This is a genomic window from Rhizobium sp. CCGE 510 (genome assembly GCF_000292525.1).
Taxonomy (GTDB): Bacteria; Pseudomonadota; Alphaproteobacteria; order Rhizobiales; family Rhizobiaceae; genus Rhizobium.
The window spans coordinates 336,564-449,650 of record NZ_AEYF01000045.1 but is presented as its reverse complement, the minus strand read 5'-3'; the positions used below and the strand labels follow the sequence as shown (position 1 = coordinate 449,650).

Here is a 113,087-nt window from a genome sequence, read left to right as displayed (position 1 = left end):
GCGCGCGGCAAGTCGAAGGCATTGTGGAAGAGTGCCAGGCCGGTGAGGCTGCCGGTCATGACGCCGGAGCCGTGATAACCGCGCCAGCGCGAGATGATCTTCTTCTTGTCGGGCCGGCCGAGGATGTTGTTGTAATACCAGATAAGCTTGATGTTCGTTTCGTTGGCATCGGAACCTGAGAGACCGAAATAGACGCGGCTCATGCTATCGGGGGCGCGGTCGATAATCATCTTCGACAGCGTAATCGAGGCCTCGGTGCCGTGGCCGACATAGGCATGGTAATAGGCAAGGTTCTTTGCCTGTTCGGCGATCGCGTCGGCGATCTTCTGGCGGCCATAGCCGACATTGACGCAATAGAGGCCGGCGAAGGCGTCGAGACTTTTGCGTCCCGTCGTGTCGGTGATGTAAACGCCTTCGCCGCCGGCGACGACGCGCGTCGGCGTCTCGCCGCGCGCATGCATGCCCATATGCGTCGAGGGATGGAAGAAGTGATCGCGGTCCCAGGCGGTGAGTTCGTTGCTTTTCTCGAACATGTTGTGTCCTCTTCTTGAGATGGAGCGGCTTGATGCATGTCGCTCGGAAGTGTGCAGCGGTTCCGGGACAACGATATGCATAAAAACAAAGAGCTTTAGCCCGCCGTGTCGATGCAGAGATATTTAAGCTCGGTGAAGGCTTCGAGCCCATGGCGGGAACCCTCGCGGCCGAGGCCGGACTGCTTCCAGCCGCCGAAGGGTATGGGGCCGCCGGTGATCTTCACGCGGTTGACTGCCACCATGCCATATTCCAGTGCGCGCCCGAGGCGCATCTGGCGGGCGCCGTTCTCCGTGACGATATAGGCGACGAGGCCGTATTCGGTATCGTTGGCGCGGGCGATGACCTCGTCTTCGGTGTCGAAAGTGATCACGGCCGCCACAGGCCCGAAGGTTTCCTCGCGCATGATCAGTGCATTCGCCGGCACATCCGTCAAAAGCGTCGGCTCATAGAAAAGCCGGCCGGCCTTGTGGCGCCGGCCGCCGGTGACGAGCCGGGCGCCGCGCGCCAGCGCGTCGGAGACCTGCTCTTCGACCTTGGCGACGGCGCGCTCATGCATCAGCGGCCCGATCTCGGCGCCATCCTCGAGCCCGGCGCCGACCTTGAGCTTTGCGATGCGGGCGGCAAAGGCTTTGGCGAAGTCGTCAGCGATCCGCCGCTGGACGAAGATACGGTTGGCGGCAAGGCAATCCTGGCCCGATGTGGCAAACTTGGCGTCGATGGCGATCTCGACCGCCTTGGCGATATCGGCGTCATCGAAGACGATCAGCGGAGCGTGGCCGCCGAGTTCCATCACCAGCCGCTTCAGGGTCGGCGCGCATTGGGCAGCGATCAGCCGCCCGATCCCGGTCGAGCCGGTGAAGCTGATGGCACGCAGGCGGGTGTCGGTACACAGGCGTCCGACGATCCTCGCGGCATTGCCCGTGACGACGTTGAAGACGCCGGCCGGAATGCCGGCCCGTTCGCCAAGCTCGGCAAGAGCAAGCGCCGAAAGCGGTGTCTCGGAAGAGGGGTGGGCGACAACCGTGCAGCCGGCGGCAAGTGCCGCGGCAGCCTTTCGGGTGATCATCGCAACGGGGAAATTCCAGGGCGTGACGATACCGACGACGCCGAGCGCCTCGCGCCGGACGATCATTTCGGTGCCGGGCAAATGGCTGGTGACGTTTTCGGCGTTCACCCGCTTGCCTTCCTCGGCATACCATTCGACGAAGGAGGCGGCATAATCGATCTCTCCGCGCGATTCCGCCAGCGGCTTGCCCTGTTCGAGCGTCATGATCAGCGCCAGATCCTCCTTGGCCGCGAGCATCAGTTCGTGCCACTTCCGCAGGATCACCGCCCGGTTCTGCGGCAGCATGGCGCGCCAGCCGGCAAGAGCCTCTGACGCGGCATCGATCGCCGCCTCCGTCTCGTCCGTGCCAAGGCTTGCAACCCAAGCCAGCGTCGCCGAGGAGGCGGGATCGGTAACCTCGAAACTTTCGCCGGTTTTGCCCGCGATCCAGCGGCCGCCGACATAGGCGAGATCACGCAGGAGATGGCGGTCGGAAAGTTGCGACAGCGCGTCGTGATAGGCGGGGCGGGCAAAAACGGCGGTCATGTCCAATCTCCTCGTGGCGGTGACGTAAAGTCTTCCACAGGAGCGGGCGAGAGATTGTCCTTTGGCGATGGCGAAAAGAGAGAAACGGTCTAAAGCACGGCCGCCGGATAGAGAGATTGTCTACGACGCGCTCTGGTCCTCGCCGGATGCGGCGAAGGAAGCGACCGGAAGCACTGTTTCGTCCTTCACCGTCTTGGTGACGATGTAGGTGAAGTAGCGGTCGATGCCGAGTTCGCGGTCGAGAAGCCCGTCGACTAGCCGCTGATAGGCGTCGATATCGGGCGCGATGATTTTCAGGATATAATCGACGCCACCGCCGACCGACCAGCAGGCGACGATCTCCGCGATTGCGGCGACGGCGCGCTCGAAGCGTTCGAAATCCGCCTGACGATGGTTGGCGAGCGTCACCTCCATCATCACGCTGGCGACCGGGGCGATGCGCCGTGGCGCGACGCGGGCATGGTAGCCGGTGATGATGCCTGCCTTTTCGAGCTTGCGCAGCCGCATCCAGCACGGCGTCGGCGACAGGCCGGCCTTTTCGGCCAGCGCCAGCTTGGTGATGCGGCCGTCGCGCTGGACGGCGTCGAGAATGCGCAAGTCGATGGCGTCGAGCTTCATGGTGCTTTCTTTAGAAAGAAATCATTTCAAACGCAGCGAAAAGACAATGGAAGCGCATTTTGGCATTGTCAATTGAACTGATTTTCAGCAGTGTTGAAATCATGACAAAGTGGCGCCCCGATCCCTCGCAACTCCGCCGGCCGGCCTATCTCTCGCTCGCCGAGCAGATCGCCAACGCGATCACCGACGGCAAGCTCTCCGACGGCACGCAATTGCCGCCGCACCGCAAGCTGGCGGACGACCTGGATCTTTCGGTGCAGACGGTCAGCCGCGCCTATGACGAGCTCAGCCGTCGGGGGCTGATCTCCGGCGAGATCGGACGCGGCAGCTTCGTCCAGACCAGACCGCGCGAACTGGAGCCGCCTTATCTGCCGGAGCGGCTGGGCGAGGTGATCGATCTGTCGATCCTGAAGCCGGTCTGCGAGCAGATCCATCTGGAAAGGCTGCGCCAGGCCTTCGGCTGGCTTTCGGAAAACCTGCCTTCCAGCTCGGCCCTGTCGTTCCGGCCGAACATGGTCTTTCCGCGCCACCGTGCTGTAGCCACCGAATGGCTGGCGCGCTGCGGACTGGAGGTATCGCCGCTGAATATCAGCGTGACGAACGGCGCGACCTCGGGCATGACGGTGGCGCTGATGAGCGTCGCGCCGCCCGGCTCGACCATTGCGACCGAGGCAATCAGCCACCATACGCTCGTGCCGCTTTGCGGCTATCTCGGCTTGCATTTGGAAGGACTTGCGATCGACGAGGAAGGCATGATCCCGGAGGCGCTTGATGAAGCCTGCCGTACAGGGCCGATCCGGGCAGTTTTCCTGCAGCCCTCGGTGATCAATCCGATGGCGGCGCTGATGAGCGCGGAGCGCCGGCAGGCACTGGCCGCGGTGGCTGCCAAGCATGACATTGCGATCATCGAAAACGACATTCTCGGGCCGATGGTCGAGAACCGCGCGCCGCCGATGGCGGCGTTTGCGCCGGAGCGGACGCTCTACGTCACCAGCTTCACCAAGATCACCGTGCCGGGGCTGCGGATCGGCTACCTTGTCGCACCCGATCGTTATGTCGCCGCCGTCGCCAACCGGCATCTCGTTTCCAGCTGGATGGCGACACCTGCCATGGCCGAGATTGCCACCCGCTGGGTCAGCGACGGCACCGCGATGGAACTCGTCAATTGGCAGCGCCGCGCCCTTGCGAGCCGCCATGCGATTGCAGCTGAGATGCTGGCCGGACTGCCCTACCGGGCGCATCCGCAAAGCCTGCACGTTTGGCTGCCGCTCTCCGGCAACCATGAGGAAGACGGGTTCGTCTCGCAGGCAAGGCTGCGCGGCGTAGCGATCGCGCCCGGCAAATCGTTCCGCACCGCCGACCAGGGCTGGACGCCGGCCGTGCGCATTTCGCTTGGTTCGACGACGGAAGACGAATTGCGAACCGGGCTTGGTATCGTCGCCTCACTGGCGCAGGGAAATCCGCAAGAGCTACTGCTTGCGATTTGATGCGCTGCCATGGGTTTGGGCACGCGCAGAATAATTGTCATGATATTATTTTACGAATTGACATGATTTTGATCGGCCGTCATCGTTAGGGCATTGCTTGTCTCAACAGGGAGAGACATGAATGCTTCAGCCCATCATCCGCATCGACAACATCGTCAAGAGATACGGCCCGCTGACCGTGCTCGACGGCCTGTCGATGAATGTCATGCCGGGCGAGAAGCTGGCTCTGATCGGGCCGTCCGGCTCCGGCAAGACGACGATCCTGCGCATTCTGATGACGTTGGAGACGATCAGCGGCGGCCATATCGAGGTCGATGGCGAACAGCTCTACCACATGCCTGAGAGCAACGGGCTGGTAGCAGCCAATGAGCGGCACCTGCACCACATGCGCGAAAAGATCGGCATGGTCTTTCAGCACTTCAATCTCTTTCCGCACAAATGCGTGCTCGACAATGTGACGTTGGCGCCGATGCTGACGAAGGGCATCAAGCGGCCGCAGGCCGAAAAGCGGGCAATGGAGCTTCTCGACATGGTCGGCCTTGCCGACAAGGCGAAAAGTGTCCCGGCGCAGCTTTCCGGCGGGCAGAAGCAGCGCGTCGCCATTGCCCGGGCGCTGGCGCTGTCGCCGAAGATCATGCTGTTTGACGAGGTGACCTCGGCACTTGACCCGGAACTGGTCGAAGAGGTGTTGAACGTGATGCGGAAGCTGGCGTCCGAGACCGACATGACCATGCTCCTCGTCACCCATGAAATGGGTTTCGCCCATGATTTTGCCGACCGCGTGCTGTTCTTCGATCGCGGCAAGATCGTTGAAGAAGGCAAGCCGAGCGACATCTTTCGCAATCCGACGCAGGAGAGAACGCAGACCTTCCTGCGCAAGATCATAGCGGCGGGGCACCGCGTCTGACCTCAGGCAATGTCCGCAAAGAACAAACTCAAAGAAAGCCAGAGGAGTTGGGAACGATGAAAGCAGGATATCTTTTGAGCGCCGCCGGTCTGTCGGTGCTTCTGGCCGCGGCCGCCGTCCCGGCATCCGCAGCCGATGACAAGCTCGAGCAGCTGAAAGAGCAGGGCTTTGCCCGTATCGCCATCGCCAACGAGCCGCCGTTCACGGCCGTCGGCGCCGATGGCAAGGTCTCGGGCGCCGCGCCCGATGTGGCGCGCGCGATCTTCGAAAAGCTCGGCGTCAAGGAGGTGGTCGCTTCGATCTCGGAATATGGCGCGATGATCCCCGGCCTGCAGGCCGGCCGTCATGACGCCATTACCGCGGGCCTGTTCATGAAACCCGAGCGTTGCAATGCCGTTGCCTATTCCGAACCGATCCTCTGCGACGCCGAGGCTTTCGCTCTGAAGAAGGGCAACCCGCTGAAGCTGAGGAGCTACAAGGATATCGCCGACAATCCGGACGCCAAGATCGGCGCGCCGGGCGGCGGCACCGAGGAGAAGCTGGCGCTCGAGGCCGGCGTGCCGCGCGACCGTGTCATCGTCGTCCCGGATGGCCAGAGCGGCATCAAGATGCTGCAGGACGGCCGCATCGACGTCTACTCTCTCCCGGTTCTGTCGATCCACGAGCTGATGGTCAAGGCGAACGATCCCAATCTCGAGACCGTCGCTCCCGTCGTCAATGCGCCGGTCTATTGCGATGGCGCCGCCTTCCGCAAGCAGGACGTCGCACTGCGCGACGCCTTCGACGTCGAGCTGAAAAAGCTGAAGGAATCGGGCGAATTCGCCAAGATCATCGAGCCCTACGGCTTCTCGGCCAAGGCGGCGATGTCGACCAGCCGCGACAAGCTCTGCGCCGCGGCGAAGTAATCGAGGCAGACAGCCGGCCGTGCCATGGGCATGGTCGGATTGTCCCGAAATGATCTCCTAAAGCGCGTCGCGATCTTTCAGATTCGCTCCTCGCGCTTTAGCTCCCTGTTTTTACGCGTGTCATTATCGCAAAACCGCTGCACACTTTTGCGCGACATGCTCCAAGAAGTGAGTTGCCGATGTCGGTATGGTCCGGCTATCTGACACTGATCCTTGAGGGCGCCCTGGTGACGCTCCAGCTGACGGTCATGGGTTCTGCGCTGGCGCTGGTCATGGCCTTCCTGGCGGGTCTCGGCCGTCTGTCGCGCTTCTTTGCCGTCAGGGCTCTGGCAACCGCCTATATCGAATTCTTCCGCGGCACCTCGATCTTCGTCCAGCTCTTCTGGGTCTATTTCGTTTTGCCCTTCGCGGGATTGACCCTGACGCCGTTGCAGGCGGGGGTGCTGGCCCTCGGGCTGAATGTCGGCGCCTATGGCGCGGAAGTGGTGCGCGGTGCCGTCAAGGCCGTCGGGCGCGAACAGTCGGAAGCCTGCATTGCGCTCAACCTGTCGGGATATCAGCGCATGCGTCACGTCATCCTGCCGCAGGCGCTGCCGCTGATGCTGCCGACCTTCTGCAACAATGCGATCGAGCTCCTGAAGGGCACGGCCGTCGTGTCGCTGATCTCATTGACCGATATGACCTTCCAGGCCCAGGTGGTGCGGGCACAGACCGGCAATACGCTGGTGCCTTTTGCCACGATCCTCTTCCTCTATTTTCTCATGGCCTCGGCGATTTCCGCGACGATGCGCTGGCTGGAGCGGCGGATGGCGCGTGGCGTCGACGGCATAAGGACCTGATCGGATGGAATGGGATTGGGACTTCGTCTGGCAGATTATGCCGACCTTGCTCGAAGGGTTCAAGATCACTCTTCTTGCGACCATCCTCGGCGCTGCCGTCGCCATGGTGGTCGGCCTGGCGCTCGCCATTGCCCGGCGATCGCCGGTCGCCGGCATTTCCAGAATGGTCGGCTTCGTCTCGGAATTCATCCGCGGCACGCCGCTGCTGGTACAGCTCTACTTCATCTTCTATGTGCTGCCGGATATCGGCATCCGGCTGGCGCCGCTGGTCGCCGGCGTTATCGGTATGGGCATTCACTATGCGACCTATACCGCCGAGGTCTATCGCGCCGGCATCGAGAATGTGCCGCGCGGACAATGGGAAGCGGCCAAGGCCACCAATCTGACGACGCGCCAGGCCTGGATCCACGTGGTCCTGCCGCAGGCGATCCCGCCGATGATCCCGGCGCTCGCCAACTATTTCATCGCCATGTTCAAGGAGACGCCGCTGCTTTCGGCGATCACCGTGCTCGAGCTGATGAACCAGGCAAAGAGCATCGCCAACAGCAACTACCGCTACATCGAGCCGATGACGCTGGTCGGGGTATTTTTCCTCGTCATCAGCCTGATCTCGGTCCTGGGATTGCGCTGGCTCGAGGAACGTTACGCCAGGATGGATGACTGACCATGCCCGCAATGATCGACATCATCGCCGCCGGCCGGCAGCCGCGACTGGACGACCGGCCGCTCGAAAAGCGCATCGGCCTGGTTATTCTGGCGACAGACCACACGACGGAGGCGGACTTTCAGCGCATGGTCGCCAGCGACCGCATCGGCGTCTATGTCAGCCGCATCCACTATGCCAATCCGGTCACACCCGAAAACCTCCTGAAGATGCAGCCGTCGCTGACGGAAAGCGCTGGTCTGATCCTGCCGGATGAGGCGCTCGATGCCGTCATGTATTCCTGCACCTCCGCCTCTGTCGTCATCGGCGACCGCAACATCGAAGCGGCGATCCGCGCGGCCAAACCCGGTGCTTCCGTGGTAACGCCGACGGCTGCGGCCGTGAAGGGTCTGAAGGCGCTCGGCGCCAGACGGATTTCGGTGCTGACGCCCTATACGATCGAGACCAGCCGGCCGATGGCGGATTATTTTGCGGATATCGGTTTTACGATCGACCGCTTCACCTGTCTCGGCCTGAGCGACGATCGCGAGATGGCGCGGATCGCGCCGGATGAAGTAGCAGCCTTCGCGCGCCAGGCACTGGCGCCGCAATCCGATGCGCTGTTCATCTCCTGCACGGCCGTGCGCGCCGCCCAGGTCGCGGGACGGATCGAAGCGGAAACCGGCAAGCCGGTGGTCACCAGCAATCTCGCGACCGCTTGGGCTTGCCTCAGGCTTTGCGGCGATGATCGGCCGCGGCTCGAACTCGGTCAGCTGATGACCAAGCCTTATCGGGAAGGCTGAGATCATGGTCAGCGCCTTGCCTGTTTCGCTGGAGGACATTCGTGCGGCGGCGCGGCGCATCGCCGGCCGGGTGATCGAAACGCCGATCGTGCAGTCGGCATCGCTCGGCGAAATTGCCGGCGTTCCCGTCTTGCTGAAGCTCGAACATCATCAGACGACCGGCAGCTTCAAGCTGCGCGGGGCGACCAATGCGGTGCTGTCCTTGTCGCCGGCGGAGCGTGCGCGCGGCGTCGTCGCAGCCTCGACCGGAAATCACGGCCGGGCGCTTGCTTATGCTGCAAAAGCGGAGGGCGCGGTCGCGACCATCTGCATGTCGCGGCTGGTGCCGGAGAACAAGGTTGCGGAAATCCGCCGCCTCGGCGCTGATGTGCGCATCGGCGGACGATCGCAGGACGAGGCGCAGCAGGAGGTCGACCGGCTGGTGCGCGAGGACGGGCTGGTGACGGTTCCGCCCTTCGACCATCCGGCTGTTGTCGCCGGCCAGGGGACGCTGGGGCTTGAAATCATCGATGCCTTGCCGGACGCCGCCACGGTTCTGGTGCCACTCTCGGGCGGCGGCCTCGCGGCCGGCGTTGCCGCCGCGATCAAGGGCGTCAGTCCGAAGACCAAGGTGATCGGCCTGACGATGGAGCGGGGTGCGGCGATGAAGGCGAGCCTCGATGCCGGGCGGCCGGTGCAGATCGAGGAGGTGCCGAGCCTTGCCGACTCGCTCGGCGGCGGCATTGGCCTCGACAATCGCGTGACCTTTTCCATGTGCCGCGAACTTCTCGACGATGTCATCCTGCTGACCGAGGCGGAAATCGCCGCCGGCATGCGCCACGCCTATTTCAGCGAACGCGAGATCATCGAAGGCGCCGGCGCGGTCGGCATCGCAGCGCTGCTTGCGGGAAAGATCAGCTCCCTCGGTCCCGTCGTCGCGATCCTGTCCGGGCGGAATGTCGACATGGAACAACATCGCCGGGTGATCAACGGCGAGACGTCAATCTTCGGGGAGGATAGGCGATGAGCCGGATGATCATTCTGACGGAAGCAGAACTGCGGAAGATCGTCGCGCTCGATCGCGATGCGGTCGCCTGCATCGAGCAGGCGTTCGCCGCGCTGGCGACCAAGGCCGTCGCCATGCCGCCGATCCTGCGGCTCGACATTCCGGAATATCGCGGCGAGGTCGATGTGAAGACCGCCCATGTGCCCGGCATCGAAGGTTTCGCGATCAAGATCAGCCCCGGCTTCTTCGACAATCCGAAGATCGGCCTGCCGAGCACCAACGGCATGATGGTGCTGCTGTCGAGCCGAACCGGGCTGGTTCAGGCGCTGCTGCTGGACAATGGCTATCTCACCGATATGCGCACCGCCGCAGCCGGCGCCGTCGCCGCGAAACATCTGTCGCGGGAAAATGCCTCCGTCGCCGCCGTTTTCGGAGCAGGCGTTCAGGCGCGGCTGCAGCTCGAAGCGCTGACGCTGGTGCGGCCGATCCGCGAAGCCAGAATTTGGGCGCGCGATGCCGCCAAGGCGGAGGGCGCGGCAGCCGAACTCGCGGGAAAGCTCGGTTTTCCCGTCACCGCGATGTCGGACGCAAGGGATGCAATCGGCGGCGCCGACCTCATCGTCACCACCACGCCCGCGGAAAGCCCGATCATTGAGGCCGGGTGGCTGGAACCCGGACAGCATCTGACGGCCATGGGCTCGGATGCGGAGCACAAGAACGAGATCGCCCCGGCCGCTATCGCCGGCGCCGGCCTCTATGTCGCCGACAGCCTGAAACAGACGCGGCGTCTTGGCGAGCTGCATCACGCAATCGACGCCGGGCTGGTCGCGGCCGACGCAGTCTTCGCCGAACTCGGCCAGATCGTTGCCGGCCAGGCACAAGGACGGACGAACGACGACCAGATCACCATCGCCGACCTCACGGGAACCGGCATTCAGGATACCGCCATCGCCACGCTCGCCTTTGCCCGAGCCGGCGCGGCGAATGCCGGGACCCCATTCGAAAGCTGACCGGCATTCGCCGGAGAAGGGAAGAAACATGACCCAGCCCAATCTGAAATTTTCGCTCGGCGAATATGCCGCGCGGCTGGAAAAGACACGGCGCGCCATGGAGGCGAAGGGCGTAGACCTGCTTGTTGTCAGCGACCCGTCGAACATGGCTTGGCTGACCGGTTATGACGGCTGGTCCTTTTATGTGCACCAGGCGGTGATCGTGCCGCCGCAGGGCGAACCGATCTGGTTCGGCCGCGGCCAGGATGCCAACGGCGCCAAGTTCACCGCCTATCTGAAGCATGACAACATCGTCGGCTATCCCGATCATTACGTGCAGTCGACCGAACGTCATCCGATGGACTTCCTTTCCGGGATACTGACCGAACGCGGCTTCGGCAAGCTGACGATCGGCGTCGAGATGGACAATTACTGGTTCTCGGCGGCAGCCTTCGCGGCGCTGCAGAAGCACCTGCCGAATGCGCGATTTGTCGACGCGACCGCGCTGGTCAACTGGCAGCGCGCGATCAAGAGCGACACCGAAATCAAGTACATGCGCAATGCCGCCCGCATCGTCGAAGCCATGCACGCCCGCATCTTCGACAGAATAGAAGTCGGCATGCGCAAATGCGATCTGGTCGCGGAAATTTATGACGCCGGCACCCGCGGCGTCGACGGCATCGGCGGCGATTATCCGGCGATCGTGCCGCTGCTGCCGTCCGGTGTCGAAGCATCCGCACCGCATCTGACCTGGGACGACCGGCCGTTGAAAAAGGGCGAGGGCACCTTCTTCGAGATTGCCGGCTGCTACAATCGCTATCATCTGCCGCTGTCACGCACCGTCTTCCTCGGCAAGCCGACGCAGGCCTTTCTCGATGCCGAAAAGGCGACGCTGGAAGGCATGGAGGCCGGTCTTGCGGTCGCAAAACCCGGAAACACCTGCGAGGACATCGCCAACGCCTTCTTCGCGGTCCTGAAAAAATACGGCATCGTCAAGGACAACCGCACCGGTTACCCGATCGGCCTTTCCTATCCGCCGGACTGGGGCGAGCGCACCATGAGCCTGCGGCCGGGCGACCGGACGGAGCTGAAGCCCGGCATGACCTTCCACTTCATGACCGGCCTCTGGCTCGACGACATGGGTTTCGAGACGACCGAGAGCATCCTCATCACCGAGAGCGGCGTCGAGTGCTTTGCCAACGTGCCGCGCAGACTGATGGTCAAGGATTGAGGGCTGTCATGAACGAGATTGACTTGCGACCGTCGCCGATCAGCGCGACGGTGGATTTCGCCGCCGAGGGTGTCCAGCACGGCTTCCTGCGCCTACCCTTCAGCCGCGACGATTCCGCCTGGGGGTCGGTGATGATCCCGATAACGGTCATCCGGAACGGCAAGGGGCGAACGGCCCTTCTGACCGGCGGCAATCACGGCGACGAATATGAAGGGCCGATCGCCCTCTTCGATCTTGCCCGCACGCTGAAGGTCGAGGCGGTGAGCGGCACGGTTATCATCGTGCCGGCCATGAATTATCCGGCGTTTCAGGCCGGAACCAGGACCTCGCCGATCGACAAAGGCAATATGAACCGCAGCTTTCCCGGCCGGCCGGATGGCACGGTGACGGAGAAGATCGCCGACTATTTCCAGCGTGTGCTTTTGCCGATGGCGGATATCGTTCTCGACTTCCATTCCGGCGGCAAGACGCTCGATTTTCTGCCGTTCTGCGCAGCCCACATCCTGCCGAACAAGCAGCAGGAGGCGCAGGCTTTCCAATTCGTGACGGCGTTTGCCGCGCCTTATTCGATGAAGATGCTGGAGATCGATGCGGTCGGTATGTACGACACGGCGGCCGAGGAGATGGGCAAAGTCTTCATCACGACGGAACTCGGCGGCGGCGGTACCGCGACGGCCAAAAGTGCGGCGATTGCCAAGCGCGGCACGATGAACGTTTTGCGCCACGCGGGGATCGTCGCGGGCGCTGTCGATGCCGGTCCGACGACCTGGCTCGATATGCCGGACGGCCGCTGTTTCTCCTTCGCGGGGGAAGGCGGCCTGATCGAACCTGTCATCGATCTCGGTGAAGCCGTCACTGACGATGCCGTCATCGCGCGCATCCATCAGACCGGGCGGAGCGGGGTGGCGCCGCGAGAGATCCGCGCCGGCATGAGCGGCATTCTCTGTGCCCGGCATTTCCCGGGGCTGGTCAAACCGGGCGATTGCGTTGCCGTCGTGGCGGTCGTTACAGGCTGAGGTGAACGGAGGTGCGGCGGCGGCTCATACGTCAAGCCGCTCTCTGAGGTCTTGAACCACTGGTTGGCGCACCAACCTGGAAGCGGTTGACGACCCCTTCCAGCGTCTGCGTCTGGGTGCCGAGCGCCCGGCAGGCCGAGGCGGTTTCGACGGCCATGGCCGCGTTGCGTTGCGTCACTTCATCCAGGGCATTGACGGAGGCGTTGATCTCGCCGATCGCCACTGCCTGTTCGGAGGACACCGAAACGATGCGGGCGATCAGGCCGGCGACCTGCTCGACCTGTCCTTCGATTTCCAGAAGCGCCTTGCCTGTGCGGTTGACAAGCTGCACCCCGCTGGAAACCTGCGCCGAGGATGTGGAAATCAGGGCTCTGATCTCCTTGGCGGCGTTGGCCGAGCGCATGGCGAGTTCTCGCACTTCCTGTGCCACGACGGCAAAACCCTTGCCCGCTTCGCCTGCTCGAGCGGCTTCGACCCCGGCATTGAGGGCCAGAAGATTGGTCTGGAAGGCGATTTCATCGATGACGTTGACAATGTCGCCGATCTGGGAGGACGAACCTTCGATCCTTTCCATGGCGGCGATCGCTTCGCGAACGACGGCGGCCGAATGTTCGGCGCTGGTGCGGGTCTCGGCCATCATGCCGGTTGCCTTGCCGGCATGCTCAGCGGCGTCTTTCGCCTTGACGTTCATCTCATCGAGCGCAGCTGTGGCTTCTTCGAGCATCGCGGCCTGCTGTTCCGTGCGCGACGCGAGACTCTCGGTTGCGCCCGTAATGCCGTCCGAGGAACTGCCCACTTGCCTGGAGGTCAGGGCGATCTCGGCCATCGAGGCGCAAAGTGCGTCCATGCTGTCGTTGAACTTGGCGCGCAAAGTCTCGTAGGCGGCGGCGAAGGGTGTGGCGATCCGGCAATCGAGATTACCGTGTGACAGTTGGTCCAGACCGTGTGTCAGCTGATCGATCACCGTTTCGCGGATCTGCTCCTCGGCGGCTTTTTCAGCCATCTGGCTGCGTTCGCGCTCGAATTCCGCATCGCGAAGCGCCGTCTCGCGCTTCTGCGCACCCTCGCGTTCCAGCGCGTTGCGGCGGAAGACCGCCACCGCCTTGGACATGGCGCCGATCTCGTCTGAACGGTCGGCATAGGGAACGTCTGTCGAATAATCGCCGTCTGCGAGATTGCCCATATAGGCCTTCATGCCGTCGAGCGGGACGATTGCCCGGCGACGCAGAAGATAGAGACCCACCAGCAACAGGCCAAACGAGCCGAAGCCCGCGGCACCCGCATAGATCGTCCAGGTGACGATTTCCGAGGCGGCATTGCGCTCCTCGCCCTTCAGGAAGGCATCGGAATTTGCAACGAGTTTCTCGACCGCATCCTGATGCGAATGGAAGGCGACGCGCAACTGCTCGATCGCACCATGCGCCTTGTCTTCATCCTTGGCGGTCAGGGCCGGGATGATCTCGCGGTCCATCACGCCCCAGAATGTATCGCCCTTGGCGAGGACATCGTTTTCGAGTTCGTCCTTCAAAGACTGCGGCAGCCGGGTGGTTTTCCAATAGGCGCGGCGGTCGTCGTAAGCGGCCTTGAGATTAGCGATCTTGGCAAGATTGGTGTCGGTGAGTTCGGGAAATTTGCTCGCCTCGAAGGAGAGCATATAGGACTCGACGACAAACAGTGGCGGCGGCAGAATATCGGCGATCAGATCCTTGCCGTAGACGACCTGCTCGTAAACCGGGCCGTTGACCTTCAGCCGTTCGAGCGCCGATTGCTGCAACCCGATCGACATGAAGAGGCCGGCGGAAACGGCGACGCCAAACGCCACCAAACTACGCGCAATCGTAAAGGCCAAGGACCGTCTCCAAATAACTTTTGGCTTCTCTTCTTCAAGACGCCTGATTTACGTGCAGCATTATTTCGTAAGAACGCTTAGATATGGTTAATTCTTTCGCGGGCAGGGGTTCGCTAGCCGGCGCAAGGCCGGTGCACCCGTCCAAAACTGGGGTGTTGATGAGCAATCTCGGTTATTTTGGTACCAAGCCATCATCGGCCATCTCATTGGCCGGGATGATGAAGGTTATTTTCATCAGAAAGGAGATCAGCATGGCCGTATCTCGGCTTGCTGTACGAAGCTCAAAGGCGCGTGATCTTGCATGACGGCTTGCCCGGCGCGAAAATCGTTCAATCGCCGAGATTGTCGAGCGGGCTCTTGAACACTATGAGATCTGTCAAGCCGGGAAGGAGCCAGCCATGTCCTTCTATGCCCGCCTTTCTCCGCAAAGCAGCCGGCTCTCGATCTCGAAGCAGTCGTCGATAGAAGCCGCGAGATTCACAAAGGCATAGAGGTCTAAATTCTTGATCGGATCGTTCTGGTCAGAGTTTACGCCAATCGCATCAGCATTTCGTTGAGATCGCCGATCTCGCGCAGCAGTTCGACCAATCTATCTGTATCGTCCTGGCTAAGCCGGCCCGTTACGCCGCTGCTATTCCAAAGTTGTTGGAATTCTTGGCTCATCTGGAGCGCGCTGTTCATTATGCCGATGATTTGCGCGCGGTTTTCCCAGGTTGCAATAACGGTCGGTTCGTCCATCTCGATCGAAATATCCGGTTCGCGCTCCAGCAACAGCAATTTTTGATTCCTCTTGGGCGATGATAACTTGGTTCGGATGGCGCCGTCGGGTCGGCGGTGGGCGATTTCTGCAATTACGCGGGAACACGGTTCGATTTAAAAACCGTTTGAAAATCAACGATTGGCTAGCGGGATGGGGCGGACCCGTTAGCCAATCGGCAACCCTTCCCGGAATCACCCAAAGCAGGATTCGCAAGAGCAATAAAATGGGAAAATTTCCCATTTGTCAACGTAAATGACAGCGTTTTCAGTGCGGACCCGGATCGGGAGGCGGCGACCCGGGAGGTCTTGAGCCGGGAGGGGGACCGCCATGGCCGGGTGGCGGACCTCGCCTGCCCGGATCGGGAAAATCTCCGCCCGGTCCGCCTCTGCCGAAAGGCGAGTGATCGGGCCGCGGTCCATCCCCAGGACCATTCGGCGGGCGGGGACCAAAGCCATCGGGACCAGGTCCGGAGAAACCGGTCATTCTGCTCGAATCCTGCACGCCGATATCGACGAAGCCATGACCATCGGGGGAGAATTGCATCGACGCGGAAGGCGGCGAACCCCCAGGTCCAGAACCCGCCATGCCTCTGTCCCCGGGTCGGAAGGTCTCGATGTTGACGGTACCGCGTTTCAGGCCCGGCACGACAGGTTCGGCCTGAACACGAGTGACGATCAATCGATCGGCGACCGCCTTCATACGCACGAGTGTTTGTTTGCCGGCCAGATACCCGTGCGTGCTTCCAAGCGAAAGTCCGCCGATCAGGACATTATTGCCGCTCTTCACGAGGACACCACGGACATGGGCGCCATCGGAAACGGAGCGGGGCTCGATGCGGCGGGCAATGATCGTACCGTCAGGTTTGCGGATACCGAACACGGCAACCCGCTTGCCTTTCCGCAGGCCCTTCGTCGCCAAACCTGATGTGTCGACGGATTGCGAAAGTATTCTTATGCCGGTCTTGTCAATCCGGTCGATACGGCCCTGGACCTCGCTGACGATCGTGATTCGGGCGGCGCGCTTTCCTGTGAGCAGCACCCGGGCGACATGACCGACCTTCATCGCGCTGGCGGGAACGCGTCGTCCATCGATCTCGATCGGCGTCGCGGCGTTGAATGGTATGTGGACGTTGTTAACGATGATGCTGCCAAAACCCTGGATGGTCCCGACGATGCCGGTTCCGCCGATCCCGTGATCTTCGTTCTCCCCGCCTCCCTGAATGGAAAGACCGGATCCGCCGATTCCATGATCGCTGGTGCCGGTCGGCTGCGCGGCTGTTATCGCCGGTATCAGGACCTGAAGTGCAATTCCGCCCAGCAGAAACTGTCGTCTCGAGATCGTAGACGGGCTCATTCGTCCGCCTCCGTCCCGGAAGCGGCATCTGCCTGAGGATCCGGCTCAGGCTCCTCGGTCATGACGTAAACGCCGGAGATCCAGCGGCTGTTGCCGCCGGGATCGTCCTTGATGGCCTGATGAGCGATCTTGTTGAGCTTGAGAAGCATCGCCATCCCTTCCTCGCGCGCGATTTCGTCGAGCCGGGCGGCTAGCGCTGGCGACATCCCATCGTAATGAACGGCGCGTTCGAAATAGGGAGGAGGGTCGTTCATCAGGTTCATGACCGACGCCTGCACATGGTCGCGAAGGTTGCGGGTAAAATAGTGCCGCCGCGCTTCGTCGCCGGCATTCGGGACGATCGATGAAAGGTTGAGCCGGACCCGGCCGTCCTCATCGACAACGACAATGCCTCGGTCCAGCCAATCGTCGAGGATGGAACGGGGATGGACGTCCTTGGTGATGTCGCTGACCAGGCTCTCGAATGAGGGGGCACCATCGCTGGACGTGCGCGGCAGGGTGCTCGGCCTGTCCTCGGCATCGCAATAAAGCGGGTCGGCAAGCCATCGGGCAAGGATACGGCTCGTCTGCGAAACGCCCACTGTCAGGAACGAGGGGTCAAGCGCCAGTCCGCGCAGCCGGTTGACGTCCTTACGGTGGATGCCTGTCAGCAGCGAGATGCGGCTGTCCGTCTGCGGCTTGTTCGGCAGCTCGAATTCCTTCTCCGCCACCTCGATATAGAGGCGGCGAAGCACGGTGGCAAAGGCCGTGAAGTTGAAACCGGAGGCGAGAGCGAGCTTGACCAGCGGGCGCAGCACGCGGACCAGCATGGCCTGCAAGGTCTCTTCGGAGAATGGCAGCTTCGCGCGCGGCTTTGACATCGACAACACACTCGGTCCCTGAAAGACCGTTGCCGAAAGACCTTCGGCAGCAGCCTCTGTCTCCCCTAAGGCAAGGCCCACCCTGCCGCAACGCACAGGCGACATGCAAGCCCGGCCTATGCCATGCCCCTTGGCGGCGCGGGCGGGACTACAACGTCTTCCGGACGGCATTTCGCATATCCTATCAATGCCTTGTGTTTTCCAACTCTGGGGATAGCAAGGCGCCCTGACGCCAGTCGATCAACCGGTCGATTCGAGCAATCTTGTGGAAAACCTCGAAGACGTCGAATGACGAGCCTTTCTCGATGTAGGAGGCCAGGAGCTCGCAAAGCTCAAAGATTTCGGGGGGCGTTCCCGTCATCTCGACGCCGTCGTCGGTGAAAATCCCCGAACGCGGCCAGGCCTGCGCCTGTTGCTCGTCGAGCTTGTTGCCGACGAAAGGGATCGTATTGATGATGCCTGAGGCAAGCGCAAAGGCGGCCTCCGCCACTATTTCGGAGCAGCTCGTGTTGGGCTCTCTGGTTAAGGCCGGTATTTGCAGCCGTTTGAATTCCCGCATTTTCAATCCGTCAGAGATAGTTGACCAGGCTCAGACCCTGGAGTTTCGAGACGAGCGTGTAGGCCGTTTCCAGTTGTGTCTGCAGCTGGTTGACGAGCGTCGACGCCTCATAGGCATCCACGCCCTGGAGATCGGCGAGGTTTCCCTGGAGCAGGCTCGATTGGGCATCGAGCGCGTCATTTGCCTTTTCGACCCGTTCCTGCGAGAGCCCGAGCTGGCTTTGCTGCGTCACGATGCCTGAAGTCGCCTGCGCGGCATAACCGATCGCCTTCGATGCCACAGTGCTCTGCGCGTCGGCGCTGAGATCCTGGCCGAAGAGCGCGGAGACGACGACGGAGGCAAGCGCCAGATAGCGCATGCCTTCGGAATTGGCGTTGGTGGACGAGGTGATGGTTTCCGAGCCGCTGATCCGGCTTGTCATGTTGGTGCTGGAAGCGGTCGACCAGCCTCCCGAAGTGTCCGTCCAGGCGCTTTCGGAAAACATCGGCTCGACGGTATCGGTGATGAACGTGCCGATTTCCTCGCCGGTCAGATCGTTGACGTCTTTTCCGAGGCCGGTTGCATAGTCGCCGAGCGCGGTCACGATCGCATCCGAGACCGTAGAGGACTGATCGGTCAGAGGCTGGCTGTCGAGGTTCGTTCCGCCAAATAGGAACTCGCCATTCACCTCGGTGTTTGCCGTCGAGATCAGCTGAGAAATCGTGGCGCCCGCCGCCTGCAGGGCAACGGCGATGCTGGTCGTATCCTGGCTCGCCTGGAGCGCGGTCAGGTTCGAGACCAGGCTGTCGCCGGCATCCTTGAGGCTTGAAAGCGCGGTCTGCGATGCATCCATGCGCAATCCGACGACGGCATTACTCGACTGGAACGAGGCGGCCTGGTCGATGGCGCTGGTCAGATTGATCGTTTTCGCGGCGCCGGCGCCAAGGGAGACGCCGATATCGGCGTAGGTTCCGGTCGTCGCCTCCGTCGAGGCCTGCTGCAGCTTGGTTTGGGACTGGCTGATGGTCAGACGCAGGACGTTCTGCATCGCCGATGATGAGACAAAAGAGGCTTTCATGACTAGCTCGCTATGTCGAGGAGCGACTGGAACATCTCGTCAATGACGTTCAGGATCTTTGTCGCCGCCTTGTAGGATTGTTCGATATCGAGGAGGAGCGTCAGCTCCTCGTCGAGGTTGACGCCGGCCTCGTTGGAATAGGCCTCGTCGGAGCGCGATAGCGCCGCAGATGTGTTTTCCGAGGCCGCCGTCGCATCGCTGCGGTATTGTTCGAGCCAGCCGATCGAGGAGCTGGCGTAGTCCATCAGGCTTTGCGTTGTGGAAAGACCGGCGTCGGAGGAGAACGAGCGCTGTTCCGTCAACGCCGTATACAGGGCGTCGAGATTGTCCGAGAAACCGCTGTCGCCCGTGCTGTTGAGATCGGTAATGCCGCTGATCGTCCCGTCGCGGAGCTTCGTCGCATCGCCGCCCTGGCTGGTAACGACGGCTGGATTGACCGATATCGAGGACGCGATGCCGGTGATATCGTCGGAATCATCAGGTGTTCCACCAGTTGCTCCGGCCGCCGTCGTCCAGACGAAAAGTCCGGGTGCGTTGGTGCTGCCGTCGGTTTCCGAGAAGGCCTGGATGAGGGACTTGGCGATCTCGTCGAGCTGAGCCTGGAATGTCGGGGCGATTTCGTCGCGAAGTTGCAACAGCGCCTGCAGGCTGCCCGAGGCACTTGTCGTCGATCCCTCGCCAGCGTCCAGCGCAACGCCGTCTATATAGACGGAATTGCCCTCCGTTCCGGCGACGTAGGTTGTCGTCGGGACGTATGTGACGGTGCGCGGTATGGTCTCGAACAGCACGGTGCCGTCAGAGGTGTAGAGCGCCATGTCGTTATTGTCGCGGACGGCGGTGGTCACACCGACGATCGAGGAGATCTGCTTCAGAAGCTTTTCACGCTCGTCGAGGGCCGAGGACGTATCGGCGCCGGTCGCTGTCGCCGCCTTGACCGCATTGTTTGCCGTTTCGAACTGCGACAATAGCGTATTCAGCGAGGAGACCTGCGTGGCGATTTCGGCATCGGCATCGGCTCTGATCGACTGGACGCCGTCGCTTGCGGTATTCAGCGAATTGGCCAGATCCTGCGCGGCAGTGACGGCCGATTGCGCTGATGTCGTGCTGCTCGGCGATGTGGCGAATGTCTGCAGCCCCTGCTGAAATGCCGAGAGATAGGTGCTCGGCGAAGTCTCGTAGTCATTACCACCCATCAGCGACTGCAGGCTTTCGAGGCCGGTTACAAGCGTCTGCTGGGCGCTGTCCTTGGCGTTCGATTGCAGAAACTGGGCAAGCAGCGCGGTTTCCTGCGCCCGGCTGATGCTGACGATCTGTGCGCCGGACAGAGACGTGGTTATCGACGCCTCGCGCCTGACATAGTCGGAATTTCCGACATTGGCGATGTTGGTCGAAACGACGCTGCTTTGCTGGCCGGTATTGTTGAAAATGCTTTGGACGCTGTTCAAGGCGGAGGTAAGCGACATCGAGGCGCTCCCTCTATCGTTTCAGGTTGACGAGGACATCCATGATGTCGGAGCCAGTCTGAAACACCTTCGAATTGGCGGTATAGCTGCGCTGCGCCTCGATCATCTCGGTCAGTTCGCCGGCGAGATCGACGTTCGAGCTCTCAAGGGCGCCGGACTGGATGGAGCCGAGCCCGTTCGTCTGCGGAAAGCCGGTGACCGTGACGCCCGACATTCCGTTGGCGCTATAGACGTTGCCGCTGAGCAGCGTCAGATTGTCGGGGCTGGCGACCGTTGCAAGCGGGATCTGATAGAGCGCCTTCGTCGCCCCATTCGCATAGGAGACCGACACAACGCCGTCCGTCCCGATCGATACCGAGCTCACGGCGCTTGCGGCCTGACCGTCGGCGGAGCCGGTCGCCGAGAAATCGGAGGCAAGCTGGGTGAAGTCCGAATAGTCCATGGTGATCGTCTTTGCCGTGACCGGATCGACGATATCGGTGTCGGTCGCAGAGGTCAGCTGGCCGTCGGCATCGAAGGAGAGCGTCGCGACGCTCACCGCACTGGAGGAGTAGGGAAAGGACGTCGTGCCGCCGGTGGCTGCATCGGCATTGCGGTAGACCGCGACCTCCCAGGTGCTTCCGGTGACCGCGCCGGCTGCATCCGTCGTGACACCCGTCTTGGTGAAATAGTAGTCGTACTGGACGGTGCCGCCGAGGCTGTCATAGGCAACCAGCGACATCTTCTGCGTATCGTCGGTGACACCAGACGAGTTGGCGCTCGGCAGCGTCGTCGTATCGGTGACGACAGTTGCCTCGGAGTTCAGGTTGCCGCTGAAATAGGCGCTGGTCGAAGCGATCGCGCTCAAGCCCGACTGGGCTACGTTAACCGGCACCAGGCCGTCGAAACCGTTGACGACAACCGCCGGCACGCCGGAATCATAAGAATACCCCATCAGGGTAAAACCGGCGCTGTTGACCAGATTGCCGTCGCTGTCGACCGAGAAGTCGCCGGCCCGGGTAAGCACAGGCGTACCGTCGGGACTTTCCACGATAAAGAAGCCGTCTCCAGAGATCGCCAGGTCGTAATCCGAAGTCGTATAGGAGATGTCGCCCTGCTCGGAAATCGCCTGGCGCACGGATGTCTGGACGCCGCCGGAATTATAATTGCCTGAAGACGACGGCAGGACCAGCGACGAGAAGGAGGTGGAAACGGCTTTGTAGCCGACCGTGTTTGCATTGGCGATATTGTCGGAAACCGTGCTCAGCCGGTTTGCCTGGGCGCTCATGCCGGAGACGGCGGTTTTCATGCTTCCAAAGATGCTCATGGCTCAATCCTTAAGGGTTGGGGAACATGCCATGTGACGACAGGCTTCCAGATCCCGGATTGCGGGCGCACGACATCGCTGGCGCCGGGCAAAGCCCACACCCGTCGATGATCTGATTGTCTGGACTGACCCCGTGATGGCGATAGGCGCTTCGGCTCATCCGGGCGCTGGTGTCGGTGCGCCTATAGCGGCGCACCACTTGTTCGACTGACGGCTATGCAGGCGTTCCTGCTATCAGCCCGTGGTAGTGGACAATGAACCGGTGCCCGATGTGTCGAGCAGATCAAAGAGCTGGCTCGCCTGGCTTTCGGTGACGTCGTCCGGCCTGCCGGCCATGAATTCGTCTAATGTCACGAGCCCGTCTCCATTCGTATCGAGATCGGAGAGCAGGGACGCAGACTGGTCATCGTCGGCGGGTGGTGATGGCGGCGGTCCGCCGGGGCGTTGGGATGACTGAGAGGACATGGCCTCGGTCAGCGCATCGACCGACAGCGAGCCTGTGCCTTCGCTGTCGAAGCTGTCGAACAGCGTGCCGGCCCGATCCACTGTCACGTCGGACGGCCGGGCTGCGACGAACTCGGCCTTGCTCACATAGCCGTCACCATCGCTGTCCAGTTGCGCAACGTCCATGCCCGCGCCGCCGTCCTGATCTTGGCTGGAGCCGGACTGACCGGTGAGACCGTTCATCGCCAGTGACACCAACTGCGCCATAAGTTTCTCGGCGCTGTTGGTCGTGTCTTCGTCGGACTGCTGGCTTGTGGTTGATTTTTTTGCCGAAACCGTATTACAGGATAGGATGTCCTGGGACGCGGATGTTGAGCTCTTGCTATAGGAATAGGAAGAAATTGATGTTGCGGCGGAAATGGTCGTCATAAGCGCTCCATCGTTAGAGGGTGGGGATGCAACGCATTACAGAACTGCTGAGTTCTCTAAATCGAAATTGCTAATGCCACAACTGAAAAAATCATCCATCAAAAATCGCAGTCCGCTTTTCCGGTTCGTCGGCATGCGCTTCGGTAAGGCGGTCTAGATCGTCATGGATGCTGTTGACGAGCCTGCAGATGAGCCGCGCAAGCGAGGCCGGCCGAAAGTCTCCAGCGATGAGGACAAGCGGACGCATATCGTCGAAATCGCCCGCCGTGTTTTTGTAAAATGCGGCTATGCCGGAAGCACGACCGCGGTCGTCGCCACCGAAGCAGGCGTTTCGAAACAGACGCTCTACAAACTGTTTCAGAGCAAGGAAGAGCTGTTTGCCGCCGTCGTCGGCGCGCATCGGCGCATGATGCTCGATCTGCCCAGGCCCGCGGAAGATCTCTCGATTGCCGAGAGCCTCGAGCATATCTTCATGATCGACATGGATGAGGAGAAGGACGCGGATCGTGCCGGTTTCCTGCAACTCGTCTTTCGCGAGGCGGCGCAGTTTCCCGAGCTTGTCGACATCTTGCAGCATGAAGGCATGCTTGCCAGCCGCCAACACCTTGCTGACTGGTTGAACGATCGCCGGGCCGAAGGCAGGTTGGCGCTCGACGACCCGGCAAGCGGGGCCCGCATGCTGATGGACATGATCTTCGGCGGTATGGGCCCGCCGGAGGGGCGCGCCCAGGCCTGGCCCGATCGGGCGAGGCTGCTTGCCCATCTTCGCCGGTGCATCGCCATCTTTACCGCCGGCGTCGGCGCCGCCTGAAGTGCGTCGCATTTTCCCTTCCAATTCCGCATCAGATGAATTATAGAACTCTGGAGTTCTTTTAAATCGATTCGGCCACATGGACGTGGCTGTGCCTCGCCATGATCGGCGCCGACATTCCCGCAGAGATGAAAAGTTTCACCCGTGATTGCCGGCAGGCTTTCGCGCGGCGCCGCCGTGCTTAGCGCAAATCCAGCAAAAGCCGCAGGGGGTTTTGCGTTTGGAATTGCGTAAGCGCCAGAGTTTAAGAGGGACAGACGTTGGTTTCTACTTATGTAAGCTACCTCGCGGTCGCTCGAAATCTCGGTGCCAGTCTTTCGAACGTCGCATCCCAGGCAACGGTTGCCCGCGACAGCGCCTATTACACGGAAAACATCGGCAAGGTCACGACGGTCGATGACTTCATGGGCGATTACAAGCTCTACTCCTATGCCATGAAGGCCTACGGGCTCGACGACATGACTTATGCCAAGGCCTTCATGAAGAAGGTGCTGGAAAGCGACCTCAGCGATTCATCGAGCTTCGCCAACAGCTTGAGCGACAGCCGCTATGCCGAGTTTGCAGCCGCGTTCAAATTTTCCGGCGAGACGAAGACGGCGCAATCGGACGTGCAGCGGGACAATCTGCTCGATGCCTATGAGACGTCCTTCGACACCGAGGCGGACGACATCGCGGATGAGACGGATTATTTCGAAGAGAATATCTCGTCGGTCACCTCCGTCGATGATTTCCTGTCGAGTTCAAGACTGAAGAACTATGCGCTGACGGCCTTCGGTCTCAGCACCGACTATACGTCAAGCAGTTTCCTGAAGGAGGTTTTGACGAGCGATCTCGACGATCCCGACAGTTTCGTCAACCAGCTCGGCGACGACGTCTATCTCAGCCTTGCAAAGGCCTTCAACTTCAGCGAGGACGGCTCGACCGACGGCGACGTGATGTCGGAAGACCAGATCTCGCTGGTGACGAGTGGGTATGCGGTGGCCTCGTCGACCACGGCTTCTTCGGACACCGGAGAGGCCTATGACACTTATTTCGCTGCAGAAATTGGAAACGTCACCTCCGTCGATCAGTTGATGAGCGACGATAAGCTGGTCGGCTATCTCAGGATCGCCTACGGGCTGACCGACGACGAATCCGACACTTTCATTTCCGCGGCGCTGAAAAGTGCCGACATCGCCGATGCAATCGGCCTGTCCGATCTGCACGACGCCTTCAATTTCGATGAGGACGGCGCGCTTGCCGATGGCGACACCGCCCAGACGTCGGAACAGACCGCCACCACCACGGCAACCTTCGATGAAAATTATCAAGTGCTGGTCGCCAATACCAGCACGGAAGACGCCACCGACAACTATACGACGCGCATCGCTAGCGTCACCTCGATCGATGATTTCCTCGTGTCGAATGCCGATGACGACGATGACGACAACGACGATCTCCCGGAAATGTGGGAAATGGCGTTACGCGCCTATGGCATCGATTCCACCGAGGTTTCGAGAAGCGAGGTCCGGAAGATCCTCGAAAGCGATCCAACGGACGCCAAAAGCTATGTCAACAGCCTGAACGATGACCGGTTCGTCGCTTTTCGCAAAGCCTTCAACTTCGACAGCGACGGCGACGTCACCGTTCCCCTACAGGCCATGTCGGAATCCGTCGTCGACGACTACGCCGCCTATTACAAGCAGAACAAGACGCGCTACCTCGAAGGGGACAAGCTGACCGAGGCGACCGATGCGGCGGATGACGAGATCAGCTATTTTCGCGAGCAGATGGCGACGATCACCACAGCGAGCGAATTTCTGGCCGACGATCGCCTGGTTTCCCTGGCACTCGAGGCCAAGGGGCTCGACCCTGACGATGTCACGTCGGACCAATTGAAGAAGATGTTTTCTTCCGATCTCGACGACGAAAACAGTTATGTCAACAAGCTGGACGACAATCGTTTCGCCCAACTCGTCGGCTCGTTCAATTTCGATCAGGACGGCAATATTTCCGCCGATCCCACCGGGACGGTGCAGCAGCGCGGCGATGTGCTCGATACCATCGACTCCTATGTCAGGCTGACGCTTGAGGACGATCAGGGCGACAGCAACACCGGCGTGCGCCTCGCGCTCTATTTCCAGCGCAAGGCGCCGGAGATTTCGAGCGCCTATGGCATTCTGGGTGACAGCGCACTCTTCGAGTTTTTTACCACGACCTTCAACCTGTCCAGTTATGTCTCGAACATGGACGTCGACAAGCAAGCCGCGATGGTCGACAATTTCATCGACATCAAGGATCTGGCGGATCCTGACAAAGTCGACGATCTGATCAAACGCTTCACCGCCATGTATGACATGGCCAACGGCACGGGCACCACGTCGACAGCACTTTCGATACTGACCGGCTCAGCGACGATAAGCGCTGACACGCTGCTTGCGATGGCGCAATTGAAAAGCGGCTGAGTGATATTTACTCCCCGGTTCCTGAGGACCCGACGGAAGTTTCGTCACTTATCGATTACTGGAGCAGCGTTCCGAATCTAGCCGCTGCCAACGCTGAGACCTTGCAACTGCATCCCGGCGGGAGGATCGCGAGGCCAGACGAGATCCCGATGGCAGCCGTCTTCTTGGTCTCCGACGAGTGTCCATTCTTGAAGAGCCGCGTCCTTGGCACATGAACAGGCATAAGCCATACAAAACAATTGGCATGTCATCCAAAGGCATGTCCTGAGGGTTGATCATCCCGATCTTAAAATGGGCGAGTGGCGGCGCCCGAAAGGACTGTACTGAACTTCAGTTGGTCGGCGTAGCGCAGATCGGCGCTGGATGCGATGGCGGCGCGGGATGGTCTGCCTTGTATTGCGCGATAAGCGGTTCGAGGGTCTTCTTGGACCAGTATTTGGGCGAGGAGATTTTCGCGAGGCAGGCGGAGTTCCAGTAGAGGCCTTTGTCTGCCGGCGACTGACCCGATGCGAGGGCCTTGGATACCGCGTTAACGTCCCTCGATTCAGGATAGATATAAAGGCTCGTCGGATTGTCGCTGATTGCAGAGATCACCTGCGACGCCTCTGATGGTGACCAGCTGGTGCAACCGTTGCTTCGCCCGCCGGCGTAGGTGACGAGCTTGCCCAAAGGCACGTAGCCATTGCTGTCCGCATAGGGACTGTCCGGCTTTTTGAGCATGCAGATTTGCGAAAGTTTTGCCGCGGCATGCCCGCCGATCGCCCGCTCGCGAGCATTGGCCGTGTCGCCGACGCCATCGAACTGCACAAATGACCGCGTCAGGAGCGCCAACTGCTTGCCTGACGTCCTGTAGTAACCCTTGAACGACCATTTGATCTCGCTGGTAAGATAGGATCCGCCGGTTGTCAGATTGGAGTCCTGGGCGTTTCCGAAATTCCGCGCACACTCCCGTCCGTTGGCGAAGTTGGCCACGCCAGGAAGATTGAGCCCGCTGCCGTGACCGGCCGACATCACCCGAAATGTTCGAGTAGCCTCACAGATTACATAGAAGCGTCCCCCCGATTGTCCGTCGCTGAGGTCGTTGGGGCGTGTTGCATCCATGGCAAAATAACAGGAATTATGGACCTCGCCGCTTGCCCGCTTGTCGAAATAAAGCGCGCGGGCCCTTTCCAGGACGACGGGAGCGATTTGACCGCTTGCCACCCCGACATATGCTTTCAACCAGTCCGGAAGATCCGCTGATGCGGATTGCGCACCGGCAAAGCTAGTGACGGGTGTCGTCAAGGCCGCGACGGTCAGGCCAAGGACGCGAAGCCATTTGGATCGGTTAAGCATGCTGCGGTCTCCAGGCGTCGTCGGTGGTGAGTGCGTTTGGCCCGATGGCAAAGGGCCACCGGAAACGAGAACGAAGCTTACGACAAATCCTTAACCAAATCGCAAAATCTGTCGTCAGGCAGCGCTTGAATGACGTCAAAAGCAAGATCGTCGTGAGCTTCAATTTGCGCTCTCAGCCTGCCAAGGGGGACACGTTCCCCACCACTATTCCATCATAGCCACGGCCGCTTTTTTTCTCTCAGCGCATTCGAAAGAGAATGTCATTTCTTATAATCATATTTGTCTACTGATTTTATAGACTATAATTTGCAACCAGCGAGCGGATCGTGGTGTCATGACCTACCTCCTCAGCCTTCTTGACAAAAGCCCGATCGAACAGGGTCTCACCGCTGCAGACGCATTGCGGGCGACGGTCAAGATTGCCGCCCGGGCCGAAGAACTCGGCTACCATCGTTTCTGGGTGGCCGAGCACCACAATATGACCAATCTGGCGAGCTCTGCGCCGGAAGCACTGATAGCCTACCTTCTCGCCAAGACCTCGAAGATTCGCATCGGCTCCGGCGGCGTCATGCTGCAGCATTATAGCGCCTACAAGGTTGCCGAGACCTTCAATCTTCTGGCATCGCTTGCGCCCGGCCGCGTCGATCTCGGTGTCGGCAAGGCGCCGGGCGGCTTTCCGCTCTCGACGCGCGCCCTCCAGCTTGGCGTCGATCCGGCCAGGAAGCCGGATTTTGCGAGCCAGCTTGCCGATCTCAACACCTATCTCGCCGCTGACCCGAATTACGAGGGTGCGCAGGCGACGCCTTTTCCGCCGACAGCTCCCGAACGTTTCCTGCTCGGCGCCAGCGTTGACAGCGCCAAACTGGCTGCCGAGAAGGGCTGGGAACTGGTTTTTGCCGGTCACCTGAACGGCGATCCCGACAATCTGCGCAGGACCTTCGAGGTCTATGAGCAGGCATCCGGCGGCAAGCGACCCATCCTGGCGCTCGCAGCCTTTGCCGCCGAAAGCGAGGACTATGCCCGCGAGCGCGTCGGCAATCTGCGCATCGTCAAAGTGTTTCTGCCGAACGGCCAGACCGTCAATGTCGGCAGCGAGGAGCAGGCAGCCGAATTTGCCCGTCAGGCCGGCGTCACCGATTACCGCATCGAGGAGAAGGTGCCGAGTGTGCTGCACGGCACCGCAACGCAGATCCGCAAGGCATTGGACGAGTTTCACCGCCACTACGGCGTCAAGGAATTCGTGCTCGACACACCGGCGCTTTCCGCGGCCGAGCGCCTGGCTTCCATCGAGCTGCTCGCCGAGGAGCGGCTTTCCCTCGTCGCCTGATCGTTTGCAAGGAGAATTGATCCCATGGCTCAGAAACACGTGACGTTCGGCATCATGCTGCAGGGCCCCGGCGGTCACATGAACGCCTGGAAGCATCCAAGCGGACCGGCGGATGCCAGCGTCAATTTTGACTTCTTCGTCAAGACGGCGCGCAAGGCGGAGGCGGCCGGCATCGCTTTCGCCTTCGTCGCCGACGGGCTCTACATTAACGAGCAATCGATCCCGCATTTCCTTAATCGGTTCGAGCCGATCGCCATTCTCTCGGCGCTTGCGGCATCGACCTCGAAAATCGGCCTCATCGGCACGGTCTCGACCTCCTATAGCGACCCCTTCACCATCGCTCGCCAGTTCGCCTCGATTGATCTCATCAGCGGCGGCCGGGCAGGGTGGAACGCGGTGACCTCGCCGCTTGAGGGCTCGGGGCGCAACTACAGCCGCGAACATCCCGAACACGAACTGCGCTACGAGATCGCCGAGGATTATATCGACGCGATCAAGGGCCTGTGGGATTCCTGGGACGACGACGCCTTCGTTCGCGACCGCGAGACCGGCGTCTTTGTCGACAAGACCAAGATGCACCGCCTCGACCACAAGGGCCGTTTCTTCCGCGTCGAGGGGCCGCTCAACATCGGCCGCTCGAAGCAGGGTCAACCGGTCGTCTTCCAGGCGGGCGCCTCGGATTCCGGCATCAGGCTCGCCGGCAAGCATGCCGACGCGGTCTTCACCAATGGCGGGCCGTTCGAGGAGGCTCAAGGCTTTTATCGACAGCTTAAGGACAGCGTGATTGCGCATGGCCGGAGCACCGCCGAAGTCGGTATCTATCCCGGTATCGGACCGATCGTCGGAGCGACAGCCGAGGAGGCGGAAGCCAAGTACCAGGCAATCCGCAATCTCGTCACCATCGAGGAAGCGCTCGCCTATCTCGGCCGCTTCTTTGATCATCATGATTTCAGCGCCTATCCGCTCGACGAGCCGTTCCCCGAACTCGGCGATATCGGCAGGAACAATTTTCGCGCGACCACCGATCGTATCAAGAGGACGGCGCGGGACAAGGGCCTGACGCTGCGCCAGGTCGCGCTTGATTCCGCAACGCCGCGCACCGCCTTCATCGGCACGGCCGTGCATATCGCCGAAGAGATCATCCGCTGGGTGGATCAGGGCGCAGCCGACGGCTTCATCCTCGGCTTTCCCGTCATTGCCGAAGGCTTCGACGATTTCTCCAGATACGTTCTGCCGATCCTCACGGAGCGCGGCTATTTCGACCCGGTCCTGAAAGGCGAGACGTTGCGCGACCATCTGGGTCTACCCTTCCGCGAAAGCCGGTATGCGGCCGGTGCCGATCAGCTCGAGCGTGGAAAGGCCGTCGGCGCCTGAGGCGCTGACGAAGCGTCATGAACATCATCGCCCCGAACCCGCGCAGCAACGATCCGGTCGAAAAGGGCATCGCCGCCTATCTCGATGAGATCATCGCGCTTCGCCACGACCTGCATCAATATCCGGAGCTTGCGTTTCAGGAGCTGAGAACCAGCAAGCTTGTCGCATCCCGCCTTTCCGCCTGGGGCTATGAGGTGACGACGGGCATTGCCGGCACCGGTGTCGTCGCCACACTCAGGCGCGGTGATGGCCAAAAGCGGATCGGTATCCGCGCCGACATGGACGCGCTGCCGATCGAGGAGGCAACCGGCCTTGCCTATGCCAGCAGCAATCCCGGCGTTATGCATGCCTGCGGCCATGACGGGCATACCTCGATCCTGCTCGCCGCCGCCCGTTATCTCGCTGAGAGCGGCAATTTCAGCGGCACGCTCAGGCTGATTTTCCAGCCCGCCGAGGAAATCGGCGCCGGCGCCCGCAAGATGATCGCAGAAGGCCTGTTCGAACGGTTTCCGGTCGATGCGGTCTTCGGGCTGCACAACTGGCCGGGTGTGCCGACCGGCCAATTCGGCTTCGTTACCGGACCGGCCATGGCGTCGGTCGACCAGGCGGTGATCAAGATCATCGGCAAAGGCGGTCATGGCGCCGAGCCGCATCGGGCCGTCGATCCGGTGCTCGCCTCGGCCTCCTTCATCACCGCCCTGCAGAGCGTCGTCTCGCGCAATGTCGACCCGCAGGACATGGCGGTGGCGACCGTCGGCTCGATCCATGCGGGCTCCGCCTCCAACGTCATCCCGGAAAGCGTCGAGATGAAGCTCACCATGCGGGCCTTCAATGAGACGGTTCGCCAGCTATTGCAGGAGCGTATTCCAGCCCTTGCCCGCGCCCAGGCCGAAAGCTTCGGCGCCGAGGCGGATGTAAAATACCGCCTCGGCTTCCCGGCGCTGGTCAATCATCCGGAAGAGACGGCCTTTGCCCGCGATGTCGCATATGACGCGTTCGGCCCCGCGGCGATCGACAAGGATTTCCGGCCAAGAACCGCCAGCGAGGATTTCGCCTTCATGCTGCAGGCCAATCCCGGCAGTTACCTTTTCGTCGGCAACGGCGACGGCGCTCCCCTCCACAGCGCCCACTACGATTTCAACGACGCGATTATCGCGCCCGCCGCCCGCTACTGGGTGCGGCTCACGGAAACCTTCCTCACTGATGATCAGGGGCGATGAACGAAATGAGCGATACGCTTCTTTATACCAGCCCTATCGACCCGCGCGCCAAGCCGCTGATCGACGAGTTGATCCACGAATATGACAGCCGCTACGGCACCTATTTCAATGCGGAAGGTGCTGCGGCCGAGTTGAACCGCTATCCCCCCGAAGCCTTTGCGCCGCCTGACGGCAATTTCCTCCTGTTGATCCGCAATGGCGAAACCATCGGCGGAGGCGCCTTCAAGAACTATGACGAACGCACGGCCGAGTTCAAACGCATCTGGACGCGCTCCGATCTGCGCCGTCAGGGTCTTGCCCGCAGGGTGCTGGTGGAACTGGAGGCCCAGGCTGCCCGCCAAGGCTATTCCCGCATTTATCTGACGACCGGTTTCCGCCAGCCCGAAGCCGTCGGCCTCTACCTGAATTATGGCTACACGGCTCTCTTCGACACCTCCGCCGATCCCGAAACCTACAAGAGCCTGCCTTTCGAGAAGGACATCAACCATCTCGCGCAGTCGGGTCTCGAAGATGCCGAACCACGCCTGCACGCTGCCGGCGCAAATCACTGAGAGCGGCAAAGACCGGTAATCATAAAAGGGAAGCACAATGGCACTGACGACGGATTTCGCCGGCATCGACCCCGGCAGCAGGACGGCAGAACCAAAGCAGGATTATTCCCGATATCGCATCGTGCCGGCGCGCCATCCTGGCCGTTTGGCAGGCACGATTTTTGCCGCCATCGTCATCCTTGCCGTGCTCTATTCCACCTTCACCAATCCGCGCTGGGGTTGGGACGTCTTTGCCGAATGGTTCTTCGCCGAGCCGGTGCTCGTCGGGCTCGGCAGGACGCTGCTTTTGACCGTTCTTGCCGCGATATCAGGTTCCATTCTCGGAACGGCTCTGGCGCTTGCCCGGGTCTCCAGGTCGCCGCTACTATCCGGCCTTTCCTGGGGCTATATCTGGCTGCTGCGGTCGATCCCGATGATCGTGCTGCTGCTGATCTTGAACAATCTCGGCTATCTCTATGAGACGATCAGGATCGGTATTCCCTTTACCGGCACGGTCTTCATCGACTATCCCACGGTGCAGTTGCTGACGCCCTTTGCCGCCGCCTTCCTCGGACTCACGCTCAACCAGTCGGCCTTCTTCGCCGAGATCGTCCGCGGCGGCATTCTTTCGGTGGATCACGGGCAGCTGGAAGCGGCCGCCGCACTCGGCCTGCCGCGCCGCCGCCAGGCCTTCCGCATCGTGCTGCCGCAGGCCATGCGCTCCATCCTGCCGACCGGCTTCAACGAACTCATCGGATTGGCGAAGAGCACATCCATGGTCTACGTGCTGGCATTGCCCGAACTCTTCTACACGGTGCAGGTCATCTATCGCCGCAATCTCGAAGTCATTCCGCTGCTGATGGTCGCGACCGTCTGGTATCTGATCATCATGACGGTGCTGTCTATCGCCCAGCATTATATCGAGCGTTATTTCTCCAAGGGCGCCGTGCGCAATCCGACTCCGCTGCCCTTTCAGGCGTTCTTCGAACGCTTCCGCCGTCCGCTTCCCGTCCTCGATCCGGCGGCCGACGCTGTGCGCAAGGTTGGCTTCCAGGATGCGGCAGTCCTGCGGGCCGCGGGCGGTGCTGTGCGCATCCAAAGCATCTCCAAAAGTTTCGGCTCTCTGAAGGTGCTCGACAAAGTCGAGCTCAGCCTGCCCTCAGGCAGCGTGACTGCCATTCTCGGCCCGTCCGGCTCCGGCAAGTCGACCCTGTTGCGCGCCATCAACCATCTTGAACGCGTCGATGAAGGCTTCATCTCGGTCGACGGCGATTTCGTCGGCTACAGCAGGAAGGGCGACACGCTTTACGAGCTCAAGGAGAAGGATATCCTCAAACGCCGCGCCGATATCGGCATGGTCTTCCAGAGTTTCAATCTCTTCCCGCATCTGACCGTGCTTGAAAACCTTATCGAGGCGCCGATCCAAGTTCGCGGCGCCGGCCGCGAGGAAGCGGTGCAGCTGGCGCAGGAGCTTCTGGCCCGCATCGGCCTCAGTGACAAGATCAACGCTTACCCGCGCCAACTTTCTGGTGGCCAGCAGCAGCGTGTGGCGATCGCCCGCGCACTGGCGCTGCGCCCGAAGGTGCTGCTCTTCGACGAGCCGACCTCCGCACTCGATCCCGAGCTCGTCGGTGAAGTGCTCGATCTCATCAAGGAACTGGCCCGAACCGGCACGACACTCGTCGTCGTCACCCATGAGGTCGGCTTTGCCCGCGAAGTCGCCGACACCGTCGTCTTCATGGAAAGCGGCCGCATTCTGGAGGCCGGTCCGCCGGCCCGCATCTTCAACCAAGCGGAACATCCCCGCACGCGGGAATTCCTCGCCAAGGTTCTCTAGCGCCGAACAACGCTGGTGAAATGCCGGGCCGCGACGGGCTGCTCCGGTCGAATAACAATAACCACAATCTAAAGATGAAAATGGAGACGGGACATGACATTTGCAGATAGAGCAAGGCTTCTCATAGCGGGAGCCGTCACCATCGGTGCGATCAGTTTCGGGTCGGCCCAGGCACAGCAGAAGTTCGATCTCAGCCCAGAGCAGCCGAACCGGCTGCGGGTGGAAAAGAACGAGAAACGCATTGCCGAAGTCAAGGATTTCAAGTTTGTCGAAAACGGCGTCTTCACCGTCGGCATCAGCTCGAGCGGCAATCTGCCGCTGCATGATTACGCCTCCGATTCCAAGACGGTCATCGGCTATGACGTCGATCTGGCGCAGGTGATCGCCGACAGCCTGGGGCTGAAGCTGGAACTCGTTTCCGTTGCCTGGGCCGATTGGCCGTTGGGGCTGACATCGGGAAAGTTCGACGCGGTGATCTCGAATGTGACCGTCACGGAAGAGCGCAAGCAGAAATTCGACTTTTCGACCTACCGCAAGGACGAGCTGGGCTTCTACGTCAAGGCCGACAGCCCGATTACGGCGCTGAAGCAGCCGAAGGATATTGCCGGGCTGAAGGTCATCACCGATGCCGGCACCAACCAGGAGAAGATCCTGCTGGAATGGGACCGCGAGAACGTCGCGGCGGGCCTGAAGCCGATCGAGGTGCAATATTATGACGACGATGCGGTCAAGGATCTCGCCGTCCAGTCCGGCAGAGCCGACGCCGTCTTCAGCGTCAACGCGACGCAGGCCTATTCGGCAGGCATCAATGGCAAGACCAAGCTCGTCGGCACCGTCAGCGGCGGTTGGCCGATCACCGCCGAGATCGCCGTCACGACGCGCAAAGGCAGCGGTCTGGCGGCTCCCTTGACCGATGTTGTCAACGACCTGATCGCCAGTGGAGCCTACAAGAAGGTCCTCGATACTTGGAATCTTGGCCCCGAGGCGATCGACCAAGCAAAGACCAATCCTCCCGGCCTGCCTAAGAGCGGTTCCTGATATTGTCCGCCGGACCGGCGTTCGACGCCGGTCCGGCGCTGCTTCTCAATGCAAATGGAGACATATCGAACGTGACGATTTTCTCGACAATCCGCGCCTTGCTGCTTGCGGCGCTGACGTCTGCCTTGGCCGGCTTCGGCGCGGCCCATTCGGCCGACGATTTCGATCTCAGCCCGCAACAGCCGGGCAGGCTGCATGCCGCCCGGAACGAGGCGGCGATTGGCTCGGTCCCTAGGGATTTCAAGTTCGTCACGCCAGGCAAGTTCACCATTGCCGTCAGCCCCGGCGGTCCTCCGCTTGCCACCTATGCCACCGATGCCAAGACCGTGGTCGGGGCCGATCCCGACTATGCCTACGCCATCGCCGACAGTCTCGGCCTGACGCTGGAAATCGTGCCGGTCGCCTGGATCGACTGGCCGCTCGGCCTCGCCTCGGGCAAGTATGATGCCGTCATTTCCAATGTCGGTGTCACCGAGCAGCGCAAGGAAAAATTCGATTTCTCCACCTACCGCCAGGGTCTGCACGGTTTCTTCGTGAAATCCGACAGTCCCATCACCTCGATCAAGGAACCCAGGGATGCGGCGGGCCTGAGGATCATCGTCGGGGCCGGCACCAACCAGGAGCGCATCCTGGTGAAGTGGAGCGAGGAAGATGTCGCCGCGGGCCTGAAACCGATCGAGCTGCAATATTACGACGACGAGGCGGCAAGCCTTCTCGCGCTGCGGTCCGGCCGGGCCGATGTCATCGTCCAACCGCATGCCCAGCTCGTCTTCATCGCCGCGCGCGACAAGAACATCAAGCGCGTCGGCACGCTGAGTGCCGGCTGGCCGGATCGCTCGGATGTCGCCATCACCACCCGCAAGGGAAGCGGGCTGGCCGATGCGCTGACTGCTGCCACCAACGGCCTGATCAAGGATGGCACCTACGCAAAAATCCTCGACCACTGGCATCTTTCCGAGGAGGCCTTGCCAGCATCCGAGACCAATCCACCCGGCCTGCCGGGATACTGATCATCGGATGGCACGAGTGGGCAACATATCCATCAGCCATATCGGCTTCCTCACCCCTGGCAATTATCCCGACGCAGATCCGCTGTCGGGATTGGAGCAGACGCTTGAGCAACTGCAGTATGGCGAAGATCTGGGCTTCGACAGCGCCTGGGTCCGCCAGCGGCACCTGGAGCCTGGAATCTCTTCCGCGAGCGCCTTCCTGGCGGCGGCGACGCAGCGAACCAGCCGGATCGAGCTTGGAACCGCGGTCATTCCGATCGGCTATGAAAGCCCTTACCGGCTGGCCGAAGATCTCGCCACCGTCGATGTTCTGTCGCGTGGGCGGCTGAATATCGGCGTCAGCGCCGGCCGGCCGCTGCATGCCGAGCTGATTGCCCCGCTCGTGTTCGACGGTGACTGGGCCGGTTACGATTTCTCGCATGATCGCGTACTACGCTTCGCCGGCAATTTGCGCGGCACCTATCTCGGCGACGAGCAGACTTTTATCAAGACGCCTTTCGGGCAGCAGCGGCCGCGTCTGCAGCCCTATGCCAAGGGTCTGATCGACCGGATCTGGTATGGCGGCGGGTCGCAACGCTCGGCCGAATGGGCCGGCCGCAATGGCTTCAACCTGTTGACCGGCAACGTGATAACGGGTGAGGGGACGGACGATTTCTTCGTCGCTCAATCCAGATTGATCAAAACCCATCGCGCCGCCGGAACCGCGCGGCGCGTCGCGCTCGGCCGCGTCATCGTGCCTTTCGACAGTGCCGACGCGGTCACGCGCCGCCGCTACCGCGATTATGCCGAGGGCCGCCATGAACGGACGCTTTCGCCCCAGGGCGAACGGCGGACCTTGTTCGCCCGCGATGTCATCGGCACGTCGGACGAGATATTGGAGCAGCTTTTCGCCGATCCGATCCTGCCTGACGTCAGCGAGTTGCGGCTGGAGCTTCCTTACGAGTTCGAGCACGAGGAATATCGCCAGATCCTCCACGACTTCGTCACAACCGTCGCACCGGAACTCGGATGGAAAGCGCGGCCGGAATCTCGGGCCGCTTCCTGAAGGCCACCGAGCCGATGCCCTATTCGACGCCAGAACGATCATCTACGAGGAACGCCATCAGTGACCAGAACGGTAGAATACTTCTTTTCGATTGGATCCCCCTGGTCCTATATCGGCTTCGACGCCTTCACCGAACTCGCCGCAGAGAACGACGTCGTCATCACACCCTATCTGACGACGGTGGTCGAGGAAAATGGTGGCATCTTCTCACGCAACCGTCCGGAGATCCGGCGCGCCTACTGGACGCGGGACCTCAAACGCTGGGCGCGCGTGCACGGCAAGGATTTGCGGCTCGAACACCGCCCAGAACTCAGCGACCCGACGCCAGCCTCCCTCTTCGTGATTGCCGCCTATCTCGACGGGCAGGATTGGATCGGTGTTACGAGGGCCCTGCAGCATGCCTTCTGGAGCGAGGCGAGGGATATCGGCAAGCCCGACGTGCGCGAGGCGATCGTTGCCGCTGCGGGTTTCGATGGCGCAGCGCTTCTCCGGCGGCAAGCCGATGACGATGTCCGGAACAAGTGGTCGGCAGACCGTGTGCATGCCCGCGACAGCGGCGTCTTCGGCTTTCCCACCTATGTCTATGACGGAGAGATTTACTGGGGGCAGGACAATCTGCCTTTCCTCGAACGCCATCTTCGCGGCGACAGGCCTTAGGCTCGAGCGAGCAATCCGATGGGTTTGAGACGGATTTTTTCAGATAAGCCTATAAAATAGATAGTCTTTATTCCCTATCGCCGGTGCCCGGCGATAGATTGGTGTGGTTGATGGGGAAAAATCACACGCATGCTCAACAGGACTTCGCAGGCCGCCGGAACCACTCTTCCGTCGCGTTCGACGGAATGGCCAACCGTCATTCTCGCACTCATCATCCATGGCGGATTTCTTGCGCTCACCTGGTGGTGGCAATCATTGCCGTGGATTGCGGTCGTCATCGCCGGAGGTTGGTTGATTGCCTGGCACGGATCCCTTCAGCACGAGGTCATTCACGGCCATCCGACAGGAAACCAAAGGATAAACGACACCATCGGGTCGATACCGCTGTCGCTGTGGCTGCCTTATCCGATCTATAGGGAAAGCCATCTGGAGCATCATCGCGACGAATATCTGACGGATCCGATCGAAGATCCGGAATCCTCCTATTTTACCAAGGCTACCTGGGAGCAGCTCGGCGCCACCGGCAGATTGCTGGCGCGGTGGAACAACACCCTGTTCGGCCGTTTGACTATCGGTCCTGCGGTCATGCTGTTGAGTTTCCTTGGACAGGAATGGCAGCAGATACGGGCGAACGAACCGGGACGACGGCGGATGTGGGCAATGCACGGCATCGCCGTTGCCGCCGTCCTTTTCTGGGCGATGGTCGTTTGCGGCGTGCCGCTTTGGCTTTATCTCGGTTTCGTCTATACGGGTGCTGCGATGACCCGGCTCAGATCCTATGCAGAGCACAGATATGCCGAAAGCCATGAGGAACGCACCGCCATCGTCGAAAACAGCCATCTCTTCGGCTTGCTGTTCCTCTACAACAATCTGCACGTTCTCCATCATCGCCGGCCGGGCATCTCCTGGTATCGCCTCCCAGCGGTCTATCGCAAAAACCGCGAAACGCTCGTCCGTTCGAATGGCGGGCTTGTCTATGATGGCTATTGGGACATCGCGCGTCGGTTTTTCCTGAAGCCGCACGACGATCCGACGCATCCCCGTCATTCATAACAGGTACGGCGCCATCGCATCCGATGCTCACCGGCTGAGCCGCCAGTGCCATGGCCACGCTCAGTTTTGCTGAGGGTGAGTCCAATCGCCCTTTGCCGAGGTGCCTCGCGCGAAGCGTTGGCCGGCGAAGCGAGCATCGCTCTGCTCAAGCGATGATAGCGGACGGAATTCCGTTATCTTGGCAAGATTGCGCAATCCCACCGAAACCGTTCCATTCTATTGGAGGAAAAGATATGGGAAGATTTTTTTACATTGTTTGCTGCAATTAGTTCTTTTATCTCCCGCTTCATTGAAACGCGAAACGCCGCTGTATTGATCGGAGAGAAACAATGAACCCCGCCATGAACATGATGCCGATGATGAACAACATGATGCCCGCCATGATGAACCCGATGATGGGTGGAATGATGCCGATGGGCGGCATGCCCATGATGAATGGCGCTATGATGCCGATGATGGCCTCGATGCCGATGATGATGATGATGGGCGCGATGAAGTGCAGCATGACTGCCGAGGGCATGGTCTGCGAAATGAAGCCGATGGAAGGCATGGACAAGGACATGTTCATGGAATGCTGCAAGCGCATGATGTCGATGATGTCCGGCGGCATGCCCGTGATGATGAACTGCGGCGGCATGATGATGTGCTGCATGATGGCTGCGTAAGCCATCCGCCTCTGAAAGAAAATGACCAGGAGCCTCCGGAGACGGGGGCTCTTTTGCGTCAGACGCGAACATCTTCGAGATAGGTCGTCACCAGGTAGAGGATCGCTTCCGTCCCCGTCATGTTGCGGTAGATATGGGGCACGTCTGCATCGAAGATGATGGCGTCGCCTTCACCCAGGATATGCGGCGCCTGCTTACCGGCGATGATTTCGACGGTGCCTTGGGCAACGACCAGATTTTCTACCGTTCCATGCTGATGGGGATCGGCACTTTCGGTATGATGCGCAGCGATCCTGAGTTCGTAGAATTCCATCCTCCGCTCGCCTTCGAAGGGGAAAAGAGCCCGTGTCTGGAAGCGCCCCTCCGAAGAGGCGAGGATTTTCGATCTTGCCCGAGGCACGGCAATGATCGAGGTTTCGCCGCGTTCGGCGATCAATGCGGCGCAGGGAATACCGAGGGCAAGCGCGATCTTCGAGAGGATGCTTAACGTCGGGCTGCTTTTGCCCGTCTCGATTTGGCCGAGCATTGCGCGGCTGACGCCGGCGATCTTTGCCAGCCGGTCCAGGGAATAGCCGCGGCGCGTGCGAATGCGCCGCAAATTCTGTCCCGTCTGAACCGTGATCTCTTCGGCGGTGTCTCTCGCTTCGCCGTCGGGAAGAAGCGCTTGATCAGACGCCATATCCCGCAACGCCCATTGCCATGACCGGGACGAAACCCCAATACGGCACCCACATCAGAACGGGCTGCATCGCAAAGGATACGGGCGCAGTCGCCTTCAACGCATCACGCGCATCTTTGCTGCGCGATTGCCGGTAAGCCTGGAAATCGATGACATCAGCCGTCTGCACTGGCATGAAAAGCTCCCGCTAAAATCTATAAGGAGCGTATATTTTCCACGGCGGAAAAGGCAGGGCGTGTCATCCAATCGTTCCGCCGAACTGGAAATCTTATACCAATAATATTCAACCTTGCGGCAAAGCCATTTATCGCAGGCCGTTCGCAGGAGCGTCTTGCCAGGCGCGCGACATCATGGTGGCGTCCGCATCAGCGCGCCCATGCCAAAAAAGGCGTCTTCGCACAGATGCCGAAATGGTCGCCAGATCGCCAATCCGTTGTGAGGATGACCATGCAGCCTATGCGTGCCGGAGCGGCGGTGAACGTTTTTTTCAACCAGGCGAAGAAGGAGAGATGCACATTCCTTTAATCTATGAATTTTGTAGACAATAGTTGGAGCAATCCAAGGAGAGGAAAAAACCATGTCAGGTTTCAAACTCGTCGGCATCGCTGGCAGCTTCAACCGTCCTTCAAAGACACTGGCACTTGTGCGGCACGTCGCCGAACGTGCGAGCATTCGCTACGGATTTACGAGCAAGACCTATGATTTGCATGATGTCGGTCCGTCGCTGGGCAGCGCCTTGTGGCGCAAGGATCTCGACGCGCAGGCCAGGCAAGTCGTTGACGAGATCGTTCAGGCCGATGCCCTGATCATCGGCTCGCCAACCTACAAGGGATCTTATCCCGGCCATTTCAAACACCTGATCGACCTGATCGACCCCCACGAACTTCGGGGCAAGCCGATCATCATCACGGCGACCGGTGGCGGTGACCGGCATGCGTTGATGGTCGAGCATCAGCTTCGGCCGCTGTTTGGTTTTTTCATGTCTCATACGCTGCCGACGGCTGTTTATGCGTCCGATCGCGACTTCGCGGATTATGCAGTCTCATCAGAGGCGCTTTCGAGCCGCATCAGCGAAGTCATCGGCGAATTGGCGGCCTTCTTCCCTGAGGCAAGACCGGTAATAGCGGCCGCCAAATAGGGATCGTCGCCATGGTTCGATCTCAGGAGGCCACGATGAGCGATGCGGAAAGACCGGGGTCAAGCGAGCAAATCTGGAGCGTCTTTGAATTCGCTCGACGATATCGCCTCGTCAAGCGGGAAGAGAACCGCCTGCTGATGCTCTATGGACCGACTGCATCGCTTCGCGATCTTCTTGCCAACGCGCAACGTCACTCGCTGATTTCCTAACCTATCGGTCTCTGACAGGAGGTTCGCATGAAGCTTGATTTCCATTTCTGGCTGAGGCGCGCGGTCGTCAGCCTGCTCGAGACGAAAGCGCGGGAACCCGCAACCGCATCCCTGTTGCGGGAGAACCAACTGTTCTCCCAGGACGAAGAGCGGGACCGGTCCGCGCGCGAATACGAACTCCATTATTGGGGCACCATGCCCGGACTTTGGTATTGAGGACGGTGGTGTAATGGCAATTGTCGTCGAGACCGGCCTCCGTCGGCACGATACGGGAAGAGCAACGGGAAGCGTCATGTCGCAATTCAGGCATGCGGCCGGGATCTGCACGACCGTCAGCTCCTTCACCTTCCTGTTTGCCCTGGTGATCGGTCTGATCCAATGAGCGACCTCCTTATTGTTCCAGGACTTTTCGGCTCGGGAGAGGGGCATTGGCAACAGCATTGGCTGCAGGATCAGCCGGGGAGCCGTTGCGTCGTCCAGGACGACTGGGATCGTCCGAACCTCGACAACTGGTTGCCGCGGTTGGAAAGCGCGCTCGAAGAGGCGGGTGAGGCCTATCTGGTTGCACACAGTCTCGGATGCCTTCTCGCCGCAAGGCTGGCCGGACGAAGCGCTGCACGGCGCGTCAAAGGGGCGTTGCTCGTTGCTCCCTGCGATCTGCCGGCCACGGAAAATCTGCATCCCGGGCATATCTCGTTTGGCGCGATGCCGACGGCGCCTTTGCCGTTTCCAAGCATCGTCGTCGGCAGCATGAACGATGCTTACATGACGGTCGATCGGTTGACCCTGTTCGGCCGCCTGTGGAACGCAGAGACCAGGAATATCGGTCTTGCCGGCCACATCAATATCGCCAGCGGTTTTGGCCGCTGGCGAACCGGTTACCGGCTGCTGGAAGCCTTGAAGACGCGTCCTGGCGATCGAAGGCGTAGCGTTTCCCCGCGGCCGGCTTTTGCAATGTGAGCGGAAACGGAATGTCCGACATTGTCGACGATCTCCTGCGCCTCAGCGAAGATCCGAATAGCGATCCGAGAAGCCGACGCCGGCAAACGATGGAGCGATTGGTGCAGACGCTGCTCGCGATGGCCGATGCCGAAATGGGATCGGAAGATCCGCAGCATCGTCATTCGATCATTCATCTGACGACGATCATCCGCGAGATGACGGAGAGGATCGCCGAGGCCGACGATACGACATTTTCGGCGATCGTCAGGGAGGCCGCGATGCTGATCCGCAGCCTGCAGCGACGGCAGGCCGACGCGGCCAGATTTACGGTGCATTGAAAAGTGAGCGATGTCACCGGGCATAAGCAGGACTTGAAGCGACCAAGCGAGGTTCGAATGCACGGTGCGGCAGGGATGGCTCTCACGGACGAACTCGTGTCGCTCAGCCTTCGCCCTGAGCTCGACCCCGGCCCCGAGCCGCAGCGGACACAGCTTACCGACGCCGAGCTGGAGATATTCGCGAGAAGGCTCCTGCATGAATCCGATGGCGCGCCGCTTTGGGTTTTCGCCTATGGATCATTGATATGGAAGCCGGACTTCGATGCCGTCGAATGGCAGCGGGGCGCAGCACGAGGCTGGCATCGGTCCTTCTGCCTGAAGATGACCCGCTGGCGGGGAACACGGGCCCAGCCTGGCCTCATGATGGCGCTTGATCGCGGCGGACGCTGCAACGGCATCCTTTTCAAGCTTGCCGATGACGATCGCCTTGGCCAGATTCGGCGGTTGATCCGCCGGGAGGTCGGCACGATCGAAGATGCGGCGACGGTTCGCTGGATTCCTGTCGAGACCGCACATGGCTTCGTGCGCGCGCTGGTCTTCTGGGCCGGCCCGAAGGGTGAACGCGTTTCCCGCAGATTACCGTTGGAGGTGGTGGCGCACGTGCTTGCGCGAGCCTGCGGACACATGGGTTCCTGCGCCGAATATCTGTATCTAACGGTGAAGCATTCGGAAGAACGCGGCATCCGCGATCGCAATTTGTGGCGGCTTCAGGAACTCGTCGCAGCCGAACTCCTCTCGATACATGGCTTCAACGGGGTCACGCAAAGCCGTCAAGCGCCGCGCGTCTTTTCAGACCCGCGGCGCTTGACGTTTTGAATTGGGTGCATTTCCTCAGAGTTTGCCTTTCCAGGGCACAAGGTAAGTCTCCAGGAAACGGATGGCGGCCGAGAAGGTGAAGGCGCAGATCGCTATGATGCCGATGCCGACGAAGACGACGTCGGTTGCCAGGAACTGCGATGCCGACATGATCATGAAGCCGATCCCGCGCGTCGAGGCAATCAATTCAGCCGCAACCAGCGTGCCCCAGCCGACACCAAGTGCAATGCGGATGCCGGTGAGAATTTCGGGTAGGGCGGATGGCAGGACGATGTCCAAAAAGAGCTGGAGCCGGCTCGCGCCGAGCGAACGCGCGGCATTGACCCGCTCGATGGGCAGCGAACGGACGCCGGCCTGGGCCGAGAGGCAGATCGGCGCAAACATCGCAAGCACCAGCAGCGTGATCTTCGACGTCTCGCCGATGCCGAGCCAGATGATCATGAGCGGCAGGTAGGAGAGCGGCGGAAGCGGCCAGTAGAACTCGATCGGCGCGTCGAGCACCCCTTTTGCCCAGCGGTTCAGGCCCATGAGCAATCCGAGCGGAATGCCGGCGGAAACGGCGATGAGGGCTGCGACCACGATGCGGAACAAGCTCGCAAAAACATGCTCGGACAGCGACGCTCCGGCGTAGCCGTCGCGATAAATGGCGCCGATCTGCGTCAGCACCTCATCCGGACGCGGCAGGAACAGATGCGGGACAACGCCGAGCGCGGATACCAGCCACCACATCAACAATATCGCCAGGGCGCTTGCAATGCTGATGGCCACCGTCGATTTCTCGCCGGCGCCGAAGCTTGCCATCTTCACCAGCTTGACCTGGCCGTCCTCTCTCCGCGCCGCTACCGGCGATGTCTGCACGATATCGCTCATGCCGCACTCCTCAAGTCTTCGCTGCTGTGGAGAATGGCGCGGATCTCCTCGCGCAGCTCGGCAAATTGCGGCGACGCCTTGATCGACCGGGCATCGCCCGTCTCGGCGAAGCGGCGGACGAAATCCAGATCGAAGCGGGCGACGACGCGCCCCGGCCGAGGCGACATGACCAGCACCTGTGTGCCCAGAAACAGGGCCTCTTCGATCGAATGGGTGATGAAGAAAACCTTCTTTGCGGTTTTATCCCAGATGGATACCAACAGTTCCTGCATCTGCTCGCGCGTCAGGCTGTCGAGCGCGCCGAACGGCTCGTCCATCAGCAGAATGTCGGGATTTGTTGCGAGAGCGCGGGCGATGCCGACCCGCTGGCGCATGCCGCCGGACAGCTCGTAGGGAAAAGCGCCGGCGAATTCGTCGAGGCCGACGAGCCGCAGCAGTTCCAGGGCACGCGCCTGCCGTTCCCTTCGGTTAACGCCGGCAAATTTCAAGCCGAGCGCGACATTGTCGGTCACCGATTTCCAGGGCAGCAGCGCATCTTTCTGAAAGACGACGCCGCGATCGGCGCCCGGCCGTTCGACCGCGCGGCCATCGAGCGTGATCCGGCCATCGGACAACGGCAGGAAACCGGCAATCGCGTTGAGAAGGGTTGATTTGCCGCATCCAGATGCCCCGAGCGCAACGACGAAACCCCGTTCGGGAATATCGAAGGAAACGCGGTCGAGCGCGTGGACGGTCCGCCCGTCGCGGGCTGCGAAGAAAACGCTGGCGTGGTCGACTTTAAGCATGGTGGCGCTCGCAGGTTCGATACCGGCGCGGCAACAGCGCGCCGGTATCGGGGAGGATCAGTTGCTGACGCCGGTAAGCGCGTCTGCGGTGACGAAGGCGCCGTAATTTGTCAGCACGTCGGAAACCTTGCCCTGACCCTTCAGAAACGATGCGGTGTCCTGGAGGATCTTGGCAGCACCGGCCTTTTCGCCGCCGCCGAGCCAGGCGTCCGATGCCTGGAGCTCAGGCGTGAGCAGCGTCAGGTTCTTCAGGGCCGAGGCCTGCTGCTCGGCCGTTCCGCCGAGAAGCTTGGCCAGCGACTTGGCGTTGTCGCTGTCGGGACCCCAGGCGGCTTTGTCCGAGGCGAAGGAGGCGTAGTATTTGTTGATGACCGAGGCGAAGCCCTTCAGGAATTCCGGGTTGTCGGCCGCGAACGCCGAGGTCGCGACCCAGGCGGAGAATGTCGGTGCGCCCTTGTCCGCGACGTCCTTGGAGGTCACCAGAACCTTTCCGGTCTTCTTGAGTTCGGTCAGAGCCGGATCCCAGACGAAACCGCCGTCGATATCGCCGCGATTATAGCTTGCAACGATTTCCGGCTGCGGGATTGCGAAGACCTGAACGTCTTTCTCGGTCAGACCCAGCGATTTGATCAGCGCCAGGAGCTGATAATGGTCCGTGGAAACGGGCGCGGCGGCAAGCTTCTTGCCCTTCAGATCGTTCAGGCTTTCGATGCCGGAGCCGTTGCGCACAACGAGAGCCTCGTCGATGCCGGAGATGGAAGCGAGGTAGAAGGCCTTGACCTCCAGCCCACGCGAAACCGCAGCCGCAAACGGGCTGGAACCGACATAGCCGACCTGTACGTCGCCGGAGGCAATGGCCGCAAAGATTTCGGCGCCCGAATTGAACCTGCGGAAGTCGATGTCGTATCCGGTATCCTTGGCGAATTCGCCGTTTGCGATCGCCACCGAGGACGGCAAGGCATCGGTTTGATAGCCGACGACGACCTTCTTATCCGCCGCTTCAGCGACGACTGCCGTTGCCAGAGTGCCGACACTGACGGCAATTGCGGCAACCAAATTTCTGAAATTCATCTTGAGCCCCGTTGTTTGAGAGCCGATCGGCTCCATAATCTCACCCTCAAAAGCCTAAGGTTGAGAAAGGGCTGGCGGGAGAAATAACAAACTATATTTATAGACTATACAGATAATTGTTTTCGTGATTCTGCCGCTTGTGCGATCTGTTGGACCGGCGAGTGACGGCAGGACCCGAATGACGAAAGATTGCCAGGCTTCAGGGAGAATGCGTTGATATACGATGTGATCGTAGTCGGTTCCGGTTTTTCAGCGATAGCTGTGACCTGCAATCTCATCGAGCAGCTTCCCGCTTCGGCGAAGGTTGCCGTCATCGGCGATGATCCCGGTTTCGGGCGCGGAACGGCCTATCGGACGGAGCTCTTTCTCCATCGCCTCAACGTTCCCGCCGGTCGCATGAGCCTGCTGCCCCATCATCCCGAGGACTTTGTCGACTGGCTGAAAAGCCATGGACGCCAGCTGCAGGCGGGCGATTTCGCCTCGCGCAGCGACTACGGTCTTTATGTCCGCGATACGCTTGCGCGGCTGCTTCGGAAGCGGGACGGCCGCTGCCGGGTCGATTTCATCAAGGCCAAAGCGGCGGGATGCGTGGAACGCTACAAGACTACGCTCGCCTTTCAACTCGGTAACGGCGACGAGATTGCCGGGAAGAATGTCGTGCTGTGCCTCGGCGTCGGTAACGCGAACCTTCCGGTCGATCCGGCTGGCGTCCCGTCATCTCTGCGTTCACGGATCATCGAGAACCCGTGGCGGCTCTCCTGGCTGAGGCGCGTCGCACCGTCCGATGCGGTCTGCATCCTCGGCTCCGGCCTGACGATGATCGATCAGGTTCTCGCCCTTCGCGCCCATGGCCATAGAGGCAGGATCGAGGTGCTTTCGCGGCGTGGCTTGGCACCGCTCGGACATGCCAGGACGCCGCCGGCACCCTTGCCGATCGACGTTCAGACGCTTCCCGCTACGATCAGCGGCCAGTTGAAGATCTTGCGGGGAAAGAGCAGGGAGGTCGCCGATTGGCGGAGCGTGATGGATGGCCTGAGGCCGGTCACGCAGGCTCTGTGGCAGCGGCTTCCGGGCGAGGAGCGGGCAAGGTTCCTCAGGCATGCGCTCCCGTGGTGGAACATCCACCGCCATCGGGTTGCGCCCGACGTGTTCGCCGGCTTCGAAAAACTGGTCTCGGAAGGAACCGTTCGCTTCCATGCAGGCTTCCTGAGAACGCTCGGCGCCTGGGAAGACGGGCTCGTCGCCGGCTACAGGGTACGAGCCAAGCGTGAGATCGCCGAGATCAGGGCAGACTGGCTGGTCAACTGCACCGGAATGGAGCGTGCTGGAATCAACCATTCGCCGCTTTTGAAGGAGATGAGCCGGTTTCAGCTGATCGTTCCCGATCCTCTCGGCCTCGGCATCCAGGTGGATGCGGTTTCCGAGGTGCTGACTCCGTCTGGGATCACGCCTGCCCGACTGTTTGCCGTCGGCGCTTTAACCGCGGGGCAATTCTGGGAGATCACCGCCGTCCCTGATATCCGGGTGCAGGCGAAGGCCGTGGTCGAAGAGATAGTCAGGGCAAGGCCTAATTCCGAGGCATAGGCTGACGATCTGCGGATCGACACGGTGCTGTTGAATTGCTGGCCGCCGACAGCTACAGTATTTGGTAGGCCATAATACGATTCCTGAATTCGGCTGCGCCGGGAATTTCAGCGTGCGAAGTCAATCCAATACTGAGGTACAGCATGAGCGGTGTTCTGAAGGACGCAATTAGAGTCGAGCGTCCTGCAAAGACATTGCGGGAACTGGCGCTCGACAAGGTCCGCGAAGCCATTGTCAACGGGTATTTCCGCCCCGGAGACCGCCTTGTCGAGCGCGACCTCTGCGCCCAGCTCGGCGTCAGCCGAACGGTGGTGCGCGAGGTTCTGAGGCACCTGGAATCGGAAGGGCTTGTCGCCAATCTGCCGAACAAGGGACCGATCGTCGCCCTGCTGGATATCGAGGAAGCCAAACAGATCTATGAGATCCGTGGTGCGCTCGAAGGCATGGCGGCGCGGCTGTGTGCGGAGCGCGGCAGCCCCGAGATCGTCGCTGCGCTCGACGAATCCCTGACCGCAATCCGCAACGGCTACCGCGACAGCGATATGGCGGCTGTGCTTACCAATACCTCCTCCTTCTATCAAACGCTGTTCACCAGGGTCGACAGGCATGTCGCTTGGGGCGTCGTCAACCTCCTTACTGTGCGCATAAACCACCTGCGCTCGATGACGATCAAGACGGAAAGGCGCGGCATCGAGGGGCCGCTGCAGATGTCGAAGATCGTCGATGCCATCCGCCGTGGCGACGGCGAGGGGGCTTATCGCGCCGCGATGGATCATGTCGCCGCCGCCAGCGCAATTGCCGAAGCTGTTCTCTCCGCCCAGAAGCCTGCCGAATAGGCGGCGACGGAGACCCGCTCCGGTCTTCATCGGCGTTCGGCAAATCGGTATTGCCTCGATCCTCTGTCGAAAACATGTTTGCATTCATAATCCCGTCCGCCGCAGATTCAGGAGAATCCGCGCGCCCAGGCTTGACCTCAACTTTGCCCGATGTGATGGTATGCCATATTCAATAATACATAAGGCGGCATCTTACGGATTGGGATAATCGTGGTTTCCTGACGTGTCGCGCGGCTGCGACGCCTGGCGGCTGGGGTTTCTGAAACAAGCTGAAAAATAAGCCCTTCCGCACTTTCGAAGGCGTGAATTTCCTCTTCGTCGAAACCAAGTTGACACTCGTATATTATGGTATACCATAATACGAAAATGAAAAATGAGGTGTTTCATGGCCATTCAAATTCGCAAGACGGGACTGCAGATCGAAACGACGCTGATCGAAGGCGGCAAGGCCGCGGCGGTGCCGCTAAGACTGTTTTCTGCTTTTGCTGTCGTGAAGAACCCCTGGGCGGGCCGCGGCTTCGTCGAAGACCTCAAGCCTGAGATCCATGCGGGCGCTCCGGTTCTCGGCGAGTTGCTGACCAAGATGATCATTGATGCGGTCGGTTCCGGCGAGGCTGTCGAAGCCTATGGAAAGGCCGCCGTCGTTGGCCTCGACGGTGAGATCGAACATGCCTCCGCGCTGATCCACACGCTGCGCTTCGGCAACTTTTATCGCCATGCCGTTGGTGCCAAATCCTATCTCGCTTTCTGCAACACCCGTGGCCCCGCCAACGCGCCGATCATGATCCCGCTGATGGACAAGAACGACGAAGGCCGCCGTTCGCACTATCTGACCATCCAGACCTCGATCCCCGACGCGCCGGCCGCCGACGAGATCGTCGTGGCGCTCGGCGCTTCGGTCGGCGGGCGGCCTCATCACCGCATCGGCGACCGCTACCAGGATCTGCAAGATCTGGGGCAGGACGTCGCCAATCCTGCCGGCGTTTAAAGGGTGGGCGCTGAGATGCTGACAGCTGGATCGATCTCGGGCGCCGCTGCAGCCAAGAGCGCCGCCGGTGACCTGCCCCGAAAGAAGACGGCAGGCGGAACAGCCTATCACGAGGCCGGCAGCGGCGAGCCGTTGGTTCTCATCCATGGCGTCGGCATGCGGCTCGAAGCCTGGGCGCCGCAGATCGCCTTTCTGTCGGCTGGCCACCGCGTCATCGCCGTCGACATGCCGGGACATGGCGAGAGCGCAAAGCTGCCGCCGGGCAGCCGCCTCGAGGAGTTCGTCGCCTGGCTCGGTCGCTTTCTCGACGAGATGGCGATCGATACGGTGAATGTTGCCGGCCACTCGATGGGTGCGCTGGTATCGGGAGGGGCGGCGGCGACGTTCGGCGAACGTATCAGCCGTGTCGCATACCTCAACGGCGTCTACAGGCGTGACCCGCAAGCAAAGGCTGCCGTGCTCGCACGGGCCGCGGCCATTCCGGTGACCGGCGTGGACAAGGAAGGCCCCCTGGCGCGCTGGTTCGGCGATGATGCAGACAGCGTCGTTGCGCGGGAATTGACACGGAAATGGCTCAACCTCGTCGATCCGGAAGGATATGCTGTCGCTTACGCCGCCTTCGCCGGCGGAGACGAGACCTATGCCGATCGCTGGAAAGACGTGGCTGGTCCGGCCCTGTTCCTGACGGGGTCCGATGATCCGAATTCGACGCCCTTGATGGCGACGCAAATGGCGGCGCTCGCGCCCCGGGGCTGGGCCCGTATCGTGGAGGATCATCGCCATATGGTGAACCTGACCGCACCTGATATCGTCAATTCGCTGCTCGCTGAGTGGCTGTCGTTCGGGGAGGATGAACGATGACAATGCAAACTGTCGACCCAAGAGCATTGCGTGATGCGTTCGGAGCTTTTCCCACAGGCGTGACGGTCGTCACCGCCTGCGACGGGGATGGAAATCCGATTGGCTTCACCGCGAACTCCTTCACATCGGTCTCGCTCAATCCACCCCTGCTCCTCGTCTGCCTTGCCAAGACGTCGCGCAACTTCGCCATCATGACCGGCACGCCGCATTTTGCGATCAACGTGCTCTCGGAAACCCAGAAAGACGTGTCGAACACTTTTGCGCGGCCGGTCGAAGACAGGTTTGCAGCGGTCGAATGGAATAAGGGGGCGGCCGGCTGCCCGATCTTCTCAAATGTGGCGGCCTGGTTCGAGTGCGCCATGGATCAGGTCGTCGAGGCTGGCGACCACGTTATTTTGATGGGGCGCATCGAAGCGTTCGACAATAGCGGCCGCAATGGTCTCGGCTATGCACGCGGCGGCTATTTCACCCCGACGCTCGCCAGCAAGGCGGTTTCGGCGGCAAGCGAAGGCAATATCGAGCTTGCGGCCGTCGTCGAGCGCCGCGGAGAGGTTTTTCTGCTCGGCGACGATGTGCTCTCCCTGCCGAGCGTCGACGCTCATGACGGCAACCCGACCGAGGCGCTGCAGGAATATCTGGAGAAGCTCACCGGGTTGAAGGTCAGCATCGGCTTTCTCTATTCGGTCTATCAGGGCAAGAGCGATGGGAAGCAGCACATCGTCTATCACGCCGTTGCCGGAGACGGTGAGCCCGCCGGCGGCAGGTTCGTGAAACCCGATGCGCTGGCTGCGGCCAAATTCAAGACCAGTTCGACCGCCGATATCGTCAACCGTTTCGCGATGGAAAGCTCGATCGGCAATTTCGGCGTTTATTTCGGCGACGAGACCGGCGGCACCATTCATCCCATTCCAGCCAAGGGCGCAAAAGCATGAAGTTTTCCCTTTTCGTCCATATGGAACGGCTCGACGCCAGCCAGAGCCATAAGAGCCTCTACGAGGAATTCGTCGCGCTCTGCGAGATCGCCGACAAGGGCGGCATGCATGCGATCTGGACCGGTGAGCACCATGGAATGGATTTCACCATCGCACCCAACCCGTTCGTGACCATTGCCGATCTCGCCCGCCGCACGTCGCGGGCAAGGCTCGGGACGGGCACGGTGATCGCTCCCTTCTGGCATCCGATCAAGCTCGCCGGCGAGGCGGCTATGGCCGACATCATCTGCGACGGAAGGCTCGACATCGGCATTGCGCGGGGCGCCTATTCCTTCGAATACGAGCGTCTGCTGCCGGGTCTCGACGCCTGGGGGGCTGGCCAGCGCATGCGCGAGCTCATCCCGGCGGTCAAGGGCATCTGGAACGGCGACTACGCGCATGACGGGGAGTTCTTCAAATTCCCCGCGACCACCTCGGCGCCGAAGCCGCTGCAGCAGCCGAACCCGCCGATCTGGGTCGCGGCGCGCGATCCGAACTCGCACGAATTTGCCGTCGCCAACGGCTGCAACGTTCAGGTCACACCGCTCTGGCAGGGTGACGATGAGGTTCAGTCGCTGATGGAACGCTTCAACGATGCCTGCGCCAAGAACCCGGATATCGAACGCCCAAAGATCATGTTGCTGCGCCACACCTATGTCGGCTCGTCGGAAGACGACGTCGCCCAGGCGGCCCATGAACTCAGCGTTTATTACAACTACTTCTTTGCCTGGTTCAAGAATGAGAAGCCGGTTACCCAAGGCCTGATCGAACGGATTGCGGACGAGCAAATCCGAGCGAACGCCATGCTTTCGGATCAGGTCATGCGCACCAACAATGTCGTTGGCAACGCCCGGACCGTCATTGACCGGCTGAAGGCCTATGAGGCGCTCGGTTACGACGAATATTCCTTCTGGATCGACACCGGCATGAGTTTCGAGCGCAAGAAGGCGTCGCTCGAACGCTTCATCACCGAGGTCATGCCGGCATTTCAGGAGTAAGACCATGCGGCGTTTCCAGCACTATATCGATGGCGAATTTTCGGATGGCGAGGCTTCCTATCCGAGCATCGATCCGGCGACCGGCGTGGTCTGGGCCGATATGCCCGAAGCCCGCGAAGCGGATGTCGATCGGGCTGTGAATGCTGCCGACCGGGCGCTTTATGACGGCCCGTGGGCGAAAATGACGGCCACCCAACGCGGCAAGCTGCTCTACAAGCTGGCCGATCTGGTTGCCGCCAACGCCCCGATTCTGGCGGAGCTGGAGACGCGCGACACCGGCAAGATCATCCGCGAGACATCGGCGCAGATCGCCTATGTCGCCGAATACTATCGTTACTATGCCGGCATATCAGACAAGATCGAAGGCGCCTACCTGCCGATCGACAAGCCGGATATGGACGTCTGGCTTCGCCGGGAGCCGATCGGCGTCGTTGCGATGGTGGTGCCCTGGAACAGCCAGCTCTTCCTGTCCGCGGTCAAGATCGGCCCGGCGCTTGCGGCCGGCTGCACGATGGTGGTCAAGGCCTCGGAAGACGGGCCGGCGCCGCTTCTCGAATTTGCCCGCCTGGTGCACGAGGCAGGCTTTCCCGCCGGTGTCGTCAACATCATCACTGGTTTCGGCCCGTCCTGTGGGGCTGCCCTCGGCCGTCACCCGAAGGTCGCCCATGTCGCCTTCACCGGCGGTCCCGAAACCGCCCGGCACGTCGTTCGCAACTCGGCCGAAAACCTCGCCTCCACCTCGCTCGAACTCGGCGGGAAGTCCCCGTTCATCGTCTTTGCCGACGCCGACCTCGAAAGTGCTGCCAATGCTCAGGTCGCGGGCATTTTCGCTGCGACCGGGCAGAGCTGCGTGGCCGGATCGCGCCTGATCGTCGAACGCAGCGTCAAGGACAAGTTCGTCGCCCTGCTGCGGGAGAAGGCCGAGGCGATCCGGATCGGCGCGCCGCTCGATATGGCGACCGAAGTCGGCCCGCTTGCCACCAAGCGCCAGCAGGACAATATCGGCGCCCTCGTTGAGAGATCGATCGAAAGCGGCGCCCGGCTCGTCACCGGCGGACGCAAGATCGATGGCGAAGGCTATTATTTCCCGCCGACCATTCTCGACTGCGACGATGTCGCCTCGCCCTCGCTCACCGAGGAGTTCTTCGGTCCGGTTCTCTCCGTCGTTTCCTTCGAGACCGAGGCGGAGGCGCTGAGGCTTGCAAACGACACCCGCTACGGCCTGGCCTCCGGGGTCTTCACCCAGAACCTCACCCGGGCGCACCGGCTGATGAAGGGGCTGCGAGCCGGCATCGTCTGGGTCAATACCTACCGCGCCGTATCGCCGATCGCGCCGTTCGGCGGCTTCGGCCTGTCGGGCCATGGCAGGGAAGGCGGCATGGCCGCGGCTCTCGACTATACCCGGACCAAGACGATCTGGCTCCGGACCTCGGACGATCCGATCCCCGATCCCTTCGTGATGAGGTGACGCCGATGTTTTACGAAATCCGTACCTATCGGCTGAAGAACGGCACGATCCCGCAATATCTCAAGGTCGTCGAGGAAGAGGGGATCGAGATCCAGAAGAGCCATCTCGGCACGCTGGTCGGTTACTTCTTCTCGGAGATCGGCACGATCAACGAGATCGTCCACATCTGGGCCTTCACGAGCCTTGATGACAGAGAGGCGAGACGCCAGCGGCTTCTGGCCGATCCCCGGTGGCAGGCCTTTCTGCCCAGGATTCGCGACCTCATCGAGGTGGCGGAAAACAAGATTATGAAGCCAGCCAGTTTTTCTCCCAGGAGCAACGCGCACTGACGACATAACGCATACCCGTAGGACAAACCAAAACAGGGATAAGGGAACATGAAAACGACATTTGCATTCGCGGCGGTTGCCGCATTCGTCGCGGTCTCCGCGCCGGCACACGCCGACAACATGGTCTTCTCGAGCTGGGGCGGAACGACCCAGGATGCCCAGAAGGCGGCATGGGCGAGCCCCTTCACCGAGAAGACCGGCACCACCGTCGTGCAGGACGGTCCGACAGACTACGGCAAGCTCAAGGCTATGGTCGAGGCAGGCGAAGTCACCTGGGACGTCGTCGACGTCGAAGGCGATTATGCCGCCCAGGCCGGAAAGACTGGCCAGCTCGAGAAGCTCGACTTCTCCGTCATCGACAAATCCAAGCTCGATCCGCGTTTCGTCACCGACTATTCGGTCGGCAGCTTCTATTATTCCTTCGTCATCGGCTGCAACGCCGATGCCGTCAAAGCCTGCCCAAAGACATGGGCCGACCTGTTCGACACGGCCAAGTTTCCCGGCAAGCGCACATTCTACAAGTGGTCGGCTCCCGGCGTGATCGAAGCGGCACTGCTTGCCGACGGCGTGGCTGCCGACAAGCTCTATCCGCTCGATCTCGACCGCGCCTTCAAGAAGCTTGATACGATCAAGTCGGATATCATCTGGTGGTCGGGCGGCGCACAGTCGCAGCAGCTGCTGGCATCGGCCGAAGCGCCCTTCGGCAGCGTCTGGAATGGCCGCATGACGGCGCTTGCGGCGACGGGCATCAAGGTGGAAACCTCCTGGGAACAGAACATCACCGCCGCCGATGCGCTCGTCGTGCCGAAGGGCTCGCCGAATATCGAAGCTGCGATGAAGTTCATTGCACTGGCCACCTCGGCCGAACCGCAGGCTGCCCTGGCAAAGGCAACCGGATATGCGCCGATCAACCTTGACTCGGCCAAGCTGATGGATCCGGAAACGGCAAAGACCCTGCCGGACCAGCAGACGGCAAGCCAGGTCAACGCCGATATGAGCTACTGGGCCGATAATCGCGATGCCATTGGCGAGAAGTGGTACGCTTGGCAGGCGAAGTAAGCTGAAACTTGAGATCAAGGGCACGGCGAAGGTTCGCCGTGTCCCGCAGCGCCAGCGCCAATCGGTTGCACCTCGGCGCCCGCGGAAATTGACGGGTGGGAAGGACTGTCATGTCGACGTATAGCGATGCCTCCGGCGTAATTGCGCCCTTGCCAAAGGTCCGCAGGCCAACAGGTTTCAGCGGGGTCGTTCCGGCTTTCGCCTTCGTGGGTATCTTTTTCATCGTGCCGGTCGCGATACTGCTGTTGCGAAGCGTGCTGGAACCGGTGCCGGGTCTGGGAAACTATGCGCAGCTGATCGGGTCTGCGACCTATCTCAAGATTTTCGCCAATACTTTCATCGTCTCGGGTCTCGTCACGGTGATTTCGCTCGCGATCGGTTTTCCGGTCGCCTGGGCGCTGGCGATCATGCCGGGACGGCTGAGTTCGGTGATCTTTGCGATCCTGCTCCTGTCGATGTGGACCAACCTCTTGGCCCGCACCTATGCCTGGATGGTGCTGCTGCAGCGGACCGGGCTTATCAACAAGATGCTGATGGGTATGGGGCTGATCGACCAGCCGCTGGCGCTCGTCAACAATCTGACCGGCGTGACGATCGGCATGACCTATATCATGCTGCCTTTCATCATCCTGCCGCTCTATGGCGTGATCAAGAAGATCGACCCGTCGACCCTACAGGCGGCTGCCCTTTGCGGCGCCAACCGGTGGCAGTGCCTGACGCGGGTTCTGCTGCCGCTGGCGATGCCCGGCATGGCGGCCGGCGCCCTGATGGTCTTCGTCATGTCGCTCGGCTATTTCGTCACCCCGTCGCTTCTCGGCGGCACCTCCAACATGATGCTGGCAGAACTGATCGCGCAGTTCGTGCAGTCGCTCGTCAACTGGGGCATGGGGGGTGCGGCGGCGCTGGTCCTGCTGGTGGTGACCCTGTCGCTTTATGCCGTGCAGCTGCGCTTCTTCGGCAATCAGAACCCGGGAGGGCGTTGATATGTTGCTCAATTTCGACCGTCTCGGCTGGTGGAAATACGCCCTTCTCGGCATAACGCTGCTGACCGCCGCCTTCCTGCTGATGCCGATCGTCTTTATCGCGGCGCTGTCCTTCGGCTCGTCGCAATGGCTGATCTTTCCGCCGCCGGGCTGGACGCTTCAATGGTACGGCGAACTCTTCGCCGATCCGCGCTGGCTTGAATCGGCTTTCACGAGCCTCAAGATCGCCGTCATCGTCACCGTTCTGTCGGTGCTGCTCGGGCTTGTGACATCCTTCGGACTGGTGCGTGGTTCGTTCATGTTCCGCGATGCGCTGAAAGCGCTGTTCCTCACGCCGATGATCCTGCCGGTCGTGGTTCTGGCGGTCGCGCTCTATGCCTTCTTTCTCAGGATCGGCCTTGGCGGCACTTTGACGGGCTTCGTCATTTCGCACCTCGTGCTGGCGCTGCCCTTCTCGATCCTGTCGATATCGAGTGCGCTTGAAGGTTTCGACAAGTCGATCGAGGATGCGGCGGTACTCTGCGGCGCCTCGCCCCTGGAGGCAAAAATCAGGGTCACCCTTCCAGCGATCAGCCACGGGCTGTTTTCGGCCGCCGTCTTCTCGTTTCTGACATCCTGGGATGAGGTGGTGGTGGCGATCTTCATGTCCAGCCCGACCCTGCAGACGCTGCCCGTGAAGGTATGGGCGACGCTGCGACAAGACCTGACGCCTGTTGTTGCAGCCGCGTCGACGCTTCTCATCCTTTTGACGATCATCTTGATGGCGCTGGTAGCCGTCGTGCGTAAGGTACTGAAACAATGAACGAACCATTCCTTCAGATCCGCGGAATACGCAAGGAATACGGCCCCGTGGTCGCCGTGCACGACGTCACACTTGACGTTCGGCGCGGGGAGTTCCTCACCTTTCTCGGACCGTCCGGATCCGGCAAGAGCACGACGCTCTACATTCTGGCGGGATTTGACAATCCGACGAAAGGCGACATTACGCTCGAGGGCAGGACCCTGCTCGCCACGCCGTCGCACAGGCGCAACATCGGCATGGTGTTCCAGCGTTACACCCTGTTTCCGCATCTGACCGTGGGCGAAAACATCGCCTTTCCGCTGAAGGTCAGGCGCAAATCCAAGGCCGAGGTCGACAGTAAGGTGAAGGAGATGCTGCGCCTCGTCCGGCTCGAGGGCTTCGAGGATCGCAAGCCGGCGCAGATGTCCGGCGGCCAACAGCAGCGCGTCGCCCTCGCCAGAGCCCTTGCCTATGATCCGCCGGTGCTTTTGATGGACGAGCCGCTGTCGGCGCTCGACAAGAAGCTGCGTGAGGAAATCCAGCACGAGATCCGCCGCATCCACCAGCAGACCGAAGTGACAATCCTCTACGTCACCCACGACCAGGAGGAGGCCCTGCGGCTCTCCGACCGCATCGCCGTCTTTTCCAAGGGCGTCATCGACCAGATTGGAACCGGCCCGGAACTCTACGCCAATCCGAAGACCCGCTTCGTTGCCGAATTCATCGGCGATAGCGACTTCATTTCCTGTGACCTGCTGTCGTCGTCCGACGGGCAGGCCACGATTTCGCTCGGCGGCAGCACAGTCTTCAACAGCATTCCGGTGCATGGAAAAGCGGCTGCCGGTGCGAAAGCAGCCTTGATGCTCAGGCCGGAGCGCATTCGGCTGTCGCGCGCCCAAGCGGGAGCCGGTCTCGCCGCCACCGTTAGCGACATTACTTTCCTCGGCAACAATATCCACGTCTCAACCGAAACGGCGAAGGGCGAGGCGCTGGCGGTTCGCCTGCCGTTCGGCCACGAAGCGATCACCGGGCTCAGCCGTGGCGACACGGTCCATCTGGATTTCGATCCGGGTGCCGCTCACGTCTTCTGTTGAAAGTGATCCGATGAAACTCAATGATCCTTCGCTGTTCCGTCAGGCATGCCCGGTCGCCGGCCGCTGGATCGAAGCGAAAGGCCGTCCGGCGACGACGGTGCGCAATCCGGCGACCGGCGAGCCGCTCGGCGCGGTCCCCGACCTCGGAGCCGCGGAAACGGAGGAGGCCATCGCGGCCGCAGTCATCGCCCAGAAGCTTTGGGCGAAGAAGACCGCAGGCGAGCGCGCTTCCGTTCTCAAGGCATGGCACCGCCTGATGATCGAAAATCGCGACGATCTGGCGATGATCCTGACGCTGGAGCAGGGAAAACCGCTCGCTGAAGCCAAGGGGGAGATTACCTATGGCGCGAGCTTCATCGAATGGTTCGCCGAAGAGGCAAGACGCATCAACGGCGAGACGATACCGGGACACCAACCGGACAAACGCATCCTCGTCCTGCGTCAACCGGCGGGGGTGGTGGCCGCGATCACGCCCTGGAACTTTCCGAACGCGATGATCACCCGTAAGGTCGGCCCGGCACTTGCCGCCGGCTGTGCCGTCGTTCTCAAGCCGGCGCCGCAGACACCGTTCTCGGCAATCGCCATCGCCGTTCTCGCCGAGCGCGCCGGCTTGCCGGCGGGCCTGCTCAACATCGTCACGGGTGACGCCGCGGCAATCGGCGGGGCGCTGACGGCAAGCCGTGACATCCGGGTGCTGACATTCACCGGCTCGACGCGAACGGGCGAGCTGCTTTACCGGCAATGCGCGCCGACGATCAAAAAGCTCGGCCTCGAGCTTGGCGGCAATGCACCTTTCATCGTCTTCGACGACGCCGATCTCGACGCTGCCGTCGAAGGCGCAATCATCGCCAAGTTCCGCAACAACGGCCAGACCTGCGTCTGCGCCAATCGGATTTACGTCCAGGACGGCGTCTACGAGGCCTTTGCCGCCAAGCTTGCAACCGCCGTTTCGACGTTGAAGGTCGGCAACGGCCTGGAGCGCGACGTCGTGCTTGGCCCGCTCATCGACGAAAATGCTGTCGCCAAGATCGAGACGCATATCAGCGATGCCGTCGCAAAAGGTGCAGGACTCGTTTCAGGCGGCAAACGCCACGCACTCGGCGGCCTTTTTTTCGAACCGACCATTCTGCGCGATGTCGCTGCCCGCATGCAGGTCGCCCGCGAGGAAACCTTCGGACCTCTCGCACCGCTCTTTCGTTTCCGCGACGAGCGAGATGTCATCGAACAGGCAAACGACACCGAGTACGGGCTTGCTTCGTATTTCTACGCGCGCGACCTGTCGCGGGTCTTCCGCGTCGCCGAAGCGCTCGAATATGGAATGGTCGGCGTCAATACCGGTCTCGTCTCCACCGCGGAGGCGCCGTTCGGGGGCGTCAAGATGTCGGGTCTCGGTCGCGAGGGCTCGAGGCACGGGTTGGACGAATACACCGAACTTAAGTATGTATGCCTCGGCGGCATTGCCTGACCTTGGTCGACATTTGCGCCTTATCGCAAAAGAAAGACCAGCATGCACCTCGTCAGCATTGCCATGTATGTCACATCCCCTCCGCTTGCCGATGCGACCGCCGAACTCTGGTCATTTCTCCGGCACTATCTCTCACAAGCCGGGCTGACGGATCTGCCCGAGATGCTCGACCAGACGGTGCCCTATGACGAGGCCTGGCTGAGGCCGGATCTTTTCCTCTCGCAGACATGCGGCTATCCCTTTGCGAGGCGCCTGCGCGGCAGGGTTCGGCTGGTGGCGACGCCATTCTATGATTATCCCGGCTGCGATGGTCCGTTGATGCGCAGCTTCATCATCGTTCGCAAGGATTCTTCCTTTCGCTCGCTGGAGGATTTGCGCGGCACCACGGCAGCGATCAACAGCCCCGACAGCAATTCCGGCAGTAATCTCTTTCGCGCTGCCGTGGCGCCCTTCGCTCGCGACGGTCGCTTCTTCGGCCGGATCATCGAGACCGGCAGCCATGGCGGCAGCATCGCCGCCGTCGCGGAGGGCAGGGCGGACAGTGCGGCGATCGATTGTATCACCTATGCCAATATCCGCCGCTTCGATCCCGGCCAGATTGAAGGGGTCCGAATCATCGTCGAAACGCCCAAAGGTCCAGGCCTGCCATTCATCACCTCGGGCGATGCGTCGGACGACAGGGTCCTTCTGCTGCGAAATGCGCTCGACGCCGCCGTCAGCGAGCCATCGCTGGAAGCCACGCGCGCCACACTCGGCCTCACCGATTTTGCCGTGCTTTCCGAAGCCGACTACGAGCCGCTTCTATCATTGGCCGGTGAGGCATTGCCGCAATTGAGAGCTTGAAGAGGCAACGGATTTCAGAGTGCTGCGGGTGCTTCCATTGCGGCGAGACGATGGGCGATGCGATCGGCATTGGCCATAATCGTCATGGTGATATATTTCGAGGACAGATCGGGAAGAATGGAGCCATCGACGACGTAGAGACCCGGATGGAAATTCAATTCGCCGTCCGAGGAGGTGCCGAATGGGCCGGCTTTACCCATAGGCAGAGTGCCGGCGAAGTGGGCGTCGATACCCGGCTCTGCCAGCGATGCGCCCGGGAGCTGAATTAGCCCCAACCGTTTCCATTCACGGCGGAGCGCCTTTTTCAACACCTCGGCGCGGATGTCGAAACCTTCCGCGAAACCGCCGCGGACAGTTAGCCCCTTTTTCGCCGTTGCGTCGCGATGAATGTAGCTCCGGCTTTGATCGCCGGGATAGTAGATCGTTGCGACGAGGAGGCTGCCAGCGATCAATTCAAAGGCGGCTCGCCCGGCTTTTCGGCCGAGCGGCATCCTGTTGACGAAACTCTGCGCCGGCAGGGAGCCGACTTCATAGATCGCTCCCGTCACGTAATCGGATGGGCTATCGCCATAGCGCAGAGACAATCCGAGCTGCGCAAGGCTGTGCGTCCGTGTCGCCGAACGCAGCAAGGACAGACCGTCAGTTTCGGATTGCCGCGATCATGCCGATCTCCGCGGAAAAACTCCGGCGCGGCGAGCCCGGCTTCAACGGTGGCGCGCGCCAGCGCATGGCCGGACGGCACCTAGGCGTCCCAGACGGCATTCATCTCTTCGAAGCTCGAATCGTCACGCCATTGGTATAGGTGATCGATGTCGTCTGGCCATCGGCCCTGTGGCTCGCCGAGTCGATCAGCCAGGGAAATGCTGCGAAAGCAGGTCGGTGTCATCACTGTACTCATCTTCGTTTCACAAGGGCCTTGCCATCCAGCAAGCCGCGTAGCTGATCAATAGTTCCCTTGATACGTATGGCGGCGTCCGGCTGCTCGGACGTAGTCGGTCATCGTCAAGAAATCAAAAACCGGACGCCCCGTCCTGGCCTGGACCGCGTGGGCATAGGGTGGAAGATTGGAGCATTCGAGCAGGATCGCGCCGATTTCTGGGTGCTCCTCGCAAAGTGCCTCTGCAGTTTTGACAACCTCGGCCTCAATGGCATCACTATCCAGCGTATCCGTCTCGTCCAGAATAGGGCCTCGGAAGTTCGTACAATTCTCCAGTCCAGCGGTATGGACGGGAATGCGTGCGTTCGGGTTGGCTTTTGCCAATAGATCATCTGTCAGGCGCCGGCGATTGGCACAGACGATGCCGACAGCTTGGTCGGGTCCAAGCAGGGACGAGATAAACGGAAGTTGCAGCAGAGACGACAGCATAACCGGAATCGAAACGGCCCCGGCCACTTGCTCTTGGAAGTGCATCATGTAGCCGCAATCGCTGGTGATCGCCGTGACACCCGCCGCCTCGAGACCTCTGGCCGTTTCGATCACCTTGTCAGTTAAAGACAGGTCACCTTGCTCAATAAGGCGGTCCAGGGTCACATCTGGGACGGTACGAAAGAGGACAGGGTAGCGGTAGGAACTCGCGTTGCCAACGTCGCCTGGAATGAACGGCGTGCGGCAATCGATCAGTAGAATCCCGATGTCGTGCCCATACGATTCTGCGGTCGAGCGAACCTTGTAGATTGGCATCAGTTTATCTTTCCATGGGCACCCGAGGCAGCCTTGAGCGCTTCAGATACTTGACCTGGTTATGCGGCGAGCGCCGCGATGATCCCGATTTCCACGCTGTATTGTGGTTCAGCGAGTTTAGCTTCCACTGTCGCTCTGACAGGCGCGGCCCCAGCCGGCACCCAGGTATCCCATACCGCGTTCATTTCCTGAAAAGTCGAAATATCCGATAACCAGATGATGGCGCTGAGGATTCTGTCCCGACTCGACCCCGCCGTTTCAAGAAGCGTATCGATACGCTCGAGCGTATTGAGAGTCTGCTCCCGTGTGGATGCACTTGGGGCATTGACCGCGACCTGACCGGCAAGGAAAACGAAGCCCCCGTAGGTCACAATCTGGCTCATGCGCGAGCCTGTTTCATGCCGCGTGATGTTCATGTTTGTATCTCCGGGTAAATTAGTCGATACGGACGAGTTTCTGGCGTTCAGCTCTGCGTTGCAGCCACTGCATGATCAGTAGAAAGAACGTTGAGAAGAGAATCAAAAGCGTCGCGACAGCCGCTATCGTTGGCGAGAGCTGTTCACGCACCCCACTCCACATCTGGCGCGGCAAGGTCCGCTGTTCAGAACCGGAAATGAACAGTGCGACAACCACTTCATCAAAGGACGTCACGAAGGCGAACAGTGCTCCAGACACCACGCCCGGCGCGATCACCGGCAGCATGATGCGCAACGTCGCCTGCACCGGGTTCGCCCCGAGACTGGAGGCGGCACGCATCAGATTATAGTCGAAGCTCGCCAGCGTCGCCGTCACCGTGATGACCACGAAGGGTGCGCCGAGCACGGTATGCGCCAGCACCAGCCCGGTCAGGCTGTTGAGCAGTCCGACGGCTGCGAAGGCATAATAGATGCCGACCGCCGAAACGATAACCGGCACGATCATCGGCGAAATCAGGATGGCGGTCAGCGTTGTCCGCGCCGGGCAGAATGGGCGGCTGAGACCGATTGCGGCAAGCGTGCCGAGAAAGGTCGACAGAAGCGTGGCGCAGACAGCGACGATGATGCTGTTCCGCAGCGCCAGCTGCCAGACATTGGAATCGAAGAATTCGCGATACCACCGCAGCGACAGGCCGGGCATGGGATAGGTGAAGAACGGCTCGGCATTGAAGGACAGCGGCACGATCGCCACGATCGGCGCGATCAGGAACAGGATCACCAGGCCGCCGGCCAGCCACAGGAGAATCGAAAACAGCCGCGGGAAAGACAGGAAGGTCGTCATCAGCCTATCCTCAGCCTGTCGATGCCGACGATGCGATTGTAAACGGCGTAGAGGATGAGCACCGCCACTAGCAGGATTGTGCTTAGAGCCGCCGCCATGCCCCAGTTCGTGACCTGGTTGGAATAATAGGCGATGAAATAACTCACCATCTGGTCTCCCGGCCCACCGACCAGAGCCGGCGTGATGTAATAGCCGAGCGCCAGGATGAAGACGAGCAAGCCGCCGGCGCTGACACCGGGCATGCTCATCGGCAGGTATATGCGCAAGAAGGCCGATACCGGCGGTGCGCCGAGCGACGAGGCGGCCCGCAAATAGACCGGGGGGATGTTCTTCATGACGCTGTAGATCGGCAGTACCATGAAGGGCAGCAGGATATGGGTCATGGCGATCAGGACGCCGATGCGATTGTAGATCAGGTCGAGGGGGCGTGCGGGGTCGACCAGGCCCAGCCAGATCAGCGCCGAGTTGATCACGCCGCGACCCTGCAACAGCACGACCCAGGCGCTGGTGCGCACCAGAAGCGAGGTCCAGAACGGCAGCAGCACCAGGATCAGCAGCGTATTGGCAACCGCCCCTTTCGAGCGGGCGATCAGGGCGGCGAGGGGATAGCCGAGGAACAGGCAGATCACGGTCACCGATGCGCTGACGACGAAGGTGCGGATCAGCACATCGACATGCACCGCATTCTCCGCCGAGACCCTGACGATGGCGCCCGAGGCGTCGCGCTCCAGATCGAGCGAGGCGAGCAGATAGTAGTCGGTGAAGGGCGGCGATGCGTTCTTGATGAGCGTCCAGTAATGCGGCGTCTCCCATTTGGGATCGATGGCGATGAAGGCGGCCTTATAGGGTGGTTCGGCGTTGCGGATCGTGCGCGCGGTTTTCAACAGCATCGAGCGCATGCCCGTCTCATAATAGTTGAGACGCTTGGCCACCTCGGCGATCTGGTCGCGGGGCGATTGTTTCAGATCGGTGGCAAAGGCGGCAAACAGCGCTTCGTCCGGCGGGGATTGTTCATCCCAGGCTGATAGAGCCGACATCGTGTAGGGTAGGGCGGCGGAAGCTGCCCTGTTGTCGACCGCGCGCGTCAACAGCAGGGCAATGGGCAGCACGAAGACGAGCAGCAGGAAAATCAGCAGAGGCGCGACCAGCAGCAGCGCCCGCAGCTGCGCCTTGTTTTTCGCACTGCCGCGGCTTTTCACCCGCACGCTGGCGGCAATCGTCGAGCCGTCGCCGTCGTTCATTGTCGCGATCACCATCGCTCTTGCCTTTTGCGGTAGAGAAAAAGGGGCGGGCGGAGCCGGGGGCACTCGCCCGCCCGACGAGATTACTGTGCGAGCCACTTGTTGAAGCGTTCGGTCAACTCCTCATCATGGTCGGCCCAGAACTCGGAGGAGACGACAAAGGCGGTCTTCGTGTTCTCGGGCGCGGTCGGCAGATCGACGAGAATGTCCGCCGGAACCTTGGCAATGGCCGCTTTCAGGGTCGGGCCATAGGAGATATATTTGGACTGCTGCGCCATCACATCGGGATTGACGGTGAAGGCGACGAATTTGTCCGCCAGTTCCTTGTTCTTCGAGCCTTTCGGCTCGGCCCAGAGATTGAAGTCCATTCCCTGGCCGTCCCAGACGATCTTGAAATTCTTGCCGCTGTTCTTGACGGCATCGTAGATGCGGCCGTTCCATGCCGTGGTCATCACGACCTCACCATCGGCGAGAAGCTGCGGCGGCTGCGCACCGGCGGTCCACCAGACCTTCACGTCCTTCTTGATCGTGTCGAGCTTCTTGAAGGCGCGATCGACGCCCTCCGGCGTTCCGAGCACGTCGTAGACCTCGGCGGGTTTGACGCCGTCGGCAATCAGCGCGAATTCCAGCGTGGTCTTCGGCGATTTGCGCAAGGCGCGCGGCCCGGGGAATTTGGCGGTATCGAACAGATCGGCCATGGTTGTCGGCCCGCCGTTCGGGAACTTGGCGGCGTCGTAGGCATAGATGGTGCCGAAGACGATCGTCGCGACGGCGCAATCCATCGCTGCGCCATCGATGAAGGCGTCCTTGCCGCCGAGCTTCGAATAGTCGATGGTTTCGAGCCAGCCTTCGTCACAGCCTTGCAGCGCATGGCTGGGCTCGACGTCGACGACATCCCAGGTTACCTGGCCGGTCTCGACCATGCCCTTCAGCTTGGCCGTCGAGCCGTCCCATTCATCCTGAAGGATCTTGGTGCCGGTTTCCTTGGCGAAGGGCTTGAAAAAGGCCTCCTCCTGGCTCTTCGTATAGGCGCCGCCCCAGGATGTGACGGTCAGCGTATCTTCGGCAAACGCCGCTCCCGCGATTGCAAGAGTCATGACGGAACTGAGAAGCATGCAGTTGAAACGCATCATGGTGGTTCCCCTTTTTGTTGCTGCGTTTACGAAAGAATCAATACCCGGTCAGGAGAGCGCGAGTGCGCGGCAATCCTCCGGCGCCCAGCCGATGAGGGCATGCGAGCCTAGGCCCTGAACCGGAATGTCCTGGGCGGCGGCAACTTTGATAAAGATGTCGTCGCAGCCGCAGGCTGAGACGCGCAACCTCACATGATCGCCGTGATAGATGATTTCCTTGAGCGTGGCCGTGAACCGGTTTGCAATGTCGGCTGCGGGCACCAGCTGAATCCGCTCGGGCCTGAGAACCAGAGTTGCCCGTGCGCCTTGCTTCAATCCTTCTCCGGCACGGCCGGTGATGATCGAACCGTCGGGCGCGCGAATTCGGCAGACCGCATTGTCGATCGCGACGACCTCGCCCGATATCGCATTGTTCTCGCCGATAAAGGTTGCGACGAATGGGTTTGCAGGCGTCTCATAGAGTGCATGCGGCGGCGCGATCTGCTGCAGGATGCCGTCATTGAACACGCCGACACGATCCGACATGGTCAGTGCCTCGCTCTGGTCGTGGGTGACGTAGACGACATTGATGCCGAGGCGGGCATGCAGATGCTTGATCTCTAGCTGCATATGTTCGCGAAGCTGTTTGTCGAGCGCACCGAGCGGCTCGTCCATCAGCACCAGCTGCGGTTCGAAGACGAGAGCGCGGGCAAGCGCGATGCGTTGCTGCTGTCCACCCGAAAGCTGGTTGGGCCGACGCGTTTCGAAACTCGCCATGCGCACCATATCGAGCGCGCGGCGAACCCGTTCGCCAATCTCCGGCTTGCCGAGCCGGCGCATTTTCAGCGGAAAGGCGACGTTCTCGCCGACCGTCATATGCGGGAAGAGCGCGTAATTCTGGAAGACCACACCAATATTGCGGCGATGCGGCGGAACGCTGTCGATCCTGGTGTCGGCAAGGGTAATGCTTCCGCTGCTCGGAGCCTCAAAACCCGCCAGCATCATCAGTGTCGTGGTCTTGCCGGAGCCGGAGGGGCCGAGAAGGGTCAGAAACTCGCCCTTCGCAACATCGAGGTTCAGGCCGCGCACGACATAGCTGACGCCGTCATAGGATTTACGCACGCCTTCGAAAGCAATGAAGCGTTCGCTCATGAATTCCTCCTGTTTGCATCGGCCGGGTCCCTGCCTCTTTGTCTCGATGCCAGCCTATATTGTCTCGGTCTATTTCTGCTTGTCAAGCCACACAAATAATTTTGTATGGTGGTGGTTGTAGATCTCGAAAACACTGGAAAAGCGTGCTATGTGGCACAAAACGACTTTGAATCGCAGCACGGGTAGCCAATACGGTTCATGATGCACATGAAAATTGTATCCCCGTTACAGGAATTGTATGTCTGAGATATCGCAAGTAAACCGGACAAATCAGGAGCGGGAAGCGCGAATGCCGGCCTATCTGGAGCTTGCAAGCGAGCTCGAGGCGAGGATCCGCTCGGGCGCCTTGCCTCCGGGCAGCCAGTTGCCGCCACAACGTGACCTCGCACGGGAGCGGTCACTCAATGTCTCCACGGTCACGCGCGCCTACCGCGAATTGCAGAACCTCAATCTTGTGATGGGCAGCACCCGGCGCGGCACGATCGTCATCGGCGACGGCGCCATGCCGCGGGTCGACCGGGCGGCGAGCCCGGCCGGTATCATCGACCTGACGGTCAACCGGCCTGCCGTCGACGATTTTCAGCAGCGCCTCGCCCAGTCCCTGCCGGACCTTTCGTCGGACAAACGCTTCCGCCAGATGCAGGAGTACCAGCCGCCGGAAGGGCCTGCCTGGGCACGCCACGCGGCGAAGAAATGGATAGGGCTCAACGGCTTCGACCCGTCCGAGGATGATATCGTGGTCACCAGCGGTGCCCAGCATGCTCTTCTGGCTGTCATCAGCAGCCTGATAGAGCCCGGCGACACCATCGTCTGCGACCGGCTGACCTATTATGGCCTGATCGCGCTTGCCCAAATGTTCCGCTTCCGCATTATCGGCATTGGAAGTGATGATGAAGGCATGTCGGCGGCAGAACTGGACGACATCTGCAGCCGCGAGGCGGTGCGCGCCGTCTTCACGGTTCCCTCGATGCACAACCCGACGGTCGTCACCATGAGCGAGGCGCGCCGGCGGAAACTGGTCGAGGTGGCGGAAAAGCATGATCTCGTCATCATCGAGGACGATGTCTATGGGCCGATGCTCGGAACTCGCGCGAGCGCCCTGATCACGCTTGCGCCGGCGAGGACCTATCACATTTCCGCGCTCTCCAAGGCCTTGGCGCCGGGGCTGCGCGTTGGCTATCTGACCTGCCCGCCCGGCCGCGCGCTGCTCTCTGCCGAGGCGGTCCGCACGACCGCGTGGATGCCCTCTCCGCTGCCGCTGCTGCTGGCGACTCGCTGGCTGGAGGACGGTACGGCCGAAGCGATCCTGAAGGCTCAGCTTGCGGAACTGCGGGCGCGCCACGCGATCGTCACGACGATCCTTGCCGGCCATTCCTTCTCCGCCGATCCGCGCTGCATGTTTCTGTGGCTCAGACTGCCGGCGCCATGGCGATGCGAGGATTTTGCCGCCAATCTGCGCGCTCACGGCGTTGCGGTCATGGCCGCAACGGCCTTTGCCTGCGACCGCCAGCCGGTCGAACATGCCGTTCGCGTCAATGTCGGCTGCGCATCGTCGCGGGACGAACTGGCAACGGCCCTGCGCATCATCGCCGCCACACTGAACGATCGTCCCCGCGCTCTGGCCGGCTTGGTTTAGGCCATGCACACACCGCTCCCCGAGCTTTCACCCTTGCCCGACGCCGAACGGCGGCATGTGGCGGTGGTCGGCGCAGGGCTGGTTGGCCTCTGCTCGGCTCTCTGGCTGCAGAGGATGGGGCACCGGATCACGATCATTGATCCGGCGCCGCCATTGGGCGACGCGTCCTATCGGCAGGCCTGCTCCTATGGGAATGCCTGTACTTTTGCGCCGCACGGCGTCGTCCCCGTCGCGACACCAGGCGTCATCTGGCGCGTGCCGGGCATGCTGCTCAATCCGCTCGGTCCGCTGGCAATCGTCTGGAAATACCTGCCGCAACTGGTCCCGTGGCTACGTGCCTTCCTGGCATCGAGCACGAAGGCCGAGGTCGAGCGGATCGCCGCGACATTGGCGGTGCTGCTGTCTCATGCCGATGCCGCCTGGCAACCGCTTCTGATGCAGGCGGGCGCCGAACGGTTGAAGCGGCACGACGGCTGCCTTTATCTCTACAAGACCGAAGCGCAATTCCGAGCGGCCGATGCCGAGAACGATCTGCGTGAACGCCATGGCGTCGCCATGGATCGGTTGGACCAAGCCGATATCCGCAGCATCGAGCCCAATCTTGCACCGCTCTACCACAAGGGCGTGTTATTCCGTGACGCCTATGTGTTTTCCAGCCCCAAACAACTCGCCTTCGCGCTCGCCCAGGCTTTTTTATACGGCGGAGGAGACATCGTCTGCGGCGAGGTCGCGGCAATCGAACCGCGCAATGACGGCATCGGCCTCAGGATCGCGGGCGAGGCAATGCTTGCGGATCACGCCGTCGTCGCTGCCGGCGCCCATTCGCACAAGCTCATCGCATCGACAGGTGATCGCGTCCTGCTCGACGCCGAGCGCGGCTATCACGTCCTGTTCCCGCAGGCGGGTCATCTTTTGTCGCGCCCGGTCTGTTATCCCGAGCACGGCTTCTACATGGTGCCGATGGCGGACGGATTGCGCGCGGCCGGAACCGTCGAACTCGGCGGGCTTGCCGCTCCTTTGAACCCCAGGCGGACCGCGATGATCCGCAAAGGCGTGAATAAGCTCCTGCCGTCGGCCGGGGACGGGAGCGACGAGTGGCTGGGCTTTCGTCCATCCATGCCGGATTCACTTCCTGTCATCGGCAGCTCCTGCCGCATGCCACACGTCACCTATGCCTTCGGCCACGGCCATCTCGGCCTGACGCTGTCGGCCTTGACTGGTTATCTCGTGTCTCAGCTGGTTGCTGGACAGAGCCCGGCCATCGATCTGACGCGGTTGCGTCCCGATCGGTTTTGAGCCACCGAGAGCTCCAGCTGTCCGAAGGCTGATGTGATGAATATTGACAATATATGCTACGCTACCCATGGTAAGTAGGAATGAAAGGGTATGCCGATGGCGTCGGGTAGCATTCATGTCAAGGTCAGTGGGCAGTTGCAGGATCATATCCAGCAGCAGGTCGGTGACGACGGCCTCTATGAAAATGCCAGCGAGTATATTCGTGCTCTTATTCGCCGCGACTTGCACAGCCGTGATGAGGCGTGGGATACGCTGCAGAAGGAGCTTGCGCCAGCAATGCGGGCCGACGACAGCGAGTTTGTCGCCGTGTCGGCTGAAGACGTCATCCGCCGCAATAAACGTCGATAGCCATGGCGGCTTATCGATTTTATCCACGCGCTGACGCCGCGCAGGACAAGATTTGGCGCGATACATTTGAGGCGTGGGGAGAAAGGCAGGCGGACGCGTATATTCTCGGGCTGCATGCTTATTTGCAGCGCCTATGCGAGGATCGGCTGATCTGGCGGCAGCTCCCGCAACGACTGGTGGTGCCGGAAGACATCAAGCGTTCGGCCTATTTCGGCCGCTACGAGCATCACTATGTGTTCTTCCGTGAGCTTCAGAATAGTGATCTCGGTGTCATGAGCATTCTTCACGAGCGGATGAATCTGCCGGTTCGGCTTAAAGAGGACTTGGTGGCTCTCTTAAACAAACAACCGTGACGCGGCGTCGGTTGGTTTGCTCCTGCCTCGGAACGGGATGATTTTAGGCCGGGCGGCTTACGCCCGAAAACCGCTCACGCTTCGGGCCGCTATTTGTCTTTCCACGGATTGACGACCTGAAGGTCGATTCCCGCAAAATCGGAAACGTTGCGAGTCGCAAGCGAAGCGCCACGCGAAATGGCGATGGCGGCAATCTGGGCATCGAACTGGCTGATTGGCCGGCCCGCCTTGCGGCGGTCGGTGGCGATACTGGCATAGACGTTTGCAGCGTCGCGATCAAATGGCAAGACGCGGCCGCCAATATCCTCGCTGAATATCGGCAAAATCGCTGCCTCGAGATTGCGTCGGCGACGGCTCTCCGGAAGGAGGCGCAGTCCATAAAGGATCTCCGCCTCGGTGACGGTTGTCGTAAAGATCGACGTAGGATGCTGCGCGGCAAGCCAGCCGATCACTGCCGCATTCGGGACGGGCGTCAGCAGCTCCGAAATGACATTGGTATCAAGAACGATCATGCGGCGAAGTCCGGAGGCTCACGGATTGGCTCGCGGGGTGGAATGTCGAGTTCGATGCCGCCGATCGAAAGCAGACGCGCGCGAATCGCATCTGCGAGATTGCGCGCCACGGGCTCACTGGTCGCAAGCGCTGCTCGCAAAATATCCCGGGCTTCATCTTCCATGGAGCGGCCATGTGTTGCGGCGCGCATGCGCAGCCGCCGCTTAAGCCCGTCATCGAGATTGCGGATCGTCATGCTTGCCATCTCTTTCCTCCATTCATCAATGATCGCATATTAATCATTGATCGCAGATCTACAAGGTGGCGTAGTAGCGTTTGGAAAAGCGGGTGCGTGGCAAAAAATGAGTTAGAATGGCGCGTTTCGCCACTCTCAAAACCGATGCTCCGCTCCTTCGACCGGATTTGCCCAGACCGTCATACCAGGCGCAAACGGTGTCTCGCCTTCGGCGCGCACGACCATTTCGCCGAGCTCGGGGACGTCGAGGTAGAGGATCGCGTCGGCGCCCAACCGTTCGACATGCCGGATCTTTCCCTGCCACTGCCCGGCGCCTTCCGAAAGCCTGATATGTTCGGGACGGATACCGTAGGTCGTGCAGCGGAACCGCTGCGCCGTCTCGCCGCCATAGAGGTTCATCTTCGGGCTGCCTATAAAGCCGGCGACGAAGGGTGTCGCGGGGTTACGGTAGAGTTCCATCGGGCTGCCGACCTGCTCGACCACCCCGCCATTCAGGACGACGATCTTATCCGCCATCGTCATGGCTTCGACCTGGTCGTGGGTGACATAGATCATCGTCGATTTCAGGCGGGCGTGCAGATCTGATATCTCGAGGCGCATCTGGGCTCTGAGCGAAGCGTCGAGATTGGAGAGTGGCTCGTCGAATAGGAAGACCTTGGGATCGCGGATGATCGCCCGGCCGATGGCAACGCGCTGCCTCTGGCCGCCGGAGAGGGCTTTTGGCTTTCTCTCCAAGAACTGGGTGAGTTGCAGCGTTTCAGCTGTCGCCGCGACCTTGGCGGCAATTTCCGCCTTCGGGCGGCGAGCGAGTGAAAGGCCGAAGCCGATATTTTCGGCGACGGTCATATGCGGATAGAGCGCGTAGCTCTGGAACACCATGGCAATGCCGCGCTCGGAGGGTTCGGCATAGGTTACGTCCTTGCCGCCGATGGTCAGCATGCCCGAGGTCGTGTCCTCCAGGCCGGCGATGATGCGTAGCAGCGTCGACTTTCCGCATCCCGACGGGCCGACGAAAACGACGAATTCGCCGGAGGCAACCTCGAGATCGACCCCTTTGATGACTTCGAGGGCGCCAAAGCTCTTGCGAACCTGTTTGAGAGTGAGCTCAGCCATTTGCTACCCCTTTACGCCGCCAGCCGTCATGCCCGCGACGATCTGCCGGTTGAAGAAGATGAAGACGATCAGCGGCGGGATCGTCACGAGGAGGATGTTCATGAAAAGCAGATTGTACTGACTCGTGTACATGCTTTGGAAATTGTAGAGCGTCAGCTGCACCGTCACGTTCTCCTTGCCGGGAAGGTAATAGAGCGGATTGGTGAAATCGTTGAAGATCGCAATCGACTGCACGACGATATTGGTGACCGTCACCGGCTTCAGAAGCGGCAGGATCACTCTGAAGAAGATCTGCCGGGGCTTGGCACCGTCGATCAGCGCCGCCTCGTCGAGATCGCGCGGTATGGTCGAGATGAACGACCGGTAGAGCAATATCGAAAAGGAGAGATTATAGGCGACCTGGATCAGGATCATCCCGGTCATGGTCTTGAAGAGGCCAATCTCCTGTAGCAGGCCGATTGTCGGAACGACGGCCGGCGGCATCATCAGACCCATGAAAAGCGCGACCGATGCGACCTTGTTCCAGGCGGTTTTGCGGCGTTGCATGACATATCCAACCATTGCCGAAAGCAGGATCAGGATCGTGACCGAGGCGACCGTGATCAGGGTGGAGTTGAAATAGGCGAGCACGAGCTGGTAGTCGCGCGCCTTGAAGACAGCCATCAGATTATCCCAGAACAGCCAATGCTCGGGCAATTCGAAATCGAGCCGGGACGCTTCGGATTTCGACTTGACCGCCTGCAGAGCGACGAAAACGAATGGCATGACGAAGATGACGGCCGCCACCGCAAGGGCTATCGCGCCGGTTACATAAGGGCGGAGGCTTCTCATTCAACGACCTCGCGCCGGTTGAACCATAGGGTGAACGGCAGGATGATGGCGGCGATCAGCGCAAACAGGATGACGTTTCCGGCCGTCGACAGACCATAGAAGCCCGCTTGGTACTGCTTGTAGATCACCGAGGCGATCACATCGGAGGAGAAACCAGGCCCGCCGCGGGTCATGGCCCATATCAGATCGAAGGATCGAAGCCCGCCGATCAGCGACAGCGTCACGACAATGACGGTGGCAGGACGCACGAGCGGCAGGGTGATCCGGAAAAATTGCTGGAGACGCGTGGCGCCGTCAATTCTCGCGGCCTCGTAATAATCGGGGCTGATCGCAGCAAGCCCGGCGATGAAGATCAGCGTGGCGAGGCCGACACCCTTCCAGACATCGACCAGGGCCACCGAAAAAAGCGCGAGCGCCGGATTGGTGAGCCATCCAGGTCCCGGCATGCCGAGCGTCTCGAGCATGACATTGATGATGCCCTTGGTCGGATGCATCATCACCGTGAAGGTGATGCCGATGCCGATCGTCGAGACCAGGACGGGGAAGAACACCAGCGTGCGCAGGAAGCCGCGGGCGAAGATATTGCTGGTGAGCAACACGGCCAGCAGCAGACCGCAGACCGTCTTCAGGCCGGATGTCGTTACGGCATAGATCAGCGTGTTGACCAGCCCCTTGACCAGGAACGGTTCGGAAAAGAACTGCTGGAAGTTTTCGAGCCCGATGAATTCGGCCGTCGAAAGATCCCAGCGCGTCAGGCTGAACCAGAGAGACGATATCGTCGGAAACAGAAACAGCACGCCGTAGATGATCGCGGCGGGAATGAAAAACCACAGCGGGTAGGGCGATTTGCGCGAGCGGGGGCGTGTCTCGGTCATATCTATCTCTTCGATCGGGTGGAACCTCGCTCCATCAGGAGCGAGGATAACTGGCCCGAAAGACCGCTACCAGTTGGGCAGGCCGAGCTGTTTGGCCTGCTTGCGCACATCGTCGTCATAGAGTTTCGCTGCGTCGGCGGGCTGGCGGATACCCGACCCGACTTCGACGGTGATCTGCTCGAGCGAAGGCCCCTTGATCGGCGACACGAATTCCAGCGCCGGGGTCGTCTTGTCCTTGGCTTCGAAATAGGGGAGCATGTCCTTGATTGCAGGCGGTACGTCGGCCGGCAGGTCGCAGCCATCGATCAGCGAAGGCCCCTGAACGGCGTTGGTTTCCACCATGATCTTGCAGGCCTCGACGCTTCCGGCGAAATCCACGAATTTACGTGCTTCCTCGGCGTGCTGGCTGGTCACGGGAATGTAAAGGGCCGGCGGCATCCAGACCGTCAGGCCATTGGTCGCCGCCTCGTCGGCCGGCTGCGCGAAGAAGCCGACGTCGGCGAGGTTCTCGGGATAATTCTGCTTGAGCGCGCCGACGGCAAAGCTCAGCATTGGATAATGCGCCGCCTCGCCGGTCGCCACCATTCTGAGCCCGTCGTCGTAGCTCGCTGCGCCGAAGTCCTCGTTCATCAGGCCGGCGTCGTGAACTTCCTTCAGCCGTTCGAAGCCTTTCATCGCTGCAGGCGTCTCGGCATATTTCGCCTTATTGGCGGTATAGTCGGCGGCGAAATTCGGAACGGCGGCATGCAGGTTGTAATAATCGGCCAGGACGAACAACTGCGAGGTCCATGTGTCGCGATAGGTTTGCGCCACGGCGACCTTGCCTGATGTCTTGACCTTGGCGTTGTTCGCCATGAACTCCGCCCATGTCTTTGGAACCGAGAGGCCGAGGTCCTGATAGATTTTTCTGTTGTAGAGGATCCCGCCCGCCATCGCCGTGCCGAAGGGAACGCCGTAGACCTTGCCATCGGCGCGGACCACCGACTTGAAACCTTCGTCCACCTTCGCCTGCGACGACAGGCCGCTCAGATCGACAAGCGTCTGCGCGGGCTTCAGCGCCTGTAAGAGCGAACCGGAATTGTAAAGGAACACATCGGACATTTCCTTCGTCGCCAGGCGCGTCTTGATGATGTTGTCACCCTCGCCGCCGCCTGCTCGCTGCTCGATCTCGATCGTCACGTCGGGCGCCTTGGCTTGGTAAGCGGCAACCAATGCCTCGGCGGCGGCGACCGTGTCGGGGTTGTTGTCGATCAGGAAGGATAGCGTGACTTCCGCATGCGACGGACTGGCCGCGGCCAAGGCCAGAAACGCGGATGCGCCCGCGAGAATGCGCTTTATCGAATGTGTCATGACGTTCCTCCTCTGAACGATGTGACGTGTATTCTCTTCAAGAATTGGCTAGAGAAAAGAACAGCTGGTGCGTTCCCGCGGGAAGAACGGCTTCCTCGGCGACAGGCTCTCCGTTGAGCAACGGGTTCTGGTGCCGCCGTCCGGGCCGGAACCGACCGGTGCATCCCTCCGGAAGCGTCAGCACATAGGTGACGTCGTTGCCGGTGCAATGCCAGCCGGCCTCGATGCGGCCCTGGCTCACGTCATGATGGGCTGAAACCGGCGAAAGGGACGGAATCGGCGCGGGATCGACGACCACCTCGGCAAATCCCGGCGCATTCGGGCTCGGCGAAATTCCGGCGACGCATTCGAACAGCCATTGGCAGACGGCGCCATAGGCGTAGTGGTTGTAGCTGTTCATGTCGGGCTCGTAGATGGTGCCGTCGGGCGCCATCGAATCCCAACGCTCCCAGATCGTCGTCGCCCCCTTCGAGACCTGATAAAGCCAACCCGGCACATCCTCCTGCAGGAAGACCTTTTCGGCGAGATCGTCCATTCCGAGCTTCGTCAGCGCCGGCAGCAGGGCTGGCGTGCCGATAAAACCGGTGCCGATCTTGTAGTCGGCGTCGATGATCACCTGCCGGAAATGCTGCCGGGCGGCCTCATCATGCTCGGCCGGTATCAGGTCGTGGAGGAAGGCCAGCGCATAGGATGTCTGGTCGTTATGGGCCAGCCGGCCGGCCGGGGTAATGAACTCGTTGGCGAATGTCTGCCGGATCTCGCCGGCGCGCCGCTTCATCTGATCTTCAAGCTCGTGTTCGCCGAGAACGGCGGCAATCCTGGCCAGAAGGTCGGTCGAGATGAAGTGATAAAGTGTGGCCGCGCAATCGTCGGCGATTGTCGGTCGCGGTTTGCGGTTGTCGCCGACCGGTTGCAGCCAATCGCCGAAGGTAAAGCCGCGGTCGCCCCAGCGGGATGGAGGGCGCACCAGCGGCCCATCCGAGATCGACCAGACGAAATCGACCCAGCGGACCATGGAATCTAGGCACTCGGCCAGGACGGCCCGATCGCCGTAATGGGTATAGAGGACCCAGGGGATGACGACGATCGCATCGCCCCAGCCGGTCGAGCCGGCATAGCCCGGGAAATCAGCGGGATGCAGACGGGTCGGATCCGGCGAAAAATGCGAGACGGCGCCGTCCTCGCGCTGGTCGGCCATCACATCGCGCAGATACTTCCGGAGGAAAGACTGACTGTCGCTCAGCCAGCATGCGGTTGCGGCAAACACCTGGGCGTCGCCGGTCCAGCCCAGGCGTTCGTCGCGCTGCGGGCAATCTGTGGGTACTTCGACGAAATTGGCGCGCTGTGACCAGATGGTATTCTCAACGAGGCGATTGACGAGCGCATTGCCCGAGGTGAAACCGCCGGCCGGCTCAGGCACCGACGAGATCGGGATGGAGGCGATTGCGACAACCTTAGCATCGCCCTTGATTGTCACTCTGGCATAACGGAAGCCGTGGAAGGTGAAATGCGGCGCATAGGTTTCGTCGCCGTCGCCGCGCAGCGTATAGGCGGTCTGCGCCACGGCCGTGCGATAATTGCGATTGTCGAAATGGCGATCGGGACCGAGCACTTCCGAATGCTCCACCCGCACTTCGGCGCCGGCAGCTCCCCGGACCGTATACCTGATATAACCACCGACATTCTGGCCGAAATCGTAGACGGTCCTGCCATCGTCGTCGGTCCAGCTTTCAACAGGGGCGAGCGGTTGCAATTCCCGCACTGCCGCAGTTTCATGTGCGACGAGCAGGCCGTTGTCGAATGGCAATCTCTCGGTGCCATGGGTCTCGACGCGGTTTTCCGCGCGGGCATCGTAGATCTCGCCGAAATAGATTCCCGATTTCAAGATCGGCAGAACGCCGCTGCGCCACGTGGTGTCGGTGCAAAGAACGGTGCCGCCCGGTCCGAGCAGATCGGCAATGGCGCCGATCCTGTCACCCCAGGTGTTCGGGATCGCTTTGGCGCCCCACATCAAAGGTGACCGGTACCATCCGTCGGCAAGCCAGATTTCGATGCGGTTCGGGCCCGACTTGAGCAGGTGCGAGACATCGTATCGCTGATAGGCAATGCGATCGTCGTAGTTCGTCCAGCCTGGCGTCAACAGATCGTCGCCGACGCGGGCGCCGTTGATGAAGCAGCGGTAAAGGCCAAGTGCGGAGATGAACAGTTCGACCGGAAGCCCGGCGCCATCATGTTCGAAGGTTTTGCAGACGAAGCTCGCGGCGGTTCCCTGACCGCCATCCGAGAGCGGCGCGATCATCTCTCCCGACCAGGCGCGCGAAACGAGATTGCCGCTGATGGCTGCCGGCTGAAAGTTCATCAAATGCTCCCAATGAAGTGTAGAACGTTCTCCATATAACGTTCTACATTTTTTTAGGAAGTGCAATAGAAATTTCGTTGCCGGTCTCAGGCCTCGCGCGCCGTGTTCGATGTGCCCGTGCCTGACGACCTCGCCGTCATCAGCCTTCGGCCTTGTCAATCTCGCCAGCATCGATCAGCCGGGCAGGGAACTCGGCCAGGTTGCCACCGGGCCTAGGCTTACTCACAGTGGCGCAAGAGACCTATGGCGCACTTTATGCGAACTCGTAGCGAAATGTGCGGCCTCGTTTCGTAAACCCTTTTGCCTCTCGCGCTAAACTGAGTTAAGTCGAATTTTCATACACGTTACTATTGAAGATTTGGAGTATCGGGTGTCTACGAAGCAGCACATTATATCGGCGGCCAAAACGGTGCTGCCAAAGCCCATAATTGAGGCAATCAGAAGTCGTAGAAGTCCCAGCCATAAGAACCTGCTTGCGTGGGATGGAACGGCAGTTCAATCCGACGCAGAGCGGTTCCTGTCCTCGCGAAATGTTGCAGATCAGATTGACGGGATGCTTTCCCCGTTTTCAATGGCCGCAATGGATAGTTTGCTATCACTTCAGTCATCAAATCCCGAAATCTCAGGTAGCATTGTTGAGTTTGGAACCTACAAAGGCCGCTCCGCCGCAATCATTGCGCCACGAGTCAGGCCATCGGAAAAGTTCGTTCTCGTTGATGTTGCCGACTACCTGGAAGTGGAAAAAATAAGGGCAATAAATCCCGACATGGAATTTATCCGCTGCAGATCGGAGGAGTTTCGCTCGCGCTATCCGGACTATAAGAAGCTCCGGAAGAATTGCCGGTTCATACATGTCGATTCCAGTCATGCTTATAGAACCACATTTCAGGAAATTAAAATGTGCAATGAACTCTTGTCGCCAGGAGGTATTGCTGTCTTTGACGATTACACCAATCTGAATTATTCCCAGGTTCTACCGGCAATATATAAATATATATATACAGCAAATCCGGATCTGGCTGTGTTTATGGTGACGGATATTAAGGCCTACGTGTGCAGGAAAAAGTATTTGAATTATTATTTATCTTTTGTTCTGCAAGGTGCAGTGCCGTCGATGGTGGCACGAGGCATTGAAGACGCGATGATATCGCGGACCGACTGGGACAGGGAATACCGCGCCATCTATTTGCGCACTCGTAGCGCCGGCGAAACAGGTTCTCACTACGGCGAAGAAATTTACGGAAGATTCTATGAAGGCCCTTGAATCATCCGTTCAGGCACGTCCATTGAAAGCGGACTCAGACTTTCCGCTGATGGCTGCCGTCTGAAAGTTCGTCAAATGCTCCCGATGAAGTGTAGAACGTTCTCCATATAACGTTCTACATTTTTTTAGGAAGTGTAATAGAAATTTCGTTGCCGGTCTGCCATGGTGGTTCCGCGGGCGCGATTGTTGACGACTCGCAGCCGCAAGCCAGAGATTTCATGTCCATCGAAGACAGACAAAAGCTGCAACGAAACGATCGCGTGACGATCCGGACTGTAGCAGCCCATGCAGGAGTATCGGTCGCGGCGGTTTCCAAGGTGATGCGAAACGCCTACGGCGTCAGCGAGGCATTGCGCGCCAAGGTGACGGATGCCATCGAAGTGCTCGGATATCGCCCTTCGCGGGCGGCACGGGGCTTGCGCGGCCGCAGTTTCACCATCGGCGTCCTGTTGATCGATATCCGCAATCCCTTCCTTCCTGAAGTGATCGCCGGTGTGAACGGGGTGCTGGCGCCGTCGCACTATCAGGCGATGATCGGCGTCAGCGATGCGCGCGTGCAGTTGGAGACGTCGTTGATCGAGTCGATGGTCGACTACAAGATGGACGGCCTTGTCCTCGTGGCGCCGCGCTTGCCCTCGGAAATCCTCGCCAAGTTCGCGGTCCAGATACCGATTGTCGCGGTCGGTTACCACGATGCCAGCGCCACGGCCTTCGATACTGTCAATGCCGACGATCAGCGCGGGGCGGAAATCGCGGTGGAAGCGCTTCTTGCCTGCGGCTATCGCGGCATTGAAATGCTGAGCCTCGGCGAGCGGGAGGGGCACGCGGTCTCCGTCGTCCGTCAGCGCGAAATCGGCTACCGCCGGGCGATGCAACGCGGCGGGTTGGGCGCCTCCGCGCCCATCGGCAAAATCCCCATGGCCTCGCCAAAGCGGGAAGAGGCGATGCGAAAATTTCTGGCGAGAAAAGACAGGCCGCGCGCCGTGTTCTGCTGGAGCGATCTCGACGCCATCACCCTTCTCAGCCTGGCGATGGAGATGGGCGTGCGCGTGCCCGAAGACCTCGCCGTCATCGGATACGACAACTCATCGACCGCAGCCCTTGGTCTTGTCAATCTCGCCAGCATCGATCAGTCGGGCAGGGAACTCGGCCAGGTCGCCACCCGGGCCCTTATTTCCAGAATTGAAGGCCGCACCGCATCCGAGCATATTCTCCAGACACCGTCGCTGGTCAGCCGCACCAGCCTGGCCCGGTCCGATACGAAATAGCGCTGATAGGTGAGACGGCAGCGGCTGGCCGCACTCGCCGGTCTCGTCAGCACGCGCAGCAAGAGCAGGAAAACGAAATGTCGTGGCAGCACCCGGTCCCCCGCATAACCGACGAGGAGCGGCAGAGCCGCCTCAGCAGGCTTCGGCAATTGATCGAAGCCCACGGATTGGCTGGCATGCTTCTCGGATCGACCGAAAGCCTGCGTTATTTCACCGGGCTCGTGTGGCATCCGAGCGAAAGGTTTCTCGGCGCCCTCGTTACGCCGACGGCCGTTTCCTACATCGTTCCCGGTTTCGAGCGCAGCCGCGTCGAAACCCTGCCGCATCTACCGGGGGAAATGCTGATCTGGGAGGAGGAGGAGAGCAGCGCTGCTCTCATCGCGCGCCTTGTCGGCCAAGGAGGCAGGCTCGCCCTCGATGATGGGTTACCGCTTTTCTTCTTTCACGCCATGGCAGCGGCGATGGGTGCGGCAAGGCTTGTCGATGGCGGACGGCTGATCCGCGACCTGCGTCGGATCAAATCGGCCGCCGAGATCGCGCTCATTCAATATGCGATGAACCTGACGATCGACGTCCACAGGCAGGTGCATGCGCTGTTGAAACCCGGCATCAAATCATCCGAAGTGGTCGACTTCATCGATCGTCGGCATCGCCAGGCCGGCGCCGATGCCGGCTCGACATTCTGCATCGTCTCGTTCGGCGCCGCGACGGCGCTTCCGCATGGCGCCGACGGCGATCAGGTCCTCGGCCGTGACGACGTCATCCTCGTCGACACCGGCTGCCGGATCGACGGTTATCATTCCGATATCACCCGAACCTATATGCTGGAGGGCGGCAACAGCGCCTTCGAACGCGCTTGGTGGATCGAACGCGAGGCACAGCAGGCCGTCTTCGACGCCGCCCGGATCGGCGCCGCCTGCTCGAGCCTCGACGATGCCGCCCGCAAGGTGCTTGCCAAACATTCCCTCGGCCCCGACTACCGCCTGCCGGGCTTGCCGCACCGCGCCGGTCATGGGCTCGGATTGGAGATCCACGAGGATCCCTACATCGTTCGCGGCAACGACACGCCACTTGCCGCCGGCATGTGTTTTTCCAACGAGCCGATGATCGTCTTTCCCGAGAAATTCGGTATTCGGCTGGAGGACCATATCTACATGGCCGCCGAGGGACCGCGCTGGTTCACCAATCCCGCGACGGGACCAACCGAGCCGTTCTCGTGAGCGGGCGCCATGTTTTAACTGCTCGGCGCAGCGAGGACCTCGGCCAGACGTTGTGACTCTTTGGCCCTTGGTTTTTGGCAGGCTTTGCCGGTTTGACGCAGGTTTGCCCGGCGACGCGGCGCATGGACCGGCGATGCGGCGGCTGAGGCACGGCCTCGCAGGCATCGACTTGCTGTGTCTTGCCCACGCCTCTTGAGAAAAATCTTCCGGAAATCTGCTCGTTGCTACGGCAATTCGATCCGCTTTTCGGCGAAGATTAGAACATCTTCGCCTCCCATTAGATCACTAAATATATAGATTAAATTAATCAGACACGGGAACGCCTGCACCATGAACATCCTAGCGCTCAGCGGCAATGTCAAAAGACCGTCCCGGACGGCGTCCTTGGTGAGTGTTATCGCCGATCGCCTGCGGCAGCGCATTGGTGGCCACCTGCAGTCCATCGAGCTTGTCGACGCAGCCCCGGTGCTGTTTCGTGCGCTTCGAGCGGATCAGCTCGACACCGAAGGCAAGGCGATCATCGCTGCGGTCGAGGGCGCCGATATCATCATCGTCGGGTCGCCGGTCTATCGCGCATCCTACAGCGGCGCGCTCAAACACCTCTTCGACCTCGTCGACTATCGAACACTGGCGGGCAAGCGCGTTGTCCTGGCCGCAACGGGCGGCACGCCATTGCACGGCCTGATGCTCGAGCACCAATTGCGGCCGCTCTTCGGCTTCTTCAATGCAATGACCGTCCCGACCGCGGTCTATGCGCTCGAGGACGACTTCGCCAGTCACGAACTCACAAATCTTGCCGTCCTCGAGCGCATCGACCGAGCCATCGAGGAGATCGCGGCAATCATGCCGGCGGCCAATACCGAAGCGACGCTCACGGGCAAGCGCAGCGGATTGGCGGCTTAGAGCATAAAACGAAATTCAAGAGGGAGCCTTACATGACTTTTTCCAATGCTTCGAACGATCCGGTCAAATTTGCTTATTGGGTGCCGAATGTTTCGGGCGGCCTGGTGATTTCGGACATCGAGCAGCGCACAAGCTGGACGATCGAATACAATAGAAAGCTTGCGCAGATCGCCGAGGCGAGCGGTTTCGACTATGCCCTCAGCCAGATCCGGTTCACCGCAGGTTACGGCGCGGAATTTCAGCACGAGTCCGTTTCGTTCAGCCACGCCCTGCTTGAATCGACGACGACGTTGAAGGTAATCGCGGCGATCCTGCCCGGTCCCTGGAATCCTGCTCTCGCCGCCAAGCAGATTGCGACCATCAATCACCTGACCAATGGGCGTGTCGCCGTCAATATCGTCAGCGGCTGGTTCCGCGGCGAATTCACCGCCATCGGCGAGCATTGGCTCGACCATGACGAGCGTTATCGTCGGTCGGAGGAGTTCATTCGCGCGCTTCGCGGCATTTGGACCGAAGACAACTTCACCTTCCGCGGCGATTTCTATCGCTTCAACGATTATTCGCTGAAGCCGAAGCCGATTGATCCGCAACCGGAAATCTTCCAGGGCGGCTCTTCACGTGCGGCGCGCGATATGGCGGCACGCGTCTCCGACTGGTACTTCACCAACGGCAATACGCCGGCTGAAATTCGCAAGCAGGTCGACGACCTTAAATCGAAGGCCGAGACCAATGGGCATTCCGTCCGGGTCGGGGTCAACGCTTTTGCGATCGTCCGCGAGACGGAGGAGGAAGCCAAGGCGGTTCTCGCCGAAATCATCGAGAAGGCCAATCCCGAAGCGGTAAACGCCTTCGGGCATGAGGTGAAGAACGCCGGCAAGGCCTCGCCCGAAGGCGAGGGCAACTGGGCGAAGTCTTCCTTCGAGGATCTCGTTCAATATAATGACGGCTTCCGCTCGAACCTTATCGGCACACCCCGGCAGGTCGCGGAAAGGATCGTCGAGCTCAAGCGGGCAGGTGCGGACTTGATCCTGCTCGGCTTCCTGCATTTCCAGGAAGAGGTCGCCTATTTCGGTGAGCATGTGATTCCGCTCGTCCGCGAACTCGAAGAGACCGCCAAGGCGCAGGCAGTGGCTGCCGAATAAGGCTCAGCGGCCTCGAATATCTCTTGCAAGCGACGCATCACCGGCGCGTGGGCCGATCGGCCCACGTTACAGGGAGTTGTGCGCTGCGTTCACGCCCGTATGGAGGACACCGAATGCCCGCCGCGACCTATTCCCTTGACGTGCTGGAGAGTGGCGCGCCTCAGGGCACCGGTGTCCAGATTGCCCGCCTATTGCCGCAGAGCACCGGCAAGGCGGGCGGGCCGCAGCAGAGCGAAAAAACCAGTGCTCTCGCATTGCACGGGATCAGCCTGTCATTCGGTGGGGTCACGGCCCTGGTCGATATAGATCTCACCATTGCTGCAGGAGAAATCCGCGCCATCATCGGGCCGAATGGCGCCGGCAAGAGTTCGCTGATCAATGTCATCAGCGGTGTCTATCGCTCCGACCGCGGTCATGTCAGCATCGGCCCCAACGCCTACCGGCATGTGCCGACCGAACGGCTAGCTTCGCTCGGTGTCGCCCGCACCTTCCAAAACCTGGCCTTGTTCAAGGGCTTGAGCGTCATCGATAATGTGATCGCCGGTCGAGCCTATACCGTGCGCTCGACGTTTGCTGGGCAGATCCTCGGTCTTGGACGGACGCGGCGCGAAGAAGCGGATGCACGCGAACGTGCCGGCCGTGTGCTTGAATTCCTGCATCTCGACCATGTGGGTCATCGTTTGGCGGGCACGCTGCCCTACGGCCTGCAAAAGCGGGTGGAGCTTGCGCGCGCCTTGGTGGCGGAACCGAAGATCTTGCTTCTCGACGAACCGATGGCTGGCATGACTGCGGTGGAAAAGGCCGACATGGCGGAATTCATTCGCGCTGCCCGCAATCAGTATCAAACAACCATTATCCTCATCGAGCACGATGTCGGCGTGGTCATGCAGCTTTCCGACCGGATCGCTGTCCTCGATTACGGCCGCAAGATCGCCGACGGGACCCCGGATGAGATCCGCGCCGATCAGCGCGTCATTGAGGCTTACCTCGGCGTCGCTGCGGAAAACGAGGACGGGGAGGGTATCTGATGGCGGATTTCGACTGGCTGTTCCTGATCGAAGTGCTGGTCGGCGGCTTGCTGTCCGGCGTGATGTATTCGCTCGTCGCGATCGGTTTCGTACTGATCTACAAGACATCCGGCGTCCTCAATTTCGCGCAAGGAGCGATGTTGCTGTTTGCCGCGCTGACCTTCGTTAGTCTGGTCGAGCGCGGCGTACCCTTCGCCTTGGCGCTCATTCTGACATTCGCGGTCATGGTGCTGATCGGCATTGCCATCGAGCGCACCGTGCTGCGGCCGTTGACCAATAAGCCGCCGATTACGCTCTTTATGGCGACGCTCGGGCTCTCCTATATCATCGAGGGCGCGGCACAACTCATCTGGGGCACGCAGGTCCACGGCCTGGAGCTCGGGATCGAGGATATTCCTTTCGATGTCGGCGGCGTGTTCATCAGCCAGTTCGATTTGTTTGCTGCGGCAGTCGCTGCAGCGATGGTGGCGGCACTCTCGGCCTTCTTTCGCTACACCCGAATTGGCCTGGCGTTCCGCGCGGTCGCCGACGATCAGTTCGCCGCGCTTGCGGTCGGACTGAAACTGCCGTGGATCTGGGCGACCGTCTGGGCCGCAGCCGGTGTCGTGGCGCTCGTTGCAGGTCTGTTGTGGGGAGCGCGGCTCGGTGTCCAGTTCTCTCTGTCGCTGGTCGTGCTGAAAGCGCTCCCCGTTCTCGTCCTCGGCGGTTTCGATTCCATTCTGGGGGCGATCGTCGGCGGCCTGCTGATCGGCGCGACCGAAAAGCTCGCGGAGGTCTACATCGGCGAATATTTCGGCGGCGGCATTGAAGGCTGGATCGCCTATGTCGTGGCACTCGGCTTCCTGCTCATCCGCCCGTCCGGCCTATTCGGGCAAAAGCTCGTGGAAAGGGTCTGATATGGCCGCCATTGTCGCCGATCTTCATCCCCGCCGTCTCTCCAGCCCCTGGCTGGCGCCCGTCACTGTTGTTGCCGCTGCCTATCTCGTGGTGCCCTTCATCGGCTCGACCTATTTGTTCGAAGCGATCCTTCTGCCATTCCTGGCGCTCAGTCTGGCAGGCGTCGGCCTAAATCTGCTCACCGGTTGCGCCGGCCAGGTCTCGCTCGGAAGTGCGGCCTTCATGGCCGTCGGCGCCTTCGCCGCCTACAATTTCAATTTGCGGGTGGATGGTTTGCCGCTCATCGTCAGCATACTGCTGGCCGGTCTTTCGGCGGCGGTGATCGGCATCGTCTTCGGCCTGCCGAGCCTCAGATTGAAAGGCTTCTATCTCGCGGTGTCGACGCTTGCCGCGCAGTTCTTCGTGCAGTGGGCGCTCACCAAGTTCAGTTGGTTTTCGAACGACTCGGCCTCCGGAGTTATCGACGCGCCGCCTTTGACGCTTGCCGGCATGGAGTTTACAGGCCCGGTCGGCCGCTACCTTTTTGCGCTTACAGTCGTCGTCGTGCTGACCTTCCTCGCCCATCGGTTGTCGACGTCGCAAACCGGTCGCAACTTCATCGCCGTTCGGGACAACGAGATAGCAGCGCGCATCATCGGAGTGCCCGTACTGAGAACCAAGCTGCTCGCCTTTGCGATCTCCTCATTCATCATTGCGGTCGCGGGGGTATTGTGGGCTTTCACCTATCTCAGAACGGTGGAGCCCGCCGGTTTCAATCTCGACCGGTCGTTCCAGATCCTTTTCATCATCATCATCGGTGGGCTTGCCTCGACCCGGGGCGCCTTTCTCGGCGCCGCCCTGATCGTCGTCTTCCCGCTCCTCCTGTCGCGACTGGGTTCGTTCCTGCTCGGCGATCTCTTCGATTCCGGCGTGCTCGAGATGAGCCAACGCATCGTGCTCGGCGCCCTGATCATTCTGTTTCTGATCCTCGAACCGGACGGGCTTTCCTCGCTCTGGGACAAGATCCGAAGGCGGCTCGGCTCTGCCGTCGGCAGACGAGCCTGACCAAACCGGGGCGCAAGCTCCGACACCAAACGCATCGCTCAATTCAACCAGATTCGGTCTCAGCACCGGACAATACCCGGAGTGTATCTAGACATGACCATGCTTGCGAAATTGAAAGCCGCCGCCCTTGCGGCCGGCCTGGCCGTCTCGGCCGCGATACCGGTCGCCCACGCCGACGAGCAATATTTCCCGCTGCAGAGCTACCGCGTCGGGCCCTATGCGGCCGGCGGCACCGGGTTTTTCGGCGGCTTCATCGACTATCTCAATCTCATCAACACGCGCGACGGCGGCGTGAACGGTGTCAAGCTCACCTGGTCGGAAGCGGAAACGCAGTACGAGGTCGAGCGCGGCGTCGAGGCCTATGAGCGCCTCAAGAGCAATCCAAATATCGCCGCGTGGAATCCGCTTTCCGTCGGCATCGCCTATGCCATGATCGATCGCATCACTCAGGACAAGGTGCCGTTGATCACCATCAACCACGGTCGCACCGACTCCACCGACGGCCGCGTCTTCCCCTATGTCTTTCCGCTGCTGCTCAATCCCTACAGCGAGACCTCGGGCATTGTGAACTACATCGCCTCCAAGCTCGGCGGCCCCGACAAGCTGAAGGGCAAGAAGATCGTCGTGCTTTATCACGGCTCGCCCTACGGCAAGGAGACCATCCCAATTTACGAACTGCTGTCGAAGCAATACGGCTTCGAACTGCAGCAGATCGAAGTGCCGCATCCCGGCAACGAGCAGCAGGCGCAATGGCTGACGATCCGCCGCGCCAAGCCGGATTATGTCGTGTTGCGCGGCTGGGGCGTGATGAACCCGGTCGCTCTCAAGACGGCGGCCAAGACGGGTTTCCCGGTCGATCACATCATTGGCAACGTATGGTCTAACTCCGAAGAAGACGTCATCCCGGCCGGCGACGCAGCCAAGGGCTATACGGCGATCACCACGCAGGCTTCCGGCGCGGAATATCCGGTGGTCCAGGAGATCGTGAAGACGCTCTATGACAACGGCAAGGGCAATCTCGAAGACAAGAAGCGGATTGGTTCGGTCTACCACAATCTTGGCATCGTCAACGGCATCCTGAACGTCGAAGCCATCCGCATCGCACAGGAAAAGTTCGGTCACCGGACATTAACGGGCGACGAGGTCCGCTGGGGCTTCGAACATCTGCAACTCGACCCCGCCCGCGTTGAAGCACTCGGCGCCAAGGATCTCTTTCATTCGATCAACGTCACCTGGGACAACCACGAAGGCAATGGCTACGTGACCTTCCAGCAGTGGGATGGCAAGAAATGGAACGTCGTATCCGATTGGATCGCACCGGACTGGGCGCTGCTGAGGCCGATCATCGAAAAGTCCTCGGAAGCCTATGCGAAGGAAAAGGGCATCAAGCTGCGCACGGCTGAAGATGCGCAGGCCGTGACGAACTGAGCCGATCGCCGGGCATTGGCAGGCCAGAGGTCCTGCCGTTCCTGCCGGTGTCCGGCTCATCCACGAAACCACACTGAGATTGGGTGGACCATGGCTGGAAAAGACGTTCTGCTGAGCGTGGACGGGGTCAAAGCGACCTATAATGGTGCAATCACCGCGCTCCACGGCGTCAGCTTCACCTTGCGCCGGGGCGAGATCCTGGCACTGCTCGGTGCCAACGGCGCCGGCAAGACGACGACGCTCAAAGCGATTTCGAACCTGCTGCCGGCCGAGCGCGGCGAAATCACCGCCGGCAGCATCCTTTATCAAGGCCGCGACGTCACCAAGTCAAAACCGGCCGAATTGGTGCGCGCCGGTCTCGTGCAGGTCCTAGAGGGCCGGCATTGCTTTCGCAATCTCACCGTCGAGGAAAATCTCATTGCCGGCGGTCTCGGACGGAGCGGTTCGCGCGCCGAAATTGCCGCCGATCTGGAGCGGATCTATGCGATTTTTCCCCGGCTGAAGGACAGGCGCCGCGCATTGTCCGGCCTTGCTTCCGGCGGCGAGCAGCAGATGGTGGCGATCGGTCGGGCGCTGATGTCGCGTCCGACCCTGCTGGTGCTCGATGAACCGTCCATGGGACTGGCGCCAATCATCGTCCAGGACATTTTCCGAACGCTGCGGCGGTTGAATGTCGAAAGCGGGCTTTCCATTCTGGTCGCCGAACAGAATTCCGCGATCGCGCTGCGTTATGCCGACCGGGCGACCGTTTTCGAAAACGGCGTCGCCGCGCTTTCGGGAGATGCTGCCGAGCTGCGTCAGCGCGACGACATCAAGGCATTTTATCTCGGCCAGACAGCAGCACCCATCTCCGTGTCGACAGCAAGCCTCCCATCGGCCTGAGCGGCCCCATCATCAACCAGGAGAAATCATCATGACGCTTTCACAGGTCAATACTGAAAATGCAGCCAAGGCCGTGCCGGCGGTGCCGCGTCCGGCTGAGCCTGCCCATATCATCAAGGACGATGCCGAGGCGATCGCCGTCGCCAGACGGCTTGCCGCCGAATTCGTGCAGGAATCGGCCAGGCGCGACCGTGAAAGGATCTGGCCTGTCGCCGAGCTGGATGCTTTCTCGCAAAGCGGTCTATGGTCGATCAACGTGCCGAAGGCCTTCGGCGGCCCCGAAGTCTCCTATGCGACGCTTGCCAAGGTCATCGAGATCATATCGGCGGCGGACTCCTCGATCGGCCAAATCGCCCAGAACCATCTGGGCGTTGTCGCCGCGATCCGGACCGTATCGGATGCCGAGCAGCAGAAGCTTCTTTTTGCCGAAGTACTGAGGGGCACGCGTTTCGGTAACGCCTTTTCGGAATTCGGCTCGAAACGGGCAGTCGATTTCGAGACGCGTTTCACCGATGCCGGCGACCATGTCGTCGTCAACGGACGCAAATTCTACTCCTCCGGCGCGCTACTCGCGCATCTGGTGCCCATCGTCGCGCTCGATGACCAGGGGCGGGCCTGGTATGCGATCGCGGAGCGTGCTGCGCCGGGCCTCACCGTCATCGACGACTGGTCTTCCTTCGGCCAGCGCACGACGCTGTCAGGCACCGTGCTGCTCGACAACGTCAAAGTGCCGAAGACCCATCTCGTGCCGGGATACAAGGGCTATGAAGTGCCGACCGCCGATGGCGCGATCTTCCAGATCATCCAGGTTGCAGTCGATACCGGCATCGCGCAGGCCGCCATCGACGAGACCGTCTCATTCGTGCGCACCAAGAGCCGAGCGTGGGTGGACAGCGGCTTGGATCATGCCTGGGAAGACCCCTATACGATCCAGGCTGTCGGCGATTTGACGTTGCGCTTACATGCGGCGCAAGCGCTTCTCGAAAAGGCCGGCTATGCGATCGACCGGGCGGTGCTCAATCCCAATGCGGAGACTGTCGCCGAAGCGCAGATCGTCACGGCGGAGGCAAAGATCCTCTCGACCGAAATCGCGATTGCGGCGACGAACAAGCTGTTCGAGCTGGCCGGAACCCGCTCGACGCTCGCCGAACACAATCTCGACCGCCATTGGCGCAATGCCCGCACCCACACGCTTCATGATCCCGTACGCTGGAAATACGCCATTCTCGGCAAGTATTTCCTGAATGGAGAAAAGCCGCCGCTCCACGCTTGGAGCTGATGATCCGAAGAGGTCTTCCACGTTCCAAGCGCCGCGCGTTTTTTCAGACGCGCGGCGCTACAAAACTTTGAATCTACGCGTGTGCTTCCTGATATCGATGCCGATTTTCGGCCGATGCGCTAATCTTGAATACTAGTCGCACTTCCCGGCCTTGAGCTTGACCTCGATAACCGGGACGACGATCCCTGGTCGGCGCACCGGCAGGACGAATGTCAGTTCGTCGTCGCCGACGGGGAACTGGGTGTTCGTCCACAAGGTATTTGCGGAGGGGCGCAGCCAGGTGACTTCGCTCGCATCATGCAGGAATTGCGCATATTCGATCTTTCCCGCCAGCGCATCGAAATGCAAATGCTTATAGGGCCAGTTGAAGAGGTGGATATAGAGGCGATCGCCGTTCTGGGTCAGGCGGCAATCGGGTGGGGCCGTGAAGTCGGATTGGGTGCAGCCGACGATGCTGCGCTCGTGCAGCGCCATCCACTCCTCATAGGCGGCAAGGGCTGATCTCGCGCGGTGGTCGAGCGTGCCGCGTGCCGTCGGCCCGACATTCATCAGCAGATTGCCGCCTATGGCAACGGTGCCGACCAGCATCTGCACCAGTTGCTCGGTGCTTTTCCAGGTGTCCTCGTCGCGGTGATAGCCCCAGGAACCGCTGAGCGTCTGACAGGCTTCCCAGACGACGCGCCTGCCGTCGCGTTTCGGCCAGGCGCGCGGCATATATTGTTCCGGCGTGACGATGTCGGGCTGCAAACCGGCGAGATCGAGCCGGTTGTTGATGATGATGTCGGGGGCCAGCTCGCGCACCATGCGCACCAGCTTCTCGCTTTCCCAGTGCCGATGGCCCTTTCCGACCAAATCACCGAGCTTCCATTTCGGATAGCTGAAATCGAACCACATGATGTCGATCTGCCCGAACTCGGTCAGCAGCTCGCGCACCTGCTCCCGCATGAAGGCGGCATAACGCTCCATGTCGCGGCCTTCGTTGATCTCCAACGCATCGGGGTGATTGCGCTGCGGATGGCGTGGATCGACCGTGAAGTCGGGATGATGCCAGTCGATCAGCGAATAATAGAACCCGATCCTCAGGCCCTCGGCGCGGAAGGCGTCGACGAAGGGGCGCAGCAGATCCTTGCCATAAGGCGTGTTGGTCACCTTGAAGTCGGTCGCCTTGGTATCCCAGAGGCAGAAGCCTTCATGGTGCTTGGTCGTCAGCACCACGTATTTCATGCCCGCAGCCTTGGCGCGTCTTGCCCATTCACGCGGGTCATAGAGATCGGGATCGAAATGATCGAAATATTTCTGGTAGTCGGTGTCATCAAGTTCTTCGCGGCTCTTGACCCATTCATGGCGCGCCGGCAGGGCATAGAGTCCCCAGTGCACGAACATGCCGAACCGCTCGTGGACGAACCAGGCCTTCTTCTCCTCGGGCAAGGCCAGTGAATGCAGATTGTCGCCATCCATGGGATATTCCTCCTGTTGATAGTCGAATCAGGTCGTTTCGCGGACGATGAGCTCGGGCACGATGACGATGCCGTGCTGACGGTTCTTGGTGGCGATGCGGCTGAGCAGCAGGCGCACGGCTTCCTCTCCCATTTCCCGTTTCTGCACCCGCAGCGTGGTGAGCGCCGGAGACAGCAGTTCGGCGGTCGGGATGTCGTCGAAGCCGATCAGGGCGATCTGCTCGGGGATCGAGATGTGGGTTGCCCGGCAGGCCTTCATGGCGCCGATGGCATTAAGGTCGTTGTAGCAGACGAGGGCATCGATGCCGGGCGTTTCCGCCAGCAACTGCGCGGCCGCCGTCTGCCCGCCGGCCGCAGTCGGATCGCAATAGACGATGCCCTGCGCCTTCAGCCCACGGGCCGCCAGCGTCTTGCGGAAACCGACGAGACGGCTCTTGCCGCCGAACGAGCTGCGCGGCCCGGCGACGATCGCGATTTTGTGGCGGCCGCGCTCGACCAGATGGTCGATGGCACGCGATGCCCCGGTCTCGTAGTCGGTGACGATCGTCCCGGCGATCTCGTTGGGCGCCTCGCGGTTGATGAGCACCACGGCGCGGTGGGGCGCCAGCGCCTTATGAAGCGCGGCATCGGGCAGTCGGGCGCTGCAGACGATGATCCCGTCGACCCGATGCCGCAGCAGCGTTTCGATGAGTTCTTCTTCGCGTTTGCTGTTTTCGACGACATTGGCCAGAAGCAGATTGTAGCCCGCAGCGCTCGCGGCGTCCTCCGCCCCCCGGATGACCTCGGGAAAAAACGGATTGGTGATGTCGGGAACCAGAAGGCCGATAGTCTTCGACCGGTCGGACCGCAATCCGCGCGCAAAGGGGTTGGGCCGGTAATTGAGTTCGGTTGCTGCTGAAATGATGCGTCGACTGGTTTCCGCGCTGGCGCCGCCCTGGCCGTTGAGTACGCGCGATACCGTCATCGGCGACACGTCTGCGGCGCGGGCAACATCGGCGATGGTTATCTTGGAGTCTGGTTCTTTGGGGCGGCTCAAGGGCTATCTCTGAGAACGGTAGAGAATTTACGATAACGATAACTAACAGGATTTCCGGGAAAGCCAAGCGTCGTCGGGCAAAACATAAGGCGGCTCGAATCTTTTTGACAACAGGTTACGATAACGATAACGTTCGCAGAAGAGGAGAATACGTTAACGATAACCTAGAGCAATTTATTGGGAGGAGAGAATGCAACACGTCAGAGTTCTAAGACGGCAGGTTGTTTCGATCGTTGCTGCGGCGATCCTCATGGGTGCCGGCTGGGCCGGCGTGGCGCTCGGATTTGAGCAGTCGCCTGACCTGAAGGCGCTGGTCGACGCCGGCAAGCTGCCACCTGTGGAAAAGCGCTTGCCGAAGGAGCCGCTGGTGCTCACGCCGCTTGAATCGGTCGGTACCTATGGCGGTACCTGGCGCACGGCCACCTTTGGCGGTGGTGACAGCGAGATCGAACGTTCGATCGGCTATACCAGATTGGTCCGCTGGAACCCGGAATGGACCGAGGTGATCCCCGACATCGCTAGGAGTGTCGAGGTCAACGCGAATGCCACGGAGTATACGTTCACCCTGCGTGAGGGCACGCGCTGGTCGGACGGCGAGCCCTTTACCGCCGACGATCTGGTGTGGTGGAACGAGAACGTGCTGCGCAACACCAAGATCACCCCTGCCGCGCCCGACTGGCTGACCGCAGGCGGTCAGACCGTCAAGGTCGAAAAGCTTGCCGACGACAAGGTGGTCTTCCAATTTGCCGCACCGAACGGCCTGTTCCTGATGAACATGGCGACGGTGCGCGGCTCCGATATTCTGGCAGCCGCACCGGCGCATTACCTCAAACAGTTCCACAAGGATTTCAATCCCGACGGCGTCGACGCCCTGGTGAAGGCGGCCGGTGCAACCGATTGGGTCCAGCTCTTCAACAATAAGACCGGTTTTCCCGGCCGCTGGCGTGATCTCGGCCGTCCGACGCTCGATGCCTGGGTGCTGACTGCGCCCTATAACGGCACGACCCAGGTCGTTGCCGAACGCAATCCCTACTATGCCAAGGTGGATACGGCGGGAAACCAGCTGCCTTACTTCGATCGCATCACCATCGATGTGATGCAGGATACCCAGGCCATCATCCTGAAGGCGATCAGTGGCGAAATCGACATGCAGAACCGCTTCATCGAGACGACGGACGCCCGTCCTGTCATCGTGCAGAACCAGGAGAAGGCCGGTTACGGACTGTTCGTCGCCCGGCCGGCATGGTCGAACGCCCTGCTGATCACTCTCAATCAGACCCACAAGAATCCGGCTTTGCGGGCGGTCTTCTCCAACAAGGATTTTCGCATCGGCCTCAGCTACGCGATCAATCGCGAGGAACTCAACCAGCTGATCTATGCCGGACAGGCAAAGCCCTATCAGGCGGCACCGCGTGAAGGCACTGCCCTCTACGACGAGAAGATGGCGACGCAGTATCTGGAATATAATGTCGATCTCGCCAATCAATATCTCGATAAGGCGGGCCTGACCAAACATGATGCCGAAGGCTATCGCCTCGGCCAGGACGGCAAGCGGATAACCTTTGCGATCGATGCGCTGACCGGAAGCCCGATCCAGGTCGACGCGCTCGAAATGATCCAGCGCTACTGGCGGGCCGTCGGCATCGACATGCAGCCCCGCCCGGCCGAACGTTCGCTGATCTTCTCCCGTCTGCAGAACAATGAGAATGACGGCCTTGGATGGGTTGGCGGCGGTGGCTACGACTTCCTCGGCCTGCTCGATCCCAAATGGTATTTCCCGCACGAATACGAGTCGAGCTTCGCGACGGCCTGGGGCCTCTATTACCAGAACCCCAAGGATCCGAACGCTGAGGAGCCGAGCCCCGCTGCCAAGAAGCAGATGGATCTCTACCGGCAGGTGCAGGAAGCCCCGACGCTCGAGAAGCAGTTGGCCGCGATGAAGGAGCTGCTGGCGATCACCCGCGACGAATTCTACGTCATCGGCACCAATTTGGAGCCGGACCGCGTCGGCATCGTCAAGACCAACATGCGCAACGTCCCGAAGATCATTCCCAGCACGTCATTCTACATGACGCCGGGACCGGCAAAGCCGGAGACCTTCTACTACCAGAAATAACGGCACGCGACCGACAGGGATGGCGTCTCAGGGGCGCCACCTCAGCAGCACCAGCCCAGTCCCAATCATCCAATCCGATCGGCGATTGCCGATTGAAGGAGCTTGACCATGGCCGGCTTCATCATCAGACGTCTGCTTTACATGATCCCGATGATGTTCGCGATCTCGGTCGTGACCTTCATCATCATCCAGTTGCCGCCCGGCGACTTCCTGACCGCGATGACTGCGCGCCTGGCCTCGCAGAACGAAACGATCGATCCCGGCGTCATCGCCGGCCTGCGCGAACGTTATGGCCTCGATCAGCCTTGGGCGGTCCAATACTGGAAATGGATCAGCGGCATCCTGCTGCGAGGCGATTTCGGCCAGTCCCTCGATTGGAACAAGCCGGTCAGCGAGCTGATCTGGGCTCGCATGGGCCTGACGATGGTGGTCTCGGTCACAACGCTGCTCTTCGTCTGGGCGGTGGCCTTTCCGATCGGCATCTATTCGGCGGTGCGGCAATATTCGGTGGGAGATTATGTCGCCACCTTCTTCGGCTTTCTCGGCCTTGCCATTCCGAACTTCCTGCTGGCGCTGGTGCTGATGTTTGTCTCGGCGCAGTATTTCGGCCAAAGCGTCGGCGGGCTGTTTTCGCCCCTCTATATCAACGCTGCCTGGAGTTGGGCCAAGCTCGGCGATCTCATCTCGCATATGTGGATCCCGGTCGTCGTGCTCGGCACCGGCGCCACGGCGGCGCTGATCCGCATCATGCGCGCCAACCTGCTCGACGAACTCAACAAGCCTTATGTCGATATGGCGCGTGCCCGGGGCCTGAGCGAAATCCGGCTGCTGCTCAAATATCCAGTGCGGGTGGCGCTCAACCCCTTCATCTCCACCGTCGGCTGGGTGCTGCCGCACCTCGTTTCCGGCTCGGTGGTGGTCTCGATCGTCCTCAGCCTGCCGATCACAGGTCCGCTGCTGCTCAACGCCCTGTTTGCCCAAGACATGTACCTGGCCGGCACCTTCATACTGCTGATGAGCATGCTGACGCTGATCGGCACGCTGATCTCGGACCTGCTGCTCGCCTGGCTCGATCCACGCATTCGCAATGGCTGAGGGACAATAGAGATGACCGATCAAGCCATCGCGCTAATACCTGAACCTGTTCGCAATTCCGATGCCGTCGCCGGCCAGTGGAAACTCATCTGGCGCCGCTTCCGTCGCCATCGGCTGGCGCTTGGGGCAGGCATCGTCATCCTGTTGATTTACCTGGTTGCCCTGTTTGCTGAGGTGATCGCCCCGGTTTCATCGCAGACCTACGATTCCCGCTACACCTATGCGCCACCCCAGCAGATCAAGTTCGCCGGCTACGACGCGGCTGGGCAGTTTCATCCGCTCTACGTCAACGGCTATTCGATGAAGGTCGACCCGATTGCACTCAGCCGCAATTACCAGACCGATCCGGCCATCGTCATCCCGCTCGGCTTCTTCGTCAAAGGTGAACCCTACCGGTTCTGGGGGCTGTTCGATTTCGACCGGCACCTGATCGGCCCGATCGAAATGGGCAAACCATTCTATCTGTTCGGCGCCGATCGGCTAGGCCGCGACGTCTTCAGCCGGACGGTGCACGGCACCCGCGTTTCGATGTCGGTCGGGCTGATCGGGGTGTCCATCAGCCTCATTCTCGGCATCATCCTCGGCGGAATCTCCGGCCTCTATGGCGGTTGGGTCGACGATGTGATCCAGCGCTCCATCGAACTCATCAACTCGATCCCGACCATCCCGCTGTGGATGGGCCTTGCGGCTGCCGTGCCGATCAGCGCCGATCCGATCCTGGTCTATCTGTGGATCACAATTATCCTCTCGCTGATCGGCTGGACTGACCTGGCGCGGGTGGTGCGCGGGCGCTTCCTGTCGCTTAAGACGGAGGATTTCGTGATCGCCGCCCATCTCGATGGCTGTTCGCGAATGCGCATCATCTGGCGGCACATGGTCCCATCCTTCATGAGCCACATTATTGCCTCGGTGACGCTCGCCATCCCGACGATGATCCTTGCCGAGACCGCGCTCTCCTTCTTGGGCATCGGACTGCGCCCGCCGGTGGTGAGCTGGGGCGTGCTGCTTCAGGAGGCACAAAACATTCTCGCGGTCTCAAGCGCGCCCTGGCTGTTTCTTCCGGGCCTGGCGGTAATCGTCACCGTGCTCGCCCTCAATTTCCTCGGTGATGGATTACGCGATGCTGCAGATCCCTATGAATACTAATTCCAATTTCGCCGCGGCCGGCGGTGGGCACGCCGATCGCGACGCGCTGATCGAGGTCGACGACCTCAGGACCCACTTCTTCGGCGGTGCGGGCACGGTGCGGGCTGTCGACGGTGTTTCCTTTTCCATCCCCCGCGGCAAGACGGTCTGTGTCGTCGGCGAATCCGGTTCGGGCAAGAGCATTACCGGCCGCTCGATCCTCAACCAGGTTCCCCGCGGCGGGCGGATCGTCTCGGGCGCAATCCGCTACCGGCCCGATCCGGCCGCACCCGCCATTGATCTCGCGTCGCTCGATCCGCGCGGCCGCGACATGCGGGCAATCCGCGGCGCCCAGATCGGCCTGATCAGCCAGGAGCCGATGGCAGCCCTGTCACCTGTCCATACGATCGGCAACCAGATGGTGGAGGTGATCCGCCTGCATCTGAAGATGGGAAAGAAGGAGGCGCGCGAACATGCCATCGAGACGCTGGCGCTGGTAGGCATTCCCCGGCCGGCCGAGCGGATGGAAAGCTACGCGTTCCAGTTTTCCGGCGGCATGCGCCAGCGCGTCTGCATTGCGCTGGCGCTTGCCTGTCGCCCCAAGCTCTTGATTGCCGACGAGCCGACCACGGCGCTCGATGTGACCACCCAGGCCAATATCCTCGACCTGCTTGCCTCGCTGCAGGCCGAATTCGGGCTCTCTGTGCTGTTCGTGACTCATGATCTCGGCGTGGTGGCCGAGATCGCCGACGAGGTCGTCGTCATGTATGTCGGCCGGGTCGTGGAGGCGGGCGATGTCGACACGATTTTCCACGCGCCGGTCCATCCCTACACCAAGGCGCTGCTGCAATCGGTGCCGCGCATGCACGGGCGACCGAGCGAACGGCTCGCGACCATCGACGGCATGGTGCCCTCGCGTTTCCATAGGCCCGAAGGCTGCAGCTTTCATCCCCGATGCAGAGACGCGAGGGCGGGTCTCTGTGATCGGAAGGACCCCGGATCCGTCGTCATCGGTGACGGGCACGTCGCCAGCTGCCTGCTTTACGAGGGAAGACAATGATGACCGATCCCATGACGCAGCCAAGCCCGTTGCTCGAACTGAACAATCTCAGGATGCATTTTCCCATCCGCAAGGGGGCATTCCGGCAGGTGGTCGGGCATGTCAAGGCGGTCGACGGCGTTTCGCTTCGCGTCCAAGACGGCGAGACGCTCGGCATTGTCGGGGAATCCGGCTGCGGCAAGTCCACGCTTGCCCGCACCGTGCTGCGCATCTATCGGCCGACCAGCGGAGAAATCCGTTATCGCGACCGCAGCGGCGGCACGGTGGATCTCGCGGCACTGTCAGGCCCCGCCCTCAAGGAAATCCATCGGGACCTGCGCATTGTGTTTCAGGATCCGCAATCCTCGCTCAATCCGCGCCTTCCCGTGATCGACATCATCGGCGAAGTACTTGGTGTCAACGGCATCGCCAAGGGCCGGGAACTCGAGCACCGGGTCGCCGAGCTGATGCAGAGCGTCGGTCTGCGGCCTGAATATATGCGCCGCTATCCGCACGCTTTCTCCGGCGGCGAACGCCAGCGCATCGGCATCGCCCGGGCTCTGGCCTCCAATCCGCGCCTGGTGATCGCCGACGAGGCGGTTTCGGCGCTCGATGTCAGCGTCCAGGCGCAAACCATCAACCTGCTGCAGGACCTGCAGGAACAGTTCGGTCTGACCTATCTGTTCGTCGCCCACGACCTCTCGGTTGTCCGGCATATCTCCGACAATATCGCCGTCATGTATGTCGGCCGGGTCGTCGAAAAGGCGCCGACGGAGCAGATCTTCTCGCGCCCGCTTCACCCCTACACCGAAGCGCTGCTCTCGGCGGTGCCGATCGCCGATCCGAGGATGCGCCGCCACGGCCGGCGCATCCGGCTGGCGGGCGAGGTTGCCGACCCCGCGCATGCGCCGCCCGGCTGTGCCTTTCATCCACGTTGCCGCTACGCCACCGAGCTTTGCAGGCAGGAGCTGCCGGCGTTGCGCACCGTCACCGTCGATGGGCACGAAGTTGCCTGTCACCACGCCGAATCCCTGACCCTCAATCCTTTCGCCGATCGTACCGTTCCGGAGTTCAATTGATGCCCGAATTCATTCCACGCTCCGAGCAGCGTCCCATTGTGGATACCTCCTCCAGGACGCTCGATCTCATTTACTTCGATCTCGTCGCGCTTCCGGCCGATGGTCGGGACACGCGGCGGCTGCCCTTGCACGAAAGCCTCTACGTCGTGCTGTCGGGGCAGGTGGATATCGAGGTGGATGAGATCACGTTCGAAGCTGTGGGCCGGCGAGCCGATATCTGGAGAGGCGATGCGGACGCGGTGTATGCGCCCGTCGACGCCAATGTCCGGATATCGGCCCGTGGCGGCCCGGCGGAAGTCGCCATCGCCGGCGGTCTCTGCGACACGCGCTACGCCCCGTTCCGGGTCACGCCCGAGGAGGTCGACGCGGTCAATGTCGGCTCGCCCGACACGCATAGCCAACGGCGGATCGTCCACCTGCTCGGCCAACGGCAGAACGGCCGCTGCGGCAACCTGCTGGTGAGCGAACTCTATGCCGGCGAGGGCTGCTGGTCCGGCTATCCGCCCCACAAGCACGATACCGAAGACGGCGATGCCGAGACCCTGCACGAAGAACTCTATCACTACCGCTTCCAGCCCGAGACCGGCTTCGGCAGCCAGATCACCTATGACGACGACGGTCCGGTCAAAATCCTCATGACCCGCAACGGCGATACCGTCCTGGTCGATCGCGGTTACCACCCGACCGTCACGTCGCCAGGCCATCGCGGCTACATCTTCACCATCCTAGTCGGCAAGCATCGCCGCGGGCTGATCCAGCGCTTCGATCCCGCCCATCAGCATCTGACGAAGACCATCCCCGGTATCGACGCGATGCGCGACAAATTCAAATAATCCCGCTCCTGGCGTCGTGTGCCGGCATTGTGGCGCACCGCCAGACTTCCGCCCGAGGAGAGACGACCCCATGCGTGATCGTACGCGAATAAATGTCGACGCCAGTGAAGCGCTACGCCCGTTCAACCGGTTCTGGCGCGGCACCGGCTTTTCGCCGGCGGAACTGCTGCTGGAGCCCGAGATGCGCCAGATGCTCGCCTATATCGGCGGCCTGCCGAATGAGGGCATCAAGTTCCTGCGTGTGCATTATCTCTATAATCTGCTGAGTGCGAAGGGCGGGGGCGGCTATGACTGGTCCCTGCTCGACCGCGCGCTCGACGTGGTGATCGAACATCGGCTGAAGCCGTTTTTCGAGCTGATGGGTAATCCGTCGGGTCTGTTCACCGATTATGAGGATATGGATCAGGTCAAGCGCTGGCGGGACCTCGTGACGACGACGGTCGACCGCTATGGCGCGCGCTACGGCATGGACGAATTGCGCAAATGGTATTTCGAAACGACGAACGAGGCCGATTCCGGCTGGTGGACTTACGGGATCAAGGGCTACACCAACTATTACGACGCCTGCGTCGCCGGGCTCGACGCCATCGACCCGAACCTGCCGATGGGCGGGCCCGGCACTGCCCGCACCCTCTCGCCGATCTTTCGCGCCCTCACGGCCCATTGCGACAGCGGCACGAGCTGCCTGGGCGGCGACGGTCCGCCGCGCATCGACTACATCTCTGTCCACGAAAAGGGCGTCAATGGCAGCAAGGACGACCTGACCCCGAATACCAACGCCATCGTCGATCGGACGCTTCTCGTCGTCGACTATCTCAAGGAGCACCATCCGCGGCTTGCCGGCCTGCCGATAGTCAACGACGAATGCGATCCGCAGCTCGGTTGGAGCGATCATCACAGCTGGCACGGCAAGGCTTACTATGCCGGGATCATCGCCCGCATCATCGAACAGCACGACCGGCGGATCATCGCCCCGAAAGCGGCTGATTTTACCTTCCTCAGCAATGACCACGCCTTCATCGGCGGCTGGAGCCAGCGCACGATCTTTGCCTATTTCGGCTCGCGCAATTTCACCAAGGCGCAATGGGAGCACAAGACCAATCTCGATACGCTGGTCACCGACATCGATGCCGCGCCACCGTTCGACATCATCAAGAAGCCCGGCCTCACCTCGATGGAACTGCTGGCAACTCTTGGAGATACCGTCTGCAAGGTGACCGCCGAACCGCCGCTTGCTCCCGACCAGGACGGCCTGGCGATCCTGCCGACGCGGCTGCTGGGCGGCGGTGTCTCCATCAGCCTCATCCATAGCGTCGATGCCATCAACCGTTCAGGCCGGACCGCTGTGCGCCTCGAGGTGAACGGGCTGGTTCCCGGCCGCCACGCGCTGTGCCTGCTGCGCATCGATGAGGAATTCACCAATCCAATGGAGGTCTGGGAGGCTCAGCGCGACGAAAGCAATCCACGAGGGCCTTTTGAACCAGTCTGCGCGCCGCCTCAGCCGACGCAGGCGCAGTTTGCCGAACTGCGCCGCGCCCAGGAGCCCGCCTTGCTGCATCCGATCAGCACCTTCGAATGCGACGAAGGCCGGATCAGCGTCAATCTCGACGTGCCGTTGCCATCGCTGACGCAGGTGCTTGTCGTTCCCGACATCGGCGCGCCCCCGGCCGCACCCACGGGTCTCGTCGTCGAGCGCTACCTCGGTCTCGGTGGCCGGGAGGAGCGCATGCTGTTCTGGGCCGCCGGCGATACCAGCCCCGCCGTCTTCTACGATGTCCTGGTCAGTACCGACGGCGCGGCTTTTGAAAGGGTCAGTCCCGCGCCGCTGATCTCGACGGCATTCCTGCACATGTCGCCGCCGGAAGGCGCACGCTATGCGGTGTGCGCCCGTGATGCATTCGGCCGCCGCAGCGAACTTTGTATCTCTCGCGCTTGAACAGCGCGCCTTTCGGTCTGGGATCTGATCCATGGATATCGCCTATTTCACCAAAACCCTGGAAGGCCTGCCGCTGGAGACGGCGGCGGAGATCACTGCGGAGCTAGGGTTCGACTGTGCCGATCTCCTCGTCCGCGATGGCCACACCGTTTGCCCCGACCGGCCGGAGGCGATCATCAAGGCCGTCAAGCTCTTTGCCGCGTCCGGCCTGCGCACGCCGATGGCGTCGATCGACGCCACACGGCCCGACGATGCCGCGTCCCGGCTTCTTTCCTGTTGCGCCGAGGCCGGCATTGGCCAGGTCCGGCTTGGCTTCTGGCGTTATGATCCGTCGCGGCGCTGGCAGGTGCAGGTCGATGCGGCGCGGCGTGATCTCGACGGCTTCGAGCGCCTGGCAAATCAATTCGGTGTCAAGCTGACGGTCCAGCTTCACGGCGGGACGCTGCACGCCTCGGGCGCGCTGGCGATGCAATTGCTGGCCGGTCGCGACCCTACCAGGATCGGCGCCTATCCCGACCCGGCCAATCAGTTCATTCGCGAGGGAACGGAGGACTGGCGTCTGACCCTCGATCTTCTGGATCCGTGGTTCTGCTGCATGGGCGTCAAGAACTGCGGCTGGTTTCCCGGCGCTTACGGAGCCGACAGCCAACGTGCCTGGCACTCGGATTGGTATGGGCTCGATGACGGTATGGTCCCCTGGAACGACATCATCCCGCATCTGGTGACCACCGGATTTGCCGGCGTGCTCTCGATGCATTCCCAATACCGGGTTCCACGGGAACAGGCGCTCGACAAGGCCCGCGCCGATCTTGCCCATCTCAGGCGCCTCGTCGCCGCAGCGAAAGAATAGAAGCATGAACAAACAGGCTCCCGTCATCGCCGTCCTTTTGACCGAAAAGACCCGCCGGATGATGCTGGACGATGCGGCGATTGCCCAGTTGAACGCCCTTGGCGCGGTGCGCTGGCCGGCCGGTGCCACGATCGATACAGGCGATGTCGGCCAACTGCTGCAAGGGGCGACGGCCTGCCTGACCGGATGGGGTACGCCGCCCTTCGATCCCGCCGCGCGGCAGCGCCATCCGCAACTTGTCCTCGTGGCCCATTCGGCAGGCAGCATCCGCACGCTGATCCCGGCGCGGCTGTTCGATGACGGCCTTCGCGTCAGCCATGCCGCCTCGAAAATTGCCGCCTCGGTTGCCGAATTTGTCGTTGCCGAAGCGCTTCTCGCCATGCGCGGTATTCATCGGCTGCATCATGCATTGCGTGGCGGCGGGGAGTGGCTCGACGTTCGCGCCGCCGTGCCGCAAAGATTGCTCGGCGCCAGAACGGTCGGCATCGTCGGCGCCGGATATGTCGGCCGGGCGGTGATGCGCCTGCTCGTTCCATTCGGCTGCCGGGTGCTGGTCGTCGACCCCTATCTTGACGACCGCGAGGCTGCCGCACTCGGCGTCGTCAGGGCCGGATTGGATGAAATGCTTGAGCAAAGCGATGTAATTTCGCTGCATGCGCCCGTGCTGCCCGAAACCCGTCGGATGATCGGCGTCCGCGAACTGGCGCTGCTGCGCCCCGGTGCGCTATTCATCAACACGGCGCGCGCAGAGCTGGTCGATGAGGCGGCACTGCTCGCCGAGATTCGGTCCGGCCGCATCGAGGCAGCTCTCGATGTTTTCGACAATGAACCGCTGGCTGTGGATAGCCCGTTCCGCGACCCCCAGCTTACCAATGTCACCATTTCACCCCATGCCGCCGGCCACACCGAAGAGGCGCATCTCGCCCAGGGGCAGGCCATGGTCGATGAGATAGGCCGGCTGCTCCGCCGTGAACCGCTTCACCACGAAGTGTCGCGCGCCATGCTCGACCGGATGGCATGAGCATGGACAGAAACACGGGAGGTTCGGTGAAGGCGCCGCGCGTCAGGATCGTCGAGATCGACGCTTTCGAGCGCGACATCAACCTGCGCCTGCCATTCCGCTTCGGCGCGGCGACGCTCGAAAAGGCGCCGCAGGCCTTTCTCAGGGTGCGCGTCGAGAATGAAGAGGGGAAAACTGCCATCGGCGCTGCCGCCGAAATGATGGTGCCGAAATGGTTCGACAAAAATCCGGCGCTGACACCGGCGCAGAATGTCGATCAATTGCGCGGCTCGATCCGCACCGCAGCGGCTGCGTCGCTCGAGGCCTCCGCGCCGACAACCTTGTTTGCCGCCGCAAGGCTGAACGAGATGGAAACCGTGCGGCGCCTGCCCGGAAATCCTTTGGCCGCCGGTTTCGGACCTTCGCTTATCGCTCGCGCAGCACTCGATGCCTATTGCCGTCTTGCCGGCATTTCCTTTTTCGATGCGGTGCGCCAAAACCTCGTCGGAATCGGCGGCCCCTTGTTGCCGGGCGACATCGACGCCGACGCCGCCTCTGCGGTGCTTGCCGGCCTTCGCCCAGCCGGCTCGATCTCGGCCCGGCATACGATCGGGCTTCTCGATCCGATCACCGAGGGCGAGATTGTCGATCCCGTCGATGACGGCCTGCCGCAGAGCCTCGAAGCGGTGATCGCGCGCTACGGCAATCGCTGGTTCAAGATCAAGCTTTCGGGCACGATCGATGCCGATATCGACCGCCTGGCGCGGATTGCCGCCGTGCTGGATCGCCTGCCCGACTACCGGGTGACGGTCGACGGCAACGAACAATTCGGCGCCGCCGAACAGCTCGGCGCCTTGCTGGCGCAAATCGAGGCCATGCCCCAGCTGGCCAGGCTGCGCGCCGCCATTGCCTTTGTCGAGCAGCCGTTCTCGCGCGAGATCACTATGGAAACGCCGCTCGGGGATCTGGTGGCGCAATCGCCGTTCCTGATCGACGAGAGCGACGATGGCGATGGCGCCTTTGCCCGCGCCCGGGCGCTCGGCTATACCGGGGTCTCCTCGAAAACCTGCAAGGGCATTTACCGTTCGCTGCTGAAGGCGATCCGCATCAAAACAGGAACGGTGCCTGGGTTGTTCCTCTCGGGCGAGGATCTGACGTGCCAAGCCGGGCTTGCCGTGCAGCAGGATCTGGCGCTGGTCTCGCTTCTCGGTCTCTCCCACGTCGAGCGCAACGGTCATCACTATGTGGCCGGCATGCAAGCGGCACCGCAGGCGGAGAAAGCGCGCTTTGCCGCGGCCCATGCCGATCTCTACGGGCAGGGCGCCGACGGACCGTTGCTGTCGATTCGAGAAGGTCGGATTGCCATCGGTTCGCTCGGGACAATCGGCTATGCCAGCGGCGCCTTGCCCGATTTCGAAGCGATGAAGCCGCTATCCGACGAATAGCAGGACGCGCAGGCGGCTTGAGGCCGCCTGCGGGGGAATACGTCCCGCGGCCTTGTTCCGGGGAAGAGGAACGCGGCCGAAGAGGTTGCCGTCACCGGCCGTTGTTTGGTGGGTCATCGCTGACCTTGCCCTCGCCTTGACTGCTCGGGTTGGAAATCGATCGCCGCGTGATCGTTGGACGCATGCGGTTTATCTCCGGCGATGTCCTGGGCCAGCCCGATCCGGTGCAGCAGCCGTTTGAGGACCTGTTCCAGATCATCGACGAAGGTGAAGATGACGGGGATGACGATGAGGCTGAGCAGCGTCGACATCGCCACGCCGCCGATCACCACGATCGCCATCGGCTGGCGGAAGCTCGAATCCCCGCCCATCAGGCTGAGCGCGGCCGGTAGCATGCCGCATGCCATGGCGATGGTGGTCATGACGATCGGCCGTGCGCGCTTGTGGCAGGCATCCACCAAGGCGTCGAACCTGGCCATGCCACGCTGACGCGACATGATCGCATATTCGATGAGCAGGATGGAGTTCTTCGTCACCACGCCCATCAGCATGAGCAGGCCGATGACAACAGGCATGGAGAAGCTCGTTCCGGTCAGCACCAGCGGCACCAACGCGCCGCCGAGAGAGAGCGGCAGAGCCATCAGAAGCGTCAGCGGCTGCAGGAAATCGTGGAAGAGCAGGACGAGGACCGCGTAGATGCAGAAGACGCCGATCGCCATTGCCAGCGCAAAGCTCTGGAACAGTTCCGAACTGCGCTGAAGTTCGCCCTGGTTGACCAGGGTGACGCCCGAGGGAAGATGACGAAGCGCCGGCAACGCCAGCGCCTCACGGTTGACGTCGCCGAGAATGCGGCCGTTGAGTTCGACGGAAAGGATGACGTTGCGCATCCGGTCGATGCGGTCGATCTCCGACGGGCTGCCGCCGATCCTCACGTCGGCGATCGATCCGAGATCGACGTTGCCGTTCGTTCCCGCCACCCGCATGTTCTTGATGTCGTCCAGATTGGTGCGCGTCTCGGGCGAGAAGCGGACGACGATGGGAATCTGCCGCTGAGGCAGGTTGAGCTTCGGCAGGTCGGAGGAATATTCTCCGTTCGTTGCCACGCGCACGGCCTCGGCGACGGCGCTCGACGTTACCCCGAGTGCGGCGCTGCGCGCAAAGTCGGGTGTGATCTGGATCTCGGGCGCCTGTCTGGCCGCAGTCGACGTCACTGCTCCGATGCCCTGCAGCGAGCGGAGCTGTTCCTCGAGCGCCGTGCTGGCGCTGTCGAGCACGTTTGCGTCGTCGCCCGCCAGCGTGATCTCGAGCTTCGTGCCATTGCCGCCTCCGCCGACCTCCACACGCACGCCAGGGAGGACGGAGAGCGCCTGTCGGATGTCGTTTTCGATTTCCGATTGCTTGCGATTGCGCTCGTCGATGGGCGGCAGCACGGCAACGATCGTCGCCGATCCGACATCGCTGGTGGTGCTGGCGTCGGGGCCGCCGCCCGAGGACGTCGAACCGACGGCTGAAAAGACATGCGTCACGTCGGGAAGCTTGCCGATGATATCGGCGGCCTTCCTGGCCGTGGCATCCGTCTGCTCGATGGTGGCGCCCGGCTGCATGGTCAGCGTGACCTGGGTCCGCGCGTCGTCGGACGCGGGCAGGAAGCCCGATTTCAACAAGGGGATGGTCGAAAGCGAGAGCGCCACGACGATGGCAGTGACGGCCACCGTGGTTTTCCTGCGGTTCATGGCGGCCTTCACAATGGCGATATAGGCGCGCATGATCCGGCCATCCTTCTCCTCGGTCGGATGCGCCTTCATGAAATAGCCGGCCATCATCGGCGTCAGCAGGCGCGCGACCACAAGCGAGGCGAGCACCGCGACGGCGGCGGTGATGCCGAACTGGCGAAATATGAGGCCCGGTATGCCGCTCATGAAGGCCGTCGGCAGGAAGACCGAGACCAGCGTGAAGGTGGTCGCAATGACCGCAAGTCCGATCTCGTCGGCCGCTTCGAGGGCGGCGTCGACCGGCCGCTTGCCCATCTGCAGGTGGCGGGCGATGTTCTCGATCTCGACGATGGCATCGTCGACGAGGATGCCGACCACCAGCGACAGCGCAAGCAGCGTGACGATATTCAGGCTGAAGCCGGCGAAATACATGACAAGGAAGGTCGGTATGACCGACAGGGGCAGCGCCACGGCCGACAGGATCGTCGCCCTCCAATCCCGAAGGAAAAGCCAGACGACGATGATCGCCAGGATCGCCCCTTCGTAGAGCATGTGCATCGAACCATCGTAGTTGCCGATGATCGGGCCGATCGTGCTGTAAGCCTCGTCGATCTGCACGTTGGAATGCTTGGTGGCAAACTGCTTGATCGCCTTGTCGACATCGGCGGCAACGCCGCTGTCGGAAAATCCGTTCGAGCGCTTGATCTCGACCGCGATCACCGGCTTGCCGTCGAGATAGGCCATCGAGGAGCGCTCGGCGAAGCTGTCAGTGATGGATGCGACGTCATCGAGGCGAACCTGCTGGCCGTTCGCCAAAGAGATTTTGAGCCCCTTTAGAGCTTCGACCGATGGCAGGGCGCCGAGCGTGCGCAAAGTCTGGCGGGTGCCGCCGATTTCGCCAAGCCCGCCCGATATATCCGTCTGCACTGCCTTTAGTTGCGACGACACGGTGGCGGCGGTGACACCCAGCGACGCCATGGTCGCGGGATCGAGATCCACATGAACCTCACGGTCGATCCCGCCGATGCGGTTGACTTGACCGACACCGGACACCGACAGCAGCGCCTTGGTCAGATCATTGTCGACAAACCAGGAAAGTTCGGTCTCGTTGAGAGCGGTCGAGCGAATGGCATAGGTGACCAGCGCGGAACTCTGTACGGTGACCTTGCTGACGCTCGGCGTCTCTATCTGCGCCGGCAGATCGCCCTTGACGCTGTCGACGGCATTGCGGACTTCGTTCAGGGCAGTTTCGCTGTCTTTTTCCAGCTTGAAGGACACCTTGGTCGAAACGGTGCCGTCCGTGATCGTCGTGGTGATATGGTCGAGATAGCTAAGGGCGGCAAGACTATCCTCGATCTTCCGGGCCACCTCGGTTTCGAGCTGCGTCGGCGCCGCGCCGTCGAGCGTAGCGGTGACGTTGATCGTGGGAAGGTCCATGTCGGGGAAATTCTGGATCGGCAGCTGCTTGAAGGCCAAGAGCCCACCGACTGTCAGCATCACAAACAGCAATATCGCCGGTACGGGATTGCGGATCGACCAGGCTGAGAAGTTCATCAGTTTGTCTCCGCAATCTTAACGAGGTCGTTGTCCGACAGGAACGCGCCGCCTGAGCTCACCACCTTCGACGAGCGATCGATGCCGGAGACGATTTCCACCTCGCCATTGTTGCGGCGGCCGGTTTCCACCCTGACCTTTTGCACCCGCTGATCCTCACCTGAAGTGAAGAGGTAACTGATGCCGTCCCGGAACACGATCGCCGTCTCGGGAACGGTCAGCGCCGGAGAGGTCTGCAGTTCGATATTGCCGGTGACATAGAGGCCGGTGCGCGGACGGACGTCTGCGGGAAGCGCCACATAGACGATTGCCCGGCTGGTATCGGTGCTGACCGACGGCCCGACAAGTCTCACCTTGCCGTCAATGGCATGGCCGTCCGGTCCGCTGATCTTGACGCTCAAACCTTCCGAAATGCGTGGGAGGTAACGGGCTGAAACTTCCGCCTGCCATTCGACCCGCTGCTGGCGAACCATGCGGAACAGCTCGGTGCCGGCGGAGACGACAGCGCCGAGATTGGCGGACCGGGACGTTATGAGACCGTCGTCGACGGCAGTAATGGTGGTCTGCGCAAGCTTGATCTTTTCGCTGTCGAGTGCCGCCTCTTCAGAGGCGAGGCTTGCCGTCGCCGTCTGCTCGTCGGCCAGATATTCGACGATCTTCTCGTCGGAAAGCGCGCCCGAGGGTCGGAGCTGCCGCGCCCTATCGGCGTTGGCCTTGGCCTTCGAAAGACTTGCCTTGGCAGTCTCGACGGCGGCTTCCTGCTTGCGAAGATCGGCGAGCACGCTTTCTTGGGAAAGCCGGACGAGCGTCTGTCCCTTCGTGACCACGGAGCCGACATCGACCAGGACATCGGTTATGCGCAGGCCGCTGGTTTCTGAGGCAATGACCGCGTCCTGCCAGGGTTTCAGCCATCCGCTCGCCGGAACGGTGTCAGGCCAGTTCCGCTGCGCCGGCGCCGTCAGAGAGACGGTGAGAGCGGGAGCTGCCACCTGCTCGGCTGCGGCATCGCGGAGGGGGAAGAAAAGCGCGACCGCAACGAACGCGGCGGCGAATGGTTTGGATGGTTTTCTCAACGATGCACTCCTTGTGGTCAAAGGCATCGCTGCCTTTCCCGATCCGCGATCAGCTCGATGACGGATTGCGGCTCATGCACGGCAATCCGATCGCAGCTCGCGTCGATGTCATGGCAGAATAGGTAACGGGGCGAATGTTAAGTGCGGTCAAGTTGGTGTTAAGTTAGGTAAAACTTGGCCGCGCGAGCGCGTTTGGCTGTATGGATTGCCGGGATTAAAGACGGATAACGTGAATGAACAAGGTTCTCCTCATCGACGACGATGCCGAGCTGACGACGCTTCTGCAGGAATATCTGGTCGAGGAAGGATATGATGTCGTAACGGATACGGACGGCCGCGCCGCCATTGCCGCGGCCGCCGGCAATACGGTCGATATCATCGTGCTCGACATCATGATGCCCCGGATGAACGGGATCGAGGTTCTGCAGCGGATCAGGAAGTTGAGCCAAGTCCCGGTTCTGATGCTGACTGCAAGAGGCGACGATGTCGACAGGATATCGGGCCTCAATCTCGGCGCCGACGACTATGTGCCGAAACCATGTTCGCCGGGCGAATTGGCGGCGAGGCTGCGGGCTATCCTGCGCCGCGCCGGTCAGCCGGCGGCCGGTGTATCGACCGACACGATCAGGGGAGGACAGCTCGTGCTCCATTCCGGCAGCAGAAGCGCTGAATGGCGCGGCGAGACCTTGGAGTTGACCGGCACCGAATTCAGCCTGCTCGGGGTTCTCGCCCGCAGCGCCGGCCAGCTGGTGTCGAAGCAGGAGATTTCGAAGCGCGCCTTCGGCAAGCCGCTCACGCCGTTCGACCGCCGTATCGACGTCCATATCAGCAGCGTTCGCCAGAAACTCGGGCTGCGGGAGGACGGGCAATCCTGGATCCAGTCCGTCCGCGGCCAGGGCTATCAACTTCTCGTGGACTGATCATGCCCCGGCTTTTCTGGAAATTCTTCAGGATCATCTGGCTGACACTGGCGGCAAGCCTTGCTGTCATTATCCTCACCGTCAAACTCCTTCAGGCGGTTCCCTTCGCAAGCGAGTTGGACCAGGAGCGGCGGACGCTCGTGTTGAACCTGACTGCAAACATTCTGGTTGAAGACGGCGAAGCCGCCGCCGGGCGTTTCGTGACCACGAGCGAGAAGACGCAGCCGCTCGGCCTGACCCTGTCGAAGCCTGCGGAGGCCGACGCCTGCGCCGAGAAGAACACGGTCACCACCCGATCCGTGCCGAAGGATGGGGTCTGTTACCGGCTTTCCGTGTCGGCCCCGGCCAATTTCACCTTCGACGACCTTGGCCCGTTCATGCCGTGGTTCACCATCCTGATCGCGAGCACGATCGCGGCGGGTGCGCTCGCCCGATACCTCATTCGTCCGGTCGTGCATCTGCGCGACGGTTTGAGCGCGCTTGCCCATGGCCGCTTAGACTTCCGCATCGGCGATAAAATGGCCGGACGAAAGGATGAAGTCACGGCACTTGCCTATGATTTCGATTCCAGCGCCGCCCGGCTTCAGGAGCTCCAGGATGCGCAGCAGAGGCTATTCCATGACGTCTCCCACGAATTGCGCTCGCCTTTGTCCCGCCTGCAGGCGGCCGTCGGCGTGCTCCGGCAGAACCCGGCCAAACTTACAGCCATGCTGGACCGTATGGACCGGGAGGTCGAACGGCTCGATACGCTGGTGGGCGAGGTTCTGACCCTTGCCAGGCTGACGGCGGGATCCGGCCGGCCGCTGAAGACGCAGACCCTCGACATCATCGAGCTCCTCAACGAAATTCTCGGCGACGCGGTATTCGAAGCCCAGGCGCGCGAGGTCGCGATCACGCCGAGCATCGACGGCATCTTCCGCGCCGAGGTCGAAGGTGAATTGATCTACCGGGCGCTCGAAAACATCGTCCGCAATGCCGTCAAGTACACGGCGGAGCATTCGCGCGTCACCGTCTCCTGCGAGGCGGCGGCCGACTGCCTCAGGATCTTGGTGACGGATCAGGGGCCAGGTGTCGGCCGGGACGAACTCGAACGCATCTTCCAGCCGTTTTCCCGCGGGAAAGACGCCGTGCCGAGCGGCGGATACGGTCTGGGTCTCGCCATCAGCAGGCAGGCGATCGAACGCCATGGCGGGCGCGTGCGTGCATCATTGCCTGAGGCCGGCGGCCTGGCGATTACCCTGGAGCTCCCGAGGCGGCCGACGCCCCATGGCGCGGCCAGTGATGAAACCTGATCCGCATAGCCCGACGAGGCGGTGCCGAATTTTACCCAACTTTACAGTTTCTTAACCGCCATTAACGCTAGCATCGCTAAGCCTGAACCCACGATCCCGGTTCAGAAGGCTCGCCCGTGAGTACGTCGTTTCCCACAAGACTATCATCCCTCCGCTACGCTGCATCCGCACTGACAATTCTGCTGACGGGCTGCGTCAGCGGCCCGGACCACGTTCCCCCGCAAATGCCGCTTCCTGCCAAATTCGCAGGGGGAGGTGACAAGAGCAACGGCAATGTCGTGACGGCTGAGTGGTGGACGGCCTTTCGCGACAAGCGGCTCGACGGCCTGGTGGTCCATGGCCTTAGCGAGAACCTCGATGTGCTGCAGACGCTCGAAAGCATCAACTCGGCCGCGGCCAACGTCACGGTCGCCGGCGCCGGCGGCCTGCCGAGCCTGACCGTCGGCGCATCGCACACGCTATCCGGCGAGAAAGGCAAGCTCCGCACGACGGTCGGCACCACGAACACATCAGGCGGCGAGGCCAGCCTCTCCTGGCTGCTCGACTTTTTCGGCCAGTATCGCCGCTCCAGGGAGAGCGCGATTGCCTCGCTGGGGGCGGCCTATGCGACGGCCGACAATGCCAAGCTCACTTTCCTCAAAGATCTCGTCGAGAGTTATATCGACGCCCGCTACTACCAGGAGCGCATCGCGCTTTCCCAAGCGAGTGTGAAATCCCGCCAGCAGACTTACGAACTGACGCAGCTGCAGCTGAAAGCCGGTGCGGCCTCCCGCCTCGATGTCGTTCAGGCCGAGGGCCTGGTGCAGTCGACGAAGGCCGATATTCCCGGCCTGGAAAAGAGCTTCACGGAGTCGGCCCACCACATCGCCACGCTGCTCGGGATGCCGGCATCCTCGCTGGTGGACGAGCTGAAGAAGAGTGCCGGCCAACCGGTTTTCCGCGGCGACATTCGCGCCGGCATTCCGGCCGATCTCATCCGCAACCGTCCGGATATCCGCAAGGCGGAACGCGAGCTGGCGGCGGCCGTTGCCAATATCGGCGCAGCCGAAGCCCAGCTCTACCCGTCGATCTCGCTCTCCGGTTCGATCTCGCCGAGCTGGGTCAAATCGTCGGGCGCCAGCGGCGCAAGCCTCACCAACTGGTCTTTCGGCCCGTCCCTCAGCCTGCCGATCTTCGATGGCGGTACATTGCGGGCGAATGTCGATGTCGAGAAATCCGATGCGAAGACCCAATATCTTGCCTGGAAAGCGGCGGTGCTGAACGGCGTCGAAGAGGTCGAAAACGCACTGTCGGCTGTTCGGCGCGACACGCAGACGCTGGAGCCACTGCGCCGGCAGGTACAGACGGCGCAGGAATCGCTGGCGCTTTCGACCACGAGCTACAAGGATGGCGCTTCGTCGCTGCTCGATATCCTCGACGCGCAGCGTTCGGTCTCCGATGCCGAGGCAAGCCTTGCCGCCACGGTACAGCAGGTCGCCAAGGATTATGTGGACCTCTATGTCGCCATCGGTGCCGGTTACCTCGAGCCGGAGCACGCCGCCTCCAAGCCAACCGCAAAGTCGGGCTAATTGGCCTACCGTCCGACGCTCCCCAGAATGCGCAGCGCGAGCTTGAGATGCGGTAGGTCGAGCATGCGGCCATCCAGCTGGATGACGCCGGCGTCGGGACTGGCGGCAAAGGCGGCGGCGACTTTCTTGGCCCAGGCGATCTCGGATGCATCCGGCGTAAAGGCGTGA

General features: G+C 61.2%; 108 protein-coding genes and 3 pseudogenes (2 of these 111 cut by a window edge). 73 read left to right on the top strand and 38 right to left on the bottom strand.

Annotation, left to right across the window (positions count from 1 at the left end):
- The 3 genes from RCCGE510_RS26225 to RCCGE510_RS26215 all read right to left on the bottom strand — a co-directional run.
- Positions 1–533, bottom strand: partial view of an aspartate aminotransferase family protein gene (locus tag RCCGE510_RS26225; protein WP_007635027.1) — the start only. It extends 847 nt beyond the left edge of the window; 533 of the gene's 1,380 nt are visible here — the first part of the coding sequence; it begins with the start codon at positions 531–533; its stop codon lies beyond the left edge, outside the window.
- A gap of 95 nt (positions 534–628) precedes the next feature.
- The gene (locus RCCGE510_RS26220; RefSeq protein WP_007635024.1) at positions 629–2,125 is read right to left on the bottom strand and encodes an NAD-dependent succinate-semialdehyde dehydrogenase; all 1,497 of its coding nucleotides are present in this window, start codon (positions 2,123–2,125) and stop codon (positions 629–631) included.
- A gap of 120 nt (positions 2,126–2,245) precedes the next feature.
- Positions 2,246–2,743, bottom strand: a complete 498-nt coding sequence (locus RCCGE510_RS26215) for an Lrp/AsnC family transcriptional regulator (protein ID WP_007635022.1) — start codon at positions 2,741–2,743, stop codon at positions 2,246–2,248.
- Positions 2,744–2,844: 101 nt separating this feature from the next.
- Here RCCGE510_RS26215 and RCCGE510_RS26210 point away from each other — a divergent pair, with 101 nt between their 5' ends.
- The 10 genes from RCCGE510_RS26210 to doeB all read left to right on the top strand — a co-directional run bounded on the left by RCCGE510_RS26210 (position 2,845) and on the right by doeB (position 12,548).
- Positions 2,845–4,230, top strand: coding sequence for a PLP-dependent aminotransferase family protein (locus tag RCCGE510_RS26210; RefSeq protein ID WP_007635020.1), 1,386 nt, complete (start codon positions 2,845–2,847; stop codon positions 4,228–4,230).
- Positions 4,231–4,351: 121 nt separating this feature from the next.
- Positions 4,352–5,137 (top strand): ectoine/hydroxyectoine ABC transporter ATP-binding protein EhuA, encoded by a 786-nt coding sequence (gene ehuA / locus RCCGE510_RS26205; RefSeq protein WP_007635017.1) that lies wholly within the window; start codon positions 4,352–4,354, stop codon positions 5,135–5,137.
- A 56-nt stretch (positions 5,138–5,193) separates the two neighbouring features.
- A complete protein-coding gene (ehuB, locus tag RCCGE510_RS26200) occupies positions 5,194–6,042 on the top strand; it encodes an ectoine/hydroxyectoine ABC transporter substrate-binding protein EhuB (RefSeq protein WP_007635016.1) in 849 nt (282 codons plus the stop codon).
- A gap of 179 nt (positions 6,043–6,221) precedes the next feature.
- Positions 6,222–6,881: an ectoine/hydroxyectoine ABC transporter permease subunit EhuC gene (gene ehuC / locus RCCGE510_RS26195; protein ID WP_007635015.1), complete on the top strand. Its 660-nt coding sequence runs from the start codon at positions 6,222–6,224 to the stop codon at positions 6,879–6,881.
- 4 nt (positions 6,882–6,885) lie between these two features.
- A complete protein-coding gene (gene ehuD, locus RCCGE510_RS26190) occupies positions 6,886–7,545 on the top strand; it encodes an ectoine/hydroxyectoine ABC transporter permease subunit EhuD (RefSeq protein ID WP_007635014.1) in 660 nt (219 codons plus the stop codon).
- A 2-nt stretch (positions 7,546–7,547) separates the two neighbouring features.
- Entirely contained in the window at positions 7,548–8,327 is a 780-nt protein-coding gene (gene eutA, locus RCCGE510_RS26185; RefSeq protein WP_007635013.1) for an ectoine utilization protein EutA, read from the top strand.
- A 4-nt stretch (positions 8,328–8,331) separates the two neighbouring features.
- A complete protein-coding gene (eutB, locus tag RCCGE510_RS26180; protein WP_007635012.1) occupies positions 8,332–9,333 on the top strand; it encodes a hydroxyectoine utilization dehydratase EutB in 1,002 nt (333 codons plus the stop codon).
- Positions 9,330–10,322 (top strand): ectoine utilization protein EutC, encoded by a 993-nt coding sequence (eutC, locus tag RCCGE510_RS26175; RefSeq protein WP_007635011.1) that lies wholly within the window; start codon positions 9,330–9,332, stop codon positions 10,320–10,322. Before eutB ends, eutC begins: the two co-directional genes overlap by 4 nt.
- 28 nt (positions 10,323–10,350) lie before the next feature.
- On the top strand, positions 10,351–11,532 hold the full coding sequence (doeA, locus tag RCCGE510_RS26170) for an ectoine hydrolase DoeA (protein WP_007635009.1): 1,182 nt from the start codon (positions 10,351–10,353) through the stop codon (positions 11,530–11,532).
- A gap of 8 nt (positions 11,533–11,540) precedes the next feature.
- Positions 11,541–12,548, top strand: coding sequence for a N(2)-acetyl-L-2,4-diaminobutanoate deacetylase DoeB (doeB, locus tag RCCGE510_RS26165; protein WP_007635008.1), 1,008 nt, complete (start codon positions 11,541–11,543; stop codon positions 12,546–12,548).
- Between the two features lie 31 nt (positions 12,549–12,579).
- On the opposite strand, the gene RCCGE510_RS26160 is transcribed toward doeB, so the two are convergent.
- Positions 12,580–14,397, bottom strand: a complete 1,818-nt coding sequence (locus tag RCCGE510_RS26160; RefSeq protein WP_007635007.1) for a methyl-accepting chemotaxis protein — start codon at positions 14,395–14,397, stop codon at positions 12,580–12,582.
- Between the two features lie 251 nt (positions 14,398–14,648).
- Between RCCGE510_RS26160 and RCCGE510_RS33765 the strand changes: the two are divergent.
- Positions 14,649–14,896: pseudogene (locus RCCGE510_RS33765) on the top strand (plasmid stabilization protein).
- Positions 14,897–14,925: 29 nt separating this feature from the next.
- Here the strand turns inward: RCCGE510_RS33765 and RCCGE510_RS26155 are convergent.
- The 8 genes from RCCGE510_RS26155 to RCCGE510_RS26120 form a co-directional block, all read right to left on the bottom strand.
- On the bottom strand, positions 14,926–15,174 hold the full coding sequence (locus RCCGE510_RS26155; protein ID WP_007635006.1) for a hypothetical protein: 249 nt from the start codon (positions 15,172–15,174) through the stop codon (positions 14,926–14,928).
- 247 nt (positions 15,175–15,421) lie between these two features.
- Positions 15,422–16,510, bottom strand: coding sequence for a DUF5666 domain-containing protein (locus RCCGE510_RS26150; RefSeq protein ID WP_007635005.1), 1,089 nt, complete (start codon positions 16,508–16,510; stop codon positions 15,422–15,424).
- Positions 16,507–17,370 (bottom strand): DUF6502 family protein, encoded by an 864-nt coding sequence (locus tag RCCGE510_RS26145; protein ID WP_007635004.1) that lies wholly within the window; start codon positions 17,368–17,370, stop codon positions 16,507–16,509. Before RCCGE510_RS26145 ends, RCCGE510_RS26150 begins: the two co-directional genes overlap by 4 nt.
- Positions 17,371–17,554: 184 nt before the next feature.
- A complete protein-coding gene (locus RCCGE510_RS26140) occupies positions 17,555–17,929 on the bottom strand; it encodes a hypothetical protein (RefSeq protein ID WP_007635003.1) in 375 nt (124 codons plus the stop codon).
- A 10-nt stretch (positions 17,930–17,939) separates the two neighbouring features.
- Positions 17,940–18,986, bottom strand: a complete 1,047-nt coding sequence (locus tag RCCGE510_RS26135; RefSeq protein ID WP_007635002.1) for a flagellar hook-associated family protein — start codon at positions 18,984–18,986, stop codon at positions 17,940–17,942.
- Between the two features lie 2 nt (positions 18,987–18,988).
- Entirely contained in the window at positions 18,989–20,449 is a 1,461-nt protein-coding gene (gene flgK / locus RCCGE510_RS26130; protein WP_007635001.1) for a flagellar hook-associated protein FlgK, read from the bottom strand.
- A gap of 13 nt (positions 20,450–20,462) precedes the next feature.
- Entirely contained in the window at positions 20,463–21,755 is a 1,293-nt protein-coding gene (locus tag RCCGE510_RS26125) for a flagellar hook protein FlgE (protein ID WP_007634998.1), read from the bottom strand.
- Positions 21,756–21,989: 234 nt separating this feature from the next.
- A complete protein-coding gene (locus RCCGE510_RS26120; RefSeq protein ID WP_007634996.1) occupies positions 21,990–22,628 on the bottom strand; it encodes an EF-hand domain-containing protein in 639 nt (212 codons plus the stop codon).
- A 163-nt stretch (positions 22,629–22,791) separates the two neighbouring features.
- On the opposite strand from RCCGE510_RS26120, the gene RCCGE510_RS26115 reads away from it, so the two are divergent.
- The 3 genes and pseudogenes from RCCGE510_RS26115 to RCCGE510_RS35670 all read left to right on the top strand — a co-directional run.
- Positions 22,792–23,439: a TetR/AcrR family transcriptional regulator gene (locus RCCGE510_RS26115; RefSeq protein WP_007634994.1), complete on the top strand. Its 648-nt coding sequence runs from the start codon at positions 22,792–22,794 to the stop codon at positions 23,437–23,439.
- A gap of 260 nt (positions 23,440–23,699) precedes the next feature.
- Positions 23,700–25,883 carry a DUF1217 domain-containing protein gene (locus RCCGE510_RS26110; protein WP_007634992.1) on the top strand — a complete coding sequence of 728 codons (2,184 nt, stop codon included), beginning with the start codon at positions 23,700–23,702 and terminating at the stop codon, positions 25,881–25,883.
- A 47-nt stretch (positions 25,884–25,930) separates the two neighbouring features.
- A pseudogene (locus tag RCCGE510_RS35670) lies at positions 25,931–26,098 on the top strand (short-chain dehydrogenase); the annotation flags it as partial.
- Positions 26,099–26,213: 115 nt separating this feature from the next.
- Here RCCGE510_RS35670 and RCCGE510_RS26105 read toward each other — a convergent pair.
- Positions 26,214–27,218: a hypothetical protein gene (locus RCCGE510_RS26105; protein ID WP_007634990.1), complete on the bottom strand. Its 1,005-nt coding sequence runs from the start codon at positions 27,216–27,218 to the stop codon at positions 26,214–26,216.
- A gap of 334 nt (positions 27,219–27,552) precedes the next feature.
- Here RCCGE510_RS26105 and RCCGE510_RS26100 point away from each other — a divergent pair, with 334 nt between their 5' ends.
- The 10 genes from RCCGE510_RS26100 (at position 27,553) to RCCGE510_RS26050 (ending at position 38,309) form a co-directional block, all read left to right on the top strand.
- Complete coding sequence (locus RCCGE510_RS26100; RefSeq protein WP_007634988.1) at positions 27,553–28,545, top strand: LLM class flavin-dependent oxidoreductase; 993 nt, start codon at positions 27,553–27,555, stop codon at positions 28,543–28,545.
- Between the two features lie 24 nt (positions 28,546–28,569).
- Positions 28,570–29,919 (top strand): LLM class flavin-dependent oxidoreductase, encoded by a 1,350-nt coding sequence (locus tag RCCGE510_RS26095; RefSeq protein ID WP_007634987.1) that lies wholly within the window; start codon positions 28,570–28,572, stop codon positions 29,917–29,919.
- A 17-nt stretch (positions 29,920–29,936) separates the two neighbouring features.
- On the top strand, positions 29,937–31,139 hold the full coding sequence (locus tag RCCGE510_RS26090) for a M20 aminoacylase family protein (protein WP_007634986.1): 1,203 nt from the start codon (positions 29,937–29,939) through the stop codon (positions 31,137–31,139).
- Positions 31,136–31,690 carry a GNAT family N-acetyltransferase gene (locus RCCGE510_RS26085; protein ID WP_007634985.1) on the top strand — a complete coding sequence of 185 codons (555 nt, stop codon included), beginning with the start codon at positions 31,136–31,138 and terminating at the stop codon, positions 31,688–31,690. Before RCCGE510_RS26090 ends, RCCGE510_RS26085 begins: the two co-directional genes overlap by 4 nt.
- A 37-nt stretch (positions 31,691–31,727) precedes the next feature.
- Positions 31,728–33,506 (top strand): amino acid ABC transporter permease/ATP-binding protein, encoded by a 1,779-nt coding sequence (locus RCCGE510_RS35990; RefSeq protein WP_007634984.1) that lies wholly within the window; start codon positions 31,728–31,730, stop codon positions 33,504–33,506.
- A 93-nt stretch (positions 33,507–33,599) separates the two neighbouring features.
- On the top strand, positions 33,600–34,544 hold the full coding sequence (locus tag RCCGE510_RS26070; RefSeq protein WP_007634982.1) for an ABC transporter substrate-binding protein: 945 nt from the start codon (positions 33,600–33,602) through the stop codon (positions 34,542–34,544).
- Positions 34,545–34,615: 71 nt separating this feature from the next.
- Positions 34,616–35,554 (top strand): ABC transporter substrate-binding protein, encoded by a 939-nt coding sequence (locus tag RCCGE510_RS26065; protein WP_037079959.1) that lies wholly within the window; start codon positions 34,616–34,618, stop codon positions 35,552–35,554.
- A gap of 7 nt (positions 35,555–35,561) precedes the next feature.
- Positions 35,562–36,599, top strand: coding sequence for an LLM class flavin-dependent oxidoreductase (locus RCCGE510_RS26060; RefSeq protein ID WP_037079718.1), 1,038 nt, complete (start codon positions 35,562–35,564; stop codon positions 36,597–36,599).
- Between the two features lie 60 nt (positions 36,600–36,659).
- Positions 36,660–37,256: a DsbA family protein gene (locus RCCGE510_RS26055; RefSeq protein ID WP_007634976.1), complete on the top strand. Its 597-nt coding sequence runs from the start codon at positions 36,660–36,662 to the stop codon at positions 37,254–37,256.
- Between the two features lie 129 nt (positions 37,257–37,385).
- The gene (locus tag RCCGE510_RS26050) at positions 37,386–38,309 is read left to right on the top strand and encodes a fatty acid desaturase (protein ID WP_007634975.1); all 924 of its coding nucleotides are present in this window, start codon (positions 37,386–37,388) and stop codon (positions 38,307–38,309) included.
- 286 nt (positions 38,310–38,595) lie between these two features.
- On the opposite strand, the gene RCCGE510_RS26045 is transcribed toward RCCGE510_RS26050, so the two are convergent.
- The 3 genes from RCCGE510_RS26045 to RCCGE510_RS26035 form a co-directional block, all read right to left on the bottom strand.
- Positions 38,596–38,961, bottom strand: coding sequence for a hypothetical protein (locus tag RCCGE510_RS26045; protein WP_240539685.1), 366 nt, complete (start codon positions 38,959–38,961; stop codon positions 38,596–38,598).
- Between the two features lie 71 nt (positions 38,962–39,032).
- A complete protein-coding gene (locus RCCGE510_RS26040; RefSeq protein ID WP_007634973.1) occupies positions 39,033–39,653 on the bottom strand; it encodes an XRE family transcriptional regulator in 621 nt (206 codons plus the stop codon).
- Positions 39,643–39,828: a hypothetical protein gene (locus RCCGE510_RS26035; RefSeq protein WP_007634971.1), complete on the bottom strand. Its 186-nt coding sequence runs from the start codon at positions 39,826–39,828 to the stop codon at positions 39,643–39,645. The genes RCCGE510_RS26040 and RCCGE510_RS26035 overlap by 11 nt, the downstream gene beginning before the upstream one ends.
- A gap of 402 nt (positions 39,829–40,230) precedes the next feature.
- Between RCCGE510_RS26035 and msuE (RCCGE510_RS26030) the strand changes: the two genes are divergently transcribed.
- Genes msuE (RCCGE510_RS26030) through RCCGE510_RS26010 form a run of 7 tightly spaced genes read left to right on the top strand, consistent with a single transcriptional unit; the run spans position 40,231 to position 43,096 of the window.
- Positions 40,231–40,791 (top strand): FMN reductase, encoded by a 561-nt coding sequence (gene msuE / locus RCCGE510_RS26030; RefSeq protein WP_007634970.1) that lies wholly within the window; start codon positions 40,231–40,233, stop codon positions 40,789–40,791.
- 11 nt (positions 40,792–40,802) lie between these two features.
- A complete protein-coding gene (locus tag RCCGE510_RS33755; RefSeq protein WP_081525791.1) occupies positions 40,803–41,000 on the top strand; it encodes a hypothetical protein in 198 nt (65 codons plus the stop codon).
- 27 nt (positions 41,001–41,027) lie between these two features.
- Positions 41,028–41,216: a hypothetical protein gene (locus RCCGE510_RS26025; protein ID WP_007634965.1), complete on the top strand. Its 189-nt coding sequence runs from the start codon at positions 41,028–41,030 to the stop codon at positions 41,214–41,216.
- Between the two features lie 13 nt (positions 41,217–41,229).
- Entirely contained in the window at positions 41,230–41,382 is a 153-nt protein-coding gene (locus tag RCCGE510_RS35270) for a hypothetical protein (protein ID WP_007634964.1), read from the top strand.
- Positions 41,379–41,960 (top strand): alpha/beta fold hydrolase, encoded by a 582-nt coding sequence (locus RCCGE510_RS26020; protein ID WP_007634963.1) that lies wholly within the window; start codon positions 41,379–41,381, stop codon positions 41,958–41,960. Before RCCGE510_RS35270 ends, RCCGE510_RS26020 begins: the two co-directional genes overlap by 4 nt.
- Before the next feature lie 11 nt (positions 41,961–41,971).
- Positions 41,972–42,280: a hypothetical protein gene (locus RCCGE510_RS26015; RefSeq protein ID WP_007634962.1), complete on the top strand. Its 309-nt coding sequence runs from the start codon at positions 41,972–41,974 to the stop codon at positions 42,278–42,280.
- Between the two features lie 3 nt (positions 42,281–42,283).
- Positions 42,284–43,096, top strand: a complete 813-nt coding sequence (locus RCCGE510_RS26010; protein WP_052029498.1) for a gamma-glutamylcyclotransferase — start codon at positions 42,284–42,286, stop codon at positions 43,094–43,096.
- Between the two features lie 15 nt (positions 43,097–43,111).
- Here RCCGE510_RS26010 and RCCGE510_RS26005 read toward each other — a convergent pair whose 3' ends face one another.
- From RCCGE510_RS26005 to tauA, 3 genes are read right to left on the bottom strand one after another with little or no spacing between them, the layout of a single operon-like run.
- Positions 43,112–43,966 carry an ABC transporter permease subunit gene (locus RCCGE510_RS26005; RefSeq protein ID WP_007634960.1) on the bottom strand — a complete coding sequence of 285 codons (855 nt, stop codon included), beginning with the start codon at positions 43,964–43,966 and terminating at the stop codon, positions 43,112–43,114.
- Positions 43,963–44,751 carry an ABC transporter ATP-binding protein gene (locus RCCGE510_RS26000; protein WP_007634958.1) on the bottom strand — a complete coding sequence of 263 codons (789 nt, stop codon included), beginning with the start codon at positions 44,749–44,751 and terminating at the stop codon, positions 43,963–43,965. Before RCCGE510_RS26000 ends, RCCGE510_RS26005 begins: the two co-directional genes overlap by 4 nt.
- 57 nt (positions 44,752–44,808) lie before the next feature.
- Complete coding sequence (gene tauA, locus RCCGE510_RS25995) at positions 44,809–45,822, bottom strand: taurine ABC transporter substrate-binding protein (RefSeq protein ID WP_037079953.1); 1,014 nt, start codon at positions 45,820–45,822, stop codon at positions 44,809–44,811.
- Between the two features lie 213 nt (positions 45,823–46,035).
- On the opposite strand from tauA, the gene RCCGE510_RS25990 reads away from it, so the two are divergent.
- From RCCGE510_RS25990 to RCCGE510_RS25925, 14 genes are all read left to right on the top strand, one after another.
- Positions 46,036–47,406: an FAD/NAD(P)-binding protein gene (locus tag RCCGE510_RS25990; protein ID WP_007634954.1), complete on the top strand. Its 1,371-nt coding sequence runs from the start codon at positions 46,036–46,038 to the stop codon at positions 47,404–47,406.
- Between the two features lie 143 nt (positions 47,407–47,549).
- Positions 47,550–48,242: a GntR family transcriptional regulator gene (locus RCCGE510_RS25985; RefSeq protein WP_007634952.1), complete on the top strand. Its 693-nt coding sequence runs from the start codon at positions 47,550–47,552 to the stop codon at positions 48,240–48,242.
- A 385-nt stretch (positions 48,243–48,627) separates the two neighbouring features.
- Positions 48,628–49,230 (top strand): amino acid synthesis family protein, encoded by a 603-nt coding sequence (locus RCCGE510_RS25980; RefSeq protein WP_007634950.1) that lies wholly within the window; start codon positions 48,628–48,630, stop codon positions 49,228–49,230.
- A gap of 15 nt (positions 49,231–49,245) precedes the next feature.
- On the top strand, positions 49,246–50,091 hold the full coding sequence (locus tag RCCGE510_RS25975) for an alpha/beta fold hydrolase (protein WP_007634949.1): 846 nt from the start codon (positions 49,246–49,248) through the stop codon (positions 50,089–50,091).
- Positions 50,088–51,023, top strand: coding sequence for a flavin reductase family protein (locus RCCGE510_RS25970; protein ID WP_007634948.1), 936 nt, complete (start codon positions 50,088–50,090; stop codon positions 51,021–51,023). Before RCCGE510_RS25975 ends, RCCGE510_RS25970 begins: the two co-directional genes overlap by 4 nt.
- Positions 51,020–52,060 (top strand): LLM class flavin-dependent oxidoreductase, encoded by a 1,041-nt coding sequence (locus tag RCCGE510_RS25965; RefSeq protein ID WP_007634947.1) that lies wholly within the window; start codon positions 51,020–51,022, stop codon positions 52,058–52,060. The genes RCCGE510_RS25970 and RCCGE510_RS25965 overlap by 4 nt, the downstream gene beginning before the upstream one ends.
- A 4-nt stretch (positions 52,061–52,064) precedes the next feature.
- Entirely contained in the window at positions 52,065–53,528 is a 1,464-nt protein-coding gene (locus tag RCCGE510_RS25960; protein WP_007634945.1) for an aldehyde dehydrogenase, read from the top strand.
- Positions 53,529–53,533: 5 nt separating this feature from the next.
- The gene (locus tag RCCGE510_RS25955; protein ID WP_007634943.1) at positions 53,534–53,857 is read left to right on the top strand and encodes an NIPSNAP family protein; all 324 of its coding nucleotides are present in this window, start codon (positions 53,534–53,536) and stop codon (positions 53,855–53,857) included.
- A gap of 48 nt (positions 53,858–53,905) precedes the next feature.
- Positions 53,906–54,916: an ABC transporter substrate-binding protein gene (locus RCCGE510_RS25950; RefSeq protein ID WP_007634942.1), complete on the top strand. Its 1,011-nt coding sequence runs from the start codon at positions 53,906–53,908 to the stop codon at positions 54,914–54,916.
- A 110-nt stretch (positions 54,917–55,026) separates the two neighbouring features.
- Positions 55,027–55,899, top strand: a complete 873-nt coding sequence (locus tag RCCGE510_RS25945) for an ABC transporter permease (RefSeq protein ID WP_007634940.1) — start codon at positions 55,027–55,029, stop codon at positions 55,897–55,899.
- Between the two features lies 1 nt (position 55,900).
- On the top strand, positions 55,901–56,701 hold the full coding sequence (locus RCCGE510_RS25940; RefSeq protein ID WP_007634938.1) for an ABC transporter permease: 801 nt from the start codon (positions 55,901–55,903) through the stop codon (positions 56,699–56,701).
- On the top strand, positions 56,698–57,774 hold the full coding sequence (locus RCCGE510_RS25935) for an ABC transporter ATP-binding protein (protein ID WP_007634936.1): 1,077 nt from the start codon (positions 56,698–56,700) through the stop codon (positions 57,772–57,774). Before RCCGE510_RS25940 ends, RCCGE510_RS25935 begins: the two co-directional genes overlap by 4 nt.
- Positions 57,775–57,784: 10 nt before the next feature.
- On the top strand, positions 57,785–59,239 hold the full coding sequence (locus RCCGE510_RS25930) for an NAD-dependent succinate-semialdehyde dehydrogenase (protein ID WP_007634934.1): 1,455 nt from the start codon (positions 57,785–57,787) through the stop codon (positions 59,237–59,239).
- A gap of 42 nt (positions 59,240–59,281) precedes the next feature.
- A complete protein-coding gene (locus RCCGE510_RS25925) occupies positions 59,282–60,082 on the top strand; it encodes a PhnD/SsuA/transferrin family substrate-binding protein (protein ID WP_007634931.1) in 801 nt (266 codons plus the stop codon).
- Positions 60,083–60,096: 14 nt separating this feature from the next.
- Here RCCGE510_RS25925 and RCCGE510_RS25920 read toward each other — a convergent pair.
- The 7 genes and pseudogenes from RCCGE510_RS25920 to RCCGE510_RS25890 form a co-directional block, all read right to left on the bottom strand.
- Positions 60,097–60,711, bottom strand: a pseudogene (locus tag RCCGE510_RS25920) (GMC oxidoreductase); the annotation flags it as partial.
- A 314-nt stretch (positions 60,712–61,025) separates the two neighbouring features.
- Entirely contained in the window at positions 61,026–61,763 is a 738-nt protein-coding gene (locus RCCGE510_RS25915) for an aspartate/glutamate racemase family protein (RefSeq protein WP_007634928.1), read from the bottom strand.
- 59 nt (positions 61,764–61,822) lie between these two features.
- Positions 61,823–62,179 carry a RidA family protein gene (locus RCCGE510_RS25910; protein WP_007634926.1) on the bottom strand — a complete coding sequence of 119 codons (357 nt, stop codon included), beginning with the start codon at positions 62,177–62,179 and terminating at the stop codon, positions 61,823–61,825.
- Positions 62,180–62,198: 19 nt separating this feature from the next.
- Entirely contained in the window at positions 62,199–63,020 is an 822-nt protein-coding gene (locus RCCGE510_RS25905; RefSeq protein WP_007634925.1) for an ABC transporter permease, read from the bottom strand.
- Positions 63,020–64,276, bottom strand: coding sequence for an ABC transporter permease (locus RCCGE510_RS25900; protein ID WP_007634913.1), 1,257 nt, complete (start codon positions 64,274–64,276; stop codon positions 63,020–63,022). The genes RCCGE510_RS25905 and RCCGE510_RS25900 overlap by 1 nt, the downstream gene beginning before the upstream one ends.
- Positions 64,277–64,344: 68 nt before the next feature.
- Positions 64,345–65,394 carry an ABC transporter substrate-binding protein gene (locus tag RCCGE510_RS25895; protein ID WP_007634910.1) on the bottom strand — a complete coding sequence of 350 codons (1,050 nt, stop codon included), beginning with the start codon at positions 65,392–65,394 and terminating at the stop codon, positions 64,345–64,347.
- Between the two features lie 48 nt (positions 65,395–65,442).
- Positions 65,443–66,525, bottom strand: a complete 1,083-nt coding sequence (locus RCCGE510_RS25890; RefSeq protein WP_007634908.1) for an ABC transporter ATP-binding protein — start codon at positions 66,523–66,525, stop codon at positions 65,443–65,445.
- Positions 66,526–66,763: 238 nt separating this feature from the next.
- On the opposite strand from RCCGE510_RS25890, the gene RCCGE510_RS25885 reads away from it, so the two are divergent.
- From RCCGE510_RS25885 to RCCGE510_RS25870, 4 genes are all read left to right on the top strand, one after another.
- On the top strand, positions 66,764–68,161 hold the full coding sequence (locus RCCGE510_RS25885; RefSeq protein ID WP_037079711.1) for a PLP-dependent aminotransferase family protein: 1,398 nt from the start codon (positions 66,764–66,766) through the stop codon (positions 68,159–68,161).
- Positions 68,162–68,164: 3 nt separating this feature from the next.
- Positions 68,165–69,457: an FAD-dependent oxidoreductase gene (locus tag RCCGE510_RS25880; protein ID WP_052029497.1), complete on the top strand. Its 1,293-nt coding sequence runs from the start codon at positions 68,165–68,167 to the stop codon at positions 69,455–69,457.
- 96 nt (positions 69,458–69,553) lie between these two features.
- Positions 69,554–69,805 carry a transcriptional regulator gene (locus tag RCCGE510_RS25875; protein WP_037079950.1) on the top strand — a complete coding sequence of 84 codons (252 nt, stop codon included), beginning with the start codon at positions 69,554–69,556 and terminating at the stop codon, positions 69,803–69,805.
- A 2-nt stretch (positions 69,806–69,807) separates the two neighbouring features.
- Positions 69,808–70,158: a type II toxin-antitoxin system RelE/ParE family toxin gene (locus RCCGE510_RS25870; protein WP_007634900.1), complete on the top strand. Its 351-nt coding sequence runs from the start codon at positions 69,808–69,810 to the stop codon at positions 70,156–70,158.
- An 89-nt stretch (positions 70,159–70,247) separates the two neighbouring features.
- On the opposite strand, the gene RCCGE510_RS25865 is transcribed toward RCCGE510_RS25870, so the two are convergent.
- From RCCGE510_RS25865 to RCCGE510_RS25835, 7 genes are all read right to left on the bottom strand, one after another.
- Complete coding sequence (locus RCCGE510_RS25865) at positions 70,248–70,670, bottom strand: type II toxin-antitoxin system VapC family toxin (protein ID WP_007634899.1); 423 nt, start codon at positions 70,668–70,670, stop codon at positions 70,248–70,250.
- Entirely contained in the window at positions 70,667–70,915 is a 249-nt protein-coding gene (locus tag RCCGE510_RS25860; RefSeq protein ID WP_007634897.1) for a hypothetical protein, read from the bottom strand. Before RCCGE510_RS25860 ends, RCCGE510_RS25865 begins: the two co-directional genes overlap by 4 nt.
- A 126-nt stretch (positions 70,916–71,041) precedes the next feature.
- The gene (gene ugpC, locus RCCGE510_RS25855) at positions 71,042–72,019 is read right to left on the bottom strand and encodes a sn-glycerol-3-phosphate ABC transporter ATP-binding protein UgpC (RefSeq protein ID WP_007634895.1); all 978 of its coding nucleotides are present in this window, start codon (positions 72,017–72,019) and stop codon (positions 71,042–71,044) included.
- A gap of 3 nt (positions 72,020–72,022) precedes the next feature.
- Positions 72,023–72,850: a carbohydrate ABC transporter permease gene (locus tag RCCGE510_RS25850; RefSeq protein ID WP_007634893.1), complete on the bottom strand. Its 828-nt coding sequence runs from the start codon at positions 72,848–72,850 to the stop codon at positions 72,023–72,025.
- A complete protein-coding gene (locus RCCGE510_RS25845; RefSeq protein WP_007634891.1) occupies positions 72,847–73,725 on the bottom strand; it encodes a sugar ABC transporter permease in 879 nt (292 codons plus the stop codon). The genes RCCGE510_RS25850 and RCCGE510_RS25845 overlap by 4 nt, the downstream gene beginning before the upstream one ends.
- Before the next feature lie 66 nt (positions 73,726–73,791).
- Positions 73,792–75,075, bottom strand: coding sequence for an extracellular solute-binding protein (locus RCCGE510_RS25840; RefSeq protein WP_007634889.1), 1,284 nt, complete (start codon positions 75,073–75,075; stop codon positions 73,792–73,794).
- Positions 75,076–75,112: 37 nt separating this feature from the next.
- On the bottom strand, positions 75,113–77,434 hold the full coding sequence (locus tag RCCGE510_RS25835; RefSeq protein WP_007634887.1) for an alpha-L-rhamnosidase: 2,322 nt from the start codon (positions 77,432–77,434) through the stop codon (positions 75,113–75,115).
- Between the two features lie 370 nt (positions 77,435–77,804).
- On the opposite strand from RCCGE510_RS25835, the gene RCCGE510_RS25830 reads away from it, so the two are divergent.
- The 11 genes from RCCGE510_RS25830 (at position 77,805) to RCCGE510_RS25780 (ending at position 89,789) form a co-directional block, all read left to right on the top strand.
- Complete coding sequence (locus tag RCCGE510_RS25830; RefSeq protein WP_007634885.1) at positions 77,805–78,698, top strand: class I SAM-dependent methyltransferase; 894 nt, start codon at positions 77,805–77,807, stop codon at positions 78,696–78,698.
- Between the two features lie 218 nt (positions 78,699–78,916).
- Positions 78,917–79,966: a LacI family DNA-binding transcriptional regulator gene (locus tag RCCGE510_RS25825; protein ID WP_007634883.1), complete on the top strand. Its 1,050-nt coding sequence runs from the start codon at positions 78,917–78,919 to the stop codon at positions 79,964–79,966.
- Between the two features lie 77 nt (positions 79,967–80,043).
- Entirely contained in the window at positions 80,044–81,186 is a 1,143-nt protein-coding gene (locus tag RCCGE510_RS25820) for a Xaa-Pro peptidase family protein (protein ID WP_007634881.1), read from the top strand.
- Positions 81,187–81,516: 330 nt separating this feature from the next.
- Positions 81,517–82,089, top strand: a complete 573-nt coding sequence (msuE, locus tag RCCGE510_RS25815; RefSeq protein ID WP_007634879.1) for an FMN reductase — start codon at positions 81,517–81,519, stop codon at positions 82,087–82,089.
- 32 nt (positions 82,090–82,121) lie between these two features.
- Positions 82,122–83,231 (top strand): dimethylsulfone monooxygenase SfnG, encoded by a 1,110-nt coding sequence (gene sfnG / locus RCCGE510_RS25810; RefSeq protein ID WP_007634875.1) that lies wholly within the window; start codon positions 82,122–82,124, stop codon positions 83,229–83,231.
- Between the two features lie 113 nt (positions 83,232–83,344).
- Complete coding sequence (locus tag RCCGE510_RS25805; protein ID WP_007634873.1) at positions 83,345–84,259, top strand: ABC transporter ATP-binding protein; 915 nt, start codon at positions 83,345–83,347, stop codon at positions 84,257–84,259.
- The gene (locus tag RCCGE510_RS25800) at positions 84,259–85,155 is read left to right on the top strand and encodes a branched-chain amino acid ABC transporter permease (protein ID WP_007634871.1); all 897 of its coding nucleotides are present in this window, start codon (positions 84,259–84,261) and stop codon (positions 85,153–85,155) included. Before RCCGE510_RS25805 ends, RCCGE510_RS25800 begins: the two co-directional genes overlap by 1 nt.
- A gap of 1 nt (position 85,156) precedes the next feature.
- Positions 85,157–86,200 (top strand): branched-chain amino acid ABC transporter permease, encoded by a 1,044-nt coding sequence (locus tag RCCGE510_RS25795; protein ID WP_007634869.1) that lies wholly within the window; start codon positions 85,157–85,159, stop codon positions 86,198–86,200.
- Between the two features lie 93 nt (positions 86,201–86,293).
- The gene (locus tag RCCGE510_RS25790; RefSeq protein WP_007634866.1) at positions 86,294–87,628 is read left to right on the top strand and encodes an ABC transporter substrate-binding protein; all 1,335 of its coding nucleotides are present in this window, start codon (positions 86,294–86,296) and stop codon (positions 87,626–87,628) included.
- Between the two features lie 90 nt (positions 87,629–87,718).
- Entirely contained in the window at positions 87,719–88,510 is a 792-nt protein-coding gene (locus tag RCCGE510_RS25785) for an ABC transporter ATP-binding protein (protein ID WP_007634864.1), read from the top strand.
- A gap of 31 nt (positions 88,511–88,541) precedes the next feature.
- Positions 88,542–89,789: an SfnB family sulfur acquisition oxidoreductase gene (locus RCCGE510_RS25780; protein ID WP_007634863.1), complete on the top strand. Its 1,248-nt coding sequence runs from the start codon at positions 88,542–88,544 to the stop codon at positions 89,787–89,789.
- A gap of 132 nt (positions 89,790–89,921) precedes the next feature.
- Here RCCGE510_RS25780 and RCCGE510_RS25775 read toward each other — a convergent pair whose 3' ends face one another.
- Positions 89,922–91,247 carry an alpha-L-fucosidase gene (locus RCCGE510_RS25775; protein ID WP_007634861.1) on the bottom strand — a complete coding sequence of 442 codons (1,326 nt, stop codon included), beginning with the start codon at positions 91,245–91,247 and terminating at the stop codon, positions 89,922–89,924.
- Between the two features lie 27 nt (positions 91,248–91,274).
- Positions 91,275–92,282, bottom strand: coding sequence for a LacI family DNA-binding transcriptional regulator (locus RCCGE510_RS25770; protein ID WP_007634859.1), 1,008 nt, complete (start codon positions 92,280–92,282; stop codon positions 91,275–91,277).
- A 190-nt stretch (positions 92,283–92,472) separates the two neighbouring features.
- On the opposite strand from RCCGE510_RS25770, the gene RCCGE510_RS25765 reads away from it, so the two are divergent.
- The 10 genes from RCCGE510_RS25765 (at position 92,473) to RCCGE510_RS25720 (ending at position 104,800) form a co-directional block, all read left to right on the top strand.
- Positions 92,473–94,398 carry an ABC transporter substrate-binding protein gene (locus RCCGE510_RS25765; RefSeq protein WP_037079708.1) on the top strand — a complete coding sequence of 642 codons (1,926 nt, stop codon included), beginning with the start codon at positions 92,473–92,475 and terminating at the stop codon, positions 94,396–94,398.
- Between the two features lie 108 nt (positions 94,399–94,506).
- Entirely contained in the window at positions 94,507–95,493 is a 987-nt protein-coding gene (locus RCCGE510_RS25760) for an ABC transporter permease (RefSeq protein ID WP_007634855.1), read from the top strand.
- Positions 95,494–95,505: 12 nt separating this feature from the next.
- Positions 95,506–96,639, top strand: coding sequence for an ABC transporter permease (locus tag RCCGE510_RS25755; protein ID WP_007634853.1), 1,134 nt, complete (start codon positions 95,506–95,508; stop codon positions 96,637–96,639).
- Positions 96,629–97,678, top strand: coding sequence for an ABC transporter ATP-binding protein (locus RCCGE510_RS25750; RefSeq protein WP_007634851.1), 1,050 nt, complete (start codon positions 96,629–96,631; stop codon positions 97,676–97,678). Before RCCGE510_RS25755 ends, RCCGE510_RS25750 begins: the two co-directional genes overlap by 11 nt.
- Positions 97,678–98,736 carry an oligopeptide/dipeptide ABC transporter ATP-binding protein gene (locus RCCGE510_RS25745; RefSeq protein WP_007634850.1) on the top strand — a complete coding sequence of 353 codons (1,059 nt, stop codon included), beginning with the start codon at positions 97,678–97,680 and terminating at the stop codon, positions 98,734–98,736. The genes RCCGE510_RS25750 and RCCGE510_RS25745 overlap by 1 nt, the downstream gene beginning before the upstream one ends.
- Positions 98,736–99,569 (top strand): 5-deoxy-glucuronate isomerase, encoded by an 834-nt coding sequence (locus RCCGE510_RS25740; RefSeq protein ID WP_007634848.1) that lies wholly within the window; start codon positions 98,736–98,738, stop codon positions 99,567–99,569. Before RCCGE510_RS25745 ends, RCCGE510_RS25740 begins: the two co-directional genes overlap by 1 nt.
- Before the next feature lie 70 nt (positions 99,570–99,639).
- On the top strand, positions 99,640–101,505 hold the full coding sequence (locus RCCGE510_RS25735; RefSeq protein ID WP_007634846.1) for a hypothetical protein: 1,866 nt from the start codon (positions 99,640–99,642) through the stop codon (positions 101,503–101,505).
- 31 nt (positions 101,506–101,536) lie between these two features.
- The gene (locus RCCGE510_RS25730) at positions 101,537–102,355 is read left to right on the top strand and encodes a TIM barrel protein (protein WP_007634844.1); all 819 of its coding nucleotides are present in this window, start codon (positions 101,537–101,539) and stop codon (positions 102,353–102,355) included.
- Between the two features lie 4 nt (positions 102,356–102,359).
- Positions 102,360–103,376, top strand: a complete 1,017-nt coding sequence (locus RCCGE510_RS25725; protein WP_007634842.1) for a hydroxyacid dehydrogenase — start codon at positions 102,360–102,362, stop codon at positions 103,374–103,376.
- A complete protein-coding gene (locus tag RCCGE510_RS25720) occupies positions 103,373–104,800 on the top strand; it encodes a mandelate racemase (protein ID WP_037079704.1) in 1,428 nt (475 codons plus the stop codon). The genes RCCGE510_RS25725 and RCCGE510_RS25720 overlap by 4 nt, the downstream gene beginning before the upstream one ends.
- Positions 104,801–104,913: 113 nt before the next feature.
- Here RCCGE510_RS25720 and RCCGE510_RS25715 read toward each other — a convergent pair whose 3' ends face one another.
- Together RCCGE510_RS25715 and RCCGE510_RS25710 are read right to left on the bottom strand one after the other, a co-directional pair.
- Positions 104,914–108,066 (bottom strand): efflux RND transporter permease subunit, encoded by a 3,153-nt coding sequence (locus RCCGE510_RS25715; protein ID WP_007634839.1) that lies wholly within the window; start codon positions 108,064–108,066, stop codon positions 104,914–104,916.
- The gene (locus tag RCCGE510_RS25710) at positions 108,066–109,166 is read right to left on the bottom strand and encodes an efflux RND transporter periplasmic adaptor subunit (protein WP_192815348.1); all 1,101 of its coding nucleotides are present in this window, start codon (positions 109,164–109,166) and stop codon (positions 108,066–108,068) included. Before RCCGE510_RS25710 ends, RCCGE510_RS25715 begins: the two co-directional genes overlap by 1 nt.
- 206 nt (positions 109,167–109,372) lie before the next feature.
- Between RCCGE510_RS25710 and RCCGE510_RS25705 the strand changes: the two genes are divergently transcribed.
- The 3 genes from RCCGE510_RS25705 (at position 109,373) to RCCGE510_RS25695 (ending at position 112,919) form a co-directional block, all read left to right on the top strand.
- Positions 109,373–110,059 carry a response regulator gene (locus tag RCCGE510_RS25705; protein ID WP_007634835.1) on the top strand — a complete coding sequence of 229 codons (687 nt, stop codon included), beginning with the start codon at positions 109,373–109,375 and terminating at the stop codon, positions 110,057–110,059.
- 2 nt (positions 110,060–110,061) lie between these two features.
- Complete coding sequence (locus tag RCCGE510_RS25700; RefSeq protein ID WP_007634834.1) at positions 110,062–111,351, top strand: HAMP domain-containing sensor histidine kinase; 1,290 nt, start codon at positions 110,062–110,064, stop codon at positions 111,349–111,351.
- A gap of 116 nt (positions 111,352–111,467) precedes the next feature.
- Positions 111,468–112,919 carry an efflux transporter outer membrane subunit gene (locus RCCGE510_RS25695; protein WP_037079701.1) on the top strand — a complete coding sequence of 484 codons (1,452 nt, stop codon included), beginning with the start codon at positions 111,468–111,470 and terminating at the stop codon, positions 112,917–112,919.
- Between the two features lie 5 nt (positions 112,920–112,924).
- Here RCCGE510_RS25695 and RCCGE510_RS25690 read toward each other — a convergent pair whose 3' ends face one another.
- On the bottom strand, positions 112,925–113,087 hold the final stretch of the coding sequence (locus tag RCCGE510_RS25690; RefSeq protein ID WP_007634826.1) for a CoA ester lyase. 674 nt of this gene lie beyond the right edge of the window; the window shows 163 of its 837 coding nt (coding positions 675–837); its start codon lies off the right edge, out of view; it ends in the stop codon at positions 112,925–112,927.

Coding starts and splice junctions, on each gene's coding strand:
- RCCGE510_RS25750 (WP_007634851.1), top strand. CDS start 96,629: ATGAATACTAATTCCAATTTCGCCGCGGCCGGCGGTGGGCACGCCGAT.
- RCCGE510_RS25740 (WP_007634848.1), top strand. CDS start 98,736: ATGCCCGAATTCATTCCACGCTCCGAGCAGCGTCCCATTGTGGATACC.
- RCCGE510_RS25930 (WP_007634934.1), top strand. CDS start 57,785: ATGAAACTCAATGATCCTTCGCTGTTCCGTCAGGCATGCCCGGTCGCC.
- RCCGE510_RS26020 (WP_007634963.1), top strand. CDS start 41,379: ATGAGCGACCTCCTTATTGTTCCAGGACTTTTCGGCTCGGGAGAGGGG.
- RCCGE510_RS25745 (WP_007634850.1), top strand. CDS start 97,678: ATGACCGATCCCATGACGCAGCCAAGCCCGTTGCTCGAACTGAACAAT.
- RCCGE510_RS26120 (WP_007634996.1), bottom strand. CDS start 22,628: ATGACGACCATTTCCGCCGCAACATCAATTTCTTCCTATTCCTATAGC.
- RCCGE510_RS26135 (WP_007635002.1), bottom strand. CDS start 18,986: ATGAAAGCCTCTTTTGTCTCATCATCGGCGATGCAGAACGTCCTGCGT.
- ehuA (WP_007635017.1), top strand. CDS start 4,352: ATGCTTCAGCCCATCATCCGCATCGACAACATCGTCAAGAGATACGGC.
- eutA (WP_007635013.1), top strand. CDS start 7,548: ATGCCCGCAATGATCGACATCATCGCCGCCGGCCGGCAGCCGCGACTG.
- RCCGE510_RS26145 (WP_007635004.1), bottom strand. CDS start 17,370: ATGTCAAAGCCGCGCGCGAAGCTGCCATTCTCCGAAGAGACCTTGCAG.
- RCCGE510_RS25825 (WP_007634883.1), top strand. CDS start 78,917: ATGTCCATCGAAGACAGACAAAAGCTGCAACGAAACGATCGCGTGACG.
- RCCGE510_RS25735 (WP_007634846.1), top strand. CDS start 99,640: ATGCGTGATCGTACGCGAATAAATGTCGACGCCAGTGAAGCGCTACGC.
- RCCGE510_RS26085 (WP_007634985.1), top strand. CDS start 31,136: ATGAACGAAATGAGCGATACGCTTCTTTATACCAGCCCTATCGACCCG.
- RCCGE510_RS25980 (WP_007634950.1), top strand. CDS start 48,628: ATGGCCATTCAAATTCGCAAGACGGGACTGCAGATCGAAACGACGCTG.
- RCCGE510_RS26015 (WP_007634962.1), top strand. CDS start 41,972: ATGTCCGACATTGTCGACGATCTCCTGCGCCTCAGCGAAGATCCGAAT.
- RCCGE510_RS26090 (WP_007634986.1), top strand. CDS start 29,937: ATGAACATCATCGCCCCGAACCCGCGCAGCAACGATCCGGTCGAAAAG.
- RCCGE510_RS25895 (WP_007634910.1), bottom strand. CDS start 65,394: ATGATGCGTTTCAACTGCATGCTTCTCAGTTCCGTCATGACTCTTGCA.
- RCCGE510_RS25915 (WP_007634928.1), bottom strand. CDS start 61,763: ATGCCAATCTACAAGGTTCGCTCGACCGCAGAATCGTATGGGCACGAC.
- RCCGE510_RS25700 (WP_007634834.1), top strand. CDS start 110,062: ATGCCCCGGCTTTTCTGGAAATTCTTCAGGATCATCTGGCTGACACTG.
- RCCGE510_RS25950 (WP_007634942.1), top strand. CDS start 53,906: ATGAAAACGACATTTGCATTCGCGGCGGTTGCCGCATTCGTCGCGGTC.
- RCCGE510_RS26005 (WP_007634960.1), bottom strand. CDS start 43,966: ATGAGCGATATCGTGCAGACATCGCCGGTAGCGGCGCGGAGAGAGGAC.
- sfnG (WP_007634875.1), top strand. CDS start 82,122: ATGACTTTTTCCAATGCTTCGAACGATCCGGTCAAATTTGCTTATTGG.
- RCCGE510_RS25925 (WP_007634931.1), top strand. CDS start 59,282: ATGCACCTCGTCAGCATTGCCATGTATGTCACATCCCCTCCGCTTGCC.
- RCCGE510_RS26105 (WP_007634990.1), bottom strand. CDS start 27,218: ATGCTTAACCGATCCAAATGGCTTCGCGTCCTTGGCCTGACCGTCGCG.
- RCCGE510_RS25900 (WP_007634913.1), bottom strand. CDS start 64,276: ATGGTGATCGCGACAATGAACGACGGCGACGGCTCGACGATTGCCGCC.
- flgK (WP_007635001.1), bottom strand. CDS start 20,449: ATGTCGCTTACCTCCGCCTTGAACAGCGTCCAAAGCATTTTCAACAAT.
- RCCGE510_RS25890 (WP_007634908.1), bottom strand. CDS start 66,525: ATGAGCGAACGCTTCATTGCTTTCGAAGGCGTGCGTAAATCCTATGAC.
- RCCGE510_RS25860 (WP_007634897.1), bottom strand. CDS start 70,915: ATGGCAAGCATGACGATCCGCAATCTCGATGACGGGCTTAAGCGGCGG.
- RCCGE510_RS25775 (WP_007634861.1), bottom strand. CDS start 91,247: ATGGATGGCGACAATCTGCATTCACTGGCCTTGCCCGAGGAGAAGAAG.
- RCCGE510_RS26150 (WP_007635005.1), bottom strand. CDS start 16,510: ATGAGCCCGTCTACGATCTCGAGACGACAGTTTCTGCTGGGCGGAATT.
- ehuD (WP_007635014.1), top strand. CDS start 6,886: ATGGAATGGGATTGGGACTTCGTCTGGCAGATTATGCCGACCTTGCTC.
- RCCGE510_RS25790 (WP_007634866.1), top strand. CDS start 86,294: ATGACCATGCTTGCGAAATTGAAAGCCGCCGCCCTTGCGGCCGGCCTG.
- RCCGE510_RS25945 (WP_007634940.1), top strand. CDS start 55,027: ATGTCGACGTATAGCGATGCCTCCGGCGTAATTGCGCCCTTGCCAAAG.
- RCCGE510_RS26000 (WP_007634958.1), bottom strand. CDS start 44,751: ATGCTTAAAGTCGACCACGCCAGCGTTTTCTTCGCAGCCCGCGACGGG.
- tauA (WP_037079953.1), bottom strand. CDS start 45,822: ATGAATTTCAGAAATTTGGTTGCCGCAATTGCCGTCAGTGTCGGCACT.
- RCCGE510_RS26025 (WP_007634965.1), top strand. CDS start 41,028: ATGAAGCTTGATTTCCATTTCTGGCTGAGGCGCGCGGTCGTCAGCCTG.
- RCCGE510_RS26095 (WP_007634987.1), top strand. CDS start 28,570: ATGGCTCAGAAACACGTGACGTTCGGCATCATGCTGCAGGGCCCCGGC.
- RCCGE510_RS25840 (WP_007634889.1), bottom strand. CDS start 75,075: ATGACACATTCGATAAAGCGCATTCTCGCGGGCGCATCCGCGTTTCTG.
- RCCGE510_RS25940 (WP_007634938.1), top strand. CDS start 55,901: ATGTTGCTCAATTTCGACCGTCTCGGCTGGTGGAAATACGCCCTTCTC.
- RCCGE510_RS26060 (WP_037079718.1), top strand. CDS start 35,562: ATGGCACGAGTGGGCAACATATCCATCAGCCATATCGGCTTCCTCACC.
- RCCGE510_RS25730 (WP_007634844.1), top strand. CDS start 101,537: ATGGATATCGCCTATTTCACCAAAACCCTGGAAGGCCTGCCGCTGGAG.
- eutB (WP_007635012.1), top strand. CDS start 8,332: ATGGTCAGCGCCTTGCCTGTTTCGCTGGAGGACATTCGTGCGGCGGCG.
- RCCGE510_RS25985 (WP_007634952.1), top strand. CDS start 47,550: ATGAGCGGTGTTCTGAAGGACGCAATTAGAGTCGAGCGTCCTGCAAAG.
- RCCGE510_RS25715 (WP_007634839.1), bottom strand. CDS start 108,066: ATGAACTTCTCAGCCTGGTCGATCCGCAATCCCGTACCGGCGATATTG.
- RCCGE510_RS26045 (WP_240539685.1), bottom strand. CDS start 38,961: ATGCAGCACATCATCATGCCGCCGCAGTTCATCATCACGGGCATGCCG.
- RCCGE510_RS25910 (WP_007634926.1), bottom strand. CDS start 62,179: ATGAACATCACGCGGCATGAAACAGGCTCGCGCATGAGCCAGATTGTG.
- RCCGE510_RS25760 (WP_007634855.1), top strand. CDS start 94,507: ATGGCCGGCTTCATCATCAGACGTCTGCTTTACATGATCCCGATGATG.
- RCCGE510_RS25965 (WP_007634947.1), top strand. CDS start 51,020: ATGAAGTTTTCCCTTTTCGTCCATATGGAACGGCTCGACGCCAGCCAG.
- RCCGE510_RS26035 (WP_007634971.1), bottom strand. CDS start 39,828: ATGCCAGTGCAGACGGCTGATGTCATCGATTTCCAGGCTTACCGGCAA.
- doeB (WP_007635008.1), top strand. CDS start 11,541: ATGAACGAGATTGACTTGCGACCGTCGCCGATCAGCGCGACGGTGGAT.
- RCCGE510_RS25705 (WP_007634835.1), top strand. CDS start 109,373: ATGAACAAGGTTCTCCTCATCGACGACGATGCCGAGCTGACGACGCTT.
- RCCGE510_RS26040 (WP_007634973.1), bottom strand. CDS start 39,653: ATGGCGTCTGATCAAGCGCTTCTTCCCGACGGCGAAGCGAGAGACACC.
- RCCGE510_RS25935 (WP_007634936.1), top strand. CDS start 56,698: ATGAACGAACCATTCCTTCAGATCCGCGGAATACGCAAGGAATACGGC.
- RCCGE510_RS25725 (WP_007634842.1), top strand. CDS start 102,360: ATGAACAAACAGGCTCCCGTCATCGCCGTCCTTTTGACCGAAAAGACC.
- RCCGE510_RS26220 (WP_007635024.1), bottom strand. CDS start 2,125: ATGACCGCCGTTTTTGCCCGCCCCGCCTATCACGACGCGCTGTCGCAA.
- RCCGE510_RS25865 (WP_007634899.1), bottom strand. CDS start 70,670: ATGATCGTTCTTGATACCAATGTCATTTCGGAGCTGCTGACGCCCGTC.
- RCCGE510_RS25720 (WP_037079704.1), top strand. CDS start 103,373: ATGAGCATGGACAGAAACACGGGAGGTTCGGTGAAGGCGCCGCGCGTC.
- RCCGE510_RS25780 (WP_007634863.1), top strand. CDS start 88,542: ATGACGCTTTCACAGGTCAATACTGAAAATGCAGCCAAGGCCGTGCCG.
- RCCGE510_RS25880 (WP_052029497.1), top strand. CDS start 68,165: ATGCACACACCGCTCCCCGAGCTTTCACCCTTGCCCGACGCCGAACGG.
- RCCGE510_RS25710 (WP_192815348.1), bottom strand. CDS start 109,166: ATGCCTTTGACCACAAGGAGTGCATCGTTGAGAAAACCATCCAAACCA.
- RCCGE510_RS25835 (WP_007634887.1), bottom strand. CDS start 77,434: ATGAACTTTCAGCCGGCAGCCATCAGCGGCAATCTCGTTTCGCGCGCC.
- RCCGE510_RS26215 (WP_007635022.1), bottom strand. CDS start 2,743: ATGAAGCTCGACGCCATCGACTTGCGCATTCTCGACGCCGTCCAGCGC.
- msuE (WP_007634970.1), top strand. CDS start 40,231: ATGTCAGGTTTCAAACTCGTCGGCATCGCTGGCAGCTTCAACCGTCCT.
- RCCGE510_RS25755 (WP_007634853.1), top strand. CDS start 95,506: ATGACCGATCAAGCCATCGCGCTAATACCTGAACCTGTTCGCAATTCC.
- ugpC (WP_007634895.1), bottom strand. CDS start 72,019: ATGGCTGAGCTCACTCTCAAACAGGTTCGCAAGAGCTTTGGCGCCCTC.
- RCCGE510_RS25805 (WP_007634873.1), top strand. CDS start 83,345: ATGCCCGCCGCGACCTATTCCCTTGACGTGCTGGAGAGTGGCGCGCCT.
- ehuC (WP_007635015.1), top strand. CDS start 6,222: ATGTCGGTATGGTCCGGCTATCTGACACTGATCCTTGAGGGCGCCCTG.
- RCCGE510_RS25820 (WP_007634881.1), top strand. CDS start 80,044: ATGTCGTGGCAGCACCCGGTCCCCCGCATAACCGACGAGGAGCGGCAG.
- eutC (WP_007635011.1), top strand. CDS start 9,330: ATGAGCCGGATGATCATTCTGACGGAAGCAGAACTGCGGAAGATCGTC.
- RCCGE510_RS25785 (WP_007634864.1), top strand. CDS start 87,719: ATGGCTGGAAAAGACGTTCTGCTGAGCGTGGACGGGGTCAAAGCGACC.
- msuE (WP_007634879.1), top strand. CDS start 81,517: ATGAACATCCTAGCGCTCAGCGGCAATGTCAAAAGACCGTCCCGGACG.
- RCCGE510_RS25870 (WP_007634900.1), top strand. CDS start 69,808: ATGGCGGCTTATCGATTTTATCCACGCGCTGACGCCGCGCAGGACAAG.
- RCCGE510_RS25955 (WP_007634943.1), top strand. CDS start 53,534: ATGTTTTACGAAATCCGTACCTATCGGCTGAAGAACGGCACGATCCCG.
- RCCGE510_RS26100 (WP_007634988.1), top strand. CDS start 27,553: ATGACCTACCTCCTCAGCCTTCTTGACAAAAGCCCGATCGAACAGGGT.
- RCCGE510_RS25795 (WP_007634869.1), top strand. CDS start 85,157: ATGGCCGCCATTGTCGCCGATCTTCATCCCCGCCGTCTCTCCAGCCCC.
- RCCGE510_RS26115 (WP_007634994.1), top strand. CDS start 22,792: ATGGATGCTGTTGACGAGCCTGCAGATGAGCCGCGCAAGCGAGGCCGG.
- RCCGE510_RS25975 (WP_007634949.1), top strand. CDS start 49,246: ATGCTGACAGCTGGATCGATCTCGGGCGCCGCTGCAGCCAAGAGCGCC.
- RCCGE510_RS25800 (WP_007634871.1), top strand. CDS start 84,259: ATGGCGGATTTCGACTGGCTGTTCCTGATCGAAGTGCTGGTCGGCGGC.
- RCCGE510_RS26210 (WP_007635020.1), top strand. CDS start 2,845: ATGACAAAGTGGCGCCCCGATCCCTCGCAACTCCGCCGGCCGGCCTAT.
- RCCGE510_RS26140 (WP_007635003.1), bottom strand. CDS start 17,929: ATGCGGGAATTCAAACGGCTGCAAATACCGGCCTTAACCAGAGAGCCC.
- ehuB (WP_007635016.1), top strand. CDS start 5,194: ATGAAAGCAGGATATCTTTTGAGCGCCGCCGGTCTGTCGGTGCTTCTG.
- RCCGE510_RS25905 (WP_007634925.1), bottom strand. CDS start 63,020: ATGACGACCTTCCTGTCTTTCCCGCGGCTGTTTTCGATTCTCCTGTGG.
- RCCGE510_RS26070 (WP_007634982.1), top strand. CDS start 33,600: ATGACATTTGCAGATAGAGCAAGGCTTCTCATAGCGGGAGCCGTCACC.
- RCCGE510_RS35270 (WP_007634964.1), top strand. CDS start 41,230: ATGGCAATTGTCGTCGAGACCGGCCTCCGTCGGCACGATACGGGAAGA.
- RCCGE510_RS25960 (WP_007634945.1), top strand. CDS start 52,065: ATGCGGCGTTTCCAGCACTATATCGATGGCGAATTTTCGGATGGCGAG.
- doeA (WP_007635009.1), top strand. CDS start 10,351: ATGACCCAGCCCAATCTGAAATTTTCGCTCGGCGAATATGCCGCGCGG.
- RCCGE510_RS25845 (WP_007634891.1), bottom strand. CDS start 73,725: ATGACCGAGACACGCCCCCGCTCGCGCAAATCGCCCTACCCGCTGTGG.
- RCCGE510_RS25875 (WP_037079950.1), top strand. CDS start 69,554: ATGGCGTCGGGTAGCATTCATGTCAAGGTCAGTGGGCAGTTGCAGGAT.
- RCCGE510_RS25970 (WP_007634948.1), top strand. CDS start 50,088: ATGACAATGCAAACTGTCGACCCAAGAGCATTGCGTGATGCGTTCGGA.
- RCCGE510_RS25885 (WP_037079711.1), top strand. CDS start 66,764: ATGTCTGAGATATCGCAAGTAAACCGGACAAATCAGGAGCGGGAAGCG.
- RCCGE510_RS26125 (WP_007634998.1), bottom strand. CDS start 21,755: ATGAGCATCTTTGGAAGCATGAAAACCGCCGTCTCCGGCATGAGCGCC.
- RCCGE510_RS33755 (WP_081525791.1), top strand. CDS start 40,803: ATGGTTCGATCTCAGGAGGCCACGATGAGCGATGCGGAAAGACCGGGG.
- RCCGE510_RS25850 (WP_007634893.1), bottom strand. CDS start 72,850: ATGAGAAGCCTCCGCCCTTATGTAACCGGCGCGATAGCCCTTGCGGTG.
- RCCGE510_RS35990 (WP_007634984.1), top strand. CDS start 31,728: ATGGCACTGACGACGGATTTCGCCGGCATCGACCCCGGCAGCAGGACG.
- RCCGE510_RS25765 (WP_037079708.1), top strand. CDS start 92,473: ATGCAACACGTCAGAGTTCTAAGACGGCAGGTTGTTTCGATCGTTGCT.
- RCCGE510_RS26050 (WP_007634975.1), top strand. CDS start 37,386: ATGCTCAACAGGACTTCGCAGGCCGCCGGAACCACTCTTCCGTCGCGT.